Raw genomic sequence first — 111,777 nt, 5'->3', positions numbered from 1 at the left:
TCCCACACGCCTAGCGACAGCACTCCCCACCCCGAAACGACCACCCCATCCCATCGTCGCAAGCCCCCCGCACACCCACCCAACGAGCACGACTCACGAGACGACTCGACGACGACCACCCGACTGATTGCTGACGGTGGCCGGCCAACGCGGACGTGCGAAGACTGCGGACTAACCAGCCGCCGCCGAGATCTCACGCCGACCGCCGATGGCTACTTGGTCTGCCCGGGGTGTGGCCGTGTCATCGAAGCCTACACTGGTATCGATCTCACAGACCCCAGCGCGTACGTCCTCCGCCTCGGCACGAACCGGAGTAACACGCACATCTATCACTATCCTGACTCGGAGAATCCGGTTGCGCCGCGTTGCCCGAGCGCCTACCGCGATGCTGCGGTTTACCGGCCAACCACACAGGATCGGCTCTCCGAGAAGTACACGCGGTGCAAGCGGTGTACGAACCCCACGCCAACCAACGACGAACGCCCCCAGCACGCCACCCGTTCAACAACCGTCTGGTACAGCCAAACGGGTGATGTCTACCACGCCGATGCTGGCGGCATCCCCGCCTGCCCCGAAGTCATCCCACACGCCACCGAGCACACCCTCGACGAAGCACACCGCCACGGTAAACGCCCCTGCAAGGACTGCCAACCACGCCAACCCCCAGAAGACACAGAAACAGACCCGTCAGCCCGCTCAACGACGCTGGGTGATTTCGCATGACGACCCACATCGAACACCCGTCAGGAAACCACCTGAGGGCAGTCGGGGTGTCCGACAAGCGTTTACTACGCTCCGGTGGAAACAACGCGCCATCAGGTGAGCAATACCCCACGCTAGGACACAGTAATTACCGTGACACCACGACCCTGAAGCCCACGAACGCGTCCCACCGCGTTCGCGGGATGCGGGTCGTGGTGCCGAAGAACCACCACGTATGCGCGGTTCTTCTTTCGCGGGCAATTGGTAAAACCGTTTCGCCCCTTCACCAGCCACGCGTATCTGCTGGATTCCGGCGTAACACGCACTGAAGCCCCAGTAGCCCAACGTATGCGTAGTCAGCCCCACCACGACCAGACGCCCTGCATCCCCCCAGCCGGAGGCCCGCCGATGACCGACCACGTCAACGGCTACTCCGAGTGCAGCTGGTCCCGGACCATCGAAGATGCCCCCAAGGAGGTGGCCCGATGAGCCAGACACCCGGCTTGACGTGGAGCCAACAGGCCCCCCTCACCGCGGACGTCGAACTCGAAGACCCACCCGTGTCCCGCCCGGAGCTCTGGCGCCGCATCGTCGTCCCCGAGGCCTTCTGGTCAGCCCTTGATGATGCGCTGCAGGCGTTCGTCGAGGACGCCTCAGACACGTGGGAGCTGAATGAAACCCTGCGAGCGACGACGACACCAGAGTTCGCAGATGTCGCTGTGCAGTACGTCACGGCAACGGCTGGTGACAAGCGTGGCGCAGAGAAGGAACGAGAGTTTCGCCGGCAGACTCGAAATCTCGGCGGTTACGGCGTCGACACGTCCCTTGAGGACGTGCGCGACGGGCCGCTGGCGTTACTCCAAGCTGCCGACGTCGTTCCGGACGTCGTCCTCACCATCGACGCTGACTGGCTGGACAGCGTCACGAGTACGCAATTACGTCGGTGGCTGTCGTTCCTCCCAGTGCTCGCAACCGCCTGCGCCGTCCGCGTGGTCGTCTCGCCCATCGCAGCCCGCCGACTCGTCCGGAGCCACGCCGGGAAGCTGCCCGCGGACAGCGTTCAGCAACTCGCACAGCCGTCCGGCAACGCGTGCGACCACGCGCTCGTCGGCGACCGGACGCCACTCTCCGGCGACCGCGAGCTCGCGCGCGACGCCCTCGATGCGCTGGACCGTGATGGGCCGCTGCTAGCTGTGCTACGGGCGCTAGCGACGACGGCCGACCAGATGCTCACGTACGACGCACTTGACCGCCACGTGCTCCTCGAGGACGCGCCACGGGCGACGTGGCGCTCACGCCTCTCGCGACTCCGCGATCTCGGCGTGGTCGACCGCCAAGAGTGGGCGGGCGTCGCCCATCATCGTCTCACGACTGCTGGTCTACTTGTTGTCCAAGAGGACGCCGAGGAGCGCGGTGAGGAGCCACCCACTCCCGGGAGCGGTTGGGAGACCGAACACACCGAGCAGACACCCAAGCCGCACAGCACGGCAACTGACGCTGCTGGCGCCGATGGCGCGCGCGAGGAACGCGTGCGCCGTGGCGACGGTGCGGATGAGGCGTTGTCCGGCCGTTCGGCACCCCCCAAATCTTCCAGCGGGGGCCGTGTACCCATACGCGGGCAAGACAGCCCCCGGGACGCCGAGGGCCGGGACGTGGCGGCTGAGGGGCGTGAGGTCGCCGAGAGCGGCCGTGAGACGGGCCGCCCCGGCAAGGAGGGTCGGATGCGGCCTGATCGCCACGCCGCGCTCCACTCGGTCACGAATGGCGCGGATATCGTCACCCGTGACCGTCCGGTAGACAGCGTGAGCGGCCGCCGAACCCGGTATGATGAGGAGCGCGACGAGGTTTCGGTCTCGGTGGACTACTCCGACGACGTGGCGGTACTGGCGGTGCGGCTGTGCGCCGCGTTGACCGAGGGAGATGCCTGGAATTCCGCACTGTCACAGGAACGTCTTGACGGTGCTGGCGGGGACTTAGCTGGCCTTGTGACGTCGAATCCGTACATTCTACGGAAGGGCCGCTGCCTCGGCTACTTGGCGAACGAGGACGCGAACGGCCACGACTTCCGGGAACGACTTCACAAGGAGCGGCGGGCACTGCTCGCGATGCTCGACGATCTCCGCAGCGAGGACGGGGAGTTTCGGACGGACATCGCCAGCGAGGTCGCCCGGCGAGTGGACTGCTCGGAACGCTCGCCCAGCTCTACGACCTCCTCGGCATCGACATTGTTCGCGAGATTCGCGTCAAGAACTACCGTCGCGACGTCCACGACCGCCGCCGCATCCTCGTGAAATTCCTCTCATCGGCCATTCCGAAATCGGCGCGCTACGGCCACTATTCAGCGTATCGCGTCCTCTACGAGCCGCGGAGCGAGAAGCGGTGCAACGACAACACGCTCGGCCAGCCGGACACGAGAGGCGACGAAACGGGCGAACACATCGGGTCGTGGGTCATCTCGGGGCCGGGCGCCGACGACTTGCGTCCCGACCTCGAAGGCTGTGCCGGCCGGGAGTACGACCTCCAAGCGGATGCCGAGAACTTCGCGGCGTTCGAGGTCCCAGTCGTCGTCGAGGACGGCTGGCGGCGGGAAGCCATCGCAACGGCGGTGAACCGGGTCGGTGTCGGGAAGAATCTCGAAGGGACACGGGCCATGATTTCGACGCTGGCCGCGCTCTTGGGGAGCGTCCATGACGTCGCGGCGGCGATCTGGGGGCTCGGCGCCGAGGACGAGTGCCGTGAGATAGACCTCGCGGAGCTCCGGCCGGCGCTGGGCCGGCTGCCGGCGGACCGAATCCTGCCCGACGTCGGTGGGAACACGGTCTCTCGAGTGGTCGCGGCGCTGCTGGAGGCCGACGAGCCGCTGTCGGCGTCGACGCTGGCGGAGCGGGCGGACGTCTCGACGCAGAGTCTTCGCGATAATCGGGGCGTCCTGGAGGCGTTCGGCCTCGTCGATGTCACCGAGCAGGGTGCGGGTCGCGCTTCGCTGTGGCGGTTCTGTCTGCCGTTCAAGAGCGAACGCTTCGATGACGTGCCGGAACGGGAGCCCGAGGAGTACCCCGGCGAGGGGTCGGTGCTGCGGCCCTCGGCGCTCCTGCAGGAGCGTGACCCTCGGGTGTCGGAGGCGGTTCTGGCGGTCCTGGAGGGGCCACTGATGGAGCTCGGTATCGACGTGACGAGTACCGAGGAGTGGTTGGATCTCGTTACGGACTACCGGCTGAGTGCTGAGGAAGCAGAGGCGACAGCGAAGCGGTGGCCGTGGATTCGGCCGTGGATGAACGTAGCTGCGGCGTTGCTCGGCTGGGATTGCAAGCTGTTCACGGATGGGTGGTTGGAGACGTCGTCGACGGAGTACCGCTTCGGGGCGGCACCGCGAGCAGACCAGACGACGCTGCGGAAGGCAACAGCGGACTGATGCCGAGAGGAAAGATCCGAAAGTCCGTGTGGATGGTTTATTCTCGAATGCCGGCGCTAGAGATCGCGGGGCTGGACCGTCTTGCGGTCGTTGGCCTCGGCGCGTTCGGCAGCGTCGGCGAGCAGTTCGGCGACCTCTTCGTCGAGGGCGTCGTAGAAGTCCGCCGCAACGTTGCTGTCCGCGAGCTCGTCCTTGACGGCTGCTTTGACGATGAGTTCAGACATTCCACCCGGGGGTTCTCCGGTCCCATATATAAATGTTCGAAGTTTCTTTCTCGTGAATGTCGCGCGTCGTACTGCCGTTGGATGTCCGGAATACCGGAGGTATCTTAATCAACGCGTAAAAAGTAGTGACTCAGACGGATGTACGGCTTGACTGGATTCCAACGCGACCTATTGTATGTAATTGCTGACTTTGAGGAACCACACGGCCTCGCTATCAAAGACGAGATCGAGGACTACTACGAGAAAGAAATCAACCACGGCCGAATCTACCCGAATCTCGACGAGCTCGTGGACAAAGCCCTCGTTGAGAAAGGCGAACTCGACAGGCGAACGAACTCCTACACGCTGACGGAGCGTGGCCGCCGCGAGCTCGCTGCGCGCCGCGAGTGGGAAACCCAGTACGTTGACCTCAGTGAGTAAGCCTCGGTGGAATTGAGGTCCGGTTCGAGTACTAGTAGTTGAAATACGATTTCTTTATTCAGTGTAAGAGGTGAAACAACTGGTCAGTACAGGTTGTGCCGTTATCCCAATTGAGCGTGAATGAGAGAAAATAAGTCCTTGTAACATACGTTCTATAACAATGATCGAGTGGTTCGGTGGAGGACAGGACGTTATCGATATCTTCATTCCATTGTTCGGGATTTGCGTGCTCTTGATCACTCCAAAGATAACCGACACCGGCCGCAGTAGACGATATTTTGTTTCAGCGTTCATTTTCTGGCTTAGTTTCCAAGTACTGATCGGACTCGAACAAGGAACTCTTGTCTCATTTCCCCATCTAATCGGGTTGATTAGTGCAATTCTGCTGTTAATCGGATTTATCGGGTTGCTCTTCCGCGGACTCTTTGCCGCGTGGAAAGAACAAGAATCTTCCATCTCCTCGGTGTGATGTCACAGCGTTAGAAAGGGTTGTATCTGATACATTCGCCATTGGCTGAGCGGCTGTTCCACGCCAAATCAGCTAGTGAGAACTCCGACCTACATTTATCATTCTACGGGTAACAGTTACGGCCAAGAACTCTTCCATGAGTCACCTTGCAGAAATCACAGTCGGCGTTAGTTCCGTAGGTATATTCGTATACATGTTCCTTATTGGAGGGACAGCAGCGGGTGGTATTCTGTTGGGGCTTCTTCCAGTGCTAGTGTACGTGGCGTGGCGTTATTTATCGTATAACGACGGTGCGGGCGGTCAAGGTAGCTAGGCAAACCCACATAGAGTAGCACATTCACCTACCGGGTGTTTCAGTCCAAGTCAGCTAAGGAGAACTCGCCTTGATGTGGTGAGCAGATTCGGTAAGTACAGGTTATGCACGCATCACTCAATCTTGTTTGAATAGCCAAGATTAATGATGGTCTCCGGGAAATTCGTTCTATGGCAGAGTCACAATGGAAACTGTGGGTTGATGAGAACGTTGTCTATGCAAAGTTCCCGGAGGGAATGCCAGCGGAGGAATCGGAATTCATTCGAATCAACGAGCGTTTCGAGGAACTCGCTGAGAAGGAGCGGGTAGACGCGCATGTCTCAATAATCCAAATGGAAAGTTCCCTTCCGAAGGAAGTGGTCGAAAAGGCGGCTGAAGCGGCCAAGGCGGGGAAACCGCATGGAATCACGAAATGGGCACTCGTGTCGAACGGAATCAAGGGAATGGCCTTCGCAAGTTCCGTTAAGAAGATAGATGGGGTTGAGGCGAAATCGTTCAAGGACGTAGCAGAAGCTGGAGAGTGGGCTACTAAGTGAAGGTATAGTGCTCAGTTCGCATCCCGACTGAGCGGCTGTTCCACTTAGTATTCGCTAGTAAGAATTCGCCTCGATGTGGTGCGTAGCTTCGCTAAGTACGGGAAAGCTACGTGGCGCTACAGGTGGTTTCTATGCTTGCTGGGTCTCGTCAGCTCAGGCTTGAAGAATTTCGTCATTACTTAGATAGTCTATCGTACGCACACATGTTCTAATGCGGTTTCTCTTAGAAAACCCAGAATTTGAACCCCTCCAACATTAGATTCAAAACGAGAATTCGTTTGCAGGCTTTGTCTCTCGGGACGTATCACCGCCGGAGATTCACGGCGGCAGGGCCTGACAACCCACCAATCGCGTCACTGTCCCGCCGAAGGTGGTGAGCTCGTGACCGTCCGCTCCAGCCAGCTACAACCCCGTGAGACCACGTTGCGGGTCCCGGATTCAGATTCTAAAGTTCTCCCGGGGACACTGGCTGGGAACGCAACCGGCCGTCCCTCCCGAGGATAACGTACTCGCAGTCCTCCGAGAGCGGTACATCCGTGGCGAGATCGACGACGAGGAATTCGACCGCCGTCGCGGCGGTCTATGGCCACGGCAGCGGATGTGCCCGAGCACGACTGACGTACTCAATTGATACTGTGAACTCTCGGCGAGCTGTCCGTCAGTGGTCGTGTCCCTCCATCACCATCGGATGCCCGGTGGCGTATTCGTCCGGGTCCTCCTCGAAGGTCTCCTCGCAGGTCTGCGAGCAGAAGTAGTACGTCTCACCGTCGTGGGTCGCCGCTGGCTCGCTGTCGTCAGTCCGCATCCCACAGACGGGGTCCCGGTACTGGCCGGGCGCACCGAGGCCGCGATGATACACGTACAGGAGGAACCCGGAGAGCGCGAAGGCGATGAGGTTGAGGTAGAACGTGTAGTTGAGTTCGAAGTACGTCTGCTCTGTCGCCGTCTCCCCGCCGGCCAGGTCCGGGACGATGCCGAACGCGTCGAACAGCAGCTCCATGAGGAAGCCGGTGAACGCCATCGTCACGAAGAAGACGCCGAGGATGTACAGCATGACCTTCCAGCCGTAGTACTTCCGGTAGACGTTCAGCACGGGGATCGTGATGAGGTCGGCGTAGACGAACGCGATGACGCCAGCGAAGCTGATGCCGCCGCCCCACAGTGCGACGGCAAACGGGACGTTGCCCATGCTGCCGACGAAACTGAGAACGGCGATGGCGACACCCATAATCGCGTTCTCGGCGGTCACAAGCAGTCCATCGCCCTGGATGAACAGGGTGTTCCACACCCACTGGGGGACGAAGACGATGACGAACCCCGAGATGAGGAAACCGGCGATGACGTCCTTCCAGATCATCGACCACTCCTTGCGGTACTGGTTCCCGACCTTGTACCAGCCACCCCACGACAGCAACTCCTCGCGCCACCCGCCGCGACTCGACGTTTCCTGCAGATACGTCTCCATGCAGCCCTCCGAACAGAATTTGAGCGTCTCACCGCCGTCGGTCGTAAGCGTGTACTCGTCTTTGCCTTCCATCCCGCAGGTTGGATCCTCGGTGACGCCCGATTCGCGGTCGCGCTCGTTGAGCGTCTCTCGGACCTCGTCGAAGAGATTCTCCGGGAGGGTGAGGTGGACGATGACGGACATGACGGCGATGAGAATGAGCCCGCCCAGTAGCTCTGCGACCAGGAACTCCCAGCCGAGCAGAATCAGGATCATCAACCCGAGTTCGACGATGAGGTTCGTCGACGCGAACATGAACGCGAGAAAGTTGACCGCGTGCGCCCCCTTCTTGAACAAGCCCTTCCCGATGGCGACAGCGCCGAAACTGCAGCCACTACTGGCCGCGCCGAATGCAGTCGCCTTGACCACCCCACTCAAATCACCGTCGCCCAGCACCTGCGCCATCCGCTCCTTGGAGACGTACACCTGGACGAGGCTCGTGATCGTGAGGCCCATGATGATCGCCCACGCCGCGGTCCAGAGGAAGCCCACACCGATGCGGAGAGCTTCGAAGATACCATCAGTCATCGTCGCCACCATAGGTACCATTTCAAGCGGACCGTCTATTGCAGTTTTCCCTCAGATAATTGTGGTCAAGGCCGTAGTGAGTAGGCATTCAAAAGAATACCGGTGGGTGGAATACGCAGGTCAAAGGCACAACCGCATTGAATAGGTAGTGCGTAGTACAATCTGAGAACCCAAACACACGGAGGGGTCACAATATGCCGACAAACTCAGACGATACGCGACTTGTTACGCTCCTCCTCGTCATCATCGGCGCCGTATTCATCTTCCCGTTGTTCTTCATGGGCTTCGGTCCGATGATGGGCGTGATGTGGGGCGGTCACATGTGGGGCGACGGGACGATGCCCGGCTGGATGTTCATCATCGGCATCGTGATACAACTCCTGTTCCTCGCCGCCCTCGTCGGGGGTGGGTACCTCGTCTATCGCGCAATTACAGGGGATGCGGGTAACTCAGACCAAGCACTCGAGGAGCTTCGGCTCGCCTACGCCCGCGGCGAGCTGACCGACGAGGAATACAAACAGCGACGAGAAGCACTCGAACGAGACACCTGACTACTCGACAAAGCTGAAGCGTGGCCAGCTTCCCAAATCGTCGTCAATAGTCGATCCGTCCGCAACGTCTAGCATGGCTTGCTGATACACGACGCTGGGAGTATACGGACTCCTCATGGGGTCGCGACTCTGTCTGGTCGCCTTCTTCACGAATCCTGTTTTCGACCCTGCTCGCTGGACCACTACTCGAACTCCTACGAGACCACTTCCACCGCGTGCAGCCGGAGCTGGATTCAAAAGCAATTTAGGCCAGCCTAAAGAATGGCATCTCATGACAGCCGAGTACGAGGGGAGGCAAACGACGGGGGCGGGAGAGGAACGGCTGTCCGAGAGCACGGTCGAGTACGTGGCGTTCCTCACTCGCTCGGAGCACCGCTTTCACGTCCTCGACCGACTTGCGGACGGCGCCACCTCCCGCGAAGAGCTGCGCGACCAGTTAGACGCGACTCGGGTCACCCTGAGCCGCATTCTCGGCGACCTCGAGGACCGCGAACTCATCCGGCGACGACGCTCTGACGGGGAGTACGAGCTGTCCGCGTTCGGCGAAGCCGTCCACCGGGACCTCGCGCGGCTGCAGGGCACGATAACGGTGGGACAGACCTACCCGCGGCTGATCTCGCGGCTCCCGACCGACTGGTTCGACTTCGACCTCCGTTGTCTCGCCGACGGCGAACACGTCCACGGGAACAGCGAGGACCCGCTCGCGGCCGCCCGCGTCATCGCGAACGCCATCAGAGACGGAGCCTCCTGCGAGTCGCTCGTCGGGACGTTCACCTCACTCCCGATGTACGGGTACGAACAGGCAATCCAGGACGGGAACGAACCCGACGTACAGGTCGTCTTCGATTCGAACGTGACCGAGACGATGGTGGGGGACGCGTCGCTGCGCGCGACGTGGCGGGAAATCCAGTCTCAGGTCGGTTCGACGGTGTATCACAGTATCGACGAGCGCGTCCCCTGTACTGTCGATCTCGTCGATGGCGAAACGGTCTTCTTCACCGTCGACCGTGAGCAGGAGACCGGGTTCGACATCATCTCGTGTTCTCACCCCGACGTGATAGCGTGGGCCGACCGGGTTATCGGCGAGTACCGCGACCGCGCGGTGCCGCTCGCTGCGCGAACGAGCGACGCGGCCTGACGGATGAACACGGCGGTTCGTTCGTAACACGCCGTGAACATCGTTCGCGGCGGGTCGAATCGAACAGCGAGAATCACTAAGTTGTTTTAGGGCAGCCTAAACACTATGGCACGCAGACGCCAGTTGCTCGCGAGTAGCGCCAGTCTCCTCGCCGCCGGCCTCGCCGGCTGCGTCGGAAACTCCACCGAAGCGGACAGCACGGACCAGCCGACGAGTACGGAAGGCGACGCCGGGACCGCCAGCGAGACGGAGAACACCGAGGCGTCGGCGTCGGACCCGACGCCGTACACGGTCGAGATGGCACCCAACGACCCCTACACGTTCGAGGAGATACCCGAGACGTACGGCGTCGGCACCAGCCCCTTCATCGACATGGGCATGGCACTCGGAATCCACCCGACGGCGACCACCGGTCTCGAACGCGCCCCGCTGAAGTTCTACGACCTCCTCGATTTGGGATTCGACGAGAGCCAGGTCGCCAAAATCGCCAGCGACGCCGAGTCCGGCTACGACAAGGAGAACTTCTACGCCGCGGACGCCGACGTCTGGCTCATCTCCCGGAACAACATCGGCCGCTACGTCAACTGGGACGACTCCGACTTCGAGGACGTCGAATCCCAGACCGGTCCGTTCCTCGGGACGACCCTGCGGTTCGCTCCCCAGTCCGCCGTGCAGGACGAACCGAACCCGTACACGATGTACGAGGCCTTCGAGAAGGTCGCGAAGATCTTCCAGCGCCAACAGCAGTTCGCGGCGTGGCAGTCGCTGCACGACGACCTCATGAGCACCATCGAGGACGGCCTCCCACCGGAGGACGAACGCCCCACGGTCGCCGCCATCTGGCGCGGCGTCGCTCCCGACTCCGGCCGGTTCCGCATCGCGCCGCTGCACCGCCTCGGCAACAACACCAAGTCCTACTACCGCCTCGGCATGCAGGACGCTTTCGAGGGCCAGTACCCGGACGGCCCGGTCGGCTACGAGGAACTGCTCCGCGCCGACCCCGACTACATCGGCGCCGTCGGTGCGCTCACCTCCTCGACGCACAAGGAGTTCGTGACCAACGTCGTCGAGCCCTTCGAGAACAACGAGAACGGCCAACAGCTCAGCGCCGTCCAGAACGGCAACGTCATCCGAAGCGGCGGCCAGTACATGGGCCCCATCGTCGACATGTTCTCCACGGAGGCCGTCGCGAAGCAGGTATACCCCGACGAGTTCGGGGAGTGGCCCGGCGCCGTCGGTGACGTCCCGGAGAGCGAGCAGCTCTTCGACCGCCAGCGTCTCGTCGACATCGTCAACGGGGACCTGTAGGACCGATGGCGGAACTCTTCGACCGGCTCGCGGACCGCCGTGCGGCAGCCAGCCGCTGGTACGCTAGCTCGACGCTGGCGGGCGTCGCGCTCGGGAGCATCGCAGTGCTGGTCGGCGCGACACTCCTGCAGGTGAGCTTCGGCGCGTTCCCGCTGACGCTCTCGGAAGCGTGGGGCGCGGTCTTCGACCCCGGCGTCCTGTTCAGCCTCGAAGCGTGGCGGGCGTTCCTGCTCGGCGCGGACAACCCCGAGTGGTTCACCCAGCAACAGCACATCGTCTGGAACATCCGCCTGCCGCGGATTCTGGTCGGCGTGCTCGTCGGCGCGAACCTCGCCGTCTCCGGCGCCATCTTCCAGATTATCACCCGGAACGAGCTCGCCAGCCCCTACATTCTCGGCGTCAGCGACGGCGCCGGGCTCGTCGTGCTGGTCGTGCTGACGGCGTTCTCCGAGTTCCTCCCGTTCGTGCCGGTGCTGGCGGCAATCGGCGGCGGCGCGGCGTTCCTGCTGGTGTACGTCATCGCGTGGAAGAACGGCACCAGCCCCGTCCGGCTCGTGTTGGCGGGCGTCATCGTCGGCACCGTCTTCGGATCCGTCCAGCGCGCGCTGTTCTTCTTCATCGACGACCTCAGCACCGTGATGTCCGCGCAGGCGTGGCTCTCCGGGTCGCTGCTGAACACCGACTGGGGCGAGGTCCGCATCGCGCTCCCGTTCACGCTGCTGTCGCTCGCGCTCGCGTTCGTGGTGACCAAGGAGCTGGACGTGCTCGCGCTCGGCGAGGAGACGGCGGATTCCCTCGGCATGCCCGTCGAGAAGATGCGATTCGCGGTCGCCGGCATCGCCGTGCTTTCGACGGCGGCGGCCATCGCGGTCGCAGGCCTCATCGGCTTCGTCGGCCTCATCGTCCCGCACATGGTCCGTAACGTCGTCGGCGGCGACTCGCGGCGGCTCCTGCTCGGGTGTCTGTTCCTCGGGCCGGCGCTGCTGGTCGGTGCCGACGTCGGCGCGCGCCTCGCGCTCAACCCCATCCAGCTCCCGGTCGGCATCATCACGGGACTGGTCGGCGGCCCGTACTTCCTCTACCTGATGCGGAAGACCGAGAACCTGGGTGAAGTGTGATGCAGGACAACGAGCGGCCGCGTGAGCGCGCGTCGGGTCGCGACTCCTCGGCTGCTGGCGCGGACGAGGCGGCGTCGCGGACGGCGCTCGACGCGGACGAACTCGTCGTCGGATATCCAACAACCGATGAACCAGTCATCGACGGGCAGACTCTCGCGGTCCCCGAGGGTGAGGTGACGGCGCTCATCGGGCCGAACGGCAGCGGCAAGTCGACGCTGCTGAAGGGACTGGCGAACCGACTGGAGCCCGACGACGGTCGCGTCCTGCTGGACGGCCGGCACGTCGACTCCTTCGACTCGAAGGAGCTCGCGCGGAAGCTCGGGCGGCTCTCCCAGCAGAACACCGCCCCCGACACCATCAGCGTCGAGGAGCTCGTCGAACGCGGGCGCTACCCCCATCGCGGGTTCTTCGAATCCCAGACCGAAAGCGACGAGCGCGCCGTCGACGAGGCCATCGCGATGGCCGGCGTTGAGCACCTCCGCGACCGCGAGGTCGGCACGCTCAGCGGCGGGCAGACGCAACTCGTCTGGATCGCGATGGCGCTCGCCCAAGACACCGACGTGCTGTTGCTGGACGAGCCGACGACGTTCCTCGACCCCCACCACCAACTGGAGGTGATGGAGATCGTGGAGGCGCTGCGCGACGACAGTCAGATAACAGTCGTGCTCGTCCTCCACGACATCGCGCAAGCGGCGCGGTACGCCGACAACGTGGTCGCGCTCAGGGACGGCTCGGTGTACGCTCGCGGCCCCCCAGAGACGGTGATTACGAGACCGCTCCTCGCGGAGGTGTTCGACATCGAGGCGACCGTCATCGAGACGGACTACGGCCCGCAGGTCGTTCCGATCGAACCGCTCGGTGACGACGAGGCCGTCTGACTGCACTCCGTTTTCCGCGGGTCAGAATCGACCTGCTTCCTTCAGCCGTATCAGTCCGAACGATCGCTTTACCCCACCCGGAACTGTCCTCCGTAGCGAACGACTATGGCATTGGATTGCAAAGCCACCCTTACGCACCCATGTACGACCGCATTCTCCTGCCCGTCGATGACAGCGACTCCGTAACCGACGTGCACAGGCACGCCGCGGAACTCGCTCGCCGAACCGGGGCTACTGTACAGGTGTTGTTCGTTGCCGATACGAGTCGCGACAGTGTCAGTGTCATCGGCGGGGACGTCGTCGACGCCCTCGAACAGGAAGGCGAGTCTATCGTCGAGGACGCTGCAGGGACGCTCGCGTCACTGGACGTCGAGTACGGGACTGACGTCGTCCAGGGGAGCCCGGCCGAGACCATCGTCGAGTACGCCGACCAGTACGACTACGACCTGATCGTGATGCCGACGCACGCGCGCAAGGGACTATCCCGGTCCCTGCTCGGGAGTGTCACGGAGAAGGTTGTACGGTTGTCCGGCGTGCCCGTTCTCACCGCTCGCATACGGGCCGGCGGCCGGCTCGCGTTCCCCTACGAGAACATCCTCGTCCCGACGGACGGCAGCGACACCGCGCTCCACGCAGCCAGACACGCGCTCGAACTCGCAGCGACTATCGACGCGACCGTTCACGTCGTCTCAGTCGTCAACGACGTCTCACTCGGGCCCGACGTCCGCTCCGTGTTGTCGACGGAGAAACTCGAGCAGCCCGCACACGATGCCGTTGAAGCCGTTGCCGCGGCCGCCGAACGCTACGACGTCCCCGCGGTTCACACCCACGTCGAACACGGCGCGCCGACAGACGTCATCACGGCGGCCGTGGACGACCACGCCATCGACGCGATTGTCATGGGGACGACTGGCCGCCGCGGCGTCAAGCGAATCCTCTTGGGGAGTGTCGCCGAGCAAACTGTCCGTACAGCACCGGTCCCCGTGATTACGGTCGCGAACCCTGATTGACCGCATTCCCGGTCGCTCGTGTGTCTTCGAGGAGATTCGGGCACTCATCGAGGAGAACACCCGCGAGGAGCTCGAACAGTCGCTCGCCGACGGCAACCTCGCAAGTGCCGAACTCCACGAACGCCGCGGCGTGATTACGCGCTGGGAGGAGAATCTGGATGACTGCCAGTTCATAAGGCACGCGTTGGCGCTCTCCTCGGATGTCGAAGCTGCTCGCGAACAGCTGATTGACTACATCAGTTCCCGTCGCCAGTAGCGGCAATTCGCTGGAAGGATGGAAGTCCGGTATTGTCCGAATCCGGAGAAGGACGACCGCCTTCACTGCCTTGGTGCCACAAACCGGCTTGTTTTCGAAATCTGCCAAACGGAACCTGAAGTAGCTCATGAACTCAGTCATGCGAACATCTTATACTTCATGAGAAAGTAGATGAGAGTAGCAATGGGGCCTCTATGAGCAGTAACGACACCAAGCACGTTCAAACTGAACTGAACGAGGACGAATACGAACGCTTCCGAGAGTTTGCGAGAGAACACGGCCTCTCGCTGAAGGAAGCCGGCCACGAGGCGCTTCTCGAGTGGATCGAACGCCAGCAGCAAGCTGACCCAAACGACCCGGCGTTCACCGTCCTCGACGACCTTGATGACGAGTCCCCTTCAGCGTCGTCGGCGACGGACGCTCGCGAGGAAGACGATCTCGTCGACGAGTGGCACGGCAGCGACGAATCGTTCACGCTCGCCGACGACCCGTCGCAATCCTGACCGTAAATGGCTGAACCAGTCGAAACCCCGATCGGCACGGTCACAGCCGAGCATTTTCGCCCAGGGAACGTCCGCCATCAGGTCCTTGTCGGCCCGAAGTTCCTGTACGCATTATTCAATCCCCAAGATCAGCTGCACGCAGTCTCGCGGGCGTTCATGGCCTTCGTCCGCGACGGTGACCTCCCCTATCGTCGTCTCATCGTCAACGATCACATCGTCGACGAGGCCGCAACCCGGCTGAAAAAGCAAGCGTCGATGCGAAACGCAGCCACGTTCCTGACGACGATTGACGAGAGCACGCTGTATCAGTCAGAATCCGTCCCCGAGGACGCTTTCGAGGACGCGAAAGCGACGTTCATCGAGTGGACCGACCTTGATGCGTCACTTACTGATTTTACTGTTGCAGCGCATATAGAGGCATTAGAGGTCGATCACATCCTCACGTACGACCGGCACTACGATGCGTTCGACGTGACAACGCTCCCATATCGCAGTCAGGACTGAAGTGCCGAGTATGCCCGAATTCTCATCGAATGGCGTCCAGTCCTGAACTGAGTCGAAGAGCGCCCGCGACCGTATTCGGGCGGTCGTTGAGATGCTTCGCGAACCGCGGTCTGTGAACTGGGTCAGCGAACAGGCCGACGCCGCTTGAAGCACGACCAACGAGGGACTTCCGGATCTTGTCGATCAGGGCCAGCTGCGTCGCGTTGAGGCCGGCCAGACGGCGCGCTACCAGCCGGACTACGCGCGACTGCTCTTCGAGGAAATCCGCACGTTCATCGAAGAGCCGCGAGCGATTATTTGCCAGTTGTACCACCCAAGTATTTCACTGGGTATCGCATGAGGGGCGCACATGGCATTCACGGACGAACTGGAAGTGGTCGCCGACCCCATCTGGGACGCTATCGCCTCTCACCCGATGGTCGAAGCACTCGGAGACGGCACGCTCGACGAGGCGCCATTCCGGTACTGGGTCCGGCAGGACTACGTCTACCTGATTGAATACTCGCGCGTGTTCGCCCACGGCGCGGCGAAAGCGCCCACGCTCGAACGGATGGGTACGTTCGCGGACCTCTTGGACTCGACGCTGAACACGGAGATGGACCTCCACCGCGAGTACGCTGCGGCGTTCGACGTCTCGGAAGCAGAACTGGCGGCGACCGAGCCGTCGCCGACGACCCGGGCGTACACCGACTTCCTCGTGCGGGTCGCAGCGACCGGCACGTTCGGCGACCTCGTCGCCGCGCTGCTCCCCTGTATGTGGGGGTTCAACGAGACCGGCAAGCGACTCGCCGAGCGCGGCACTCCCGACGACGACCGGTACGCCGAGTGGGTGCACATGTACGCCGGCGAGGAGTTCACCGAACTGACCGAGTGGTGCAAGTCCCTGATGGACGACGTCGCTGCGAACGCGACGGACGCGGACCGCGAGCGCTACCGCGAGCGCTTCGAGACGTCGGCCCGCTACGAGTACCGCTTCTGGGACGCCGCCTGGCGGCAGGAGGAGTGGTCGCTGTGACCGTCCACGGGGTGCCCGTGCTGGCTCGCGACGACAGGGGTGGTCGCCGGTGAGCGACCGGACCGGCGGGGTCGCTTCCGTGCAGACGCTGCGGGAGTCCTTCCAGCGGATGGGGCCGTCGTGGGTCGCGGGCGCCATCGCCGCGGGCCCGGCGTCGCTGGCGTCACTGATTACCGCCGGCGGCGGGTACGGCTACGCGCTGTTCTGGGTCGTGGTGCTGTCGGCCGTCGCCGGCGCGTTCGCCCAGTATCTCGCGATGCGGCTGGGCCTCCTCACCGAACGCGGCATCGTCGCGGTCGTCGAGGACCACCTCGGCGACAGCTGGGCGTGGCTGCTCGTCTTGGACGTCGTGCTCGCCGCCGGCTCCGCCCAGCTCCTCATCATGAAGACGGTGGCAACCGTCTCCGAGACCATCACCGGCGTCGACGCTCGCATCTGGGGCGTCGTCTGGGCCGTCGTCTTGGCCGTCGGCCTCGCCACCCGTGGCTACCGGTTCCTCGAAGTCGTGGCGAAAGCGCTGGTCGCCGGCGTCGTGGTCGCGTTCCTCGCGTCGCTGTTCGTCGTGCCCGTCGATGCCGGTGCCGCCGCGCGTGGCCTCGTCCCCGCGCTCCCGTCCGGGAGCGCGCTGGTCGCCGCGGGCGTCCTCGGTGGCGCCGTCCACATCACCCTGATTACGATGCACTCGTACACGATGCGCGCTAGGGAGTGGACCGTCGAGGAGTACGGCCTCGCGACGTTCGACGTCGGCGCGTCGATGCTCGTCGCCTTCGGCGCCTACAGCGTCGCGGTGTTCCTCGTCACGGCGAGCGTCCTCACCACGGGCGACCTCTCGGCCGTCGAGGCCGCTCGCGCGCTCGGCCCGCTCGCCGGCCGGTACGCGGAGTGGCTGTTCCTGCTCGGGCTGCTCGGCGCCGCCGTCTCGACGCTCGGCGGGAACACGATGGCCCCGCCGTTCCTCCTCGCGGACAAGCAGGGGTGGGACACGACCGTCGACGACGACCGCTACAGGGGGCTGCTGGTCGCTGCCGCGCTCCTCTCGGCGCCGGGCGCGTTCATCGGCGGGCCGGTCCTCAGCCAGCTGTCGCTCGTGCTCGCCATCGGCACCGTCGGCACGCCGTTCGCCATCGTGGTCGTGCTCTACCTCTTGAACTCCGCGGCGGTCCCCGAGTCCCCCTCGACGCTCACGAACCTCGGCGGCCTCGCGCTGCTGGCGGTCACCGGCGCGCTCGCCGCGAACTTCGTCGCCGAACAGGTCGCGGGCGGCGTCGACGCCCTCTCCGGGGCCATCCTCGCGTTCGCCGTCGTCCTCACAGCGGCGACGGTCGCACTCGTCGCGAAGTACGTCCGGCTGTCGATGGCCGGTCCCGTCGCGTCCAATGAGTGACCGTCGCGTCCCGCTCACGGGCTCGACACTCCTCGTCGGGCCCTCGCAGGCCGGGAAGACCCGACTCACCGCCCGCGCTATGGACGCGTGGGTCGAGCGCAACGGCGCCGCCGGCGTCGCCGTCCTCGAGTTCGCGCCCGAAGTCGAACGCAACGGGGCGCTGCTCGGCGGCCGCCTCGACCGCTTCACGACGGTCCCCGACGACGCCTGGCACGGCATTCTGGACGCGCACGCACCACGAACCGCGGGTGAGACCGACGCGGAGGCCGCCGCGCTCGCCGCTGACAACGCCGAGCGCGCGGTCCGCCTCCTCGACGCCGCGCCCGACGACCCCGCCGCCGTCTTCGTCAACGACGCCACCATCCCCCTCCAAGCCGACGTGCTCGCCCCGCGTCGGCTCGCGGCCTACTGCGAGCAGGCCGCCTGTGCGGTCCTGAACGCGTACGAGGGGGAGTCGCTCGGCACCGACGACCCGGTCTCCCGGCGCGAGCGCGAGGCGCTCGCGGCACTCCGAGAGTGGGCCGACCGAACCCGCGCGCTCTCGTCAGCCACCAATTGCTGAAGGACTGTGCGCCCGCCTCACAGGTCGAGTTCGACGCGGCTGCCGCTCTCGGCGGACTCGTAGAACGCGCGGATGGCGCGCATGTCCACCATGGCGTGTTCGCCGTCGGGCTCGGGGTCGAGGCCGCGCTGGAGGCGGTTGGCGAAGTAGTCGAACTCCTCGCGCATCTGGTCGACCGGTTCCGGCCGGAACTCGCCCTCGATGCCCGGCCCGGACACACGCAGCACTTTCTGCGTGGTCGGGAAGAACAGCCCCTCGATGCTCAGCTCGCCGTCGGTGCCGACGAACCGGAGACTCGAAGACAGTGACGCACTGTGGGAGACCGTACACGACGCGAGCGTGCCCTCAGAGAATTCGAGTTGGAACGCCCCGTGTTCGTCAGTGCCCTCGTAGGCGGGCTGCTCGGACTCCGTCCGGGCGTACACCGCCTGCGGGTCCTCCTCGAGGATGAATCGAATCGTGTTCAGCGGGTAGACACCGATGTCGTTGAGCGTCGTCCCGCCCGCGAGGTCGCGGTCGAAGCGCCAGCTCGTCTCGTCGACGGAGTCGAGCACCGTGTCCGACATGTGCCCGACTATCGAGACGACGTCGCCGATGGCGCCGTCCCGAATCAGCTCTCTCGCGCGGCGAGCGACCGGCTCGGTCTGGAGCCGGTAGGCGACCATCAGCGGGACGTCCGCCTCCTGACAGGCATCGACGGCCGCCCGCGCGTCCTCGACGCTCGCTTCGAGGGGCTTCTCGCAGAGGACTGCCTTCTCGTGGTCGGCCGCGGCGCCGACGTGCTCGCGGTGGAATCCGTTCGGCGTGCAGACGTACGCCGCGTCGTACGCGTCGCTCGCCTCGCCGTCGGCGTACTCGTCGTACGTGAGCGTCGCTTCGATGCCCTCCAAGTCAGCCGCGACGTCCTCGGCCTTCTCCGTGCTGGAACTGACCAGCGCCGTCGTCGTGCAGTACTCGGCGCTCTCGACGGCGGGAATCGCCTGCTCGCGCGTCCACCACCCGAGCCCGACCATGGCGAACCGAATCGGGTCGGCGTCGGTGGGCTCCTCCCAGTCACGTCGGCTGAACCTGTCGAGGTCGACTTCCATGGGCGACACATTCTACCCGCGACAAATAGTTCCCACGTATGGTACGATTATCAACAGTTGGCGTACGGCTACGGTCACCAATGCAAACCACTCCTCACAGCTCCGCGAAGCCACCAGAAACCCACCTCGACGAGAGACGCGGCGCTGACCGACGTTGCTCCGAACAGTCCCACACGAAGTATTTACCGTGGGCACTCGAACATTTCAGGTATGAACGACCCCGGAAGCGCCATGGCCGATTCCCCGCCGGGTTCGCTACAGCCCTCCGACGACGACTCGGCTGGGTCGAGCTGGTGGGACATGGTCTGGTTCCTGCTCCCGTTCCTGGGCTTCGTCCTGCTACTCGCTGCGATGGCTTTCTTCGCCGCCTGAGCGGCGGCGTTCTCGAACTCCTCAACTGAGACGGGTCTGCTCGCTGAGCGGTCTCGAAGAACCCACCGTGGAACCCACACTGACGAACCCTCCGTCAGGGACCACCTAGAACGATTGGTCTCGGTCCTCACCGGATGACGCCGAGGGCGCGGTCTGGTTGCCGCCGCGGTCGTCGTAGAACTTGCGCCCGATGAAGTCGTCGTTGAGGTTCCCGTAGATGGTGTCGAAGAGCGCGTCGCCCGACTCGAACGAGTCCGCGCCGAGCGGTGGCGCAGCGATGCCACGTGGCACCGACGTGCAAGTCTCTCTTACTCGACAACCCGGCCGCCATTCCGTTCGCCGACTCGGTTTCGCCCCGGCCTCGTGCGACGAGTCGGGGTAACCCGAGCGAACCGTCACGTAGCGTGTTCAATACAATACGCGTGTCGCGTGTCCCGAACAAGTGGATGTACCCGACCGGTGCATCTGTACTACTATGGCACGACCGTTCACCAACAACGACGAGGGAATGACGGTTCGAACAGCCGACGGCGAAGAGGTCGGCACCATCGAGACCGTCGAGGGAAGCAAAGCACACGTGAAACCGGAGTCCAGCCTCTCGGAGAGCATCCGGACGCGCCTCGTCCTCGGCGACGCGACCGACGAGATGTACACGCTCGACCACTCGGACGTCGACTCGATCACCGAGGACGGCGTCGAACTGAAGAACTAGGCCGTCCCCGGGTCCGTCTCACCCAGATTCGACCTGCAGTTTTTCGCGACGCTATCGAGGTGGCCGTAGCCGACGACGCCGACCACCACGTCCGCGTCTCGCAACTGCCGGAGCCGGTCGGCCATGAACCGCTCTCTGACGCCGTCGATGAACTTCGTCGCGGCCGGCGGGTCCAGCGTCCGGCGCATCGTCTCACTGCGGAGCAGGTGTGCGCCCTCGTTTTCCGCCTGTTCGGCGGGCGAGGCGTCGTCGCCGAGGCCGTAACTGTGCTCGTCTTCGAGGTCCGCGACCGACGGCATCCAGGGGACCCCGTACGCTCCGAGTTGGTGGGAGAGCCGGCCGAGTGCGGCGTGGACCGCGATTTGACCGAACGAGCGGGCCGTCCGGAGGAGCGTTCTCAGCCCGGGCTGTTGTCGGCGTTGCTCGCTGCGGAGCGCGCGGTAGAGATGGCGCCCGGGGACGTCGATGCCGACGGCTGGACTGGGCATCGCGGCGCGGATGGCGGCCGCCATCTCGCCGCCCGTGGTGTCGGTCTCGTCCCACGACGCGAGCGCGGGAACGAGCAGATTCGGGAGTTCGACCGCGACCACGTCGGGTTCGAAGGCGTCCACGACGGCTCGGACCCGGTAGCTGCTCGTGGGGTGGTCGTGGACGACGCCGACGAGCACGACGGTGTGGCTTCCCAACTGGACTCGGCGGACGTACTCGTCGTTCAGTCGCGGGTCGCCAGCGCTAACGCCGTCGAGGGACGTGTCTGCCGTCCGAGTGTGGTCTGAGACGGTCACAACTGGCGTCCGGGATGACGCAGCCGGTCGAGTGCCGGCCTAGCCGTACCGACCGGTGCCCGTCGCTCGGTATCACTTATCCCCGCCAGTCCGGTCTCACTCAGTCCGGCACGACGGCGGTTCGTGCGGGGTCCGACTGGCACGGCTATGGTTTCGTAGTCGCTCAATAGTACCCAGTACGGGCCCGGCGGTAACGGGCCTATTGTGATTATTCGAGTCAGTCGCTGAACGGGCCGCACGGACGCGTTGTTGATTATTCGGGTGAAAACCGAGGTTGGTTTCGTGCTCCCGCCCCGAGTGGGGGTATGGAGTACGAAATCGAGGACGACGAGTCAGTGAGCATGGCCGTCGTCCGCGCCGTGACCGCCGTCACCGGGTGCAGCCCCGGTTCCACCCCGCTGCTCGCCCGCGTCGTCGACCCCGACGCGCTGGACGCGCTCTTCTCGGCGTCGTTCGACGGGACGCCGCGGACCGGCGGCCACCTCACGTTCGTCTACGCCGACTGCCGCGTCACTATCGACAACGGCGAGTTCCTGACCGTTCGACCGCTCCGGACGGCCTTCGGCGGCGCGGCGGACGAACCACCGACTCCCGGCGAGTAGCACTGCGCTCGACTCGGCGCTCGGGGTGTCCGCTACTGGGGGTCGCGGGCGGGGAGCAGTCCCTGCGCCATCAGCCGCCGCGCGATGACGACGAGCCCGTTCCCGAACCCCTCACCGAAAATCGCCTGCTCGTTCTTGGTGTCCGGGATGATCGTACTCACCAGAATCGTGGACCGGTCGACCAACAGCAGCCGGCCGATTGCCGTCTCGTCCTCGGTCGTCTGTCCCCCGTGCAGCCACTCCAGCCCCGAGATGAACGTCGTCGCGTTCGGCACGACCTCCTGTACCTGCTCCTGTAGCGACTTCGTCAGCGCACCGACCATCAACTCGATGTCGTCGTCGACGCTCGTCAGCACCTCGACGAGGTCGTCGGTCAACAGCGCCTCGTCGCCGATGACGAACACGACCTCCTCGGTGGCGTCGTCGATGAGCTGATTCGTCCTGTTCTCGATTCCCTCTTTCCCGGTTATCGCCCAGATTTTCTGCACGTCCTCCTCGCTGTCCCCGTCGATGACGGCGACCGTTTCGAGCGCGTCCTGCAGTCGCTCGACGCGGGCCTCGTACTGGTCCCGCAGCGTCTCGGTCGCCTCGTCGAGCGGGACCGCTCGGAACCGCTGGGGGCTGGAGTGCTGGATTTCGACCAGCCCCTGCGCCTCCAGCACGCGAATCGCGTCGTACACTCGCGTTCGCGGTACTTCGGTGAGCTCGCTGAGCTTCTTCGCCGTCCCGAAGTCCAGCTGCGTCAACCCGACGAAGCACCGCGCCTCGTACTCCTTCAGCCCCAGTTGCTGAAGCACCTCTATCGCCTCCTCGATATTTCTTGAATTGCTCATTATATCCAACCCATCTCGATTTAAGGGCGTCTATCGTTCGTACAACGGGACAACGGAAATGGCTTGTCACTATTAATATCACGACTATTCCGTTTAGGCGCGTCCTACCACGGTTGTAAGCCGATTTAACTCGCTCTCCGAGTGTGTTGTGACGATTAGCGTCACAGAACCTCGGCGGAACTCCCTCGCAGACGACTCACTGGCGGGGGTACGCCGAGGAGCGGCGAAATTCTGTCGGCCGAACGGGTACGAGGTCGGCCACGAGTGGCTCACAAGCCCGTTTCGAGTTTCACGGGCCGAACTGCGAGTCGCGTTCGACGACCGCGTACCCCTGCGCGGTGAGCGTTTCGTCCCGGTACCGCTCGGCGTAGTACTGCTGTGGCAGGCGGCGCAGCCCGAACCGTCGGTCCGAGCGGTACGCCACGTCCACGACAGTCTGCCCGTCTTCACGGCGAATCGTCGCGGTGTACGTCGCCCACGGCTGGTCGTTCGCAGTGACTTCGAGTTCCACTCGCCGCGCGCCCGCTGACGTCGTCTCCGTCCGGGGCTGGACAGTCATCCTCGTCGAGCGCGCCCCGAACAGATACGACATCCGGTACGTCACTCCCTCGTCGCCGGTCGCAATCTCGTCCGCGATTCCCCACTGGAACGCCAGTACCGGCGGCGTCGGCCCGCGGAACGCATCGACGACAGTCGCTACGTCCGCCTCTGTTCGGAGCCGTACCGTCCCCGACGGCTGGAGTATCGGCGCGCGAACGACCACGAGCAGAGCGACGCCGACGACCACCGCCGGCGCCAGCGAAGCCACGACGTACGTCCCGAGGAACAGTCCCACGACGACTACCGGGAGGACCCCACTCAGCAGTCGCTCGCGTCGATGATACCGCTGCACGACGTTCACCGCTGCCGACGGTCGCTCGACGTCGCTCGTGGAGGGCACGGCTGTTCGTCGGGACGGCACTCCAATATTCCTACTGGTGGGCCGCCAGTGACCCCGAACCGGGCCGCCGGGAGAATAGTTATTCGGTCAGTCAGCGTTCGGATGCGTATGGCACAGACGGCACTGCAACTTGCCCGCCGAAACCCCGCGTGGACGTTCGGCCTCACGGGTGGCGGATTCGCGCTCGCGTTCATCCTGCTCGCCCCGGTCCGAGCGTTCCTCGCGGGACGCGGGTTCTCCCCGCCGCCGGGTCTCCTGTGGCTGTTCGTCGTCGGCGGCTTCCTCGGCGGCTACCTGCTCGCGCGGCTGCTCTGGGGGCGCCTCGGCGGCGCAGGCTCTCCGTCTCGCGGAACACTGGTCGGCGCGCTCGTCGGCCTGCTCTCGCTCCCCGTTCCGTTCTACGCGCTCGAAGTCGCCGTCGTCGTCGCCCGCGGGAATCCGTTCGAGCCGGTGGCCGGCGCCTCCCCGTTCGTGCAGGCGCTCTCTGATTTGCTCCTGTTCGTCCTCACGCCGATTCTCCTCGGCGTACTCGGTCTCATCCCGACGTACGGTAGCACCGTCGCCCTCGGCGCGTTCGTCGGCTACCTCCTCGCCCGCGAGTGAGCCGCCGTCTCCTCGCGCTCAGCCGGTCAGTGCGAGGACGCTTCCCTGTTGCCCGCCGACGTAGAGCCCGCTACTCGTCACCAGCAGGTCCTGCGGGGCGACCGAGAGGTCGGTTCGCCACTCGACGCCGCCGTCTCGGCGTGCGAGCGCGAGAACTTCGCCGTGTCCGCGCTCTCGCTCGGGCGCGGTTCCGTAGCCGACGAGCAGCGTGTCGCCGGCGACCACGGGGCGGCAGAGCCGGAACTCGCGGCCCGCGCTCACCGCGACGTCCTCGTTCGCCAGCGACTCGCGGTGCAGCCACTCGAGTTTCCCCGACGACGCGCGCACCGCACACGCCACGAACTGCGCGGGCTGTTCGTGGCTCACACAGGCGAACACGCGCTCGCCGTCCGTCGCCAGCGGCGAGTAGGCGGCCGCGCCGTCGCCCGCGTGTCCCGGGAACTGCCACTCGACTCCGTCGCTCGTCGCCCCGACGGCCAGCGTCTCCACGGGTCTCGTCCCCCACGTCACATCGTGGGTGAGCGCGACCTGTCGGTCGCCCGTGGCGACCGGCGTCGATGGGAACTCCAGCGGCAGTTCCACCCGCTTGACTTCCGGGCCGTCCTCGGACACCCCGACCGCGAACAGCGAGCGAACGCGGCCGCCGTAACTCGCCCAGACCCGTCGGTCGGTCACGGCCAGCCCGTACGGCTTCTCAAGGGCGGGGTTCTCGGTTTGCCGGCCGAGGTACACCCGCCACTGTTCGGCGCCGTCCACCGGCGAGAGCCCGTGAATCCCGTACGGACTCTGCACGTAGACGATTTCGGGGGTCGCCGCGAACAGCGCCGGGAAGTCCGCCGCACTGTTCGGCGCGGACAGGTACTTCCCGGGAATCTCGCTCGCGACGTGTTCGCCGAGGTCACGCCGCCAGTGGACCGTCCCGTCGGCCGCATCGACGGCGACGACTTCGGCGCCGCTCCCGGCCAGGTACATCGTCCCGTCCACGAGCCCGCCGAACCGACCGTAGTTGGCCGACGAGTCCTCGACGCGTCGGTTCCACAGGCGGTCGCCGGCGACGGCGTCGTAGGCGTCGAGCCGGAATTCGTTCTCGAACTCGCCGGCCACGATGACTCGCTGCGGCGTCGCGGCAACGACTTCGCCGGACAGCAACGGACCCAGTCGGTCCTCGGGGCGGTGGTTCTCCCACTCGACAGTCGGCCGCGTCCCCACGCCGTGTGGACTCTGTGCCGTGTTCCGCAAATCCGCGGCCTGGAACTGCCAGCTGTCGGCGGCCGGCGTCCACGACGTCCCGAGCGCGTCAGGTGGTTGCTCGTTCGGTCCCGAGTCGAGTCCGAGCGCGCTACAGCCGGCGACGCTGGCGACGCCGGCCAGTCCGAGCAATCGAAGGGCGTCGCGGCGAGACGTGGAGGGCATCACTGTTTCCGTGTTCGCTCACGGTGAAATACCCAGCGACGGTTCGCAGCGTCGCTCGTAACCCTACAGCACTCTCGTCCGAGCGGCCGCCACCGCGAGACGAGCGTCCGGTGGATGTGCTGTTCGGTCAGGGAAGGTAGGTAGCGAGGAAGTTGACGATGCGGTCGAGCCACTCGTTTTTCTCCGGCTCGCCCTCGGAATCCCCGCCATCGTCGCTGGCCATATCTATGGATACTGTCTCGTTGCGTATATTTTCTATCCCGGCGGGGCAGCCGACTTGTACTGCGAATCGCTGCGGGCGTCTGCGTCCCAACCCCGGTAATATTTATCACGAGTTATTCACGCTTGGATGTAAGCAACACGACCAAAGCGGGCTACAGTGGCATCGACGCCGCAATCACTGGGTTCGCCGTCGTCGGCGCTCTCCTGGCCATCGGTGGGGGTCTGAGAGTCCTCGACCTCGGGAATCTGGACTTCGTTCTCGCAATCGGTTTCCCCGCCGTCATCGCGACGCTCGCGTACCTCCACTACAACCGCGGCGAAGACCCCGCCGTCGCGTGATAGTGGAGTGGTCGGACGTTTTCGGGGGTCACCCTCCGGGCCGGTCCCCCCGAGAACGTAGCCCGACCAGCATACTTCTGAATTCGGCGCGATACCGGCCGTTCCGTTTAGTCAGGCAGTCGTCGCAGTTGGACCGAGATTGTGTCTCACGCGTCGGTGACGCGGAGAACCGGTTTGATAGTCTCCCCGCTCTCGGAGTCCGCGACCGCCTGTTCGATGTCCTCGAAGTCGTAGTAGGTGATGAGCTCGTCGAAGGGGAACTTCCCCTGCCGGTACAGCTCGATGAGGTCGGGGATGAACTGTTGGGGGTCCGAGTCGCCTTCGACGATGCCCGTGATGTTTCGGCCGTTCAGGATGAGGTCGTTGACATCGTAGCTGGCCTCCGCCCCGAGTTCCGGGGCGCCGATAACCCCCACTGTTCCACGCTGCGTGAGTACGTCAGTGGCCTGCTTAGCGACCGCTGGGACACCGGTCGTCTCGAGGGCGTAGTCGACCCCGCCGTAGTCCGCCTGTAGTGTTTCGACAACGTCGTCTACCTCGTCGGGATTCAGCGTCTGTGTCGCGCCGAGTTCACTGGCTTTCTCGAGGCGGTTCCCCTTGAGGTCGACGGCGATGACGTCTGTACAGCCTTTGATGTCGGCGGCCATGACGGCCGACAGGCCGACCGACCCGGCGCCGAAGATAGCTATCGACGAGCCGGCCTGCGGGTCCAGCGAGTTGATGACGCCGCCCGCGCCGGTCTGGATGCCACAGCCCAGCGGGCCGAGCATCGCTAGCGGGATGTCGTCCTCGACGGGGACGACGTTTCGCTCGGTCGCGATTGCGTGCGTCGCGAACGAGGATTGCCCGAAGAAGCGCCCGCTGACGCGTGTGTCGTTCTGCGAGATAGGGGAGGTCTCATCTGACGGACGGGCGCCGCCGAAGTTGTGCTCGAAGAACGACGCGCAGTACGCGGGGTGGCCGTCCCGACAGCTCGGGCAGGTACCATCGGAGTCGAAACTCATCACGACGTGGTCGCCGGGTTCGACTCGGCTGACGTTCGACCCGACTCGCTCGACGACGCCGGCTCCCTCGTGTCCGAGCACTGCCGGGAGAGGTGTCGGATACAGCTGGTCGCGGACGATCAGGTCGGTGTGGCAGACGCCCGCGCCGACGACGCGGACGAGCACTTCGTCGGTCCGCGGTTCTTCGAGGGTTGCGTCTTCGATTTCGAACGCACCGCTCTCCTCGTGCACCACCGCGGCCTCAATCTCAATTGACATTTCATTATCGACTTCTCAGCGACTGCTCATAGTCATTTGGGGGCTGAGTGCTACCCACGAACGCCGCGAGTAGGACTACCGGGACCTCAGAGCTGAGTCATTCGGGACGAGGCGGAACTAACCCGACGACTACGGGAGCTGGAGTCCGTAGGCGGCTGTTTCGATGTTTCTCCAGCCGGGCGGGAACACGTATCCTCGGAGACTTGGCGTTCAGCGGTCCGCGATGCGCTTCGCAATCACCCACAGGAGGTCGAGCACGACGCAGACGACGATGACCGCCCCTAGTTCGGCGAGAAACCCGTCTGCGATACGCTGCGCGAGATACAAGGCGAGTCCAGCGACGAGTACTCTGGAAACGCGGGCCGCGTCCCAATCGAACAGGGCGGTCCGGAGGGCAGACATCACTCCGAAGATAGCCCACTGCAATCATCAACCTATCGGTCAAGAGACATACTGGAGCCACACGAAGTAGGGGTCTCGTTTTGTCGCGGATGAAGCGATGAACGAGAGGGCATATTATCTTGTAACATAGTTCCACAATAATGTTCGAGTGGTTCGTGGAGTGCAGAACGTCATCCAGATTCTCATACCGCTGTTCGCAATTTGCGTCTCCCTAATCGCTCCCAAGATAACCACCACCAGCCGTAGTAGGCGATATTTTCTCCCGGCGTTCGCGTCCTGGTTCGGTTATAGGAGTTGTTCGACGGGACTGATGCCGTCGCCGTCGAACGGCCCGACCGTCGAGACGGCGGCCGCGCCCGCCGCGTTCCCGACTGTCGCCAGCTCTTCGAGGTCCGAAACGCCGCCGTGGCGCGCGGCGAGGACCGCGCCGGCGAACCCGTCACCGGCGCCGGCCGTGGTCGCGACCGTCGTCGCGGGTGGCCTCGCGGTCGCTCGCTCGGTGACCGCGCCGTCTTCGACTGTCAGCGCGGTCGTCGCTGCCGGTCCGTCCGTGAGGAACACCGTCGCCGAGTGGTCGCAGGGTAGCAGTTCGAGCAAGCCTGCGGGCGTGCGTTCGACGCCCGCCACCGCGAGGTCGTCCACGCCGGCGAAAATCAGGTCGCAGTGCTGGAGGACGCCTCGCAGCGCCTGCCGGTAGGCGTCCGGCGTGGTCCACTGGTTTCGCCGCCCGTTCAAGTCGAACGAGACGCGGGTGTCGCCGTCCGCGGCCGCCTCGGCGAGCCGTCGAACGGCCGACTGGTTCACTCCCGGCGGCAGCGTCACGCCCTCCAAGTGCACCCACTCGTGGGGCGTCACGAGCGCCGCCGCGTCGGCCGGCGGGGTGAACCCGTAACAGCTGCCCGCAATCCAGGCGTCCCAGCGCTCGCCGTCCTCGGTCGGGACCTGCATCGTGAGCGGGGACGTCCCATCGACCCGCGTCACGTGCGTCGTGTCCACCGGCCCCTCGGCGAGGTGCCGGGCGGCCATCTCGCCGACGGCGTCGGTCCCGACGTTCGTGAGCAGGCTGGTCTCACTGCCGAGTGAGGCCGCCCACCGCGCGACGTTCGCCGCCGTCCCGCCGACGTGCCACTCCAGCCGGCTCCCCGGTGCGATGGCTTCGCCGGCCGCCGGATAGAGGTCGATTGTCGTGTCCCCGACGACGAGGACGTCCCCGTCGCCGTCACTCATCGTCTCGACCCCGCTCGCTCGCCGGTGCCGTGTGGTCGCGCGTCACTGTCCGTGTCACTACGTGATTCGCCCTCGCCCATTTCAAACGTGTGGTCCGCCGCTCTGGCGCGCGCTACGACGAACCGCGCTGGAGGTACGGCATCCGCAGCCCGTACAGAATCGAGAGCAGTCCGAGGATGCGACTGACCTCTCCCAGCACGCCGTACACGAACGGCCCGAGGAGCGGGCTGAGGTACGGGCCGGCGACGAGCAACACGGGCGTCCAGAACACGAGGAAGAACCCGACGGCGATGAACAGCATCGGCCGGCTCCGGCTCTGCCAGTACCCGCGCAACGCGAGATACCCGACTGCCAGCCCCAGCACCGTCGAGGTGACCGTCAGCGCGAGCGCGACCTGCGACCGCAGCGCCGGACTCAGTTCGAGCGGGCTCATCGGTCACGCACCTCGCGAACGAACTCCGTGAAGCGAGCGGCCATCCGCTCGCGCAGCGACAGCTCGACGCTGAACCCGTCCGCAGTCAACGTAATCGTCACCCGGTCGAGCGTCGCTGTGTACACCTTGTGGTGGTGTCCGTCGTCGTCCAGTTCGACCGCTTCAGTTACCATGTCGTGTTCCTGGAGTCGTTCGAGTCGCCGATACACGGTCTGCGGTGAGACTCCGCACGCGTCGCTCAGCTCCTCGGCGGACATCGGGTCGCCGTTCGTCTCGACGAGAATCTGCTGGGCGGTGTCGTCGGCCAGCAGCCCGCTGATTTCGCGCACCTCCTCATTCACTCGTGCCATCTGCACGTTGCCACCCGCGCTGATAAAAGCGAGCGCGCAGTTCCAGCTCGTGGAGTCCTGCGAGGGCTGTTTATCCGCCGGCTTCGTAGGCGTTTGGTATGCTTCCCCGCGATGATTCGCGTCTCGGCACGCTCGTCGGCCTCGCCGCAGTCCTCGTCGCCGTTGGCGGGTCCGTCCTCTTCGACTGGGAGTGGGGGTCGGGCCTGACGCAGCCGGTTCCGTTCGTCGTCGGCGTCCTCGCGGCGCTCGCCGCGGTCGGCGTCACGATGCGGCTGGTCCGCGACTGACGAGTTTGGAAAGCCATTCGAGTCCAGCGTCGTTCTTCCATCTTCGCATCGCCGACGAACTGTCGATGCGCTCGCTGGCCGGGTCTTCGAAGAACAACTCGACGTCACGCGCGGTGAGCACGCGGCTGTCTGCGTCGCGGTGGCTGTCACCGACCTCGTTCGCCACCGTGTGTTCGGTCGAGGAAGACCGCGATGACGGCGACGTGGACGGCTGCCGTGAGACTGCTGCCGACCGGACCGATGAGTGGGACGCTTCCGAGGAGGTGATTCGGCAGCCCGACGACGAGTACGACGCCGAACAGCGTCCAGCCGTGACCGCTGGTTGTCCGCCAGCCGGCTCGGAACGCACCCGGGATCGATGCCCCAGTTGCGAGCAACCCCGATACCGGTGCGAACCGAACGAGTAGATACACCGCGAGGATGCCGAGTGGCAGCCCGAGCAGCAACCCGACGTCGGCGCTGACGGCGGCAAGTGCGAGCACGAACGCGACGACCGCGTAGCGGGCCACCGCCCCGACAGTCGGCGTCTCGTCGAGCAACTGAGCGTACCCGTAGACGCTCGCGACGACCAGTGCGCCACCCCGCAGGAGTTCAAGGGCGACCGTTGACACGAGCCATCGTGGCCGGAGTTCGACGAGCGCCGTGATCGGCGTCGAATGCCGGAAGACGACGTCGACGAGCAGGCCGAACCGGAGAGACACCGTTCCCTCCTGCACGCCGGTGAACGACGCGGTCGGAACCGGGTCGCCTCGCCGCACCACGTCGACGACGGCAGCGAGTACGCCGACCACGAGGAACGCGCCGACGACCCGGGGGTTGTGGCGGAGCCGGTGATAGGCGGCCGCGAACAGGCCCTCAGTCGTGACCGGCTCAGGAGCTGCGTCGTCGTCGACCACGTCGGTCTCGTGCCCAGTCATGGTTCCTCCAGCGCGTACAGGGTGCCATCCGACACCGCGTACAGCGCGTCGTTCGCGAGCGCAACCGTCGACCACGACCTCGTTTCTCCATCCTGGAACTGCCAAGCGAGGTCGCCAGTTGCCCGCTCGATACCGACGAGCGGCCCGCCGTTGGTCGGGACGTACACTACGTCGTCGGTGACTGCGGGCGGCTCGAAGCTGTCGGCGTGCTCGACGCTGATCGACGACTCCCACTCCAGCGATCCGTCGGCGGTGTCGATTGCGATGAGGGAGGAACTGTCGGCCGTGTCGATGCCGGTGTACGCGGTGCCGTCCGCGACCGCGACGCGGGTATCCCCCCAGCCGCGGTACGCGTCGTCGTCGAACCGCCAGTCAACGGACCCGTCGAGGGCGACACCGAGCAACGCGTCGTCGGTCCCGACGACCAGCCCCGTCTCAGTCGCCGTCACCGCGCGCACGAAGCCATTCGCGACCTCAAACCGTTCTACGGCCCCGGTCTCGAGGTCGATTGCGCCGAGTGCATACCCAGGTCCGACACCGACGTACGCGACCCCGCCGTGGACCGCGGGCCGCGTGAAGGCGGTCGCCTCTCGCCATCGGACGCGCCCACTGCTCGCGTCGAACGCGGTGAGTGAGTCGTCAGTGTACGCGAGCACGATTCCGTCGGCGGCGACCGGTGGAACGCCCGACCCGCCCCCATCCAACAGGTCGGCGTCGCGGCCGCCGAGAACAGTCCACCGGGTCGCAGCGACTGACTGGCCACCGACTTCGTGACCGCCGTGGCCGTGTAGCGCTGTTACCCCGTCCGCGCTGTGAATAGCAACGGTGGGCGTGCGGTACGCTCGTGCGCGCTCGACGGCTGGCGCGACGTCAGCGGCGTACGGACGCCGAAAACGGATGTCGCCGCTGACGGCATCGACGGCGAGGAGTTCCTGTCCGATGGCGTAGACGACGCCGTCCGCGACGACTGGGGAGGGAACCGAGTAGGCGGGAAAGCCGGTGTCGAGTGGCTGCTTCCACCTGATCGTCGCATCTGTAACCGGTCCGCTGGAAGTGGGCGTGTAGCCGGTCGCGCCAGGGTCGCGCTGAGTCATCGGCCACTCGACGCGCGTGGTGTCGTCGCCCGGGGACTGGGGGAAGAAGCGTGCGCCCAGCGTCGCAGCGAGGACGGCACCGCCAGCACCCAGCACCTGTCGGCGGGAGAGCGAGGCTGTTGTATCAGGAACCACACTGCACAGATTTTCGGCGGCGGATAAATATGGCCGCGACAGTTCTCAGACTGAATCACGGTGCCCGCCGCTGCGCTCAGATGATGTTGAAGTACTGTAGCCCGGCGATTAGCAGGATAGCGACGAGCAGTACCAGCGTCACCACCCACGACGGAACGTCCTTCCGAATCCGGAGTCCCCAGTCCATACGGGGTGATGGAGGGAGCCGTTAATATAGCCCGTAGCCGAGTCGCATGCCACGCAAGCGAATCCATTCACGCGTTGGAGTTACGGAGGTGCGAGGAGAAAGCCCCGCCGTTCAGGGCGGGGATGGATCCGACAAGCTCTACCTGAACTACGTTCGACGTGCCGAACAGATGTTTTAAGTGGCCAGATGGCGTGTTAATTTACAACCGAGGCGGTCTACCCGCCCGCTTAATCGGACAGTATCGGGATTCCCTGATTCCAAGTGGAAGACACCCTCTTCCGTACCGGAACTCGGGGTGTAAGCACTAAGAAGTACCTCCGAATCCCATGCCGGGATAGGAGTAACGGCTGGTTGGCACAGCCAGTAGCTGTCCTTCGGGGTGGCTACAAACCTTAAACATCCCAACCCAGCGGTGCGGTACCGTGGGAATCCTCGCCCTTTCAGGGCGGGGAGGATGTCAACGAACCGGCGCGGAACGTGGGACGCGCTTGATTTGCCGCAGCACTGTCGTGGCCACTGGCACACGAGTGTTTAACCAACAGACACGGCGTTCTCCCAGTTAGTGTTGGTTAACATCGTGCTCGCGGTCGGTGTCGTTTCTCTGGAGCAGCGTGACGCAGGCACGTAGCCCGCAGATTTAGTAGAGCGCTACGAGTTCGAACCCGACGAGCGTATTCGGTCGAGGAACGCGTCGATTATCTCCGGTCCCACCGGTCGTTGGCCGTCGAGCGGCTGCTCCGCCGCCGCCGTCTCACCGAACCCCGGGGTCGCCGTGAACCGGAAGTCGGGTCGGGGCTCCGATTCGAGGATGTCCATCGCCGTCCGTTCCGAGTCGGCGCCCCAAACGTGGCCGAGGTCCGGAAGCTCGTAGAACGCCGCTTCGGCGTCGGGTGCAGCCAGCTCGTCGAACAGCGCCTGGCTCTGTTCGACGGGAACGACGTCGTCAGCTCGCCCGTGCACGAGGAGGAACGGCGGGCTGTCGGCTGTGACGTGCGTTACCGGGCTGGCCAACCGGGCGCGGTCGGGGTGCTCCGCGACCGAGCCGTCGAGGAGGAGCGACGTGATGCCGTCCTCCGCGTCGGGTAAACTGCGGAGGTCGGTGATTGGATACCAGGTGATTACCGCCTGCACGCGCCCGGACGTCTCCGGTGCGACGACCGGTTCGAGCGCCTGCGTCGAGTAGGTGTCGCCGGCGAGGTCTTCGATGTCGTCGACGACGCCGGCCAGCGCTGCGAGGTGGCCGCCGGCGGAGGCGCCCCACACTGCGACGGCGCTGGCGTCGTATCCGAACTCGTCGGCGTGCGCGCGCAGCCACCGAATCGCGGCCTTCACGTCGACGATTTGGTCGGGGAAGACGCCTCTCGGCGTCTCGTTGGCCGGGTCGACGCTTAGTGGCGGTTCGACGTGCTCGGGGACTTCCGCGAGCCGGTAGCTGACGCTCGCTATCGCGCAGTCCCACTCGGCGGCGAAGCGTTCGAAGTCGGGCGTGTTCTTCCGGGTCTCGACCACCCAGCCGCCGCCGTGAACGTACACGACCAGCGGGACCGCCCGCTCGGTGTCCGGGCTGTACAGATCGAGTTTCATCTCGCCCGCGTCGCGTTCGGCGTACGTGAGGTCGGCGTGCGTGACGACTGCTTCCGCTTCGATGTCGCCGTCGGTATCACCGCCGTCGGCGTGGTCGACCATACGAGTGCAAAGACAGACCTGCCTGAAAAGTAGCTCGTTCGTGTGAAATATCGTATATGTACGCGGGCGGCGTGATGGTTCGTCCGCTTTTCGTGGTGCGGCCGAGCGGCCGACTCGCCGCGTCCTTCCTGCAGGATGGAAGACTTATGCCGGGCGCGCAACAGCGTCCCTGCACATGGTCCCCGACCTCCCCGCGGTTAGCAGACGGCAGTTACTCACGGGTCTCGGCGGCGGCGCTGCCGCGCTCGCCGGCGGGACTGTCGTCGCCGGTGCGACGGCGCCGACGGTCCTCCCGGATTCGCTGACGGACTTCGCGACGAAACACTACCCGACGCCACCCGAAGTCGGGACGCTGTGGCGGCCCACGGTCACCGAAGCCCACGCTCGCGAGGCCGTTGACCTGCTGGCGGAAACTGTCGAGCAAAGCGAGAACCTCTGGGCGCAGCTCGGGACCCGCGAGGCGGACCGGGCGCCTATAACCGTGGATTCCGGCGGCTGGCTGGAGGATGCCCAGTCGGCACTCGACAGCGGCGAGTACCACACGGCGCTGTTCCAGGCGACCTACGGGATACAGTTCGCCGGCGAGGCGCTCGGGTTCGCTCGCGCGGAACGCGGCGAGACCGACCGCTCGACGCTCGCCGAACGCGGCACCAGTCTCGCGGACCGCGCGCGAGCGGTGGCCAGCGACCTGCACCCGTATCCGACGACCGACCCCGGCCGCGACCTCGGGTGGTACGTGCGAATCGAGGAGCAGATACAACTCGGCGGCTCGCAGGCCGCCCGCGCGATTCCCGACGAGGACGAACGCGACGGCGAGACCGACTCACTCGACCCGGAGACGGCGGGCGAACTGACGGCGTCGCTCCTGCAGGCGGAAATCCACGTTCGGAACGCCGAGCGGTACCGCGACCGCCTCGCGGAGAAACACTCTGGGCGAACGGAGCCGTACACCGACCACCTTCGAGCGGTCGTCGAGCAGTTCCGCGGCGACTTGGCCTCGTCTCCCACCCGCGACGAAGCACTCTCACAGTACGTGCCCGACGACGTCGAGGAGTACGGTCCGTGGGAGTTCGCACACAGTCGCCTCGCGCGGTGGTGCTTCGACACCGCGCACCCCCTGCCGTGGACGACGACAATCGACGAGGACTTGCTCGCGTTACGCGCGGTCGCGCTGTCCATCGCGCTGGCGAAGCGCCGCGGCTACGACACGGCCGTCGAGCGCCTCGTCGTCGACGAGGACGACACCGGCTTCGACTCGGGGCACGCGCTCGCCGAGAAGCGCCGCGCGCGCTCGACCTACCAGTCGGTCGTCGGATCCGACCCCGCGCCGCTGCTCGTCACGCAAATCGGGCGCGCCGTCGAAGACCTCCAAGTCGCGAAAGTCGGATTCGGCGACAGCTATCTTCTAACAGCGAGAGAATCCTACCCTTTAGGGCGGGCGTGAATCGCGTACGCTCCGTGCCACGGACCACCGTCGGTTGCAGGCCGAATACCCCAGGACTGCAACCCTTTATTAGAATTGGGTGTATAGAAATCAATACGGCTAAATGAAGTACAACCTCGAAACCGGGTCGCACACGGTCTACGCGCTCCAATATCACTTCGTGACCGTCACGAAGTACCGCGCAGACCTCCTCACCGACGAAGTCGCAGAACGGGTCGGTGAGATTGCTAGCGACATCTCAGAGGACTTCGGCGTGAACATTCAGAATGTCAACGGCGGTTCCGACCACGTTCATATCTTGTTCACGGCGAAGCCAACGACCGACCTCACCAAGTTTATCAACTCACTCAAGGGCGTTACGTCCCGCAAAATCCGTGACGAGAATCCCGAGATTCGGCAGGCGCTCGACAAGGCGTTCTGGCAACCGGGGTACTTCCTCGCCACGACCGGCCAAGTGAGCATCGACGTGCTGATGGAGTACGTGGAGGAGCAGTAGCGATGTCCACGACCGCCACGAAGACGTTGCAGGCGACGTTCGCGCCACCGACGGCGCACAAGCAGTCGAAACTCAACGACCTGCTCGAAACGTATCGTGACGGTCTGCAAGAGGCGTTCGACTCCGGGGCGAGTACCATGTCGGCGGTGAGCGACATCGTGACGCCCTACGACCTGCCGTATCAGGCCAAAGCCGCCCTCTGCAACTACGTCCCGAAACTTCGGAAGACGTACAATGCCAAAGAGTTGGACGACGGCCACCCGATACGGCTCACGAACCAAGCCACGAAGTTCGACCACTCCGCCGAACGCGACTACGAGTTTACATGGTGGGTTCCGCGTCCCGGCCGGGGAACGAACTTCTGGATACCGCTTCGCATCAACCCTGAACAGGAAGACCTCTGGCATGACCTCGTATCGGAGGATGCGAAGGCGGGCGAGATACGGCTTCAGAAACACCGGAAGAACTGGGTACTGCACGTCACCGTCGAGTACCCGGTCGAAGAACCAGCGACGGACGGTGACGTCACGCACATCGGCTTAGACATCGGAGAAACCGCCCTCATCACGGGCTGTGCCCTCAAGGACGGTTCTCCGACTGACCCGTTTGTGTGTAGCGGAAGCAGAGCGAAGCATCTCCGCAAAGAGATGCACACGACCCTGAAACGCCTCCAAGAGCGTGACGCATCCGAGTGGCGTATCGAAGACCGATTCAACCACTACCAGAACGCGCTCACCGACATCGTGGAGAAGGCGTCTCGGCAAGCCGTCGAGTACGCCAAGCAGTTTGAACACCCGGTGTTGGTGATGGAGGACTTGACGTACATCCGCGAACGTCTTGACTACGGGAAGTATATGAACCGTCGCCTTCACTCGTGGGCGTTCGCCCGACTGCAAGGGCGCATCGAGGACAAGGCGACGGAAGCAGGTATCCCGGTCGAGTACGTGAATCCGGCGTACACCTCGCAGACGTGCCACTTGTGCCACCGTATCGGTCGGCGGGACTCCCAAGCCGAGTTCCGGTGTCCGAACAACGACTGCCACGTGTCGACGTTTCAGGCCGACATCAACGCTGCCGCGAATATCGCACGACGGGTTGACCCGTGGGGAGAGAGCGTCCCGCTTGACAAGGCCGGACGCGATGACTCGCCTCGGGATGGGAGCGGTTGTGACACCGCCACGACTCACCGTGAGAAGAGCGTACCAGCGCAGATGACGCTCACGGCCTACGAAGAGTCGGAACCCTCTGCCAGCGACGACTGACTGGTATTCCCCATGCGTGGGAAGCCTCGCCGTTTACGGCGAGGAGGATGTCACCGGGAGCCGATGTGGAAAGAACGCCTCGAAGCGTACCTCTACGCGCTCGTCGGCCGCGCCAAGCTAGCGGAGTACCCCGCGCTCCGCGACGCGATTCTGAATCGGGACTGACGGCCGTCTGCGGCGTTCTCAGGTGTCGTGTGATTGGACTCGGTGCGTGGAGCTTTGACGTGTGGAGGTGCGCTAGCGCGCTGAAGGTGTGGCTAAGGCCACCAATCCAAAACACTACCCACCGCCTTCTCAGCGTTCCATACGAAACCTTCTAGAATGCGCCGAACTCGCTGGAATATCTCTTCATCCGACGTTAATATCTGGATGTTTCTCTGCGTTTATGAATAGCTTATTCCACTGAGGCCACTCGTCGATAGAAGCTTGATGTATATGTCTGAGCGTGAGAAGGCTTGTTTCGCGTAGCTTCACTAGCAGGTACAAGGCTCCCCCGAGACCAATAGATTCAGGAATCGCATCTACTGGTAACAGTTCGTTGGTGTATCTTGCGACTACCGAAGTGAAATGCTCTATAATCCCTTCAATTCCAATTGCGGCGAGCGCACTCCGTAGTTCATCAATCTTCACAGATAGCGACGCAGCACTTCTAACAACACCAAGTAAGGGGTCCGCTAGGTCCAAGGTCACTTGCCACCCTGAACGGGTCAGAGCGACGTAGTCAGACACGGAATCGGAAGTATATGTGATTCTCATCGGGATTGGGTTGATTCCCTCCGGAGCCTCCTCAACCACCTCTAATGAATCAGGGTCAGGACCCGGAAGCTCGTCGGAATCTTCCATAAACCAATTTTGTGTCGTCAATTCTTAATTTTTCCGGCGACTGGCACAGTTCGGTACGTCTCTGCTCCCTTCACTCACTCCCCCACGGGGTTCCACGTTGAGAGAGCCGACTTCCGATACGTACACACGAAATGGGGAATCCCGTGTGAACGAGCCGAATCAAAATCAGACGAATGCGCGACTGCAAGCACCGAGTTCCAGAGATAACGCTGTGAACGAACCTTTCGTACACACGAGCAGGCGATGCCGGGTTTCTCGTCCTCGCTCGACCGGCGCTGTTGCACGCCCAGTCCGCACAGATTGACGCGCGACCCGGACAGTAAAGTGTAGTGTGGGCGAATGGTTGGTATGCGACGGTCGATTCGGTACGTCCTCTCGGCGGTTGTCGGTCTCGGAGCGCTGGCGCTGGCAGTCGTCGCCCGCGACGGGAGCGTCGGGGTCCTCGTCGCGATTCCGTTCGTCTACGGGGTGACGGCGGCGCTCGTGCTCGACAATCTCGCGACAATGCGCGCCATGCGCGGCGGCGACGCGCGGACGCTCGGGATGCTCGGCGGCGGCGTTAGCGCCGGAGGCACAATCGGCCTGCTCCAAGAATCGATTGCGGCGGGCGTCCTTGGCTACGGGCTCTTCGTCTTCGGCATGGCGGTGGTCATCGCCGACCCCGTGATGGCCGCCCTCCCCGACGACCAGTAACCCCGGATGGTTCGTGGTATCTGCCGCGTCGAGCGCAAAATGCGGTCCCCGGTGGGGAGTCCGCCAGCGCCGCTATCCGACTACCGCTTCTCGTCGTCCCGCTGCTTGAAGATGGTGACCGGGACGGTGGCGCGGCGCGTGACGGTCTCGGCGACGCTGCCGAACAGCACGCGGCCGACGCCGGAGCGGCCGCGGCTCCCCATGACGATGAGGTCCACGTCCTCGTCGTCGGCCGCTTCGAGTATCTCGACGGCCGGCTTCCCCGTTTTGAGTCGGGTGTCGAACGCGACGCCGCGCTCGCTGGCGAGCTCGCCGTACTCTTCGAGCAGTTCCGTTGCGCGCTCGTGGCGTCGCTTTCCCTCCGCTTGGTAGCTCTCGAAGTCGAAGTTCTCGTCGTCGCCGTAGCCGAACGGGCTCGCCGGGTCGACGACGTGGAGAATCGTCACCTCGGCGTCCGCGTAGCTGTCCAGCACGTATTCGAGCGCCGCCTCCGACTGCGGCGACCCGTCCACCGGCACAAGGATGTGTTGGCCCATACTGTCGGATGACGGGGCAGCCTGATAAGTTCACACCACGCGACGGCTCGACCCCGCTCACTCTCCAATCTGTCTTCCTGTCGCCGGCTCGAACAGCCTCGAACCCCCGAGTCGCGCGTTGCGAAGAACGACTCCAGTCGCCTAGTGCTCCCGTTCGAGGATGGTGCCGCTGGCGCCGACGGCGACGTGGGGGTCGCCGAGCGCGACCGCGTTGAGGTTCTCTTCGATAGGCGACGCTCGGGTCCACCAGTCGAACGCTCGTGCTAGCGTGCGAAGCGGCGGCGTGCCGTGGCCGCGCCGGTGCAGGACTGTCCCGCTCGCGCCGACGGCGTGCACGCAGCCGCAGTCGCCGACCTCGACGTCGTTGAGCGCGTCGTTCGCCGCGGATTCCTGCTCCCACTCGCCGCCGGACCCAATCGCGACGGTCCCGGACGCCCCCGCGAGCACGACCGTTTCGGACGCACGCAGTTCGACGTCGTGCAGCGTTTCGTCGAAGGCGGTCGCGTCGACGCTGGTCCACGTCTCGCCGTCGGTGGTCTCGAAGAGCGAGCCGTTCTGGTCGACGAGGAAGCCGGTCGTGCCGACCACGGTAATCGCGGCGATTTCGGCGCCGCTTCCGGGCGTCGTATGCGTCCACGTCCCCTCGCGGCCGTTCGCCTCGGACCGGTGGACGTGTCCCGAGGAGTCGACGAGATAGACAGTCGCGTCCCCCGCTGGCCCGGTCACGGCAACGTCGGTGAACGTGTTCGTCACGCCGTCCGGCGCGCTCCGCGACGTGAGCGCGTCCGCCTCCGGGTCGTATTCGCCGACGACGCCGCTCGCGCCCGCCATCCACAGTCGCTGGCCGTCCGTCGTGGTCGCTGCCGACGAGAGGTTGTTCCCGTTCCCCGTCGGGCCGGCGTCAGTCACGACCGACCAGCCGTCGTCGCCGCGTTCGAGGACGAGCCCGTTGCTGCCGACCGCGAACGCGCCGGTGGTGGTGTCGGCGACGTCGTGGAGCGTTCGCTGCGTCGGCGTCTCGACGACCGTCCAGTCGCCGCGGTCCTCCCGCTGGGAAGATTGGTTCAGCGCGAGGACAGTCGGCGCGACAGTCCCACCGGTCGCGCACAGGAACTCGCGGCGGGAACGCTCACTCATACCGATAGAACCACGTTGCGCTCGTAGCCGGAAGTGCGCTGTGGCCACTATGCCGCCAGTTGGCGGCTACTCTCTCGCACGAGCCCAGCGCTCTCGGGTTCGGGAACGCTTCGGCGCTCGGAACGATGCGGGACGAGCAAAGACGTTACTTCGATTCCTTTCGAACCCGGACGTATGCCTGAGTCCCCGCCTCCACGAACCGACCGCATCGACCGCACGCGTCGCCGCGTCTTGGCCGGTGGCGGAACGGTCGCCACGGCCGCCCTCGCCGGGTGCAGTGGACTGTTCGAAACGGGACCCCGAACGCTGGAGACCGTCGTTCACGAGGACTCCGCAGCGGAGTTGTCGTGGGACTTCCCCGCCCAATCCGAGGCGGAGAGCGTCGGGTACGTCGAAATTAGCACGAACGGACAGTCCTACTCGGACGGGTCGGTTCCGTCGGCGGGGTTCACCGTCGAGGTCGGCATCGACCCGTCGTCGGGCTACGAGCTGGCCGAGTTCACCGTGCGGCTCGCGACGCCGAACGCGTACTTCGACCGGCGCGGTCAGGTGACCTATCTGGTCAGTCCACCGGCGCGCAGCGACGACACCAGTGCGTACTATCGCCGGCTCCGGAGCGGCTCCATCCACCGGCAGCTCGTCGTGGAGCTGGCCGAGGTTGGCGTGGACGGGAACGTCGAATTCCCCGTCGTCGTCCGCGAGGCCCAGTCGCTCCCGTCGGCGTTGCAGTGTTCGTTCTCGCTCCGAGCGGTCGAGTCCGGGACCTTCGGCGAGACCGTCACCGCGTCGGCTTCCGGCACCTTCGAGTTCGCGGCCGACGGCTCGTAGCGGGCGCTCGGCGTGCCAGCCGAAACTGGCCGCGTCAGCTACTCGCTGACTTCCGTCTTCACGACGGTCGCCGGGCGCGTGGTCAGCCGGAGGACGCGGTCGGTGACGCTCCCGAGCAGGGCGCGGTACTCCTCCGGGCGGCGCTTGGTGCCCAGCACGAGTAGGTCGGTGTCGTGGTCGTCGGCGTACGCCACGATGGCCTCGGCGGGCTGGCCGTGGCGCATCGCCGTCTCGACGTCGACGCCGGCGTCGGCCGCTTGCTGCTGGATGTCCGCGAGGGTCTCCTCGCCGAGCTCTTCGAGGCCGTGTTCGGGGCCTTCGGCTTCGTCGACGTACTCGTCGCCGCTGTACGCGTTCACGACGTCCTCGTCGACGACGTACAGCGCGTGCAGGACGGCGTCGTGTGCGGCTGCGAGGTCGAGCGCGTGCGCTTCCGCCTGCTCGGACGCGACGGTCCCGTCAGTCGATAGCAGTATTCGGTCGTACATGTGTCGGAGTTCAGCGGGGAGTGCAATAAATGCGGCTCCCGTTCTCGTCCCTTCGGAGACGCGTGACTCGATGCCGGCACGTCAATCGAGGTTGCGCTCACCCGACGCCGCTAGTGAACACCACCTGCGTAATTTTTGAGTTAGCCTCACAGAAAACGCTAATTTGACAGTAAAGTTTAACACAGTGTTCGTCTTGGTAGGTGGTATGGGTATGTTTGACAGTGAGCACAGTCGGCGGTCGTACCTGAAAGCCACCGGCGTCGCCAGCGCCGTCGGTCTCAGCGGTCTCGCCGGCTGCACGGCGTTCGGCGGCTCCAACAGCTCGGAGAGCATCACGATTGCGGCAGCCGTCCCGGAGACGGGTCGGCTGTCCTCGGTCGGCAACGAGATGCTCGCCGGCTACGAGCTCGGCGTGGAGAAGCTCAACGAGCGCGGCAACCTCGACCGAGAGGTCGAGCTCGTCGTCAGAGACGACGAGAGCGACCCGGCCGTCCTCCGACAGCAGCTCCAACAGATCACGAGCAACAACGACGTCGACCTGGTGTGGGGGAGCTTCTCCAGCCCGCTGGTCATGGCGGGGTCGGCGTACGCGGAGAATCAGGGACTGCCGTTCCTCGCGGTCGCGACCTGTTACGAGGAGCCGCTCGTCTCCGGGGACAAGGAGTGGACGTACACGCCGTTCCCGAAGACGCGCGACGTCACGCGAGCGACTACCGGGATCCTCGAACTCGTTCCGGAGGCCGACCGCCCGGAGGTCGTCGGCATCTGGGAGGAGAACTCCGGGTGGGGCGCCGAGATGGCACAGGCGTGGGACGAGCGGCTCTCGGAGGCGGGCTACGACGTGGCGATGCGGGAGACGTACAACCCGGGCAACGAGGACTTCTCGACGCTCATCTCGCAGACCGAGGACGCGGGCGTCGAGGCGCTGGTGGCGAGCCCGCAGCCGCCGGACGGCATCACCGCGATGAACCAGCTGAACAACTCCGGCTACACGCCGGAGTTCGTCGAGTTCGTGCGGGCGTCGGACCCGCAGGCGTGGTGGACGGCGCTCGGCGAATCTGGCAACTACGTCACGATGTGTCCGGGGTGGGCGCCCGGGATGACCGGGAACGGGAACGAGGAGCTGCTGGACGCGTACGCCGAGCGAAACGACGGCGAGACGCCGCGCGTGATGGTCGGGGTCGGCTACAATCTCGCGCAGACCACCGAGCAGGCGCTGGCCGGCGCGGAGAACACGGACCCGGAGACGGTGCGGTCGTCGCTGGACGAGACCGACTTCGAGACCGTCATCGGCGACTTCGCGTTCGACGAGTACGGGATGCCCGAGCAGGGCCAGCTCTCGGCGGCGAGCGCGCAGTGGTGGAACGGCGACCAGCGCCTCGTCTACCCGCAGACCGAGCAGGCCGCGGAGCTGCAGTTCCCCATCGAGTGACGACTCGTCGCCGCGGGCGGCTCCGTTCCGCGTCCCGGGTGTCGCGCCGGGGGGTGGCACAGCCGACCGACCACTCCGCCACCCACCACGACTAGTTAAGTAAAATACTAATATCGGCAAACACAGTAGCCAATAGTTTAAGTAGTATAGTTACTTTGTGTGGTAGTGATGGTAGAAAGTGACATAGAGAACGTGACCGTGCTCGGCGCGGGGAGCATGGGTCACGGCATCGCCGAACTCGCAGCCATCGCGGGCTACGACGTGGTGGTGCGGGACATCGAAGAGGAACTCGTCGCCGACGGCCTCGAAGAAGTCGAGTGGAGCCTCGGCAAACTCGAAGAGAAGGGGAAACTCGACGACTCCGCCGACGCGGTGCGGGCGCGAATGACCGGGGAGACCGACCTCGCGGCCGCCGTCGCCGACGCCGACCTCGTCGTCGAGGCCATCCCCGAGAACCTCGACCTCAAACGGGACACCTTCGCCGAGGTCGACGACCACGCGCCCGACCACGCGATTCTCGCGTCGAACACCTCCGGGCTGAGCATCACCGCCATCGGCGCGGCGACCGACCGACCCGAACAGGTCGTCGGCACCCACTTCTTCAATCCGCCCGTGAAGATGGACCTCGTGGAGGTCGTCCACGGCGAACAGACCAGCGAGGCGACGCTGACGGCCGCCCACGAGTTCGTCGCCGACCTCGGGAAGCGCGCCATCGACGTCAAGCGCGACGTCCACGGCTTCATCGTGAACAACGTCATGCTGCCGTTCATCGAGGAGGGCGCGTGGATGCTCGCGGACGGCGACGCGACGGTCCGGCAGGCCGACGCCGCGATGGTTTACCAGCGCGGCTACCCGATGGGTCCCTTCGAGCTCGCCGACTACACCGGCATCGACATCGCCTACCACTTCCGCGAGGACACCGACCTCGACTCCCCGCCGACCATCGCCGAGAAGGTCGAGGCCGACGACCTCGGGAAGAAGACCGGCCGCGGGTTCTACGACTGGGAGGGTGACGGCCCCGACTACGAGCCGGGCGACGGCGAGGGCTTCGACACGCTCCGCGTGGAAGCCCGCATGGTCAACGAGGCCGCTCGCCTGGTCGGCAACGACGTCGCGACGCCCGACGACGTGGACCTCGGGAGCCGGCTCGGCGCGCGCTTCCCCGAGGGCGTCTGCCGGCTCGGCGACCAACTCGGCCTCGACGCCGTCCTCGACAAACTCCGGACGCTCCACGAGCAGACGGGCGCCGAGCGGTTCGCGCCCGCGGACTACCTCGTGGAACTGGTCGAGGACGGGAAGACCGGCGTCGACGCCGGCGAGGGGTTCCACGACTACCGCGGCGACGGCCCCTACCAGTACGTCAACAAGTCGCTGGACGACCGCGGCGTCCTCGAAATCGAGTTCGACCGCCCCGAGCGCCTCAACGCCTTCTCCGAGACGATGTTCGGCGAGGTCGAGCAGGCGCTCGACAACGCCGACCCCGACGACGTCTCCTGCGTCGTGTTCTCCGGCGCGGGCGAGGACGCCTTCAGTTCCGGCGCGGACATCACCGGCTTCATGACCTCGGAGCCGACCGAGCTGATGGACGTCGACGAGACGATTCAGGCCATCGACGAGTTCGAGCGCCCGACGCTCGCGCGCATCGACGGCTTCTGCCTGGGCGCGGGCTTCGAAATCGCGCTCGCCTGCGACCTCCGTCTCGCCACCGAGGACTCCTCGCTGGGCGCGCCCGAAATCAACCTCGGGCTGATTCCGGGCGGCGGCGGCACCCAGCGGCTCACCCGCATCGTCGGCGAGGGCCGCGCGAAGGAACTAGTCTTCCGCGGCGAGCAGATCTCCGCCGAGCGCGCCGCCGACTGGGGGCTGCTCAACCGCGCCGTCCCCGCCGAGGAGTTCGACGACGTGGTGGCGGAGTTCGTCGCCGACCTCGCGAACGGTCCGAAGACGGCGCTGAAAGTCGCCAAGCGCGTCATCGACGACGGACAGGATGCCAGCCTCGACACCGGGCTGGACGTCGAGAGTCAGGGCTTCGGCCTGCTGACGACGACCGACGACATGGTCGAGGGCGTGACGGCGTTCCGGGACGACCGGGAGCCGGAGTTCGAGCGATGACCGGGACTGCCGCAATCGTCGGCGGCGGCCACGCCGACTGGGGGAAGCGCGAGGCGACGTGGAAGGACCTCGCGCAGGAAGCCGGGAAGGCCGCCTTCGACGACGTGGACGGCGTCACGCCCGACGACGTCGAGGGGTTGTTCGTCGGCGCCGTCCAGCCCGAGCGGTTCGCGTTCCAGAGCCACGTCGCGCCGCTGGCCGCCGAGCTGCTCGGCATCGACGTGACGAAGATGATCTCGCGCACCGAGCTGGCGTGCGCCAGCGGGCAGGCGGCGCTGCGGTACGCGTGGCTCGCCATCGCCAGCGGCCAACTCGACACCGCGCTCGTGCTCGGCGTCGAGAAGATGAACCTCGGCGACGACTACGTCGAGGAGACCCAGTCGGGGATGACGAACGTCCTCGACCGCGAGTTCGACGGCGTGAACGGCCTGAACGCGCCATCCTTTTTCTCGATGTTCGCCCAGCGGCACATGCACGAGTACGGCACGACGCGCGAACAGCTGGCGGCGGTGAGCGCGAAGAACAAGCGCCACGCCGCGAACAACCCGTACGCGCAGTTCCAGCAGGAGGTCAGCGTCGACGACGTGCTGGAGTCGTACCCGGTCGCGCCGCCGCTGTGCCTGCTTGACTGCAGCGGCATCACGGACGGCGCGGCGGCGCTGGTCCTGATGAGCGAACAGAAAGCCCGCGAGGTCACGGACACCGCCGCGTACGTCACGGGCAGCGGGCAGTCCTGCATGGCGAGCAACTCTATCAACAACCTCCCGTCGATGTCGGCGTGGCCGCAGGCCACCGTCGCCGCCGAAGAAGCCTACGAGCAGGCGGGCATCGACGACCCCGTGAAGGAGTTGGACGTCGCGGAGATTCACGACTGCTTCTCCATCAGCGAAATCATCGAGTACGAGGACCTCGGCTGGGTCGAGAAGGGCGAGGGCGGCCAGTTCGTCGAAGACGGCCGCAGCGAACTCGACGGCGACATCGCCGTCAACCCCCGCGGCGGCCTGCTGGGCTGTGGCCACCCATTGGGCGCGACCGGCGTCTCGCAGGCGCTGGAAGTGTACAAGCAGTTCACGGGCGAGGTGGAGTCTGCCCGGCAGGTGCCGGACAGCCCGGAGACCGGCCTCATCCACAACCTCAGCGGCAGCGGCAGCGTGCACAGCGTGATGACGCTCGCGAGGGACCCACAATGACTGACAACCACACGGACGACGGAGCCGGTGGACCGCCGCGCACGACCGTCTCGGTTCCGGACACCATCGAGTTGCCGCGCCTGCTGGACTTCTACGACCTGCAGGACGCCGAACACACCAGAATCCACGAGTTCTACGACCGCCTCCGCGAGGGGTCGCTGTCCACGACGGAGTGCCAGGACTGCGGTGAGTTGCACTTCCCGCCGCGCGTGATGTGCCCGGAGTGCACGAGCGACGACCTCGCGTACGTCTCGCTGCCCCACGAGGGCGAGCTGTTCGCGTTCGGCGCCGTCCGGGGCAGCGGCCCGCTCGGGATGGACACGCCGTTCGTCACGGGCGTCGTGGATCTCGACGGCGTCGATGTCCAGTTGTCCGCGCGCATCGACGGCGCCGACTACGACGACCTCGCCATCGGGGATCCGGTGGAACTGCAGGTCGTCGACGTCGAGGGCCCGACCGACCAGGACAGGGTGTTCTATCAGTTCACGCCACGAGGTGACATGGCATGACGATGGAGTACGACCTCACAATCACGAAGCTCCTCGAGCGCGCCCGCGACCTCTTCGACCACAAGGAGATCGTCACCGCGCTCCCCGACGGCAGCACGCACCGGTACACGTACGGCGACGCCTACGAGCGTATCAGCCAGCTCGCGCACGCCTTAGACGACTACGGTATGGAGCCGGGCGAGCGCGCGGGCGTCATGGCGGTCAACCACTTCCGGCACTTCGAGCTGTACTTCGGGCCGTCGTGTAGCGCGCGCAGCATCCACATGGTGAACCACCGCCTCCCCGAACACCACCTCGTCGAAATCATCGAGGAGGCGGCGGACCGACTGATGTTCGTGGACCCGCAGTTCGTGGAGACGCTGGAGCCGATTGCTGACGACCTCGACACCGTCGAACAGTACGTGGTCCTCGGCGACGAGAGCGACGTGCCGGACACGTCGCTGGAGGCGGTGACCGACTACGAGTCGTTCATCGACGGGTACGACACCGACTACGACTGGCCCGCAATCGACGAGGACACCGAGAGCGCGCTCTGTTACACGTCCGGCACCACCGGCCTGCCGAAGGGCGTCCAGTACACCCACCGCGGGCAGTTCCTGCACACCCTGATGCACAGCCACGCCGACGTGTTCGGCATCAGCGAGACCGACACCGTGATGCCGGTCGTGCCGATGTTCCACGTCAACGGCTGGGGGTTGCCGTACACGACGACGTTCACGGGCGCGAACATCGTGCTCCCCGGCCAGCACACCGACCCCGACGAACTCCTCTCCATCGTGCAGGACGAGGCCGTGACGATTGCGGCGGCCGTCCCGACCGTCTGGATGGAGGTCGACCGCATCATCGAGGACGCCGACGACCTCGGCCCGGAGTCGCTGTCCTCGCTGACCGACGTGCTCATCGGCGGGAGTTCGCCACCAGCGTCGCTCATCCGGAAGTACGACGAGGTGTACGACGCGCCCATCAGCCAAGGCTACGGCATGACGGAGGCGTCCCCGCACCTCGCGAACACCCTGATGACGACGGAAGTCCAGCAGCTCCCCGAGGACGAGCAGGACCGCCTCCGCATGAAGGCCGGCGTCCCCGCGCCCGGCGTCCAGATTCGCCTCCGCGACGAGGGCGGCGAGCCGGTCCCCCACGACGGCGAGACGCCCGGCGAGGTGCAGGCGCGGGCGCCGTGGCTCGCCGGCGAGTACTACGAGCGCCCGGACGCCACCGAGTTGTCGTGGACGGAGGACGGCTACTTCCGCAGCGGCGACGTCGCTACCGTCGACGAGTACGGCTTCCTCGACATCGTGGACCGCCTTGACGACGTCATCAAGAGCGGCGGCGAGTGGATTTCCAGCATCGAGCTGGAAAACGCGCTCATCGGCCACGACGGCGTCGAGGAAGCCAGCGTCATCGGCGTCGCCCACGAGAAGTGGCAGGAACGGCCCGTCGCGTACGTCGCCACGACGGACGGCGTGACCGTCGAGGAGCTCCGCGAGCACTTGCTCGAAGAGTTCCCGAAGTGGTGGCTGCCCGACCGCTTCGAGTTCGTCGACGAGGTGCCGAAGACCTCCACCGGGAAGTTCAACAAGCAGCGCCTCGTCGAGCGCTTCGAGGAGGAGTACGGCTCGCTGCCCGCCGAAGAGTAGTCCGGGGACGTCGCCTCAGAACCCCCGCTCGTCGGCGACGTCGAGGTGGTCGAAGAGGTCGGGGCTGGCGCCGAACTCGAGGACGTTCGTCATCACGCTCGTGCGCACGTTCAGCACCGTCTTCCCGTGGTTCTTGTAGAACTCGTGGAGCCAGCGCTCGCCGTGCTCGCGCGTGGGGAACAGCATGATGGACTTCCACTGGTACTCGCCGTCCGAGAGGAAATACATCAGGGTGTGCTCGTCGTCGCGGATGTGTTCCATCGTCTCCCGCCACGTGTCCGCGAAGTACTCGGGATTGAACTTGAACTCGAACAGCTCGAACACGAAGTACTCCTCGTTGGGCATGATCGCCTCGCGGAACACGCCCGCCTCGCGCATGTTCCGGATGGACTCGTTGACAGTGACGTAGGAGACGTCGATGCCGTACTCGGCTTCGAGGACGTCCGCGAGGTCCCGGGAGGAGACGCTGGGGTCTTTCGCGAGTTCGCGGAGGATGTAGACGTCGCGGTCCTTGAACTCGTAGGTCGGTTTCTCGTCGGCCATACGTCCGCCTATCCGGGTAACAATGTTAAGACTCCGGGTTCGGGGAGCCAGCCGACGGATTCCCCGCCCCGCTGGCCAGCGAGAAGTCCAAAAGCGCGTTCGCGGTTACGACTGGCCGCCGGACTGCTCGCGCTCGCGGCGGTGGCGCGCGGACTCGATGCCCAGTTTGGCGAACAGCCGCCGGGTCCGGGACGACCCCTTCTCGATGCGGACCGAGTCGTCGCCGTTCTGCGTCATACAGTCGTCTGTAACGCCCGTCCACATAAGACTTTAATCGTTACGGAAAGTTCAAGGCGAAAGCCTCGCCCTTCAGGGCGGGGATGAAGCCGACCAACAGTATTCAACCGCCGTCGATGGCATAGACGCGGTTCCAACACAATTTTTAACCGGTCCGACCATGATAGTATACATAGATGGTAAAGAGTACCCGTCACGCGAAATACGAACTCTATTACCACATAGTGTTCGTGCCGAAGTATCGGCGTTCACACCTGACGGGGAAGACGAAGGACCGTCTCGAAACCATCTTCACGGAAATCTGTGAGGACAAAGACCTCGAACTGGCCGAGTCCGAGGTCATGCCCGACCACGTACACCTGTTCATCGGAAGTCCACCGAAGAACGCCCCGTCACTCATCGTCAACTGGGTCAAGGGCATCTCGGCGCGGAAGTATAACCAGCGATACGACGACCGCGTGAAGTGGACTCGTTCGTACTACGTCGGTACGGCGGGGAGTTCCTCGAAGGGCGCTGTCGAACAGTACATCGCTGAACAGGAAGGTGGTGACGAATGAAGCGCGTCAACACCTTCGAGGTCGTGCCACAGACCGAGAACGACAAAGAGTGCCTTCTACGGCTACTCGACGCCTCCGCCTCCCTGTGGAACGAACTCACCTACGAACGCCATCAGAACTACTTCGGTGACGGCGACGTGTGGGACACCTCCGAGTACCGAGGACGCTACAACGGTGTCGTCGGAAGCGCGACCGTCCAACAGGTCACGCGCAAGAACAGCGAAGCGTGGCGGTCGTTCTTCGCGCTCAAAGAGAACGGAGAGCATGCGAACCCACCGTCGTACTGGGGCAACGATGAGGATGGACGAGAACTCCGTACCTACATCCGAAACAACCAGTACACGATTCAGTGGGGCAAGCGTAGCCGTCTCGAAATCCCCGTTGGGCAAGAGTTGAAAGACGAATACGGACTCGGCTACCACGAACGCCTCCGTCTCGAAGTCCGAGGCAACCCGAAGTGGGACGGCGAACAGGGTCGTCTGGAACTTGAGTACGACGGGGTGAGCGACACGTTCAGGGCTTTCCAACCAGTCACAGTCCCTGATTCTCGACTGGATTCACCACTGGCTTCGGAAGAAGCCGCCCTCGACGTTGGCGCAAACAACCTCGTCGCCTGTTCTACGACTACTGGGAACCAGTACCTCTACGACGGTCGGGAGTTGTTCGGACGGTTCCGTGAGACGACTGACGAAATCGCCCGCCTGCAGTCGAAACTCCGCGAGGGACGCTACAGTTCCAAGCGGATTCGACGGCTGTATCGACAGCGGACGAAGCGCCGTGACCACGCACAGAACGCGCTGGTGCGCGACCTCGTTGAACGGCTGTACGACGAGGGCGTGGCGACGGTGTACGTGGGCGATTTGACCGACGTGCTGGAAACGCACTGGTCGGTCAGGGTGAACGAGAAGACGCACAACTTCTGGGCGTTCAAGAAGTTCATCCACCGTCTCGCGTGTGTCTGTGAGGAATACGGCATCAGCCTCGAAGTCGAGTCGGAAGCGTGGACAAGTCAGACGTGTCCCGAGTGTGGAGACCACGAGGAGACGGTTCGCCATGAGGATACGCTGACGTGTCCGTGTGGGTTCGAGGGACACGCAGACCTCACGGCGTCAGAGACGTTCCTTCGGGAAAACAGCGGTACGGAAGTCAGGCCGATGGCACGGCCCGTGCGATTCGAGTGGGACGACCACGATTGGTCGGGGAAACCACACCCTCACGAAAGTCCTAAAGAAGTGCGCACAAACCCGCAAGTTGCCTCTGTGGGTCGGTAGCCGAATCCCCAACGGAGGAATCCTCGCGCTTTAGCGCGGGGAGGATGTCAATCACTGACAAATGCGAACGCGAGGAGAACCACTCCGGCGGTCGCGAGCACGACCACGTACGGGGGAAGGTGGTAGGCGGTCCGCACCGTGAACAGGACGGCGCCGTACAGCAGCGCCGCCGACCCGAGCAGCAGCGTCGCCTGCGCGTTCTCTAGGTACGCCGCGTTCGCTCGAATCTCACGCGCGAGGTCCTGCGCCCACCGGTCGTACATCTCCAGCAGGTACTGTTGGCCCTCGTCGTCGGGGAGGTTCGGTTCGGCGTCGAGCCGCCGTGCGCGCGCTCGTTCTTTCGGTCCGACTCCCGGCTCGTACTCGGTCACGGTGTAGATGCCGACGCCGTAGACGCCCGCGGCGAGCAACCCCACGACGCCGACCGTGCTAGACACCGTGGCGAACACCGAGAGGTTGCTCACCGAGTCGGGGCCGGCAATCCCGACGGCGGAGACGAGGAACCCCAGAATCAGGACGGTTGTCCGCACCGTCCGCATCGCCTTGTCGTCGATGCTCTCGATGGTCGCAATCTGGGTCTCGTAGGAGGCGCGCGACTCCGAGAGGAGCGTCTCTGTCGAGTCGTCAGCCGTCGGTGGTCACCGGCGGTCGTCGAGAGATAGCCGCTCCCACTGCAATAAACGCTCGGACGAAGCCATACCGCCTGCTCTCTCGGCCGGAGGTCTCACCGCGTTGCCTGCGTGGCAATTTTTACCACGTCTCCTGTCGTCCTGTCGGATAATCGGGCGAAAGTTGTATGGTACGATACCTTTCTCGCAGTAGGTAATACTATATTGGACAAGTGTTCAGATTAGGGTATGACCTACGAGACACTGGACTCCGAACTCATCAACGCACTCCTCGCGGACGGCCGCGCGAGCTTCCGCAGCCTCGCTGAAGATCTCGACGTCTCCGTGACGACGATTTCGAACCACCTCGAAGACCTCGAAGAGGACGGCATCATCCAGGGCTACACGCCCATCATCGACTACGGCAAACTCGGCTACGACGTGACGGGTATCCTCCAGTTGAAGGCCGCCGGCGGGTCGCTGCCCGACCTCGCGGACCGCCTCCGGGCGCACAAGCAGATGGTCTCCGTCTACGAGGTCACCGGCGACTACGACATCATCGCCATCGGGAAGTTCCAGAACACCGACGACATGAACGAGCACATCAAGGAACTGCTCGCCGACGCCGACATCGAGGAGTCCTCGACGAGCATCGTCCTGAACGCGGCCGCCGAATACGACCAGTTCGAGCTCGACGCCGAGTGACGCGCCCCCACGACCGGTCTGCCGGTCGTCGTACTATCGGACGTACATAGTTGTCGCGGCGACGTCGCAGCCGCTGCGAGCAGCGAGCGACCTGCTGTGCGCGTTACGGCGACCGACAGAACCGTCGAGTGCCTTCGCAACGCGAGTGCTAGACGAGGCGGTGGTGTCGGTGCCCGAGAGCGACACGGAGGCGTACTGGTGCAGGTCGTCTATAGGCTCTCGGTGGTCGGTCGCGCGGCTCGGAGCTGCGTGTACGCTTCGGCGACGACGCCGAGCCCGAGCAGTGAGAGTGGGAGTGCGACGAGGCCGGAGACGAGGGTGCCGAGCGACGGGTTGGCAGCGGCGGTGACGGCGACGCTGGCGACGACCGAGACGATGCCGGCGACCACGCCGACCGCGATGGAGAAGACCACCATCAGGACGAACAGGCGTAGCCAGTGGCCGCGGGCGAGCGTCCAGCTGTCGCCGAGCGCGGCGACGAAGTTCTCGTCCTCGATGGCGACGTAGACGAGCGTGAACAGGAACGCGACGTACGCGATGAGTCCCGGCACGACGAGGAGGAGCGAGCCGACAGTGACGAGCACGCCGTAGGCGATACTTCCGAGCACGGAGTTGACGAGGACGTACCCGACGTTGCGCGTGAAGTACTCGCGCGGAATCGTCTCGGCGTGGCCGCCGACGAACGTTCGGAGCGCGACAACCGAGAGGTACTGGAGCGCCAGCAGCGAGACCACCGCCCCGACGGCGAGGAGCGCGAACGGGGCGTCGACGGTCGGCAGCCCCAGCTCTTGTGGGGAAATCTCGGTCGTGTCCACCGACGCGACGAACACGCTGTAGAACGTCAACTGCCACACCAGACTGAGGACTGCGTAGCCAGCAATCAGTTTCAGCCCGTTCCGGTTCGCGACGCGGAGAACCCCGCCCGTGAGCGACGAGCCGATGTTCAGGGACATCGGTTCGTACTCTCGCATCGGCCCTGAAATACGTGACCCCGCGTTTCAGTGACCGCAAATCCGCCCCGTCGAACGGTTGTCGTCGAGCGTGACAGCGGCCGTCCCTCGACGCGAACGACCCCGGAGTTCGATTTCGGTTCCCTGAACGCAGCCACTCGAACCGCCCTCGATAATGAACGAGTTCGATGAACAAATCTAGTGAACACGATGAGTGAACACGAGTGATGAACATGTATCCGAGCGCGAGACGGATTCGCTGGAACGCGGCGATCCGACGCCGCCGCTTACGGTGCGAGTTCGGCGGTACGTCGATGTCCTGTGGGAGAAACGTCGCCGGCGAAAGAGAGAGGCGTGCGGTGGTGACAGGTAGCCTGGTGCTCAACCAAGTGTTCGATGGCCGGCGACAGTTGAGACGACACTCGGGTTCGTAGTAAACGTTTGTCCCGGTTCCAACCGAGTGAAAATCAACCACTGTCGCCGTCCCGGGCGGGTCGCTGGCAGCGAGCGTCGAAGCCCCCGCGAGTCCCTAGTTATACGAGGACGCCATCGAGTAGCGTGGGTATGGCTGCGAATCACGCGACGGTGTCGCGCAGGGAGGACGCGGAGTCCGTCCGGGGGTGGGCGGTGTGACGGCAACGGTCGTCGGCGTCGACGTCGGCGGCACGTTCACCGACGTCGCGTTACTCGTCGGCGACGACCTCGTGACGGCGAAAGTGCCCAGTACCGACGAGCAAAGCGACGGCGTGCTGGCGGGCATCGAGAAGGCGTGCTCGGAGGCGGGCGTCGCGCCCGGCGACCTCGAGGAGTTCTCGCACGCGATGACCGTCTCGGTCAACGCCCTGCTCGAAGAAGACGGCGCGAAGACCGCGCTCGTCACGACGGCGGGGTTCCGCGACGTCCTCGAAATCGGGCGGCAGGACCGCCCCTCGCTGTACGACCTCGACGCGGAGAAACCCGACCCGCTCGTGCCCCGGCACCGCCGCTACGAGGTCGCGGAACGAACCACCCCCGACGGGGTTCACGAGACAGTCGACGAAGGGGAGGTGCGTGAGGTCGCGGCGGCGATTCGCGACGACGGCGCGGAAGCGGTCGCAGTATCGCTGCTGCACGCCTACGCCCACCCGGAGAACGAGCGGCAAGTGGCCGAACTGCTCCGCGAGGAACTCGACGCGCCGGTGTCGGCCTCACACGAGGTACTGGGCGAGTTCCGGGAGTACGAGCGCACCTCGACGACGGTCGTGGACGCGTACGTGCGACCGGCAATCGACCGGTACGTGGGGCGGCTGTCCGAGCGCGCCGCGGCCGCCGGGATTCCGGCGCCCCGCATCATGCAGGCCAACGGGGGGATTACGGACGCCGAGACGGTCCGACGGAACGCGGTGCTGACCACCCTCTCGGGGCCGGCCGCCGGCGTCGTCGGTGCGAACGCGCTGGCCAGCGACGACCCCGCAGCCCAGCCGGACCTGGTGTCGTTCGACATGGGTGGGACGTCCAGCGACGTCAGCCTCATCCGGGACGGGACGGTCGAACGGACGACCGACGCCGAAATCAACGGCCGGCCGATTCGCACGCCGATGGTGGACGTCGAGACCGTCGGCGCGGGCGGCGGGTCGATTGCGTGGGTGGACGCCGGCGGCGCGCTCCGCATCGGCCCAGAGTCGGCCGGCGCGAACCCCGGCCCCGCCTGTTACGGGCGCGGCGGCGCGAAGCCGACCGTCACGGACGCGAACCTCGTCCTCGGGTACATCGGGGACAGTACGAGCCTCGGCGGCGAACTCTCGCTGGACGCGGACCGAGCGCACGACGTGCTCTCGGACCTCGCGGCGGAAGCGGGGATGGACGGCGCCGTCGAGGCGGCGCGCGGCGTCTACCGGGTCGCGAACGCGAGCATGACGCGGGCGATTCGCTCGGTGACCGTCGAGCGCGGCTACGACCCGCGAGCGTTCGGGCTCGTCGCGTTCGGCGGCGCGGGCCCGATGCATGCCGTCCAGCTCGCGGACGCCCTCGACATGCACCGCGTCGTCGTCCCGCGCGCCTCGGGCGTCCTCTCGGCGTACGGGCTGCTCGCCGCCGACGAGAAACAGGACGCGGTGCGGACGCACCGGCAGCCGCTCGCCGACGTGGACGCCGACAGCGTCGCCGACGTCTTCGCCGAACTGGAGGGCGACGTCCTCGATTCGGTGTCGGACCGCGCGGCGGCGTCGCTGGACCGCTCGGTGGACCTCAAGTACGCGGGTCAGAGCTTCGACCTCACCGTGGACGTGGACGGGGCGTTCGACCCGGAGGCGGCAGCACAGCGGTTCGCGGCCGCACACGAGACCGCGTACGGCTACCGGATGGACGACCCCGTCCACCTCGTCAACTGCCGAGTCACGGCGACCGTCGCCCGCACGCCGCCGCACCTCGACTACGACGGCGCCGGCGACCCGCGGAAGGCGACCCGGGAGGCCGTCTTCGCCGACGGCGTCTACGACACGCCGGTCTACGACCGCGCCCGACTGGCGTCCGGCCGGACGATTCAGGGGCCGGCCGTCGTCGAGGAGAACGAGAGCACCACCGTCGTCCCGCCCGCTTGGACCGTGGCCGTCCGCGACGACGGCGCGCTCGTCGCCGAACCGGAGGCACGATGACCGACGACGAGCCGACCGCCGACCTCGACCCGGTGACGCTGGAAATCCTCCGGAACCAGTTGGAGAGCGTCGCCGAGGAGATGGGGCAGGTCCTCATCACGGGCGCGTACTCGCCGAACATCAAGGAGCGACAGGACTGCTCGACCGCGCTGTTCGACGCGAGCGGCGCCCTCGTCGCGCAGGCCGAACACATCCCCGTCCACCTCGGCGCGATGCCCGACGCGGTCGACGTCGTGATGGGCTGCGACCCCGAGCCCGGGGATGTCTTCGCCGTCAACGACCCGTTCGCGGGCGGCACGCACCTCCCGGACGTCACGCTCGTCTCGCCGATGGCGCCCGACGGCGAGATTGTCGGGTACGCCGTCTCGCGCGCCCACCACGCCGACGTCGGCGGCAGCGCGCCCGGGAGTATGCCCTCGGGCGCGACGGAAATCTACGAGGAGGGGTTGCGGCTGCCCGCGGTCCGCCTCGTGGCCGGCGGCGAGGTCAACGAGGACGTCCGCGACCTGATTCTGGCGAACGTGCGCACGCCGGCCGAGCGGCGGGCGGACCTGCGGGCGCAGCGCGCGGCCAATGACCGCGCGGAGGAACGAATCGGGGAGCTGCTCGCCGAACACGGCGACCGCCTGTGGCGGGCGTTCGACGCCGTCGTCGCGTACTCCCGGGACCGGATGGAAGCGGAAATCGAGGCGCTGCCGGACGGCACGTACGAGGCCCGCGACGTCCTCGAAGGCGACGGCGTCACCGACGACGATATTCCCATTCAGGCGGCGGTCACCGTCGACGGCGCCGAACTCACGGTCGACTTCGACGGGACCGCAGCCCAGGTCGAGGGGAACCTCAACGCGCCGCGCGCGGTCGCGAAGAGCGCCGTCTACTTCGTCGTGCGCGCGGTCACCGACCCCAAGATACCGCCGAATCAGGGCTGCTACGACCCGATAACCGTCGCCGTTCCCGAGCAGTCCATTCTGGACCCCGAGCCGCCCGCGGCCGTGGTCGGTGGCAACGTCGAGACGAGCCAGCGGGTGACCGACGTCACGCTGCGAGCGTTCGCGGACGCCGTCCCCGAGCGCGTTCCGGCCGACGGGCAGGGGACGATGAACAACCTGGTCATCGGTGACCGGCGCGGCGAGTTCACGTACTACGAGACCATCGGCGGCGGGTTCGGCGCGCGCCCGACGAAAGACGGGATGGACGGCGTACAGGTCGGCATGACAAATACGCTCAACACGCCCGTCGAGGCCTTGGAGGCCGAATACCCGCTGCACGTCGAGCGGTACGCGCTCCGGCCGTCCAGCGGCGGCGACGGCCGCTTCCGCGGCGGCCTCGGCCTTGAACGCTCGCTGACCGTCCAGACGGACGCGACGGTGTCCCTGTTGACCGAGCGCCGCCGGACGGCGCCGGCGGGCGTGAACGGCGGCGAAGACGGTGCGACCGGCGAGAACCGCATCGACGGCGAGACCGTCGCCGCGAAAGTCTCGCGGGCCGTCGACGCCGGGACGACGCTCACCATCCGGACGCCCGGCGGCGGCGGTCACGGTCCGCCGGCCGAGCGGGACGCGGACGCCCGCGAGCGCGACCGCCGCGACGGGAAAGTCACCGACGAGTGACGGGCTGGTTGTCGCTTCCGACCGTCAGAGGCCGCCCTGTCCGCCGCGGAAGGCGACGGAGATGTCGTAGTCCAGCGGGATGACGTTGCCCGCGGCGAACTTCCGGAGGACGTAGCCGCAGAATCCCGCGGTGAGCGCCAGCCCGGCGGTGAACCAGAGCGCGGCGAACCGCGCCCCCGTCAGCCCGTCGAGGAGGGAGACGGCGGCCATAGCGACGACGGCGAGGGCGGCGACGCCGGACACGGCGAGGAGGGCGAGTCCGACCAGGTTCGCGGCGACCGTGGCGAGTTTCATCGGTCGATAGTTCGTCCGCCGGCACCAAAAGTCAGTGGTATGGCTCCGCCCCTGGTGGCGTCTCCGAGCGGGCGAATGCTTTTCGTGTGGCCGGACGGAGAACAACGAAATGGCGCCGGCTGAATCGGACGCGGCGGGATCGGGCTTCTCGCTCCGGAACGCGATTGTCGCCGTCCTCTGTCTGTTCGTCGTTCGGCTCGGAGCGGGGTGGGCGCGCGGCATTCTCGAAGGTGACTACGTGTTGGGTTTCGCTGGCCTGCTGCTCGTTCTCGGACCGGTACTCTGGCTGCTGGCACAGGTCAGAGCCGCGTACTTCTGACCCCGCTTTCTAGCGTCGGCCGGCGTTTCGGGTCGCGGCGGCCAGTCAGGCTGACTCAGGCCAGATTGCGACGGTGGCGACGGTCACACTCGCAGCCAGCCACCCGAGCAGTCCGACGCCGCTGACGAGCGGCGACGCGGTGGCGACGGACGGGCTGACTGCCAGCGCGGGCTGGATTGCAACTTCGAGGACGAGCCCACGGAACGCGCTCGCCGGGCTAAGACCCGTGAAGACCGCGATAGACGCGGCATCGACGACGTTCGCCGAGACGAGCGTGACGACGGCGAGGTCGAGTGCGACCGCGACGGCGAGTAGCACGCCGACGCTGGCGGCGAGCGCCTGGCGGCTCGTGCGCGTCGCCGCCGAGACGGCGACCGCGAGCGCGGCGGCGACGAGCGCGTAGAGCGCCGCGAACACCGCGAACCGCGCGTACACGAGCGGGGTGTCGCCCGCGCTGTGCGTCGCGAAGAACGCCACGGGTTGGTTCGCCCCGACGCTGGCGACGACGCCGGCCGCGCCGAGGCTCGTGAGCACGACGACGAGCAGGACTGCGGCGCGCCCGACGAAGACGCCCGCGACGTACTCCAGTCGCGACACGTCGTACGTCCGGATGACCGCCAGCTCACCGCGTTCGTCGTCGCCGCGGACGGACTGGTAGGCGTACGCGAACGCCAGCGTCGGAACTAACACCTCCACCGGGAGGAGGAGGTCGTAGGTCAGCGACACGTAGCCGCCGGGCGCACCCATCGAAACGCCACCGAGTCCGACGATGATGCCGAAGAATCCGATGGCGAGCGCGAGAGCGACGCGGCTCCGAAGCAGCGTCCAGAGTTCGCGCTCGACGATGGCGGCCACGCGGTCGCGTCGCCGCATCACCGCCCACCTCCGGGACGAGCGACAGCGCCGGCTTCTGCGCGAGCGGTCGCGGCGAACGCCGCTCGAAGCGACTCCGCGCCGGTCGTCTCCAGAATCTGCTCGGGCGCGCCGTCGAGGACGAACTCGCCGTTCGAGAGGAACAGCGCGCGATCCGCGCGCGCCTCGATGGCGGCCAAGTCGTGGCTCGCGGTGACGACGAGTCGGCCGTCGCCGGCGAGCCCCTCGACGACGTCGAAGATGTGGTCGGCGACGTCCGGGTCGAGACCGCTGGTCGGCTCGTCGAGGACGACGACGGGCGGGTCGCCGACCAGCGCCACCGCGATGCCCAAGAGGCGGATCATCCCCCCGGACAGTTCGTCAACGCCGCGCTGGGCGGCATCCGCCAAGCCGACCTCGGCGAGCAGGCTGTCGGGGTCAGTGTCACCGTCGACGAGGTCCGCGTAGAACTCCAGCGTCTCGCAGGCGGAAAACCCCGACCGAAAGCCGGGTGTCTGCGGGAGGTACGCGACGAGCCGGCCGGAAGCGGCCGGCCGGGTGACCGTCCCCGCGTCGAGCGGTCGCAGTCCCGCCAGCAGTTCGAGCAGCGTCGTCTTCCCCGACCCGTTCGGGCCGACTACCGCCGTGAACGCACCCGTCCGGAGGTCGACGGACGCGCCGTCGAGGACAGTCACGTCGCCGAACGCCAGCGATGCGTCCCTGAGCGCTAGTGACCGTCCGTCGTTGGCATTGTCGGTCACGACGTCACCTCCGTCGCGTTGGTCGCTCCACGGGTAGCGGCCAGCGTCTCGGGCCGCACCGGGGTGACTCGCGGCGCGGTGTCGACGACGCCCGCGGGACGCAACCCCGGCACGGTGTCCTGGACGTTCCGAGTCAGTGCAACCGCCGGTGAGCGGGCGAGCGTCCACGCGCCGGGCGCGTCGTGGAGGTGCCCGTCGACGGCGCCGCTCGGGCGGAACGACCGCTCGTAGTAGCCGTCTGCGTCGGCGTCACTTCCGGGCATCGGCCCCCAGTAGTTCCCGCTACCGTTGACGGTCCACACGCGGAGCGGGCCGAGGTCGGCGGTGACAGCGCGGTCGTTGCCGACAATGTCGTTCGCGGTGACGAGATTCGTCGGCAGCGCGGGGCCGCTACGAATCCCGACGGTGTTGCCAGTAATCGTGTTGCGCTCAACGAGGGACTGGGAGCCGAGGACGTCGATGCCGCGGGCGTTGTCGGTCACGACGTTGCCGGCGTAGTAGGCGTACGAACCGGCGGTTGAGAGCCCGACCTGCGACGCGCGTACGTCGTTGTCGACGACGATGGTTCCGGTGGGTCGCGTCATGATGATGACGCCGGTCTTCGTGTCGCGGACGGTGTTGTTGCTGACGAGCGAACGGGAGGTGTACATCTCGTGGACGCCGAATCGGCTGTCCCGGAACGTGTTGCCGCGGACGACGACGCCGTCGGCGCGATGCGTGTAGACGCCGTCGCGGCCGCCCGCGAACTGGCTGTCTTCGACGACCAGCGGGCCGTGCATCGCGACCAGCCCCATGAAGCCGTCGTCGGCGTCGTTCGTCACGTTCACTTCCGTGTCGCGAACGACCGAGCGGGTGCTGTTCAGCGAGACGATGCCCGAGGATGGCGTGTCGACGTGGAGGCCGGTGAGCAGTGATTCGGTGGCATCGACGAGGCGCACGGCGGCGTCGCCGCGGCCGTACGCGAGTTCGATGTTCTCCGACCAGCCGGCGGTTTCGAGCCGGGAGGCGTTCAACATGCTGCGCCGACTCCCGACGTCGCCGACGCCGTCGATGCGGAGGTCCGCGAGCGCGACTCGCGGCGCGGTGACGTGCACGACGGTTCCGTTTCCGTCGCCCCGGAGCCGGGTGGCTTCGCCGGCGCCGGAGATGGTCAGCGACTTGTTCACGGTGAGGCCGTCAGTCCGATACGTTCCGGGCGGGACGCGAACGGTCGTGTTCGGCGGCGCGGCGTCGACAGCGGCGGCGAGCGACGGGGCGTCTTCGCCGACGGTGACCGACGTCGGTCGGTCGCGGAGCGTCCGGGCGGTAGCGACCGCCGCGTCCGCCCACGCGGACCGGTTGTCCGCGGCCGCCCGGAAGTTCTGACGGGTGAGCGGTTGCGCGGGCGTGACGGCGTCCTCGACTCCCGACCACGGGACGACGTCGCCGCCGTAGTCGTCGGCGAACGCCGCTGCGGCGCTCCGCTCGCCGAACGGGACCGCGACCGGGCCGCTCGGGAGGCGGGCGTCGCTGCCGACGACGACGAACGCGTCCTCGGCGTCGACGAGGCCGACATGGTTGGCCGCCGTCAGGGAGCCGTTCTCGGTGAGAGAGGCGTTCGTGCCGGCGTAGTCGGAGACGAAGATGGCGACCGGCTGCCCGAACTGCCGCTGGTGGCCCGCTCGTTGCTGTTCGAGGCGGAACGACTCGATGGTGTCGAAGCCGACGACGTACTCGTAGCTCGAGTAGTAGACCTGCACGCGGGGAATCGACAGGCCGCGTCGCTCGACCTCGCGGACGGTCTCGTCGGTCAGTCCGAGGTCGAACGTGTTCTCGAACCGGGCGGGCTCGACGGCGTCGTCGCCGACCGGTACGACGAGGGAGTAGCTCAGTAGGACGAGCGCGACCACCAGCGCCAGCGGGAGGCTTCGCCCGAGCATGCTACGCGCCGAGCGACGAGACGAGGTCCGGGGTCACGTCGTCGAACGTGGCGAGGTCGCCGCCGTACTCGTCCCGGAACCGTTCGGCGTCCGCGCGCTCGGCGAACCCGACGAGGTCTTTGCCCATCGCGCCGACGACCGCCGAGCCGACGACGTAGGTGGCGGCGGTCGCGTCGACGAACGCTGCCCGCTCGTAGTGTGTCGAGAGCAGCTGCTGGTCGCCGTCGGTCCGGACGTCGTAGTCGACGGCCGAGTAGTCGGTGACGTAGAACGCCGTCCGCGTCCAGTCGTGGCGGAAGTCGAACTGGAACGCCTCCCACACGCTGTCGAAGCGAGCGGGATTTTCGTGGTCGCTAGGGCGTGCGTTCGCGTAGAAAATCTCGGCCGTCGGGCCGGGTTGCTGTGTAATTGCCATGCCGCAGACGTCGCAGGTGGCGCCGTCGGGAATCGTGACCGGGGCCGGCGCGTCGTCCGTGCCGCCGCCACCGAGACAGCCCGCGAGGCCGGCCGCGACGGCGGTGGTAGCGCCGCCGACGAACTGCCGTCGCGTGACCGGCAGCCCGCCCGCTGGAGTTGGTGTCTGTGCGTGGGATTCGTGGGTCGAGGGGCGTTCGTCAGATGAGTGTGGAGCCATGAGTGAGAGGCGTCGTGGGGGACTCGGCGTCGTTTGCTCGTGGCTCCGCAGATAGTATAGTGGCACTGGTACAATACTCGAATCGGTTCGAGGAACGAACCAGAACAGCTACGAGGCGTCCTCCGGCGACTGGTACACCAGGTACAGCAGCGTCGCCGCGGTCAGGAAATCAATCGAGTGCGCGATTAAGTGGTGCAACCCCATCGGCACCACGCCGAACAGCGTCCCCATCCCGACGAACGTCCGCCCGACGAGCAACGCCAACACGCCCGCAACGAGTAGATACCGGCGAGAGCGCCGCTGCACGTACGCACTCAAGCCGACGCCGAACAAGACGACGGTCCCCACCGTCGCCAGCGACAACACCACCACGAGCACCGGCCAGTACCGACTCGGAATCCACTGCGTCATCGAAGCTCACCCGTCGAGGAGGTTGTCGACCAGCCGCGTGAACCTGTCGACCATCCGTTCGCCGAGCGTCGGGTCCGCTTCGCGCAGTAACTCGACCGTCCGGTCGGCGTTCCGAACGGTCAGGGTCACGCGGTTCGAGACGTCGCGCTGTTTCTCGACCAGTCCGCAGTCGACGAGGCGGTCCAAGTGCCACTCCAGGGTACTGCGAGCGATGCCGAGGTCGTCCGCCACGGCCGCTGGCGGCGCCTCCCCCTCTGTCAGGAGCAACGCGACAATCTCCCCGGCGGTCTCCCGGCGGAGCAGCGCCAGCGCGGTCCGCTCCCAGTCGTCGTACTCCGGGGGGAAGTAGTGTGTTTTCCCGTAGACGGACTCCGCAATCACGTCCTCCGTCGATTGGAGTTCCCGGATGTGGTACTGGAGTTGGCCCGGCGCGAGTTCGAGTCGCCGAACGAGTTCGTTGAAGTGGAGGCCGGGGTGGGCCTCGATGGACTCCGTGATTGTGGCGCGAGTGGGTGGCATAGTGGAGTGAGTGGTCGCCGGCCGCGCCGCCGCCCGAACCACGCGGTCGGACGCGAACCGTCAGGATACGATGACCTAGACGGGGCCGGGAGAAACGGTTTCTGGTCCGTCCGTCGAAACCGCGCCCGCTCGCGGACTCCTCCACCCAGAGGGTCTTGCGGTTGACGAACTCGTCGATGCCGGGAGACTTCGCAGTCGTACCCGGAGATGCAGATGACTGACGCCGGTGGTTTGCGGTGGGAACAGCAGGAAGCTACACATTGGCGGGAGCCACCGCGCTTTCTCCGGTCACCCGCCGAACTCGGCCGTGAGGATGCCGGGGAGGTCAGTCAGCCAACTGACGACCGCGCAGACGACCATTACGGCGACCGCCGCCATGTATCCCCAGACGGTGACGGTGTCGAGGACGAGTTCGATTGCGACGAACCCGGAGACGATGATGGCTCCGCTGACCACGGCCGCGACGACGACGAGGAGGGCGCCGTACGCTCGGGCAGGGCGGTTCACCATACGCCACACCAACAGTTCCAGACGTGAATAGCCTCGGGGTCAAGCCTCGGGGCATTCTCCTAGACCGCCTGTAAAATGCGGGTGACACGCTCTCAGTCTCTGAGAGCGTTCTCGAAGCGCGGTCGGCCGAAACGTGTTCGGAACGACCGCCTTCGCTATCGACAGCGGTCGAACCGACAGACGCCCTATTATTCGACCCAGAGGGTCTTGCGGTTGACGAACTCCTTGATGCCGGGCTCGGAGAGTTCGCGGCCGTACCCGGAGACGCCGACGCCGCCGAACGGCACGCGCGGGTCGGACTTCACCAGTTGGTTGACGTACGTGCAGCCGGCGTCGATGTCGCGGGCGACGCGGCGGCCGCGCTCGCGGTCCGCGGTCCAGACGCTCGCCCCCAGCCCGAACGCGGTGTCGTTGGCCTTCTCGACTGCCTCGGCCTCGTCGTCGACCTCGAAGACGGCGGCGACGGGGCCGAACAGCTCCTCGCTGTCGGCGGGACACCCCTCGGGGACGTCCGCGAGCACCGTCGGCGGGTAGAACGCGCCCTCGCGGTCCATCGGCTCGCCGCCGGTGAGGACGGTCGCGCCCGCCTCGACGGACGCCCGCACTTGCTCGTGGAGGTCCGCCAGCAGGTCCGCGCTCGCCTGCGGGCCGACCTCGGTCTCCTCGTCGGTGGGGTCGCCGACGGTCAGCGAATCCACCTCGTCGACGAACCGCTCGACGAACTCGTCGTAGACGTCCGCGTGGACGACGAAGCGCTTCGCGGCGATGCAGGACTGGCCGCCGTTGAGGTTGCGCGCCCACGCCCCGGTCTCGGCCGCCTCGTCGAGGTCGGCGTCGTCGAGGACGACGAACGGGTCGCTGCCGCCGAGTTCCAGCACTGTCTTCTTCAGTTCCTGGCCGGCCGTCGACGCGACCGCGCGGCCCGCCGGCCCGCTGCCAGTGAGTGTCGCCGCCCGCACGCGGTCGTCGGCGAGCACGTCGTCGACGGCGTCCGAACCGACGAGGAGCGTCTGGAACACGCCGTCGGGGTAGCCCGCCTCCTCGAACACGTCCGCGATGGCCCGCGCGCAGCCGGGGACGTTCGAGGCGTGCTTGAGCAGGCCGACGTTGCCCGCGGTGAGGTACGGCGCCGCGAACCGGAACACCTGCCAGAACGGGAAGTTCCACGGCATCACCGCCAGCACCGGGCCGAGCGGCTCGTACACCGTCTGCACGTCCGCACCCGGCGGGCTCGGGTGGCCCTCCGGCTGGAGGTATGCGCTGGCATGCTCGGCGTAGTGGTCGCAGACCCACGCGCACTTCTCGACCTCCGAGACCGCCTGCGAAATCGGCTTCCCCATCTCCTCGGTCATCAGCCGTGCGTACTCGCGTTCGTTCTCGCGGAGCACGTCGCCGGCCACCGCGAGCAGTTCCTCGCGCTCGCGCAGCGGCCGCTCGCGCCACGCCTCGAACGCGTCGTCGGCGCGCGCCAGCGCCGCCTCCACGTCCGCCTGTGAGTCCGCCTCGTAGGTCGCGATGCGTTCGCCCGTCGCGGGATTGACGGCGTCCATGTCCGGTCCTGTCGCGTCGGTCATTCTTCCCAGTTGTGCAGCGCGTCCCGGAACACGGCCGCGACGTCGTCGCTGGTCACCGGCCGGGGGTTGCACCGCAGGAGGCGTTCCTGCGTGTCGACGGTCTGCTGGGCGAGCCAGTCGACGTCGTCCTCGGTGATGCCGGCGAGTTCGCTGAGGCCGCTCGGAAGAACGCCCAGATCCCGCTGGAGTTGAATGTACGCCCGCTTGAGCGCGTCGGCGGCCTCGCGGTCCGTCAGTCCCGTGGTATCGACGCCGAAGATTTCGGCGACCTCGGCGAACCGCGCGGGGTCGCTGGCCGAATTGTAGTCGATGGTGCTCGCGGGCGTGAGGACGGCGATGGTCTCGCCGTGGAACGTGTGATACTTGTTGCCGACGGGGTACGCCATCGCGTGACAGAGGCTGGCGCCCGCGGTGAGCCCGGAGATGGCGCCGAACAGCGCCCCTAGCAGCATGTCCTCGCGGGCGTCGAGGTCGTCGCCGTTGTGGACGGCGGTGCGGACGCTCCCCGAGAGGAGACGGATCGCCTTCTCGGAGAACATCTCGGTGAGCTGGGTTCGCCCGGCGTACACCGGGCGCTCGCCCGGGTCGCTCGCGCGCAACAGCGAGTCGTACTCGTGGGTTGTGTACCCCTCGATGGCGTGGCCGAGCGCGTCCATCGCCGTCCGCGCGGTGAGGTCCGGCGGGAGCGTCGTGGTCAGTGTCGGGTCCAGAACGGCGGCGTCGGCCCGGACGTGGTTGCTCGAAATCGCTTCCTTGATCTCCTTCTCGGGGACCGAGAGAATCGCGACCGGGGAGATCTCGGCGCCGGTGCCGGCCGTGGTTGGCAACAGCACCAGCGGCGGGCCGGATTCGGTGAGCGTCTGGCCGTCGCCCGTCGGTTCGGCGACGTAGTCGAGGGGGCTGCCGCCGTTAGCGATGATCGCGCGAGTGGCCTTCGCGGTGTCCATGCAGCTCCCGCCGCCGAGCCCGACGTAGAAGTCGTAGCCGTCGTCGGTCTGGTCGCGGACGAACGAGAGGCAGTCCTCGATGGCGCCGATGGAGGGTTCGCGCTCCGAGTCGGCGTAGATGTCGATGTCGAGGCCGGCGGCTTCGAGGTGAGCGACGACGCGGTCGGCGTGGCCGGCGTCGGCGACTCCGTCGTCGGTGATGACGAGTCCAGTGGCTGCGCCTTCGACGCCGAGGTCGCGCAACTGGAAGGCGAGCTCGTCGGTTGCGTCCCGCCCGAATCTGATTTCCGGCATGTCGATGTGCCAGATGGTCTCCGGTGCGAGCTCGCGGTCGCTGGCGGAGACCGAGCGGTCGTAGCTCACGAGGACCACCCCGAGCGGATGTCGTCGAACTGGTCGGGGTCGTGGCCGTAGACGATTTCGGCGTCGTGGGTGCGTTCGAGTTCTTTCAGCGTCTGGAGGCTCTCGAACCACGCCTGATTCCCCCAGAGCAGGCCGGCGCCCAGCGGCACTTCGTCCTCGTAGTTCTCCGACTGGTAGATTTCGTCGCCCGCGAACACCAGCGTGCCGTGGCCGTCGAGGTGAACGATCGTCCCCATAAGCCCGGGCGTGTGTCCGGGAAGCCGGATGAACTCGATGTCCTCGAAGTGAGTTTCGCGGTCTTGGTGGACGACCTGCCAGTTCAGGTCGTGGTCGAAGTCCTCGAGGATGTACGCGCCACTTCCCTTGTCGGTTTTCTCGGAGTAGTACGCGAACTTGAGTTCCCTCTCGTGGACGTAGACGGGGACGTCGGTGCCGTCGAAGTGGTGGAGGCCGCCGGCGTGGTCCAGATGCAAGTGGGTCTGGACGACGGCGTCGATGTCGTCGAGACTGTAGCCGGCGTCTTCGAGGTCGCCTTCGAGCGTGTGGTCGCGCACGTCGTGGGGGTAGAACGCCTGCTTGAGGCCCTCCGGCCAGTGGCCGTCGAGGGCGTCCTCGTGGTTGCCGGTGTCCCACAGAATCGTCGCTTCGGGGTGGTCGATGACGAGGTTCCACACCGGAATCTCCTCGTAGTCGGTGGATGGGTCGGGCTCGTCGTGGCTCCCGAGCGTGTTCCCCTGAATCAGGTAGTTGAGGTCGCACTGCAGTCCGCCGCGGTGGACCACGTCTATGGTAGCTTCTACCATATACGATAATGATAGTTAATTAACTATAAATGTACGGGCGAACGCTGACACCGCGCTGTGGAGGCGCTCCACGAGAGAACTGGGGTCGTTTCCCTCCGCGCTAATCGCTCCGTTCGGGCGCGACCCACGCCCGACAGACTATGTTAGAAATAATACATAGGTACTCTACGCTACCCGTACAACTATCACGGTTGCTCACGACACCCGGTCCATGGCCGCCGGTGTCACCTCCCGGCTCAGGGAGTTCTTCGAGGAGCAGACCGACGGGGAACTGCGCAGCGTCATCCGGTACGACACCGACAGCGTCGAGGTCGAATACGTTCGCGACGACGTGGCCGCCCAGTATTCCGACGACGGCCTCCGGAAGGCAATCGACGAGTCCCGACTGGACTCGCTGCACGCGCCCCTGTACGAGCACGCCTTCTCCAAGGACCACGGCGACCTACAATGCATGATTACGTGCTTCGAGCACGTCATCGAGATGAACTTCGCCGTCGGCGACGGCGTCGGTGCCGCCGTCGCCATCGACGCCGACGCGATGGACGACGCCCACGGCGTCATCTCGCAGGCGCGCAACATCGTCCTCGAAGAGCGGCCGTGACCGGCGCGCGCCCGGCCGCTCCGTGGGGTTACTCGGCGGACTCCGGTTCGTCGGCGGCGCGGTCCTGGAGTTCCGTCCGGCGAATCTTCCCGGTGACGGTCTTCGGTAGCTCCTCGACGAACTCGATTTCGCGGGGGTACTCGTGGGCCGCCAGCCGCTCTTTGACGTGGGCTTTGACGTCCGATTTGAGGTCGGCGGACGGGCTGGCCGACTCGCTGGGGACGACGTAGGCCTTGACGACGTTGCCGCGCTCGGGATGGGGTTTCGGGACGACGGCGGCTTCGGCGACGGCGTCGTGTTCGCCGAGCGCGCTCTCGACCTCGAAGGGCCCGATGCGGTACCCCGAGGAGAGGATGACGTCGTCGGCACGCCCCTCGAACCAGAAGTAGCCGTCCTCGTCCCGGTGCGCGAGGTCCCCGGAGAGGTACCACTCGCCGTCCGGGCCGTCGACGAAACACGCCGCGGTCTTCTCCGGGGCCTCCCAGTATTCCGCGAAGAAACACGGGTAGTCGCCGCGCTGGGCGATTTCGCCCGTCTCTCCGGGCGGCAGAACTTCACCGGTCTCGGGGTCGACGACCGCGGCGTCGATGCCGGGCAGCGGCTTGCCCATCGAGCCCGGGCGGAGTTCCATCGACGGGTAGTTGTTGATGACCATGTTGCCGGTCTCGGTCTGGCCGTACGTGTCCAGAATCGTCACGCCGAGCGTGTCCTCGCCCCAGTCGACGACGCCCGCGGAGAGCGGTTCGCCGATGGACAGCGCGTGCCGCAGGTCGAGGTCAACGCCGTCGAGGACGCCCTCGTGCTCGCGGAGCATCCGGTAGGCGGTCGGGACGGAGAACAGCACCGTGATGGGGTAGTCGTCGAGGAGGCCGGCCCACGTCTCGGGGTCGAACTCGCCCTCGTAGGTGAACAGCGACGCCCCCCAGAACCACGCGCCGAGCGTGTTGATGGCGCCGGTCAGCCAGCCGAGGTCGCCGGTCGACCAGTAGAGGTCGCCGGGCTGGAGGTCGACGGCGTACCGCTGGGTCGCCGCGACGCCCGCAATCCAGCGGTGCTCGTGGAGGACGCCCTTCGCGGGGCCGGTCGTCCCGGACGTGTAGTAGAGCAGCGCGTCGTCGTCGCCGCCCGTGGCGGCGGTTTCGTAGTCGGTGCTGGCGTCGTCGACGGCGGTGTCGAAGACCACGTCGCCGCTGGGCGCGCCCGTCCCGCGGTCGACGGTGACGACGTGTTCGACCGAGGGTGCGTCGTCGAGCGCCGCGGCGACGGTGTCGCGGTTGTCGGTGGTCGTGACGACGACGCGCGCGTCGCAGTCGTCGAGTCGGTACGCGATGCCGTCGGGCCCGTAGCGCTCGTTGACGCTCCCCCAGACGGCGCCGTGCTTGAGGGTGCCGACGAGCGCGACGTAGTGCTCGGGGATGCGCGGCATGTACGAGACCACGCGCTCGCCGGCGGCGACGCCGAGGTCGTCGAGGACGTTCGCGAACTGGTTCGACCGGTCGGCCAGCTCCCAGAACGTGAGCCTGGTGAGGTCGCCGTCGGCGCCGACCTGGTAGAGCGCGACCTTCTCGCGGTCGGTCGCGTGCCGGTCGACGACTTCGTGGCCGACGTTCAGGTCCGCTGGGGCGTCCCAGTCGGCCTCCGCGTACACGTCGTCCCACGAGAACTCCGCGCGGGCCTGCTCGTAGTCCGAGAGGTTGTGGGTCGGTGGCATTGGACGAACGTCTAGCCACACCGAATCCATAATTATTGTATCTAATGTTTTCTCGCGCAGACGACACGTTGGCCGTGGTTCACTTGCTACTCCCCGGAATCATACAAAATTAGGTACGTCTGTAATACTATACGATAGCGAATACTTTGATTATGCGAACGGATTCTGCGCGCGTTCGCGTCACTGGAGCGCCGCGGTCGGCGACTGGCCCGGTTTGATGGCACCACACATCCGACGATGAACTTCGTCTCGTCGCTGCTACGACTTTCCGTGAAATCCAGTAACGTCCGTCAAAACCTCGAATACCACTAGAATCCGCGCTCGCTCTGTGTGGCGTCGCGACCGTGCTGTCCTGCATTGAGAGAAACTGTGGTCTCGAGTCCTCACGCGACTACCCGTGAACCAACCTCGCGGCTCAGCGCAGTATCCACCGAAACTGTCCTTCAGCCCAAATACCTCAGAAGAATTTACTGTAAATGACTACGGTACTTTGGCGAACAACTACGTCCCAGCCGCTTCGTCGAAGCCTCGCTGTGGAATACGCTGGCGCGCTCCCCGCCCGACTTCCGTTACAATACTAGACGTGTAATGAGATGTCGGTCGGGCGGAGACGACTACCCGGCGCGCTCACTCGCTCGCCGGGAGGTCAACGGAGGTCGCGTCGTCGCCGACTTCGATGCGGTACGCGCCCGATTCAGTGACGTGGCCCTCACGGGGCTTGTAGAAGCCCAGCCGTTCGACAGGAACCTCGATTTCGACGGTTTCGCGCTCGCCGGCAGCGAGCGTCACGCGGTCGAAGCCGACGAGTTCGCGCACCGGCCGGACGCGGGAGGCGTGTCGCTGGCGGGCGTACACCTGAACGGTTTCGGTCCCCTCGCGGTCTCCGACGTTGGCGACCTCCACGGTGACGCGGACTGTGCCGGCCGCTGCGCCACCCTCGACGGCACCCTCGGCGCCCTCGAACGTCGCGGACAGGTCGCTGGTCTCGAAGTCGGTGTAGCTGAGCCCGTGGCCGAACTCGTAGAACGGGTCGTAGGAGTTGGGGTGTTCGTCGTCGCCAATCGGCGTCGGGTGGGCGAGGTAGTCGTGGTGCTGGGGGAGGTCGCCTTCCGAGCGCGGCACCGTGATGGGGAGCCGGCCGCTCGGGTCGTTCTCCCCGAACAGCGTCTCCGCGACAGCCGTGCCGCCTTCCGTCCCGGGGAAGTACGCCAGCAGCAGCGCGGAGGCGGTGTCGGCCAGCCACTCGACCGCTAGCGGCCGTCCCGTAATCAGCACGCCGACGACCGGCGTCCCGGTCTCGCGGACGCGTCGCACGAGTTCCTGCTGGGCGTCCGCCAGCCCGAGGTCGCCGCGAGTCGGCCACTCGCCGGTCGCCGAGCCGGTGTTCTCGGTCGGGCCGAACTCGTGGAGGTACCACCCCTCACCGAGCGCGAGGACGGCGACGTCCGCGTCGGCAGCGCGCTCGACGGCCGCGTCCACGTCCAGCGTCTCGTTGAGCGTCGCGCCCTGCGCGTACGTCACGTCGCCGGTCGTCGCGTCCTCGACGGCCTCGCGGACGGTCGCACCCGGCAAGCCGTCGTCGTCGCTGCTGACGCTCCACCCGCCGAGCTGGTGAACGATGTCGTCGGCGTTCGGCCCGCCGACGAACACGTCCTCGTCGCCGGACAGCGGGAGCAGGCCGTCGTTCTCCAGCAGCGTCATGCTGTCCCGAGCTCCCTCCAGCGCCTGCTCGCGGTGGTCGGGCGCGCCGAGCGTCTCGACGGCCGTCTCGGCGTCGGCGGCGTCTTCCGGGTTCTCGTCGAACAGCCCGAGTTCGAACTTCAGGCGGAGCACGCGGCGGACGTTCTCGTCGAGGGTCGCCTCGTCGAGGTCGCCGGACTCCACGAGGTCGACGACGCGCTCGGCGTGCGGGGTGTGGCCGACCGACGCCACGTCCACGCCAGCCTCTCGGGCTTGCCGGACACCGTCGGCGTGGTCGCGGGCCGTGCGGTGGTCCTCGTGGAGGTGGCGAATCCCGTTCCAGTCGGAGACCACGTGGCCCTCGAAACCGAGGTCATCGCGCAGGAGGTCCCCGAGTAGCGCCGTCGAGCCGTGCGAGGGCTCGCCGTCGATGGAGTTGTACGAGGGCATCACCGACGCCACGCCGTCGTCGAGCGCGCGCTCCAGCGGCGGGAGGAACGTGTTCCGGAGCTTGTACTCGGAGACGTCCACCGGGGAGGCGTCCTCCCCGCGCTCGGGCTCGCTGTACGCGGGGAAGTGCTTCGCCGTCGCGACGACGCTGTCGGGGTCCGCGAGCCCGTCGCCCTGATAGCCCCGGACTTTCGCGGCCGCGAGCTCGCCGACGAGGTGGGGGACTCTCGCCGAACGTCTCGAAGATCCGTCCCCAGCGCGGCTCGCGGCCGACGTCGACTGTCGGCCCGTAGTTCTGGTGCGCGCCCGTCGCACGCACCTCTTTCGCGGTGACTTCCGCCGCGGCCTCCACGCCCTCGGGGTCCCACGTCGCGGCCGCGCCCAGTCCGTTCGGGAAGACGGTCGCGCCCGACACGTACGCGTTGCCGTGGATGGCGTCCACGCTGAACAACAGCGGGATGCCGAGTCGCGTCTCCTCTCGCGCGTACGTCTGTAGCTCGCTGACCGCCTCGGTGACCGCTTCGGGGTCGGTCGCCAGCGCGCCGCCCCAGCCGAACGGCGCGGCGAACCCGAGGTGATGGTCGTCGATGGCGCGCTTCACGTCGTCGAGGTCGTGGCGCTCGCGCAGGTAGCCCGCCCACGTCCCCGTGACCTGCCCCGCCTTCTCTTCGAGGGTCATGCGGTCGAGGAGGTCCGCGACTCGCTTCGCTGTGGGCGCGTCGGCGCGCTCATACGTCGGCGCGTCGGTGTCTGTGTCCATGACCCATACCTGTGACTGGCCGTATTAATTATTGCTGAGCGTCCGATATCGGGCCGTAGCGGCTCTGAAGTACGATTTCGTTCTGTCATGGCGAACCGGGTTCACGGCTCGGTGAGCCGAGTACGCCGGGACCGACCGCAACCGCGAATTCCTGCGCTGCGGGCGTGGCTCGGCGACCATTCCGCCGTCCCGCACTTTCGGCGCTCGCCACGCGGCTGCGAGGATTCGGGCGTACGTCGCCCGACGCTCCCGTGACGCGGCGAACGAGTGAGTGGTGGATGCACTCACGGCGCACGAATTGCGTTCTGAGAAACAGAACGATATAGTGTAGAATACCTAGATATTTGTTGGCCGAACGCGCTACGACGCCCTCGAACGCGACAATTCCCGCGTTGCGAGAGATTTCGCCTCGACCGCCGGTTCGACCCCCGTTCTGCCACTCAGAACGACCAGTTCGACGTGGGGAACCCGACGGGCGCGTCACTCGTTCCCACATCCGAATTATTAATATCGGGGATTGCGACGACCCGATTGATGCGAACTGGTTCAGACGGCGGTGTCGCCGAGACGCCGACCGAACGACGCGTAGACGAGCTTCTCGACCGCATGACCGTCGAGAAGAAGGCAGCACAACTCGGCTCCGTGAACGCCGAGAAGCTCCTGCACGAGGACGGCACGCTCGACGAAGCAGCCGTCGAGGAGCACCTCTCGAACGGCATCGGCCACCTCACCCGCATCGGGGGCGAGGGCAGCCTCTCCCCGCGGGAGGCCGCCGAGCGCACGAACGAACTCCAGGAGTACCTCCGCGAGGAGACGCGACTCGGCATCCCGGCCATCCCCCACGAGGAGTGCCTCAGCGGGTACATGGGTCCGGAGGCCACGACGTTCCCGCAGATGATTGGGATGGCGAGCACGTGGTCGCCGGAGCTCCTCGAAACGGTCACCGACACCATCCGCGACCAACTCGAAGCCATCGGGACCGTCCACGCGCTCTCCCCCGTGCTGGACATCGCCCGCGACCTCCGCTGGGGGCGCGTCGAGGAGACGTTCGGCGAAGACCCGTACCTCGTCGCCGCGATGGCCTGCGGCTACGTCGACGGCCTACAGGGCGACGGGGACGGCATCACCGGGACGCTCAAGCACTTCGCCGGGCACGGCGCCGGCGAGGGCGGGAAGAACCGGAGTTCCGTCAACATCGGCCGCCGGGCACTCCGCGAGACGCACCTGTTCCCGTTCGAGGCCGCCATCCGAACGGCGGACGCCGAGTCCGTGATGAACGCCTACCACGACATCGACGGCGTGCCGTGCGCCAGCGACGAGTGGCTGCTCACGGACGTGCTCCGCGGCGAGTGGGGCTTCGACGGCACCGTCGTCTCGGACTACTATAGCGTTGAGTTCCTCCGCAGCGAGCACGGCGTCGCCGCCGACGAGCGCGAAGCCGGCGTCACCGCTGTCGAGGCCGGCATCGACGTCGAACTCCCGTACACGGACTGCTACGGCGAGCACCTCGCGGACGCCGTCGAAGCCGGCGAACTCTCGGAAGCGACCCTCGACCGCGCGGTCCGCCGCGTCCTCACCGCGAAAGCCGAGAAGGGCGTGCTCGACGACCCGACCGTCGACGCCGACGCCGCCGACGAACCGTTCGGCACCGAGGAAGCCCGCGACCTCACGACGCGCGCCGCCCGCGAGTCGATGACGCTGTTGAAGAACGAGGGCGACCTGCTCCCGCTGGTCGGCCAGGAGACCGACTCCGTGGCCGTGCTCGGCCCGAAAGCCGACGACGCCCAGGAGCTCATGGGCGACTACGCTTACCCCGCTCACTACCCCGAGGAGGAGGTCGAACTCGACGCGACGACTCCCCTCGACGCCGTGCAGGCGCGCGCCGACGAGTACGGCTTCGACGTCCACTACGAGCAGGGCTGCACGACGACCGGCCCCGACACGGACGACTTCGACGCGGCCGCCGACGCCGCTGCTGACGCCGACGTCGCGCTGGCGTTCGTCGGCGCGCGCTCCGCGGTGGACTTCTCGGACTCCGACCGCGAGCGCGTCAACATGCCCAGCGTCGCCACCAGCGGCGAGGGCTGTGACGTCGTCGACCTCGGGCTTCCGGGCATCCAGCGCGCGCTCGTCGAGCGCATCGAGGAGACCGACACGCCCGTCGTGACGGTCGTCGTCAGCGGCAAACCCCACTCCATCGAGTCCATCGCCGAGTCCGTGCCCGCCGTGTTGCAGGCGTGGCTGCCCGGCGAGCGCGGCGGCGAGGGCGTCGCCGAGGTGCTGTTCGGCGAGCACAACCCCGGCGGCCACCTCCCGGTGTCGATTCCGCGGTCGGTCGGCCAGCTCCCCGTCCACTACAGCCGCAAGCCCAACACCGCCAACGAGGAGTACGTCTACACCGAGAGCGACCCGCTGTTCCCGTTCGGCCACGGCCTCAGCTACACCGACTTCGAGTACGGCAACCTCTCGCTGTCCGCGGAGACGCTGGCGCCCGCCGGCTCGATTACGGCCGAAGTCACCGTCGAGAACACGGGCGACACCGCCGGCCACGACGTCGTCCAGCTGTACGCCAGCGCACAGAACCCCGACCAGGCGCGCCCGGTGCAGGAACTGGTCGCGTTCGAGCGCGTCTCCCTCGACTCCGGCGAGGCCAAGCGCGTGCGCTTCGAGGTCGACGCCTCCCAGTTGGCGTACCACGACCGCGACATGAACCTCGCCGTTGAGGACGGTCCCTACGAGTTCCGCGTCGGCCACTCCGCGGCGGACATCGCTTCCACCGCTGAGTTCGAGGTCACCGGCACGAAGGAAGTCCCCGAGGGCGGCCGGACGTACTTCACGGAGACCACCGTGGAAGGCGCAGAATAGGGCGCTGACTGCCGCCGTCGCACCGCATCGTCGCACTGAATTCGTCGTTTTTCTCGCTCGCTGCTGGCTCCGTCCGCAGTCAGACGACGACCGTGTCGTTGACCAGTCGGCCGATGTCCTCGATGTCGATGGATATCTCGTCGCCCTCGTGGAGCGTGAACGTCTCCGGCGGGACGAGCGCGGTGCCGGTCAGCAACACCAGCGTCTCCGGGAGGTCGTTGTGGCGGCGGAGGTACTTCACGAGCGTCTCGCAGGTCGTCGCCATCTGACTGGTCGTCGTCTCGTCCTCGAAGACGACGTCGCCGTCGCGCTCGATGGTCAGCGACATCGTGAGGTCGTGGGGGTCCTCGACGACGCCGCCGGTCGCCACGCACGGCCCCAGCGAGCAGCAGCGGTCGTACACCTTCGCCTGCGGGAGGTACAGGGGGTTCTCGCCCTCGATGTCGCGGCTGGACACGTCGTTGCCGACGGTGTAGCCGACGACCTCCTCGCGGTGGAGGACGACGCCGAGTTCCGGCTCGGGCACGTCCCAGTCGGAGTCCTCGCGGATGCCGACGGCCTCGTTCGGCCCGACGGTCCGCGACGGTGTGGCCTTCAGGAACAGCTCGGGGCGGTCGCTGTCGTAGACGTCGATGTACACCTCCGGCTTCCCGCTCTCTGCCTTCCGGGCTTCCTCGCTGATGCTGTACGTGACGCCCGCAGCCCACACCTCGTCGGGGACGACCGGGAGCAGCGCGTCGCTGTCGGCGCTATCGAGGTCGTACGATTCGGCGTCCGGAATCCGGTCGCGGGCGATAGCGTCCACCGAGCGGTCGCTGGCGTTCGCCGCGCGAGCGAGTTCGGTGAACGAACCGAGGTCGTCGGACGCCGTCGACAGGTCGTAGGCGTCGTCTTCCCCGTCTACGACGACGAGGGCATCCGAGTCCGTTCCCCGCTCTCTACTAGGGAGTCGGTAATACCGCATACTCGTTGATACACCGATGTAGTTAAAAGAGTATCGCCGCCCTGACCGTGAACCCACTGATAACAGTCGGATGTCGAGCGCGTCGAACGGCACAGCAGAGAAGTGGCGTTCGCGGCCGACCCGAGCGGGTCGGCGCGAGCCAGAGGGTTACGTGTCCGCGGTCGGGTGAGTTACGTTACGCTACGATTCGTCGAAGAGGGTCTCGCCTTCGACCATGTGGTCCTCGATGGCGTCGAAGTTCAGCGTCAGGCCCAGCCCCGGCTCCTCGGGAATCTCCATGCGGCCCTCCTCGATGAGGTCGTCCTCCTCGACCAGGTCCTCCCACCAGCCCAGCTCGTAGGAGTGGTACTCCAGCGCCAGCGAGTTCGGGATGGCGGCGCCGACGTGCGCGGACGCCATCGTCCCGATGGGCGAGGAGACGTTGTGCATCGCGACCGGGATGTAGTACATGTCCGCGAGGTCCGCGATTTTGCGGGTCTCGCGCATCCCGCCGACGCGCGGCAGGTCCGGCGCGACGATGTCCACGGCCTGGGGCTGCAGCAGCGTCCGCTGGCCGTGCTTCCGGTAGACGTTCTCGCCGACCGCGATGGGCGTCGTCGTGGACTTCGTGACCTCCTTCTGGACCTCGTGGTTCTCCGGCGGGACGGGGTCTTCGAGCCACCACACGTCGTACTCTTCAAGGGCGTTCGCGAGGCGCTTCGCGGAGCCGCCGGTGAACGACCAGTGGCAGTCGAATGCGACGTCGGCCTTGTCGCCGACGGCCTCCGTGGTCGCCTCCACGATGTCGACCTTGTGGTCGATTTCGGGGTTGCGGAGGTGGCGGTTCGCGCGGTCCTTCTCGTGGCCGGAGGGGACGTCGAGGTCGAACTTGATGGCGTCGTACCCGAGGTTCTCGACGACGCGCTCGGCTTCCGCGGCGCACGCCTGCGGGTCGGCCTCGTTCTCGGTGTGGAGGTCACAGTACACGCGGACCTCGTCGCGGTACTTCCCGCCGACGAGCTGGTAGGCGGGCACGTCGAGGAGCTTGCCTGCGACGTCGTGGAGCGCGATTTCGATGCCGGAGATGGCGGAGACGACCTTCCCGGAGATGGAGCCCTCGCCGCTCATCTTCTGGATGAGGTGCTCGTAGAGCCGGTCGATGTCCAGCGGGTTCTCCCCGACGAGGAACGGCTTCATCCGCTCGATGATGGCGGTGTCGCCGCCGCCCCAGTAGGACTCGCCGGTGCCGACGACGCCCGCGTCCGTGTAGACGCGCACCAGAATCCACGGGTAGTTGCCGTCGACCATCGTCGTCTGTACGTCCGTAATCTCCGCGTCGCGGACACCGCCGCGCTCGTTGGAGATGCCCATCGTCTCTGCGGAGAGGTCCCGCATGGTGTACTCCGCGTTCGGGTCGCGGAGCTTCGCGTGATCGACCATTTGCGTCCGTATATTCCGCAACCCGATAGTAAAACTTTGGATGTGCCACTCGGTCGCATTCCGCGCGTCCACGCCTCCGGTCCCGCGTCGCGGGCGACTCGTCGGCCGGCCGCGGCGTCGAAGCCGTGGGTCGTGGGTGCGACCCGCACGTATTTACACGACGACGCACATCGTACGGCTATGGCTACGAACTCGACAGACCCGCTCGACGGAGTCGAGCCCGACGCCGTCTCCGCCGGCGACGTCGACGCTGCGGAGGTGCGCGCGGCGCTGGCGTCCTTGAACCCGCTGGTGCGACAGCGCGGCGTCTGTCCCCAGCAGCTGTTCGGCCTCCCCGGGTCGGTGCCGATGCGAGTCTGTTCCCTGCGGGCGTCGCCGCACAGCGGTGCGGCCGCGTCACGGCGGAGACATTCTGAGATACAGAATAGACTCCCGGACGAGAATTACAATACTGTGTTCGTAACGGAGTGCGTTCTCCCAGCTAATTTCCGCGAAAAATGCCCAGAGCGGCGCCGAGTGTGAGCTTATGGTAACTTCTGTAGCGTGTTCCGAGATGCAGAATGATTGTTCAGTAGTTGATATTGAGTTCGACGACGTTCGCCGCGCTGAGCACGCGCTCGGGGAGTTCGCCGTGGAGGTCGTCGTCGCTCACGCGGCTCGCGGGCGCGGAGACGCTGATGGCGCCCAGCACCTCATCGGAAGAGTCCTTGACCGGTGCCGCGACGCAGCGCAGGCCCTCCAGTCGCTCGCCGTCGTCGATGGCGTACCCGCGCTCGCGGACGTCGTCGAGCACCTTGAACAGCTCCTCGCGCGACCCGATGCTCCGTGGAGTCTTTCGTTCGAACCCGCGGTGGTCGATGATTTCGTCGACGCGCTCCTCGGGGAGGTGGGCGAGAATCGCCTTCCCGAGCGCGGTCGTGTGGAGGTGCGTGCGGAGGCCCGCGTACGTGTCGAGGTCGACGGCGTCCTTGCCCTTCGAACGCATCAGGTAGACGCCCATCCCCTGCTCCTCGACGAGAAGGTTCGCGAGTTCGCCCGTCTCGTTCGCGAGCGACTTCACTTCGGGCTCGGCGACCTGGTAGAACTCCATGGACTTCCGCGTGGAGCCGCCGACTTCGAGGAACTTCAGCCCGAGCTGGTACTCGTCGCCGGTCTTGAGCACGTAGCCGTGCTTCTGGAGGGTGGTGAGGTGGTTGTGGACGGCGCTCTTGCCCATGTCCAGGCTCTCCGTCAGCTCCGTCACGCCACAGGGCCCCCGGTCCATCAGTTCCTCGACCAGTGCGAGTGTCTTCTCGGTCGTTCGCACCGGGTGTTTGGCATCCATACACATAGTTTCTGTCCGTCTGGTAAAAAGGGTTCTGGTGTACAGAACGATTCGGGGTGTCGGCGGCCACGAAACCCACAGCGGGCGGGAAACGGAACGAGAAACTGCACACAAATTTTAATCCGTGGCCGACTGTACCGTGGTATATTATGCCTAGTGACACCAGCGGGAGCAACTGTAGCGAACGCCTCAGCAGGCAGAAGATTCTGTCCGTAGCCGATTCACGAGGGGAAGATCACCGCGAAGCCGCCCTGACGCCCGCTCACCGCGGCTAGTCGGTGCCGACGCCTCCCGGACTCCATACGACTTAGTGGCGGGGGTCGCAGGCGGGTGGTACGATGACCGTGAACGAAGCCCGGCGTGCGTCGGCGTCGGAGGCGACGGCGGGAAAGGAACTCGACGGCGATGACGTGATCATCGCGTACATCGGCGGCGGCAGCCGGCAGTGGGTACCGAACCTCGTGCAGGACCTCGCGCTGTCGGACTTCGACGGCGAGGTGAGGCTCTACGACGTCAACGTCGCGGCGCCCGAGCGCAACGCCGAGTTCGGGAACTGGGTGCAGACACGCGAGGACGCGACCGCCGACTGGACGTACACCGCGACCGGCGACCTCGAAGCGGCGCTGGACGGCGCGGACGTCGTGTTGCTGTCCACGCAGTACGACTCACGGAGACGTTCGTCCACGACCTTGACATCCCGGAATCCTACGGCATCTACGGCGCCGTCGCCGCTACCATCGGCCCGGGAGGCATCCTCCGCGCGATGCGGGCGATTCCGGTCTACAGGGGAGTCCTGAACTTCTGACCCTCCTCAACGCCGCCGGGGAGGAACTCGCGTCTGGAGGGCATCACGGACGCGTTCCACCGGAACGGGATCAATAACTGGGTCGTCGAACGGTCCACCTGCCGTCCCCACAGAGCGACGAGGTCTCGACAGACGCGGTCGCGGCGTCCGCCTCGAAGCATCGTCGGACGACTCGGATCACGTGTTAACAGAAAAACAATACTAATCAAATAATATCTCTGTTACTTTGGTGGTAGGGCGGTCACTCCGAGCGACACAGTGTGCTAACTTAGGAGCCGTATCAAACCTACTTGCCCGTCTAGAACCGTAACAAGCTCGAAATCAGACCGATAGCCGTCTCGGTATAGGATAGTATGATGCTGGTGCCCAATATTGAATAATTGTGTATCTTAGTACCCATATACCTGATCGAATCGCATTAATTGGCCAAATTATCATAGTAATTTCGAGCTCCAATCACAATATATGTGATAAGAGAAAGCAGCCGCCACGAATACCATCGTTATGAAGTTCCGATAGATATTATGTTGGCAATCAGGTTATTCGACGGCAAGTGAGTCTGGGGTGCCAAGCCGGAGCGAGGATTCGGCGGCGGAATACTTTCTGTGGGTTCGGCTTTCGCGGCGACGAGGTTCGACGCGCCGAACCCGAATTGTATACACGGCTGTGAGTAAACATTGGGAGTCAAATCCCGTGCGTTCAACACACTTATGGAACAATCCGACGGAGAGTACCATAGGATGGAAGGAGTCAGCGAGTGGCCGACGCCAGTAGCGTATCCGGACCCGGAGACAGCCGACCACGTCACGTACAATCCGTCGCTGTCGGAGCTGCGCGAATTCTCGACGCACGTCGAAACGACGACCGAGCACGGGTCGCCGGCGTACACCAGCGAGTACCGCTCGCGGAGCGCCGACCGGACGAAGAACGTCGTCGACGACGACTTCGCCGAGAGCGACTTCGCCGTCTTCGAGACCGGCATCGAGTGGGTGAACGACCCCGAGAACGACGTTATCTGCGTCGACCGCGTGGTCGGTCGTCACCCCGAGTCGTCGTACGTCTGCCGGCTGTACCTCCCCAAAGAGTACGGCCGCATCGCGCTGTCGTGGACGAAACTTCTCGAACCGTCGGACGGCGTCGAACCCGACTTCGTCACCGTCCAGCTGCCGGATGCGACCGACGACCCGAAGATTCGCGTGCTCCCCGACACGGGGCTGACCACGGTCCTGGGGAGTGACTACACGGGCGAGGCGAAGAAGTCGTTCCTGCGGCTGTTCATGCTGCGCGCGAAAGAACAGGGCGGGCTCGGCCTCCACGCCGGCAGCAAGCGCGTCACCCTTGACGACGAGGACGGCCGCCGCGAGGTCGGCCAGCTCTTCCTCGGCTTGTCGGGCACGGGGAAGTCCACGCTCACCAGTCACGGCCTCTGGCTGGACGACCCCGAGGGCGTCGAGATGATCCAGGACGACGTCTGCGCGCTCTTGCCCTCGGGTACCGTCGCCGGGAGCGAGGGCGGCGGCCTCTACATCAAGACCATCGGCCTCGACGCCGACGAGCAGCCCGAACTCCACAGCGCCGCGACCGACGAGAGCGCGGTCTTGGAGAATGTCGCCGTCGACGACGACGGCACCGTCCACTTCGACGAGCCGCGGTACGGTCGCAACGCCCGCGCGGTCATTCGCCGCGACCAGCTCGAGAGCGCGTCCAGCGACGTCGACCTTGACAGCGTCGACCAGGTGTTTTTCATCACGCGGAACCCCCTGATGCCGCCGGTCGCGAAGCTCAGCGACGAGCAGGCCGCGGTCGCGTTCATGCTCGGGGAGTCCGTCGAGACCAGCGCCGGCGACCCCTCGCGGGTCGGCGAGTCCATCCGCGTCGTCGGCACCAACCCCTTCATCGTCGGCTCCGAGGGCGAGGAGGGCAACCGCTTCCGCGACCTCATCGCGGACCTCGACGTCCAGTGCTACGTCATCAACACCGGCGTCGTCGGCACCGACGACCCCGCGGACGTCGGCGTCGAGGAGACCGTCGCCATCCTCGAAGGCGTCGCGCGCGGCAGCGTCGAATGGACCGACGACGACGCACTCGACCTGACCGTCCCCAGCGATGTTCCCGGCATCAGCATCGAGCGCTTCGAGGTACCCGAGCGTGTGGACGACTTCGAGGCCGCACAGGCCGAACTCCGGGCGGAGCGCCGCAGCTACCTCGACCAGTTCGAGGACCTCGACGACGACATCCGCGACGCAACCTACTGACGGTCCTCCCCGCCCGGAGAGGCCGCTACGCGCCGCTATCGAGGGACGACGGTCTCGTTACAGGCACGAGGGCTAGTCGGCGCCGTGTCGGGGGGCGTAGCCGCAGTCGCGGCAGACCAGCGAACCGTGCTCTCGGGTGACGTCACTGCTGCACTCGGGGCACTTCCAACGCATACACCCCGATTATTCGACACTCGACTAAAACTTTGTCGTTGATTGTCGTTCTTGAGCGTCAGTCGAGCGCCAGCGGGTCGTGGAACGAGAACTGCCCGTCGTAGCCGACCGCCTCGTACGTGGTGATCGGCCACTCTCCGGTCTCGGTCGCGACCTCGACGCCGCGTTCGGTGACGAGGGCCGTGTCCTCGGTCTTCGCGCCTTGCACCGTCGGGTTCCACGCGAACGGCATCGGCACCACCACCGCGTCCTCGGCGTCCGGCGTCGCGACCCACTCGCGGGTCGCGTAGCCGATGGCGCCGCCCTGATGGTGGGCCTGCCACTCGCCCTCGAACCCGACTGCCGCGTACGCCTCCGAAATCGCGTCGAGGACCTCGCCGGCGGACCCACCGGCCGAGCCGACCTCCCGCGTCGCCGCGAGCGCCGTCGCCGCGACCCGGCCGGCGGCGTCGTGGCGCTCCCGGAGCCACGACGGCGCATCGAAGGTCACGGTCCGCGTCACGGCGACGTCGTGGCCGCCCCGCTCCGCCACCACCGTCAGGTGCGCGAACTCGCCGAGCGGGTCGTCGCGCGGCGTGTAGTGGCGGTACCGCTGGGAGCGGTCACCGCCGCCAACGAGGACAACGGGTGCGCGGAAGCCGCGTTCGAGCAGCGCCTGTGAGAGCGCGCCGGCCGCGGCTCGCTCGGTCGTCTCGGCGGTCAGCTCGCGCGCGACGGCCTCGACGGCCGCAGTCGTCTCCTCGCAGGCGTCCCGGAACCGGTCGCGCTCCGCCGCCGGCATCGGCGAGCGCAAGCGCGTCGCGTAGAATTGTTCTAGGCCCGCGACCGCGACGTCGGCGGCGGCCGCGCTGCGGTGGTGCGTCGCGACGGCCTCCCGGAGCGAGGCGTCGTACCAGTCGTACTCGGTCACCTCGGGGTCGATGCCCGCGGCGTCGAGCCCGGGGAGTTCCTCGTCGAGGATGCGACTGCGCTCGTTGTTCGGTGCGAGCACGCGCACCCCGTCACGACCGACGCCGACGGCCCCGACGCCGACGTCACTGGTCGCGTCGATGACCGGGTCGCCGCCGGTCAGCCACCCGTAGTTCGCGGGCCGACAGAACCAGAGTTCGTCGAGGTCGCGCTCGTCGAGCGCGGCGCGGATTCGTTCGAGCTTCGTCGTGGTCGCGTACGCCATACGCCACCCGCGCACGCCGGCGACTAAAACGCTCGGCATTTCGCGCGCCCGACACCGCGGGTCAGTGCCGCTCCCGCGGGTCGACGCCGCTGTCGAGAACCGCGTGAAGCGGTGCTGGAGGAGGGACTCGCGCTCGCGTCGCCGCAGGGACCGTTCAGAGCTTGTTCAGTTTCAGCGGTCGCTCCCCGTACTGAATCTGGGTTAGCGTCGAGTTCAGCTTCGTGGACGTCACCTGGAGGAGCTGTTTGCCGTTCGGCGAGGGAAGGATGGGGGTCGTCCAGCCAACGAAAATCCGGCCGCCGAGCTCGCTCTCCGTCTGGAACGACAGCGGCGCCTTTACAGGCGTCCAGTCGCCGCTCCCGTCGAGGTTCGTGTTGGCGAGGACGACCTCACCGTTGCCCTCGGCCAGCTGGCGGTTCCCGTCGACCAGTTGCTTGCCCGAGATGAGGACAGTTCCGTCGGGACCACCGCGTGGCGTCCACGTGATGTACGGGCCGTTGACGAACCGGCGGCCGTCTCCGGTGACGACCTGCTGGCCGAGGTCCGTCGGGTCGCCCCAGTCGCGGCCGTCCGGCGAAGTCTTCACGCGGACCTCGCCGTCCACTTCGTCCGATCCGACGACCTCGTAGGCAATCATGTAGGTGCCGTCCGGGAGTTCGACGACGCCCGGCATGCCGGGACGGTCGACGCCGTTCGGCACGGCGGTCACGAACTCCTCGTCGCCCCACGTCTGCCCACCGTCGTCGGACGCCTTGAAGCCGACGAGCTGGTTGTAGTCGTCGTCGCTGCCCTGGCGTTCGTCGGCGAAGTAACAAACGAGGTCGCCGTCAGCGTCCAGTTGGAGTTCCGGCTCCCAGACGGGGCTGTTGCCCGCGTGCGGGACCGCCGGCCCGCCGGTGACGACGGTGCTGACGAACTCCCACGACTCCCCGTGGTCGGTACTGGCGTAGAGGTCGATGCTGGAGTCCCCGAGCGTCCCGATTTCGCCCTCAGGGACGTCGCTGGGGTCGTCGAGAATCGGAATCGCGTTCCCCGCGGCCAGCACCGTCCCCGCCGGCCACGGCCCGGTCTCTTCGGGGAGCTCGTAGAGGGTGGGCTGATACCGCATTCCCCAGTCTTTCCCGCTCTGGTCGTGAATCTCGGAGAACTTCGACCACGTCTGGCCGCCGTTCTCGCTCCGGTACACCGGGAAGTATGGTTCGGCGCCGCCGCTCATCGACGGGTAGTACTCGAAGGTCGCCAGCAGCGTGTCGTTGCCGCCGGGAGCGTGTTCGAGTCGCTCGACGCGTGGGTACATCGCGCCCGGAGACGGTGCGCCTTCGGGTGGCGCGTACAGCGTCTCCCCGCTGTGTTTGTTCCCCGGGTTCAGGTAGGCGCTCTCCGCGTGTGCGGCGCCGGTCGCCCCGACCCCGACGGCTCCGAGGAGCCCGAGTGTCCGGAGGTAATCTCTGCGCGTGCTGTCGTCGCCGATAGTGGGTTTCTTCATTTACTCCTCACCGCAACACTATCGTCAACTCCTGTATGTAATAATCTTTCCCCGTCATTGGGTGGCCAGGCCCAGTGTCGTCCGAGGACACCTCACAGCGACTCGCAGCGACGCTGCGACAAAGCACTCTCGCCGCCTTCGCCGACGGTGACCGTCTCCCGGACGCGGGCCACTGCGGTCAACACGGGATAGGTCCACTCCGCGTCGTCGTAGAGGTGCGTGCAAAGCGAATACTCCCGGTCATCCGGCAGGTCACCGCGCGCGTGGAGGCGCTCCTGTCGGCGGTCGGCGATCGCATCGAGTCGTCGCAGGAACGTTCCCCGGTGCCACTCGGGGATGACCGTCGTCGAGAGCGGACGGAGTAACTCCAGAATCTCGCCACGGGCGGTCTTTATCGAAGACTCCTCCTCGTCGAGTCGTTCGAGGAGGTGCTGCCGTTCGTCGATGGCCCGCTGTGCGGCCACCCGAAGTGCCTCCCGCAGCGGGACGGTAAACGACGACGAAGTCGTCTCGGCCAGCTGGTGGCCTAGTTCCGGCCGAAGTTCCGCGGCGGCGTGTCCGGCCAACGGTTCGCCGTACACGCTCTCGTAGTGAGGGACGTCCATCACGGTCTCCCGGTACGCGGAGCGAACGTCGGCGAGCGCGTCTGTGCGCGGCGAGCGCCCGGTGCTCTCGGCGAAGCAGCGCGGCGCGGCCGTCCTCGGGGCCGGCTCGATGTCAGCGATCCGCTCGCGGAACTCCCGGAAAGCGTCCCGCTCGGTCGCGACTTCCGTCCGCTCGCGTTCGAGACGAGACGCAGCCGCGGAAAGCGGAGCGAGGACGTACTCGTGCAGGGACTGCACGTGATACTGGGGGTTGCTCGCACGACTCGGCTTCGCCATGGGAAACAGTAACGTGCCATCCTACAAAAAGCTACTGTCGAATAGACGTCGGCCCAGGGCGGGCAACCGGCTCATCGGCGGCCGAACTTTTAGTACCGCTCCGGGAGAGCCACCAACGAGATGCGCGACACGGAAACGACAACGATAGCGCCGGGCATCACGCGGGTCGAGACGGTCATCGACGGGAAGATACACGGCTACCACGTCTTGGACGGTGCGAATGGGCCGGTCATCGTCGACCCGGGTGTCGCCGACGCACCAACGACGGTGTACGAGCCCGCCCTCGAAGCGGACGGTTGGACGCTGGCGGACGTTTCGCTGGCGCTTATCACGCACGCCGACGCCGACCATCACGGCGGGAACGAGGAACTCCGCGAGCACGCGCCGTCGGTGACGCTGGCGGCACACGAGACCGACGCCGACCTGATGGAGAGCGTCGACGCCCTCATGGACGAGCGCTACGGGATGTTCGCTGACGACCACGGCATCACGTACGACAAGGAGACCCGCGACTGGCTCGACGGGATGATAGGCGCAGGCGAGCGCATCGACCTCCGCCTCCGCGGCGGCGAGCAGCTCGCGCTCGCGGACCGCGAACTCGACGTGCTCCACACGCCGGGACACACCCGCGGCCACCTCGTGCTCTACGACGCGACGCACGATGTCGTCGTCGGCGGCGATGCGGTGTTCGGCCGCGGCGTCTTCACTGTCGACGACGAGTACATCCAGCCGCCGCCGTACTACCTATACCCGGCGTACCAGAACACCATCGAGCTCCTCCGCGCGCTGGACGCAGACACGCTCTCGCTGACCCACTACGAGGTCTTCGAGGGCGAGGCCGTCGACGCGTTCCTCGACGAATCGCTGGCGTTCGCCTCAGAGGTGGACGCACTCGCGCTCGACCTCGTCGACGCCGAGGGGCCGCTGACGCTCCGCGAAGCAATCGACGCCTTCGTGGAGCGCCGCGGCAGCTACGGACTGGACGCGGACCTCGCGTACCCATTGTCCGGACACTTCGCCGCGCACGTCGACCGCGGCAACCTCGAACGGACGACGAAAGATGGGCTCGTCGCGTGGCAGAAAGCGTAGTCCGACTCGTTACTCGATAGAGATGCCGGCGACCGTCGACGGCGCGAGGTCCACGGTCAGCACGTCTCCGTCGACGTCAACGTCGAGGTCGTCGGCCGCAAACTCGTCGGCGTTGGACGCGTCCACTTCGAGGTCGGGGTCCTGCCCCTCGAACAGCACCTGCGCATCGATGTCCTCGGAGGACGTGTCCTCGCCCTCGATGGCGACCTCGATGCTGTGGCTGCCGCGGCAGTCCAGATTCGTGACCGTCACGTACGTCTCGCCGTCGTCGGCGACCGAGGCGGACGCGCCGACCAGCGGCAGGTCGTCGTCCGTCCGCTCAACCTCGCGCTCCGGGGTGTCTACCGACGTCGTGATGGCTTCGTTGCCCTTGTGGGGCGCGTAGAGGTCGAAGACGCGGTACGTCGGGCGCGCCCACGCGTCGTCGCCCTCCGTCTCGATGAGGCACTGCAGGACGTTGACGGTCTGCGCGATGTTCGACATCGTCATCACGTCCGCGTTGTGGTTGAAGACGTCGAGGACGGCCGCGGCGGAGAGCGCGTCGAGGACGGTCCCCGGCTGTTCGAGGCCGTTCTCCGGGACGGCCTCGGTGTGCCACGTCCCCCACTCGTCGACGATGACGCCGATGTCGCGGGTCGTCGCGACGGCGTCGATGGTGGACGCGATGCGCTCGATGTGCTCTTCCATCTCGAGAGCGTCCACGAGGAGTTCGTCGTAGTCGTCCTCGTCGGACTCGGAGACGGTCATCCCGCGCCCGTAGTAGTGGTGGAGCGTGAGGTGGTCCAGCGGGAAGTCGACGCCCCAGCGGCCGCTGGCGACCTCCTCCATGAAGCGGCGGTTCCACTCGTGGCCCTCGAAGCCGCAGGCGATGAGCTCGACGTCGTAGTCGAGCATCAGATTGTCCATCGACCCCATGTAGGTCGCGAATCGACGAAACTCGCGGGCGTACTGCTCGGGACTCATCTGCCCGCCACAGCCCCAGTTCTCGTTCCCGACGCCCCAGTAGGGCACCTCGTAGGGCTCCTCGTGGCCGTTCTCGCGGCGGCGGTCGGCAAGTTCGGTGTCACCGTCGTAGCTGCAGTACTCCATCCAGTCGGCGGCCTCCTGCGGGTCGCCGGAGCCGACGTTCGCAGCGAGGTACGGTTCGGTGCCGATTTTCTCACAGAGTTCGAGGAACTCGTCGGTGCCGAAGGCGTTGGACTCCTCGGGGACGTCCTCGCGGCCCTGCGCCCAGAAGAGGTTGCGGCGGCGCGGTCGCTCCTCCCGCGGGCCGACGCCGTCCTCCCAGTGGTAGTCGTCGGCGAAACAGCCGCCCGGCCACCTGAGTACCGGGATGTCGAGGTCTGCGAGGAGTTCGAGGACATCCTCGCGGAACCCGTCCTCGTTCGCGACGTCGTCGGTCCACAGCCCGTCGTACACGCAGCGGCCGAGGTGTTCGGAGAAGTGGCCGTGGACTTCCGGTTCGATGCGGTCGATGCGCGCCTCTGGATGGACAGTAACGCGGGCGTTTGCCATGTGAATGCATGGTTGTCGGGTCGATGATTATAAATCAATGGGTTGGAGCGACCGAAACACCCCAGACGACGCCATCCATCGGGTACCGGTCCTACCGGTACTTCATATTGACTTCGATGACGTTGGCGGTCCGCAACACGAGGTCGGGAATCTCCTCCTGGAAACGCTCGTCCTGCATCCCGCTCTTCGGGCCGGAGACGCTGACCGCGCCGAGCACGTCGCCGTCGTCGTCGGTAATCGCCGCGCCGACGCAGCGGACGCCCGGGATGCGCTCCTCGTCGTCGATGGCGTAGCCGCGCTCGCGGCACTCCTCGATTTCGTCGAACAGTCGGTCGCGGTCGGTGACCGTGTGCTCGGTGACTTGCGGGAGGCCGTGCTCGTCGAGAATCGCGTGAATCTCCTCGTCGGAGTACTCCGCCAGAATCGCCTTCCCCGCGGACGTCGTCGAGAGGTGGACGTGCTTGCCGACGTGCGTGTCCAGCTCGAAGGCGTCTTCACCCTCGGCTTTCGCGTAGAACACCGCCTTCCCGCACTGCTCGACGACGAGGTTCGCGTGCTCGCCCGTCTGGTGGGCCATCTTCTGAATCTCGGGCTCGGCCACGTCGTAGATGGGGTCTCGCTTGCGGGCGTAGCCGCCGATTTCGAGGAAGCGAGCGCCCACGCGGTAGCCGTCGTCGTCGTCGCTGGTCACGAACCCTTCGTTCTCCAGCGTGCGGAGGTGGTCGAACGCCGTACTCGTCGGGATATCCAGGTGGTCGGCGAGCTCCGATACACCTGTTTGGCCCAACTCCTGGAGCGCCTCGATGATGGTCACGGTGGTCTTCACCGAGCCGATTGGGGCGTCGTTTGTTGGCATACGAGTGCTGTTCGTGCGATGGCATATAGATATTCCGCCGATAGCGGAACGAGACCGGGAAAAGCAGCGGCTTCAACGGCATTGCCACATGAATATATTTATTACACTCCTCTCAGACGAATGGCTTGCAATGTCGGACGTTAGCATCACCGGCGTCGAGACCTATCTGGTCGCGAATCCGTGGAAACCGTGGGTGTTCGTCGAAGTCGAGACGGACGCCGGCGTGACCGGGCTCGCGGAGGCGACGACGCACGACAAGCCGCGCACAGTCGCGAAAGCCATCGACGAGATGTCGAACTTCTTCATCGGTCGGGACCCCTTCGACACCGAGTCGCTCTGGCTGGAGATGTACCGTGACGAGTGGTTCTCCAAGAACGTCGTCAACACGACCGTCGTCTCCGCCATCGACATGGCGTGTTGGGACATCAAGGGGAAGGTTCTGGACGAGCCGGTCTACGACCTGCTCGGCGGCCCCGTCCACGGCACCGAACTTCGCGCGTACGCGAACGGCTGGTACACAGACACCGACGGCGAGCCGGAGGGCTTCGCCGAGGCCGCCGAGCGCGTCGTCGACGACGGCTACGACGCGATGAAGTTCGACCCGTTCGGGACCGCGTGGCAGTCCATGTCCCGGAAGGACCAGAACCACGCCGTCGACATCGTGCGCGCGGTCCGCGAGGCCGTCGGGCCCGACGTCGACCTGCTCATCGAGTGTCACGGCCGCTTCTCCGCCGGGCAGGCGGTCGAAATCGCTCGCGAGCTCGACGAGTTCAATCCGACGTGGTTCGAAGAGCCGTGCCCGCCGGACTCCATCAACAGCCTCGCGGAGGTCGCCCGGAAGTCCCCGATTCCGGTCGCGACGGGCGAGCGCCACATGACCAAACACGACTTCTACGAACTGGTCACGCGCACGGACGTCGACGTCTTCCAGCCGGACCTGATGAACACCGGCGGCATCACCGAGGGAAAGAAGATTGCCGGCCTCGCCGAGGCTGACCACGTGGACGTCGCGCCGCACAACCCGCAGGGGCCGGTCGCCGGCGCCATCTACGGGCACTTCTGCACGTCCATCCCGAACTTCCGCATCCAGGAGATGTTCCAGACGTACGACGTCGACTGGGTGGACAACCTCTTGAAGGAGCCACTGGTCGTCGAGGACGGCTACATGCAGATTCCCGAGGGCCCCGGCTACGGCATCGAACTCAACCACGACGTCGTCGAGGAGCACGCCTACACCGAGGACAAGGTCCACACCATCGACCTCTGGGAGCAGGACTGGGAGAAGCGCGCCGTCGAGAAGCGCTAACTCACGCCGCTTTACCGCGTCTGTCCCCACGCCGGGTCGGTTCACGTTCTCGACCCGGTTCTGACTGCGTTCCGAGACAGCCGCTGCTCAATTTCTCGCCGGTGGTATCGTCGAAGTCCGACTCGCAGTCGTCCGCTCCCGAGTCGAGTGGGAGTCCGCCACGACGCCACAGTTGACCTGACGGAGCTGAGTCGGGGGTAGCTGTCATCTCAATAGCGCCTTCCGGCCATGCCGGAAAAATTGTTCGCGGGTTTTCGGCGGTTATCAGCACGCTTCGCCGCTTCATTACATCTCTATGCCTGTAATGATACGCGCTATGTCTATCCGGCATTGCCGGACAGGGCGTGCGAACGATACACACAAAGCTATTTATCGGTCGATGATGCACGTGAAGATATGCGATACTACCGCATACAGAGAGACGGGACTATATCGCTAATCGCAGAAGACGACGACGGCGCGTACAATCTGACCGAGACCGAACCCGAGCCGGCCTCGTTCATGGAGCTGGCCGACGCGGCGTCGCTCACCGACCAGAGCGTCGACGACGTCGCGCGGCGACACCTCGACGACGCCCCGAGCGTCGACCTCGAAACCGTCAGCGAACACCTGATTCGCCCCGTCGACCCAGACGAGGTGTGGGGCGGGGGCGTCACGTACGCCATCAGTCAGGAGTCCCGCGAGGGCGAGGGGGGTCTTGAAGAGGCCTACATCGGTGCCTACGAGGGCGACCGCCCCGAAGTCTACTTCAAGGGCACGCCCACGCGGACGGTCGGTCCCGGCGACAATATCGGGATTCGCGGGGACTCCGACTGGGACGTGCCCGAACCGGAGTTCACGGTGATACTCCACGACGGGAACATCGTCGGTTACACGGTCGGTAACGACGTCTGCAGTCGCGACATCGAGCGCGACAACCTCCTCTATCTCCCGCAGAGCAAGATTTACGACAAGAGCTGTGCCATCGGTCCCTGCGTGGTCACCGAGGAAACCATCGGCGACCCCCACGACGTCGAGATGACGCTGACTATCGAGCGAGATGGCGACGTCGCGTTCACCGAGAGCACCTCGACGAGCGAGATGGTGCGGACCTGCGACGAGCTCGCGGATTACTTCCGCCGCTACAACTACGTCCCCAAGTCGACCGCGCTCCTCACCGGGACTTCCATCATCCCGCCGGACGACTTCACGCTACAGGAGGGCGACCTCGTCAGCATCGAAATCGAGAACGTCGGTACGCTACAGAATCCCGTCGAACAGCTGTAAGCCGGAGCCGAGCAGACGCCCCGTAGTGACGCGACAGCGAGACGCGACCGAACCGCCCAGTCGGTCCCGTCGCCGCTGTTTCTTCGCTGGACGAACTGATTTCGCGGCGACCCAGTGACGGGCCGCACCTCGAACCGGGGTAATGTTTATGCGTGGTTGCATCCACCTACCTGTATGCCATTCGATACCATACTGGTGGGCATCGGACCGGGCGACCGCGACCGGCGGATTCGCCTCGCTACCGAGACGATCAAGGTCGCACAGCCGACCGGCGCGACGGTCGTACTGCTGCACGTGTTCTCCGCGGACGAGTTCGAGGACACCGCGCGGAAGGTGGAGTTCGACCCGTCGAGCGAGGACGTCGACCCGGACGTCGTCGCGCGCCGGGACGCGGTGATTCACGAGCTCGTGGACGCGTTCGAGGACGCCGGCGTCGAGTACACGGTCCGCGGCGCAATCGGCGACCCCGCGGAGGAAATCGTCCGGGTCGCGGAGGAGGTGGCCGCCGACCGCGTGTTCGTCGGCGGGCGCAGCCGCAGCCCCACGGGGAAGGCGTTCTTCGGGAGCGTCGCCCAGTCGGTGATGCTCTCGTCGCCGTGCCCGGTGACGTTCGTCCGTCGCGGACCCGACGCGTGACGACGCATCGCCGGTGAGTAGTACCTGTGATTGCGGCAGCCGCCGGGTCGCCGAGGGCCGCGTTCAGGCCGTGCGTCGGCCGACGACGGCGACGTGGAACGTGAACAGCAGGAACGGGAACACCAGACAGACGGTGACGGTGAGCAGGGCGCTGACGGCGAACAGGCCGACGCTGACGAACCCGAGCAGCACGGTGTCCAAGGGGTGGGTGACGGTCCACGAGTAGCCGCTGGTGACCGCCTCGTGGACCGACGCGCCCTCCGAGAGACGGACGAACGCGACGACGAGGACGACCGCGAGGTGGGCGGTCAGGTAGCCCGCGACGACGGCGAGCGCGCCCGCGCTGACGGCGCCCGTCTCGAGGTACTGCGTCGCGTAGGCGACGGTGACGGCGGTGAACACAACGAACACGCCGCTGAGGAGCGCCGAGTTGTGCCAGTGCGCGGCCAGCGCGTCGCGGACGTCACCGCGGTCGACGTGGCCGCGCTCGCGGACCGACTGGACGGCCGCGTACGCGGCCAGCGTCGCCGGGCCGACAGTGACCAGCGGGAGCGAGGCCACGAACCACGCGAGGCTGACGACGACGGTCGCGACGCTGTTGTGGTACGCGGACCGGAACGCGTCGCCGAGGCCGGCGTGGACCGAGCGCACGTCGTCGGCCGTGTTCATCGCCGTACCTCCCGGTGTGAGGTGTCGAGCGGGCGGGAGGCCGGCCGCCGCGGGGGCGAACGGGGCCTCGCCGCGCCGTCAGAGTCGCGTCGAGCGTGCATACTGTCAACACGCTGGTTGGCCGTAATGAGTGTTGTCCTCCGCGGGACTACGAGAGAAAGAGCGATGTCGGGAGTTAGCCGGTAGTCCCGGTGCCCTGAATCTGGACGGCGCGGACGATCTCCCCCTGGAAGAAGAGGTAGACGATGAACAGGGGGAGCGACGCCAGCACTGTCACGGCCATGTGGAGGCCGGGCGTCGTGAGGTTCCCCTGATAGAGGTTCACGAGGCCGATTGGGAGCGTGTACGCCGCCTGGTCCGAGAGGACGATGAGCGGCCAGAGGAACGCGTTCCAGTTGTAGACGAACATGAACAGCGCCAGCGACGCGAGAATCGGGCGCGCTAGCGGCAGGATGATGCGGGAGTAAATCTGGAACGTCGAGAACCCGTCGAGGCGCGCTGCCTCCTCGTACTCGTCGGGGATGTCCCTGAAGAACTGGTAGAGGAGGAACACGCCCAGCGGGCTCGCGACCGCGGGCAGGATGACGCCCCAGTAGGAGTTCACCAGCCCGAGGTCCGAGACGACGGTGTACAGCGGGACGATGTTCATGTAGTACGGGACCATGAAGCTCGCGAGGATGACGCCCATCACGATGGACTGGCCGGGCCAGTCCAGCCGCGTCAGCGAGAACGCGATCATCGAGTCGATGACGAGGATGATGAGCGTCGCGCCGCCCGCGATGATGAACGTGTTTATCGTCCATTGCACGAACAGCGACTCCGTGAGGATGTACCGGTAGTACTCGAACGTGATCTCCGGCGGAATCCAGTACGGCTTCGGGCTGGTCAGGAACCGCCGCGGCTGGAACGACCGCGAAATCGTGTAGAGGTACGGAATCGCCATCAGGATGGCGGTGCCGTACAGCGCCACGTGCGTCCCCAGCGACCGAAGCGAGAGATCGTTGAGCAGGCCGGAATGAGCTTCGTTGACGTTACTCATTGGTCCCGATCACCTTGAAGTTGATAACCGCGATGAGCATCAGTATCATCACGAGCACGTACCCGATTGCGGCGCCGTAGCCGTACGCCTGCTGGGAGAACGCGCTCCGGTAGAGGTAGTACACCAGCGTGTCCGTCGAGTCCCGGGGGCCGCCGCCGGTCAGCACGTACGGCTGGGCGAACACCTGGAACTGGAGGATGAACTGGATGATGACCACGAACAGGATGGAGTTGCGCATCTGCGGGAGCGTGACGTCCTTGAACGCCCGCCACGTGCCCGCGCCGTCGAGGCGCGCGGCCTCGTAGAGACGCTCGGGGATGCCCTGTCGGGCCGCCAGGAAGATGACGAAGTTGAACCCGACGAGCCACCAGACGGTCATGAACGCCAGCGCGGGCATCGCGAGGTCTGTTGACGTCAGCCAGCCGGGCGGGCTGTCGATGAAGTACCCCAGATAGTAGTTGATGAGGCCGTAGCTCCCGGAGTACACCTCCGACCAGATGAGCGTGACGACGGCGACGGTGAGGATGTACGGGCTGAAGTAGATGGCGCGCAGGACGCGCTTGCCCTTGACGTTCTTGTTGACGCCGAGCGCCAGCCCCAGCCCTACGAGCACGAGCAGCGGCACCGAGAGCGCGACGAAGTAGACGGTGCCCTGCATCGCGTTCCAGAACACGGGGTCGCTGAACAGCTCGACGTAGTTCTGGAGGCCGATGAACTCCGACTCGGAGGGGACGAACGGGTCCCAGTTGTGGAGGCTCATGTACAGCCCCTTCAGCGCCGGCCAGACGAGGAATACTCCGAACACCGCAAGGTACGGGAGCGACCACACGATGCCTTCGACGGTCTCCTTGCGGACGCCGAAGACGGTCTGCCGGGCGTGGTCGGAGTCACCCCCGGTGAAACGGTTTCGTAGTCCCATGTGTCACTCTTCGAGGCCGTTGCTGATGGTCGAGACGCCGTCTTCGAGAGCCGCCTGCGGGCTCTCGTAGTTGTGCCCCCAGAGGTCGAGCAGCCACTGGTACCAGTCCTGGGAGTTGGGGTCGCCGTTGGGCACCTTCGGGTGGTAGAAGTAGACGTCGTTCTCGGCCATCTCGAGGTATTTCGAGAGGGTCTTGTCGTAGAACGGGGAGTTCTGGAACACCTCGGAGTCGCGGATGTCCGCGGCGGCCGGCAGGTGGCCGGCGCGCGCTCCCCACTCGGGGTTCTCCGTGGTCATCCAGTGGGCGGCCTGTGCGGTGAGCTCGGACTTGCGCTCGCCGCGGCTCTGACTCCGCGGGAGGACAATCGAGTGGCCGTCCGCCCAGACGGCGTCCTGGCTGTGGTTCGGCGCGACGTTCGGCTTGAAGAACCCCCAGTTGAGGTCCTCGACGTCCGACAGGGAGGCGACGTACCACGTGCCGTTCATCGTCATGCCGAGGTTCCCGTTCGAGAAGGCGTTGATGCCCCAGTCGGCTTCGGTCGTCTGCGGCGACCAGCCCATGTCGCCGGTCATGTCCCAGAACAGCTCGGCGGTGTTCTGTCCCGCCTCGTTGTTGAACGACGGGTTCCAGTCGCTGTCGAAGAGGGTGCCGCCCTGCTGTTTGGTGAGGCTGCTGTACGTCCGCCACGAGCCGAACCCGTCGTTGTACGGGGACTGGCTGAACGCCGCGCTGTCGGTCTGCTCGGCGATGGCGTTGCCGGCGGTCTGGAACTCCTCCCAGTTGGTCGGCGGGGACTCGGGGTCCAGTCCCGCGGACTCGAAGAGGTCCTTGTTGTAGTAGCCGCCGAGCGGGTGGAGGTCCATCGGGAGCGCGCGCGTCTCGCCCTCGACGTTGACGAGGTCCCAGTGGTTGCCGAGGTAGTCGCCCTCGATGTCACCGGTCTCGATGTAGTCCCCGATGGGGTCGATGACGTTGTTCCACGCCCGGAGGTACGCCGCGTGCATGATAGCCATGTCGGGACCGCTCCCACCGGTCAGCGTGGTGTAGAGGTTGTTGTAGTACTGGTCCCACGGCGTCCGCTGGCGGTTGATAGTCACCTCCTCGTCGACGTCGAGGGGCTGTTCCTCGTTGAACTTCGCAACGATGTCCTCCATGACGGGACCCTCCCCGCCGCTGAACGGTTCCCAGAAGTTGATCGTGTACGAGTCGGACCCGCCACCGCCGCCCGACGACCCGTCACCGCCGAGACAGCCGGCGAGCGCGATGCTACCGGCCGCTCCGGCGGCAGTGATGAATCTGCGGCGCGTACTCGTCGATATTCGGTCGCTAGTCATGTTTGTTCCGGTTAATCATGCTCAACTACACCATGATAAATGTTGGGTAGGGTAGTGGACCCACGCCGGGGTTGGGAACTAAGTACCCAGTCCACCGCTTCCGCGAGGTAGCCGGGCGGGCGGGACACCGACCGGGTGGAGTTTTCGAAACCCGCGACCCATCCGAAGAACTATTATACATTGATAATAATCATCCTTCATGAGCCGCGTTAGCATCGAGAACGTATCGAAGCTCTACGACGGCAGCGCCGATGGCGAGGGGAAGATTGTCGCCGTGGACGGTGTCAGTTTCGACATCGAGGACGGCGAGTTCCTCACCATCGTCGGCCCCTCCGGGTCGGGGAAGTCCACGCTCCTGCGAATGGTCGCCGGACTGGAGGACATCAGCTCGGGGACCATCAGCATCGGCGACCGCGTCGTCAACGACATCCAGCCCCAGGACCGGGGCGTCGCGATGGTGTTCCAGAACTACGCCCTGTACCCCCACATGTCCACGCGGAAGAACATGGCCTACGGCCTGAAACTGACCTCCGACCTCTCCGACGACGAGGTCCAGCGACGCGTCGAGGAGGCCGCCGAGATGATGGGCATCGAGGACCAACTCGACAAGAAGCCGGGCAGCCTCTCCGGCGGCCAGCAACAGCGCGTGGCGACCGGTCGCGCCATCGTCCGCGACCCCGAGGTGTTCCTCATGGACGAGCCGCTGAGCAACCTCGACGCGAAGCTCCGAGCGCACATGCGCACGGAGATTCAGCGCATCCACGAGGACCTCGGCACCACGTTCATCTACGTAACTCACGACCAGGAGGAGGCGATGACAATGTCCGACCGCGTCGCTATCCTCGACCAAGGCGAAGTCCAACAAATCGGGACGCCCGACGAGATATACAACGAGCCGAAAAACCTCTTCGTCGCGGACTTCGTCGGCAGCCCCGCGATGAACACCTTCGACGTGACCTTCGACGGAACGACGCTGACGGCCGCGGACTTCGAGTACGAACTCTCGGACGAACGCGCCGAACGGGTGCGCGAGCGCGTCGGCGAGGACGCCTCGCTCGTGCTCGGGATTCGCCCCGAAGACATCTATATCGCCGAGGCGGGCACCGAGAACGCCATCGAGACGAAGCTAGACGTCTTGGAGCCGGTCGGGTCGGACAACTACCTCTACCTCGAGATGGAGGGCGTCGAGGAGTGTCGCGTGCGGGTGCCCGGGGACGTGAAGCCCGAGGAGAACGACGCCCTGACCGTCTCCTTCGACGAGGACGACGTCCACCTCTTCCGGAAGTCCGACGGCGAGAACATCCTCGCCGAGGAGCGCGGCCAGCACGAAGTCACGGCGTGAGCGTGAGCCGCGAGTCCGCCGGCGAGTCACGACCATTTATTTGAGCGGTCTGCGCTGTACCGTACATGGACTTCGAACAGGCTGTCGACTCGTTCACGGACCGCGACTGGCAGGAGACCACCGACGGCACGGTGCGGCTCGCGCTCGTCGGCCTCGGGTGGTGGACTGTCGACGAGGCGATTCCCGCGATTCGGGAGACAGACCTCTGTGAGGTGACCGTCCTCGTCAGTCGCTCACAGGAGAAAGCACAGCGGTTCGCCGACGAGGCCGGCGTCCCGCACGCGATTTCCGGCGACGCCTACCACGACGGCGAGTGCGCCGACGAGTACGACGCCGTCTACGTCGCGACGCCGAACGCCTACCACCTCGAATACGTCGAGACCGCCGCGGACCTCGGAAAGGCGGTGCTCTGCGAGAAGCCGATGGAGGCGACCGTCGAGCGCGCCGAACAGATGGCCGCGGTCGCCGACGACGCCGGGATTCCGCTGATGGTCGCCTACCGGATGCACACCGAGCCGGCGGTCCGCCGTGCGCGCGAGCTCGTCGAGAGCGGCGCCATCGGCGAACCCGTGCAGGTGTACGGGAACAACTCGCAGTCGCTTCTGTCCATCATCGACGACCCCGACCAGTGGCGCCTCGACCCGGACGCCAGCGGCTACGGCACGTCGATGATGGACCTCGGCATCTACCCCATCAACACCACGCGGTTCATCCTCGGTTCGGACCCCGTCTCCGTGCAAGCGCAGATGGCGTCCACGCACGAGGCGTTCCGCGAGGTCCCCGACGAGCGCTCGACGGCCACCGCTGTCTACGACGACGGCGTGTACGCGGCGTTCACCGCGACGCAGAACGCCTACGAGGACACCGAGCTGACGATTACGGGGATGGACGGCCAGCTCACGCTGTCACCGGCGTTCCACATGGAGTGTGAGCTCACCGTCGAGACCGACGACCGCATGTTCTCGGTGTCCGCCGACGACGTCAACGAGATGACCGAGGAGTTCGACTACTTCGCCGACCGCGTGCTCTCCGGGGAGCCCCTGTACGCGGACGGCGACCACGGCCTCTACGACATGCGCGTCCTCGAAGCGCTACACGAGTCCGCGGAGACGGGCGCGACGGTCAAGCTACAGTAGTTAGCCGGAGTACCAGCGAGAGAATCTCGCTTCTTGAGCGCTCGTCGTCGAAGCAACGACGCGAAAAGAGACACCGTCACGCCGGTCGAAGCGGATGGTCGTCGCGTTATGCGAGCGGGAACATCGTCGAATAGATGAGGATGATGAAGAGCGCGACGACAGACAAGATGGACGTGACAGCGGTCCACGCCTTGAACGTCTCGGACTGCGTGAGGCCGCCGATCTCCTTGACGATCCAGAACCCAGAGTCGTTGTACCACGACGTCGTGATCCCGCCCGCACCGATGGCGACCACGAGGTAGGCTGGGTGGACGGTGAGTTCCGGGACGAGGGGCGCCATGATGCCGCCGGTGGTGATCATCGCGACAGTTGCCGAGCCCTGCGCGATGCGGACGATGGCCGCGATGAGCCACGCGGTCACCAGTAGACCGACGCCGATGCCGCTCAGTGCGTCCGCGATGACCGCGCCGATGTTGGAGGCCGCAAGCATCGCGCCGAACGCCCCGCCAGCGGCAGTGATTGCGGCGATGTTCCCGCCGTTCTGTAGGGCCTCGGTGAGCTCATCCTGCCACACCTGCCGCGGGAAGTCGTCCATGCGGAGGTACGTGAGCGCAGCGACGATGGCTGCCATGGTGAGCGCGAAGTTCGCATCCCCGACGAACGTCGTGAGTTCTTGAATACGCTGCAGGGACGGGTAGACGTTCTGGAATGTATTGACGAACGTGCCGGCGGCGATGAAGAGGACGGCGACGAGAATAGGGAGAAGAGACTCAAAGAAGCCGGGCAGGTTCGACGTGGGCTGGTTCGCCTGCCGTTCAAGGTCCTCGGCACTGGTCCCCATCGTGTCCCGGAGCGGAATGTCCATTCGCTTGTTGATGAACCGTCCATATCCGACGCCAGCGACAAGTGCGGACGGAATCGCGACTGCGAGACCGACGATGATCGTCATTCCGAGAATAGATTCGCCAGCGCCGAGCTCCTGAGCGACGGCGAGCGGGCCGGGTGTCGGCGGAACGAAGGCGTGGGCGGCAGTTCCACCGCCACCGACGACGGCGATGTAGAGTGCGTAGTTCTTCCCAATGCGTGCGCGCATCGAGCGAGCAAGCGGCGCCATGAGGTAGAAGACGTTGTCGAAGAAGACGGGGATCGAGAGGAGTGTGCTGCTCCCCCAGAGCGCGAAGTCGGCATTTTTGTCCGAAACGACGGACTGGAACGACCGGACGATGCGGTTCGCGGCCCCGGATTCCGTCATCGACTTGCCGATGATGGCTGCCATCAGAATCGGGATACCGATGCCAGCCATGTTGTTCCCGAACGCGGTCGCTACTTCACTTGGTATCGTCCCGAACGCGATGTCGGGAAGGAAAAAGGCGTTCACGACGCCGACGATGAACGCCGAGAGGACGAGCCCGACGAATGCGGGTAGGTCCCAGACAACGAGGAACAGTACGACGACAGCGACACCGATAATCAACGCCGCGAGTGCTGGTAATGTTGGTGGCATCTCTCCAAATCGAACTCGACCATCGTTTGCTATAAAAGTTCGTGATTGTAGCACACAGTCATCTACCTGAGTGCGTCGGTAGATTTAACGACTCTCCGTTCGTCGGCGGACCTATGGAACGAGGGCTAATCGTCATCAAAGAGCCGGAGCCACACGACAAAATCCTCCGGGAGGCAGCACAGCAAGCACGCGGATCCGACGCCCCGCTAGTTGTCCTGACGTTTGCGACGGAACGACAGATTGGCTCCGGCATCGAGAAGTTCGAGGCGCTCGGCGGCGTCGAGGGAGTTACCTACGACAACGAAGCGGAGTTCGTCACCGCCGCCGAAGCCGCACTCGAGGAGTACGTTGAGGAGGCGCTCGACGGAATTGATGTCGAGTACGAAGCTGTCGTGCGAGTAATCGACGGTGGGTACGGAACGGCGACGCTCACGGCGGCGGAAGACTTCAACTGTGACCACGTCTTCATCACCAGCCAGCAGCGGTCCCCGACCGGAAAAGCAATCTTCGGTGACTTCTCCCAGCGCGTCATCCTCAACTTCGACGGCTTCGTCACCACCCACGTTGTCCGAAACGGCACATAGAAGCCGACACTCGACCATCAGGCACCGGTCCTGTCGAGCGAAATCGAGTGGCAGGATAATTCGCCCCTCCGATTCGTCTGTTACAAAACCTTGACTGTCGCATGGAATTCGACCTCATTGGCCGCAACGCGTTCGTTGCGGGATTCAAACGCGGGAACACGCGAAAAGAGCTGCGCGTCAGCGGCGGCTAACCCCATCGACAGCTGAAAGCACGACAACCGGTCACGCGCCAGCGGTGTCACGGACGAGACCGCAGATCCGACGTGAACGCGGTCGCCGATAGGTCGCGGGCTGGAGACGAACGCTCGCTGTCAGTAGTTGTCGTAGACGGTTTTCTCGATGGTGTAGAACTCCAGGCCTTCGTCGCCCTGTTCGCGCCACGTCTCCGAGGAGGAGCGCTTGAACCCGCCGAAGGGGACGTGCAGTTCGAGGCCGGTGGTCTTCTCGTTGACTTTGACGACACCGGCTTCAGCTTCGTCAACGAAGCGATTGGCTTCCGTGTGGTCGTCCGTAACCACACTCGCGGAGAGGCCGTACTCGACATCATTGGCGACTTCCAGGCCTTCGTCGAAGTCGCTGACTTTGATGACGGCGACGACCGGCCCGAACACCTCCTCCTGGGCGATACGCATGTCGTTGGAAACGTCCGTGAAGACGGTGGGCTCCACGAAGTACCCGGAGTCGTACTCGTCGGGCGTGCCACCGCCGGCGGCCAGCGTCGCGCCCTCGTCCTGTGCGATGTCGATGTACTCCAGCGTCGAATCGAGTTCGCTCTGGCTGACCTGCGGCCCCATCTCCGCTTCCAGGCCAGGGCCGATGTCGATGGACTCGGCTTCGGCGACGAGCGCATCCACGAATTCGTCGTAGACGTCCTCGTGAACCACTGCGCGAGAGCAAGCGGTACACGACTGCCCCGTCGTGCCGAACCCGCCAGTAGCGACGATTTCCGCCGCCTCCTCCGGGTCCGCAGACTCCGAAACGAGTGTCGGGTTCTTCCCGCCGAGTTCGGTCTGAACACGCTTGCCCTGGTCGGTCGCCTGGTCGTACACCATCTCACCCACCTGACTACTCCCCGTGAACGAGACGGCGTCGACGGCCTCGTGCTCGACGAAAGTACTCGCAACGTCACTTCCCGGCCCAGTCACGACGTTGAGCACGCCGTCAGGAAGCCCCGCTTCGTCCAGCGCTTCCGCGAGCGCGACAGCGGGACCGGGCGCGGCGCTGGCGGGCTTGAGGACGACGGTGTTGCCGGCGGCGAGAGCGGGCGCGAGCTTCCACGCCGGAATCGCAATCGGGTAGTTCCACGGCGTGATCAGCGCCGCCACCCCCACCGGCTCCTTCCGCGTGTAGAGGGTGGTGTCGCGGCTGCTGGACCCCTTCACGGTGCCACCGAGGTCAGCGGCCTTCCCCGCGAAGTAGTGGAAGATGTCGATAGCCCGCTGTACCTCACCGGCCGCTTCGGGGCGCGCCTTCCCTTCCTCGGCAACGAGTTGTTCGGTGAGTTCGTCTTTGCGGTCGGCGAGGATGGTGCCAGCCTGCCGGAGGATGCGCCCGCGCTCCGGACCGGGTGTGTCCGCCCAGTCAGACGCAGCGTCCGCCGCTGCTCGGGCCGCTTCGTCGGCGTCCTCGCTGCCCGACTGCTGGTATCGTGCGACGACCTCGCTAGGGTTTGCGGGGTTCGCGACATCGATGGTCTCGGAAGTCGCCGACGAGACCCACTCTCCGTTCACGTAGTTCGTGTTCGTGTCCGTCATACGATTGGTCAGTTCACAGTTCACACGGAAGGAATTTTTGATACCGGACGGGTTTACGGCACGCGAGCGGCGGCGAGACGACCCGGCGAGCGGGGTCAGTCGAGCCGCTCGACGTCGTGTTCGAGGACGCCGACGCCCTCGACTTCGACCTCGACGCGGTCGCCGTCGTCGAGCGGGCCGACGCCCGCCGGCGTCCCGGTCAGGACGACGTCACCGGGTTCGAGGGTTATGTACTGGGTGATTTCGGCGACGATTTCGGGGACGGAAAAGATGAACTCCGCGATGGACGACGACTGACGCATCTCCCCGTTCACGCGGAGCTCGACACTGGCATCTTCGGGAACGTCGGCCGGGTCTGCGACGACGGGGCCGAGCGGACACGAGTTGTCGAAGGCCTTCCCGCGCACCCAGTTCTGTTCGACGTACTGGTCGTCGCGGTTCGACACGTCGTTTGCACAGGTGAACCCGGCGACGACGTCCATGGCGTCGGCCTCGTCGACGTTCCGACACTGCTCGCCGACGACGATGCCGAGCTCGACTTCGTGCTCGATGGTGTCTTTGCCGGCGGGGAGCGTGACCGTGTCGCCGTGCCCGGACACCGTGTTCGGCGGCTTCAGGAAGAGCAGCGGCCGGTCCGGCACGTCCATTCCCTCCTCCTCGGCGTGGTCAGCGTAGTTGAGGCCGACGCAGACAATTTTCGACGGGTCGGTAGGTGGAAGGACATCGACGTCCGCGGGGTCGTAGACGCGGTCTCCGAACTCGATGCCGTCGTCGCTCCAGGTTCCCTGTCTGACACTCCCTGCTGGGTCTCGAAATCTAACGCGATGCACGTGGCCGTGGTTGGCCACCACGTACTAACTAGTGGTGGTTTTCGGGAGGCCGCGATGGCTGCTCGCCGGTCGAATTCCAGAGACGGCAGCGTCGAGACACCATTTCCGCTAATAGCGGAATTCAAGCGCTAGAAATGTTACAACCATAGAGTTGTAATTCTAGGCGCTCGAACCCCGCAACGCCACGATGACTGAACCAGTACTCCGGTGTAACCGGAAGAAAGACGGCGGAAGGGCTGTCGCGTGGCGGCTGACTTGCGGGAGCGAAAGAAGACTGGCCAGCACTACCACGCTAGACGGCGAAAGGCCGACCACTGGGACCACTCGTTCAGATTCGCACCGCTGGTAGATCTGGTCGAGGTGCACGTTCGTACGAGAATCCTACCGACAATACTGGGCGGGGGTGTGCAGTTACTGGTTCGAGGCTGGGGGCGATAGCGTATTATTTCCGGTACTAGCGGAAGAAGTGCCGTCTGAGCTGTGCGGGGCCTCACACGGTTGTTGCAAAATTCCTATACGTCCGGTAAATTTATATAGTTATGTTGTAGTGTTCGAACCTGCATGGTTGATAACGACAAACACGGTGATGGAATCGACAGACGAACATATCTCGGCGGGCTGGCGGCCGCAGCCGCAGCAGGAACCGCCGGCTGCCTCGGCGGCGGGGGCGACGACTCCGACGGCGGCGGCGGCGGTGGCGGAAGTTCGCAGGCGTTGGAAGTGCTCCACGGCTGGACCGGGGGGGACGGCTCGGACGCCGTCGACGCACTCACAGAAGCGTTCAACGAGGCCTACCCGGACCTCGACTCGAACATCAAGGCCGTCGGCGGACAGGGGAACGTCGAACTGAACACCACCGTCCTCAGGCGGTTGACCAACGCCAACCCCATGGGGTCGTTCGCCAACTGGCCGGGGAAGAACCTCGAACGGTACCGAGGCAGCCTGATGGACCACGAGGACGTCTGGGAGGAGGCGGGCTACAAGGAGAGCATGCAGGACCGCGTCGTGGAACTCTGCACGTTCAACGACAAGATGCCCGCCGTCCCCATCGGCTCCCACCGGATGAACAACCTGTTCTACAACACCGCGGCGTTCGAGGAAGCCGGCATCGACCCCGCGAACCTCGAGAGCGTTCCCGACTTCGTCGACGCGCTCGAAACCATCGGCTCGGAGACCGACTACACGCCGTTCGCGCACGGGATGCAGGCGCCGTTCCTCGGCCTCCAGACGTGGGCGCAGATTCTCACGAGTCAGAGCGGCGTCGAGGCGTACGAGAACTTCATCGCCGGAGACGGCGACCGCGCCGCCGTCATCGACGCGCTCGAAACCCTCCAAGAGATTCAGGAGAACTACATCACCGAGGACGCGTCCTCTATCGGGTACACGCAGGCCGCACAGAAGCTCATCGCGGACGAAGCGGCGTGCATCCACGGCGGCAACTGGCTGTACGGGATGTTCCGCGCCGACGACGAGTTCAACTTCGGCGAGGAGTGGGACTGGGTGCCGTTCCCCGGCACGGAAGGGCTGTACTTCTACCACGTGGACGCGTTCGTCACGCCGAGCAACAACCCGACGCCCGAGAAGACGAGGACGTGGCAGGAGTTCGTCGGCACGAAGGAAGCCCAGATCGCGTTCAACAACCTCAAGGGCTCGGTGCCGCTGCGGACCGACATCGACCCGAGCGAGTTGAGCGACTTCCTCGCGATGACCTACGAGGACCTCACGAGTTCGGACGCGTATCCGCCGACAATCGCCCACGGGCTCGCAGTCGAACCCGAGGCGATGAACGCCTGCAAGAGCGCCATCGGGAACAACTTCATGGGGCCGTACGACGCGGAAGCCGCTGCTGACGGCTTGCTCGAAGCCGTCTCCGGGGGTTCGAGCTAACGCCCGCCGACGCGAAACTAGTCAGCCTAATGTCAACCCAACACGCGAACGAAGACGCCGAGACGCCGACCGAGGAGACGGTCGGCTGGCGGACGAAACTTAGGTACATCCTGAACAGCGACTTCGTCCGGTCCGCTCCCTACTGGGGCATCCCGTTCCTCCTCATGGGAATCGCCGTCTACGGCGGTATCGGCTACAACCTCGCAATTTCGTTCACGGACTACGCCGGTCTCAGCCGACCGACGTTCGGGAGTTTCGACTTCGAAATGTATCGGCGAGCGCTGGGCAACGAGGCGTTCCGCCGCGCCGCCATCAACAACTTCGTGCTGCTCGTCTCGTTCACCGGGGTCTCGCTGGGGCTCGGGCTGTTCCTGGCAGTCCTCCTCGACCACGGCATCCGGTTCAAGGAGAAGGTTCAGACGGTGTACCTGCTGCCGATGGCGCTGTCGTTCGTCGTGACCGCCCAGCTCTGGCTGTGGATGTACAACCAGGAGAACGGCGTGCTCACGGTCATCATGGAGGCATTCGGGCTGGAGCCAATCAACTGGCTCGGGAACCCCGACGTCGCGCTCGCAGCGGTCATCTTCGCGCTCGTGTGGCAGTTCAGCGGCTACGCGATGGTCGTCTACCTGGCCGGCCTGCAGTCGATTCCTGCCGACCAGTTCGAGGCCGCGAAAGTCGACGGCGCCGGGACCCTCCGCACGTACGCCCGCATCATCATCCCGCAGCTGAAGGAGTCCTCCGTGAGCGCGGCCGTCGTCCTGATGGTGTTCGCGCTCAAGGCGTTCACGTTCCTCTACGCGCTGGTCGGCCAGTACCGGCCGCCGAACGGCACGGACATCCTCGCGACGCTGATGGTCCGACAGGCGTTCAAGTTCGGGAAGTGGGCGTACGGCGCGGCCATCGCGACGATGCTGTTGTTGCTCGCGCTGGGCGTCATCGCCCCGTACCTGTACTACCAGCACCGGAAGGGGAGCCTCTAGCATGTCACAGTCGACAGACCAGAACATCGACGTCGCATCGCTCGTCGAGGACGTCAACCTCAAGCGCGTTGGCCAGTACACGCTGGTCGTGCTCTTCCTCGGGTTCTTCCTCGTCCCCATCGAAACCGGCATCATGACCGCGCTGAAGACCAACGAAGCGGTCTCGCGGACGATCCCGTTCGTCCCGCCGCTCGGGAACGGGTTCACGCTGTCGAACATCGAGTACGCGCTCGGGCGACTGTCCAACGCGTTCGTCAACTCCCTGCTGATGGCCGTCCCGGCGACGGTCATCAACGTGGTGCTGGCGAGCATGGCCGCCTACGGCCTGACGATGGTGCGCTGGCGCGGCCAGTTGGCGCTGCTGTCGCTGTTCCTCATCGGCGTGTTCGTCCCGTACCAGGCCGTGCTCGTGCCGCTGGCTCGGTTCTGGAACAACATCTTCCCGCTCGCGCAGATGCTCGAACCGCTGTTCGCGACGATTCCGCTGCTGCAGGGGTATCACTCCCAACTCGTTCCACTCATCATCACGCACGTGGCGTACGGCATCCCCATCTGCACGATCCTGTTCCGCTCGTACTACAAGGGGCTCCCGAACTCGCTGGTCGAAGCCGCGAAAATCGACGGGTCCAGCATCACGAAGATCTATCGACGAATCGTGTTGCCGCTCTCGAAGCCGATGTTCGGCGTGGTGTTCATCTACCAGTTCACCCAAATTTACAACGAGTTCCTGTTCTCGTTCACGCTCATCACGAGCGCGAACAACCCCGCGGCGCCGGTGACGCTGATTCTCCCGTCCATCGGCGCGTCGACGTCCCGCATCGACTTCGGGATTCGGATGTCCGCGGCGTTCCTCGCGGCGCTCCCGACGATACTCCTCTACGTGGCGTTCGCCGAACAGTTCACCAAGGGACTGCGCACGGAGAGTGGGTGACGATGGGGCGCATTCAACTCGACCACCTGACCAAGCGCTACGGTAGCGAGGTGGCCGTCGAAGACGCGACGATAACCGTCGAGGACGGGGAGTTCCTCGTGCTCGTCGGTCCCTCCGGCTGCGGGAAGTCCACCACGCTCAGAATGATTGCGGGGCTGGAGAGCCCGACGTCGGGGAACCTCTACATCGACGACGAGCACATGAACTACCGGGTGCCGCAGAACCGGGACATCGCGATGGTGTTCCAGGACTACGCGCTGTACCCGCACATGACAATCCGTCAGAACCTCCGGTACGGCCTCGAAGAGGAGAGCGGCTACACGGCCGAGGAGCGAGACCAGCGCGTCGAAGCCGTCGCCGCCGACCTCGGCATCGAGGAGTTGCTGGACCGCAAGCCCGACGAACTCTCGGGCGGCCAACAGCAGCGCGTCGCGCTGGGCCGCGCTATCGTCCGCGACCCCGAGGTATTCCTCATGGACGAGCCACTGGCGAACCTCGACGCGAAGCTCCGGTCGTCGATGCGCACCGAACTCCAGAATCTCCAGGAGGACCTCGGCGTGACGACGGTGTACGTCACCCACGACCAGACTGAGGCGATGACGATGGGTGACCGCATCGCCGTACTGGACGACGGCCGCCTCCAGCAAGTCGGCGAGCCGCTCGAGCTCTACCACCAGCCGGCCAATCAGTTCGTCGCCGGCTTCATCGGCGAGCCCTCGATGAACTTCCTCCGCGGCGAGCGGACCGACGACGGCTTCGCGAGCGAACACGTCGAGTACCCGTTCCCGCCCGAAATCGCGGACGCCGTCGAGACGAACGCGGAAACCGACGGCCTCGTGCTCGGCGTGCGACCGGAAGACGTCGGCATTCGACCGGCCGAAGCGTCGAGCACGGAGGACCGCAGCGACCACGAGTTCCCGATGGTCGTCACGGTGAACGAGACGCACGGCGACCGGAACGTCGTCCACCTCACGCATCCGGACACGACCGGCGACCACGACGTCCTACAGGCGGTGACCGACGGGATGCACGTACTCGACGCCGGTGAGGACGTCGTGGTCAGCATCGCTCCCGAGAGCGTCCACGTCTTCGACGGCGAGACCGGCGCGGCGCTTCGGAACCCACGCCTCGAGGCGAACCAGGAACACACGTAACATGGCTGCACTAGAACTCGACGAGATAACCAAGGTGTATCGCGACGGTGAGGCGAGCGTCGTCGCCGTCGAGGACGTCTCCATTGAGGTCCCCGACGGCGACTTCCTCGTGCTCGTCGGTCCCTCCGGCTGCGGGAAGTCCACGACGCTGCGCATGATAGCCGGCCTCGAAACTGTCTCCGAGGGCGACATCCGCCTCGACGGGGAGTCCGTGACGGACGTCTCCGCGCAGGACCGCGACACCGCGATGGTGTTCCAGTCGTACGCGCTGTACCCCCACAAGTCGGTGCGTGCGAACATGTCCTTCGGGCTCGAGGAGTCGACGGACATGACCAGCGCCGAAATCGAGGACACCGTGGTCGAGACGGCCGAGATGATGGACATCGAGGAGTTGCTGGACCGCAAGCCCAGCGAACTCTCGGGCGGCCAGCAGCAGCGCGTCGCGCTGGGCCGCGCTATCGTCCGCGACCCCGAAGTGTTCCTCATGGACGAGCCGCTGAGCAATCTCGACGCGAAGCTCCGCGCGCAGATGCGCACGGAACTCCAGCACCTGCAGGAACAGCTCGGCGTCACCACCGTCTACGTCACTCACGACCAGACCGAAGCGATGACGATGGGCGACCGCATCGCCGTCCTGGACCGCGGGGAGCTCCAGCAGGTCGGCACCCCGCTGGAGTGCTACCACGAGCCCGCGAACCTGTTCGTCGCGGGGTTCCTCGGCGAACCCTCGATGAACTTCTTCGACGGGCGGCTCGACGACGGCCGCATCACGACCGACGCCTTCGAGTTCCAGCTCTCCGCGGCACTAGCCGACGAAGTAGACGCGACTGAACTCGTGTTCGGGATTCGCCCCGAGGACGTGCGAGTCGCGGACGACGTCGAACGCGACCAGCAGTTCACAGCGGAGGTGACCGTCGTCGAACCGATGGGCAACGAGAACATCATTCACCTCCAGTTCGGGGACGGAGATTCGGCGGCCTCGTTCGTCGCGACGACGGAGGGAATCCCGAGCGTGAGCCGTGGCGACCGCGTGACTGTCGGGTTCCCCGAGGAAGCGATTCACCTCTTCGACCGGGAGACCGGCGAGGCTGTGAAGAACCGAGAGCTGTCGTTCACTTAGGTCGCTCCCGACAGGATTGAAGTGGCAGGCAGCGGAGTTCCAGTCGCCGTTCAGGCGTCGATTTCGTCGAGCGCGTCGGTGGCGACATCGCCGAGTTCGCCGGCCTCGATGTGCGAGTAGTGCTCGCGGACCATCTCCTCGGAGTTGTCGAGATACCGGGCCGCGACCGTGTACCCGAACGCACGAACGAGGACTTCGCCCATCCCCCGACGACCGCCGTGCGGGGCGAGATAGTCGTGTTTCGCGTCGTTGACGTTGACGTCGGCGGCCGCCGAGAGTCGCTGGAGAATCGACCGCGCGCCGTCCGTCGTGATCGACTCCGGCCGAATATCCTCATCGAGCGCCAGCAGGAGGTCGCGAGCGTACTCGTCCCGTCGCTGGGCGATGGCATCGGAGCGTTCCCCTCGGTCGGCTAGCTCGTCCTGAACGAGCGCCGAGAGCGTCCGCTGGTCGAGCGTTGGAAATACCGGCCAGCGCTCCGCAGGTGGGTCCATCAGTTTCCGGTAGCTCCGCAGCGGCGAAATCACCGGGTCGGGGAGACTGGCGGCGTCCCACTGCTGTTTCTTCCGGTAGACATCCATGCTCCCCTCGTCGAGCGAGAGGTCCTCCCAGCGGACGCCGCGCCGCCGCGGGTCGTTCGGGTCCCGGAGGAGTTCCCCGACGCGAACGGCCGTGTACGCGATAACGAACACGAGAGCCCGGTCACGCGCCGCCTTCAACGCCTCGTAACGTGCACGCTGGCGGTCTAACGGGTCAGTGTCATCCGGGAGTGTCGTGTAGGTCTCGATGGCTTCACGCGCGTGTTCGTCGACGTACCGGGTGAGGGCGTGGCGCTGTTCGGACGTCCACGCCTGCTGGTCACCGGGCTTCCGGCCGTCGTCTTCCGGGAGTGGCGCCATCGCGCTCGCGCGTTGCGCGTAGTGGGCTTCGAGGTACCCCTCGTTGACGCACCAGCCACACCACGCAGAGATATAGCGATAATAGGTTTGTACCGTATTCTGTTTGAGGCCACGGTCGCCAGCGAGGTGGCGGGCGTACTCCCTGAAAACACGCTCGTCGAGGTCCGAAAACGTCGGTACGCGGTCTTCGTCGTCGGTGACGATGCCAGGCCAGCCGCCGCGATCGCCGGCGGCCCACTCGGCGAACCGTTCGAGTTCGCGCGCGGCGTTCCGCCGGTAGTTCCCGCCGTCGCCGCCGCGGCCTTTCCCCTTGTCCTGCAAGTAGCGCTCAAAGCTGTCGTCGAGCGGCGTCGAAAGCGCCCGATCAGCCATCGGACAGCCCTCCACCGACCAGCGTTCCCAGTCTCGGTGCCTCTACCCCGGGGAAAGCGCCGTCATGAGGTGTGTGCGGCATTCGTGCTTACCCGAGGGCTTGAGGGTACTTCAATTTGGTCGTGATTATTGGGGTAATCACGACCAGCAGGGTTAGATACGAAATACGCCGATTTTGACGGTCTCCAGTCTCCTATCGGTTGAGTAGTCGATACCCACACTAGTATAAAGTTTATTCTGCTATATCAAAT

108 protein-coding genes and 4 pseudogenes are annotated in these 111,777 nt (G+C 65.7%); 59 read left to right on the top strand and 53 right to left on the bottom strand.

Features of this window, described 5'->3' with window-relative positions; all coding sequences use genetic code 11:
• Positions 1-1,187: 1,187 nt before the first annotated feature.
• Both HHUB_RS13735 and HHUB_RS13730 read left to right on the top strand, forming a co-directional pair.
• Entirely contained in the window at positions 1,188-2,993 is a 1,806-nt protein-coding gene (locus HHUB_RS13735; protein WP_059058505.1) for a hypothetical protein, read from the top strand.
• Positions 2,990-4,114, top strand: coding sequence for a winged helix-turn-helix domain-containing protein (locus HHUB_RS13730; protein ID WP_059058503.1), 1,125 nt, complete (start codon positions 2,990-2,992; stop codon positions 4,112-4,114). Before HHUB_RS13735 ends, HHUB_RS13730 begins: the two co-directional genes overlap by 4 nt.
• Positions 4,115-4,170: 56 nt before the next feature.
• Here the strand turns inward: HHUB_RS13730 and HHUB_RS13725 are convergent, their stop codons facing one another.
• Entirely contained in the window at positions 4,171-4,338 is a 168-nt protein-coding gene (locus HHUB_RS13725; RefSeq protein ID WP_059058502.1) for a DUF1931 family protein, read from the bottom strand.
• 138 nt (positions 4,339-4,476) lie between these two features.
• Between HHUB_RS13725 and HHUB_RS13720 the strand changes: the two genes are divergently transcribed.
• The 4 genes from HHUB_RS13720 (at position 4,477) to HHUB_RS16125 (ending at position 6,707) form a co-directional block, all read left to right on the top strand.
• Entirely contained in the window at positions 4,477-4,758 is a 282-nt protein-coding gene (locus HHUB_RS13720; RefSeq protein WP_059058500.1) for a PadR family transcriptional regulator, read from the top strand.
• Positions 4,759-4,918: 160 nt separating this feature from the next.
• Positions 4,919-5,227, top strand: coding sequence for a hypothetical protein (locus tag HHUB_RS13715; protein WP_059058497.1), 309 nt, complete (start codon positions 4,919-4,921; stop codon positions 5,225-5,227).
• Positions 5,228-5,710: 483 nt separating this feature from the next.
• Positions 5,711-6,076: a hypothetical protein gene (locus HHUB_RS13710; RefSeq protein WP_059058495.1), complete on the top strand. Its 366-nt coding sequence runs from the start codon at positions 5,711-5,713 to the stop codon at positions 6,074-6,076.
• A 412-nt stretch (positions 6,077-6,488) separates the two neighbouring features.
• On the top strand, positions 6,489-6,707 hold the full coding sequence (locus HHUB_RS16125) for an SHOCT domain-containing protein (RefSeq protein ID WP_082687267.1): 219 nt from the start codon (positions 6,489-6,491) through the stop codon (positions 6,705-6,707).
• A gap of 27 nt (positions 6,708-6,734) precedes the next feature.
• On the opposite strand, the gene HHUB_RS13705 is transcribed toward HHUB_RS16125, so the two are convergent.
• Entirely contained in the window at positions 6,735-8,120 is a 1,386-nt protein-coding gene (locus tag HHUB_RS13705) for a permease (protein WP_059058493.1), read from the bottom strand.
• A 182-nt stretch (positions 8,121-8,302) separates the two neighbouring features.
• Here HHUB_RS13705 and HHUB_RS13700 point away from each other — a divergent pair, with 182 nt between their 5' ends.
• The 13 genes and pseudogenes from HHUB_RS13700 to HHUB_RS13645 all read left to right on the top strand — a co-directional run bounded on the left by HHUB_RS13700 (position 8,303) and on the right by HHUB_RS13645 (position 18,335).
• Positions 8,303-8,659, top strand: a complete 357-nt coding sequence (locus HHUB_RS13700) for an SHOCT domain-containing protein (RefSeq protein ID WP_059058492.1) — start codon at positions 8,303-8,305, stop codon at positions 8,657-8,659.
• Between the two features lie 271 nt (positions 8,660-8,930).
• On the top strand, positions 8,931-9,797 hold the full coding sequence (locus HHUB_RS13695) for a helix-turn-helix transcriptional regulator (protein WP_059058490.1): 867 nt from the start codon (positions 8,931-8,933) through the stop codon (positions 9,795-9,797).
• A gap of 105 nt (positions 9,798-9,902) precedes the next feature.
• Complete coding sequence (locus HHUB_RS13690) at positions 9,903-11,105, top strand: ABC transporter substrate-binding protein (protein ID WP_059058488.1); 1,203 nt, start codon at positions 9,903-9,905, stop codon at positions 11,103-11,105.
• Positions 11,106-11,110: 5 nt separating this feature from the next.
• The gene (locus HHUB_RS13685; RefSeq protein ID WP_059058487.1) at positions 11,111-12,223 is read left to right on the top strand and encodes a FecCD family ABC transporter permease; all 1,113 of its coding nucleotides are present in this window, start codon (positions 11,111-11,113) and stop codon (positions 12,221-12,223) included.
• Positions 12,223-13,101, top strand: a complete 879-nt coding sequence (locus tag HHUB_RS13680; RefSeq protein ID WP_059058485.1) for an ABC transporter ATP-binding protein — start codon at positions 12,223-12,225, stop codon at positions 13,099-13,101. Before HHUB_RS13685 ends, HHUB_RS13680 begins: the two co-directional genes overlap by 1 nt.
• A gap of 140 nt (positions 13,102-13,241) precedes the next feature.
• Positions 13,242-14,111 (top strand): universal stress protein, encoded by an 870-nt coding sequence (locus tag HHUB_RS13675; protein ID WP_059058483.1) that lies wholly within the window; start codon positions 13,242-13,244, stop codon positions 14,109-14,111.
• A 22-nt stretch (positions 14,112-14,133) separates the two neighbouring features.
• Positions 14,134-14,367 (top strand): annotated as a pseudogene (locus tag HHUB_RS17590) (DUF7342 family protein); the annotation flags it as partial.
• Positions 14,368-14,561: 194 nt separating this feature from the next.
• Positions 14,562-14,870 carry a hypothetical protein gene (locus HHUB_RS13665; RefSeq protein WP_059058480.1) on the top strand — a complete coding sequence of 103 codons (309 nt, stop codon included), beginning with the start codon at positions 14,562-14,564 and terminating at the stop codon, positions 14,868-14,870.
• Between the two features lie 6 nt (positions 14,871-14,876).
• Positions 14,877-15,374: a type II toxin-antitoxin system VapC family toxin gene (locus HHUB_RS13660; RefSeq protein ID WP_238324098.1), complete on the top strand. Its 498-nt coding sequence runs from the start codon at positions 14,877-14,879 to the stop codon at positions 15,372-15,374.
• 91 nt (positions 15,375-15,465) lie between these two features.
• Positions 15,466-15,657 (top strand): annotated as a pseudogene (locus tag HHUB_RS17370) (DUF7342 family protein); the annotation flags it as partial.
• Positions 15,658-15,723: 66 nt separating this feature from the next.
• A complete protein-coding gene (tenA, locus tag HHUB_RS13655) occupies positions 15,724-16,389 on the top strand; it encodes a thiaminase II (protein WP_059058477.1) in 666 nt (221 codons plus the stop codon).
• A gap of 109 nt (positions 16,390-16,498) precedes the next feature.
• On the top strand, positions 16,499-17,773 hold the full coding sequence (locus tag HHUB_RS13650) for a divalent metal cation transporter (RefSeq protein ID WP_082687265.1): 1,275 nt from the start codon (positions 16,499-16,501) through the stop codon (positions 17,771-17,773).
• Entirely contained in the window at positions 17,766-18,335 is a 570-nt protein-coding gene (locus HHUB_RS13645; RefSeq protein WP_059058473.1) for a hypothetical protein, read from the top strand. The genes HHUB_RS13650 and HHUB_RS13645 overlap by 8 nt, the downstream gene beginning before the upstream one ends.
• A 17-nt stretch (positions 18,336-18,352) precedes the next feature.
• On the opposite strand, the gene gfo6 (HHUB_RS13640) is transcribed toward HHUB_RS13645, so the two are convergent.
• On the bottom strand, positions 18,353-19,423 hold the full coding sequence (gene gfo6, locus HHUB_RS13640) for a D-xylose 1-dehydrogenase Gfo6 (protein ID WP_059058471.1): 1,071 nt from the start codon (positions 19,421-19,423) through the stop codon (positions 18,353-18,355).
• Between the two features lie 210 nt (positions 19,424-19,633).
• Here gfo6 (HHUB_RS13640) and HHUB_RS16710 point away from each other — a divergent pair, with 210 nt between their 5' ends.
• Positions 19,634-19,795 carry a hypothetical protein gene (locus HHUB_RS16710; protein WP_157534009.1) on the top strand — a complete coding sequence of 54 codons (162 nt, stop codon included), beginning with the start codon at positions 19,634-19,636 and terminating at the stop codon, positions 19,793-19,795.
• Between the two features lie 105 nt (positions 19,796-19,900).
• On the opposite strand, the gene HHUB_RS13635 is transcribed toward HHUB_RS16710, so the two are convergent.
• Complete coding sequence (locus tag HHUB_RS13635) at positions 19,901-20,086, bottom strand: hypothetical protein (protein WP_059058469.1); 186 nt, start codon at positions 20,084-20,086, stop codon at positions 19,901-19,903.
• A 184-nt stretch (positions 20,087-20,270) separates the two neighbouring features.
• On the opposite strand from HHUB_RS13635, the gene HHUB_RS13630 reads away from it, so the two are divergent.
• Complete coding sequence (locus HHUB_RS13630) at positions 20,271-20,507, top strand: DUF2171 domain-containing protein (RefSeq protein WP_059058467.1); 237 nt, start codon at positions 20,271-20,273, stop codon at positions 20,505-20,507.
• On the opposite strand, the gene HHUB_RS13625 is transcribed toward HHUB_RS13630, so the two are convergent.
• Entirely contained in the window at positions 20,504-21,292 is a 789-nt protein-coding gene (locus HHUB_RS13625; protein ID WP_059058465.1) for a TraB/GumN family protein, read from the bottom strand. The two genes, HHUB_RS13630 and HHUB_RS13625, sit on opposite strands and share 4 nt — an antisense overlap.
• Before the next feature lie 305 nt (positions 21,293-21,597).
• Here HHUB_RS13625 and HHUB_RS13620 point away from each other — a divergent pair, with 305 nt between their 5' ends.
• Positions 21,598-21,894, top strand: a complete 297-nt coding sequence (locus tag HHUB_RS13620) for a HalOD1 output domain-containing protein (RefSeq protein ID WP_059058463.1) — start codon at positions 21,598-21,600, stop codon at positions 21,892-21,894.
• A gap of 32 nt (positions 21,895-21,926) precedes the next feature.
• Here the strand turns inward: HHUB_RS13620 and HHUB_RS13615 are convergent, their stop codons facing one another.
• Positions 21,927-22,727, bottom strand: coding sequence for a TrmB family transcriptional regulator (locus tag HHUB_RS13615; RefSeq protein ID WP_059058462.1), 801 nt, complete (start codon positions 22,725-22,727; stop codon positions 21,927-21,929).
• A gap of 289 nt (positions 22,728-23,016) precedes the next feature.
• Positions 23,017-23,667: a hypothetical protein gene (locus HHUB_RS13610; protein WP_059058460.1), complete on the bottom strand. Its 651-nt coding sequence runs from the start codon at positions 23,665-23,667 to the stop codon at positions 23,017-23,019.
• Between the two features lie 108 nt (positions 23,668-23,775).
• Here HHUB_RS13610 and HHUB_RS13605 point away from each other — a divergent pair, with 108 nt between their 5' ends.
• Positions 23,776-24,270, top strand: coding sequence for a hypothetical protein (locus tag HHUB_RS13605; RefSeq protein WP_059058459.1), 495 nt, complete (start codon positions 23,776-23,778; stop codon positions 24,268-24,270).
• 18 nt (positions 24,271-24,288) lie between these two features.
• On the opposite strand, the gene HHUB_RS13600 is transcribed toward HHUB_RS13605, so the two are convergent.
• On the bottom strand, positions 24,289-25,683 hold the full coding sequence (locus HHUB_RS13600; RefSeq protein ID WP_059058458.1) for an outer membrane protein assembly factor BamB family protein: 1,395 nt from the start codon (positions 25,681-25,683) through the stop codon (positions 24,289-24,291).
• Between the two features lie 345 nt (positions 25,684-26,028).
• On the opposite strand from HHUB_RS13600, the gene HHUB_RS13595 reads away from it, so the two are divergent.
• Positions 26,029-26,244: a hypothetical protein gene (locus tag HHUB_RS13595; RefSeq protein ID WP_059058456.1), complete on the top strand. Its 216-nt coding sequence runs from the start codon at positions 26,029-26,031 to the stop codon at positions 26,242-26,244.
• 146 nt (positions 26,245-26,390) lie between these two features.
• On the opposite strand, the gene HHUB_RS13590 is transcribed toward HHUB_RS13595, so the two are convergent.
• From HHUB_RS13590 to HHUB_RS13570, 5 genes are all read right to left on the bottom strand, one after another.
• Entirely contained in the window at positions 26,391-27,500 is a 1,110-nt protein-coding gene (locus HHUB_RS13590) for an NAD(P)-dependent alcohol dehydrogenase (RefSeq protein WP_059058820.1), read from the bottom strand.
• Between the two features lie 216 nt (positions 27,501-27,716).
• Positions 27,717-27,908 carry a hypothetical protein gene (locus HHUB_RS13585; protein ID WP_059058454.1) on the bottom strand — a complete coding sequence of 64 codons (192 nt, stop codon included), beginning with the start codon at positions 27,906-27,908 and terminating at the stop codon, positions 27,717-27,719.
• Between the two features lie 285 nt (positions 27,909-28,193).
• Entirely contained in the window at positions 28,194-29,135 is a 942-nt protein-coding gene (locus HHUB_RS13580; protein ID WP_059058452.1) for a carbohydrate kinase family protein, read from the bottom strand.
• Positions 29,136-29,247: 112 nt separating this feature from the next.
• Positions 29,248-29,568 (bottom strand): DUF7521 family protein, encoded by a 321-nt coding sequence (locus tag HHUB_RS13575; protein WP_059058451.1) that lies wholly within the window; start codon positions 29,566-29,568, stop codon positions 29,248-29,250.
• A complete protein-coding gene (locus HHUB_RS13570; RefSeq protein ID WP_059058449.1) occupies positions 29,565-29,918 on the bottom strand; it encodes an ArsR/SmtB family transcription factor in 354 nt (117 codons plus the stop codon). Before HHUB_RS13570 ends, HHUB_RS13575 begins: the two co-directional genes overlap by 4 nt.
• Positions 29,919-30,016: 98 nt before the next feature.
• Between HHUB_RS13570 and HHUB_RS13565 the strand changes: the two genes are divergently transcribed.
• The gene (locus HHUB_RS13565) at positions 30,017-30,205 is read left to right on the top strand and encodes a hypothetical protein (protein ID WP_059058447.1); all 189 of its coding nucleotides are present in this window, start codon (positions 30,017-30,019) and stop codon (positions 30,203-30,205) included.
• A gap of 146 nt (positions 30,206-30,351) precedes the next feature.
• On the opposite strand, the gene HHUB_RS13555 is transcribed toward HHUB_RS13565, so the two are convergent.
• From HHUB_RS13555 to HHUB_RS13545, 3 genes are all read right to left on the bottom strand, one after another.
• Positions 30,352-31,122, bottom strand: coding sequence for a hypothetical protein (locus HHUB_RS13555; RefSeq protein ID WP_059058444.1), 771 nt, complete (start codon positions 31,120-31,122; stop codon positions 30,352-30,354).
• Positions 31,119-32,351: an outer membrane protein assembly factor BamB family protein gene (locus HHUB_RS13550; RefSeq protein ID WP_143416464.1), complete on the bottom strand. Its 1,233-nt coding sequence runs from the start codon at positions 32,349-32,351 to the stop codon at positions 31,119-31,121. The genes HHUB_RS13555 and HHUB_RS13550 overlap by 4 nt, the downstream gene beginning before the upstream one ends.
• An 835-nt stretch (positions 32,352-33,186) precedes the next feature.
• Positions 33,187-34,224: an alpha/beta hydrolase gene (locus tag HHUB_RS13545; protein WP_059058440.1), complete on the bottom strand. Its 1,038-nt coding sequence runs from the start codon at positions 34,222-34,224 to the stop codon at positions 33,187-33,189.
• Between the two features lie 175 nt (positions 34,225-34,399).
• Between HHUB_RS13545 and HHUB_RS13540 the strand changes: the two genes are divergently transcribed.
• From HHUB_RS13540 to HHUB_RS13530, 3 genes are all read left to right on the top strand, one after another.
• Positions 34,400-35,668 carry a hypothetical protein gene (locus HHUB_RS13540; protein WP_059058438.1) on the top strand — a complete coding sequence of 423 codons (1,269 nt, stop codon included), beginning with the start codon at positions 34,400-34,402 and terminating at the stop codon, positions 35,666-35,668.
• 103 nt (positions 35,669-35,771) lie between these two features.
• A complete protein-coding gene (gene tnpA, locus HHUB_RS13535; RefSeq protein WP_059058437.1) occupies positions 35,772-36,164 on the top strand; it encodes an IS200/IS605-like element ISHhu2 family transposase in 393 nt (130 codons plus the stop codon).
• A 2-nt stretch (positions 36,165-36,166) separates the two neighbouring features.
• Positions 36,167-37,426, top strand: a complete 1,260-nt coding sequence (locus HHUB_RS13530; RefSeq protein WP_059058435.1) for an RNA-guided endonuclease InsQ/TnpB family protein — start codon at positions 36,167-36,169, stop codon at positions 37,424-37,426.
• Positions 37,427-37,774: 348 nt separating this feature from the next.
• On the opposite strand, the gene HHUB_RS16705 is transcribed toward HHUB_RS13530, so the two are convergent.
• Positions 37,775-38,269, bottom strand: coding sequence for a hypothetical protein (locus HHUB_RS16705; protein ID WP_143416465.1), 495 nt, complete (start codon positions 38,267-38,269; stop codon positions 37,775-37,777).
• Between the two features lie 348 nt (positions 38,270-38,617).
• Here HHUB_RS16705 and HHUB_RS13525 point away from each other — a divergent pair, with 348 nt between their 5' ends.
• Positions 38,618-38,962: a hypothetical protein gene (locus HHUB_RS13525; protein WP_218778834.1), complete on the top strand. Its 345-nt coding sequence runs from the start codon at positions 38,618-38,620 to the stop codon at positions 38,960-38,962.
• Positions 38,963-39,042: 80 nt separating this feature from the next.
• Here the strand turns inward: HHUB_RS13525 and HHUB_RS13520 are convergent, their stop codons facing one another.
• Together HHUB_RS13520 and HHUB_RS13515 are read right to left on the bottom strand one after the other, a co-directional pair.
• Positions 39,043-39,498 carry a universal stress protein gene (locus tag HHUB_RS13520; protein WP_059058433.1) on the bottom strand — a complete coding sequence of 152 codons (456 nt, stop codon included), beginning with the start codon at positions 39,496-39,498 and terminating at the stop codon, positions 39,043-39,045.
• Positions 39,499-39,639: 141 nt separating this feature from the next.
• Positions 39,640-40,635: a WD40/YVTN/BNR-like repeat-containing protein gene (locus HHUB_RS13515; RefSeq protein ID WP_059058431.1), complete on the bottom strand. Its 996-nt coding sequence runs from the start codon at positions 40,633-40,635 to the stop codon at positions 39,640-39,642.
• 174 nt (positions 40,636-40,809) lie between these two features.
• Between HHUB_RS13515 and HHUB_RS13510 the strand changes: the two genes are divergently transcribed.
• On the top strand, positions 40,810-41,463 hold the full coding sequence (locus HHUB_RS13510; protein WP_218778835.1) for a hypothetical protein: 654 nt from the start codon (positions 40,810-40,812) through the stop codon (positions 41,461-41,463).
• Positions 41,464-41,501: 38 nt separating this feature from the next.
• Here HHUB_RS13510 and HHUB_RS13505 read toward each other — a convergent pair whose 3' ends face one another.
• Positions 41,502-41,951, bottom strand: coding sequence for a universal stress protein (locus tag HHUB_RS13505; RefSeq protein ID WP_059058428.1), 450 nt, complete (start codon positions 41,949-41,951; stop codon positions 41,502-41,504).
• Positions 41,952-42,162: 211 nt separating this feature from the next.
• Between HHUB_RS13505 and HHUB_RS13500 the strand changes: the two genes are divergently transcribed.
• From HHUB_RS13500 to HHUB_RS13480, 5 genes are all read left to right on the top strand, one after another.
• Positions 42,163-43,383, top strand: coding sequence for an amino acid ABC transporter substrate-binding protein (locus HHUB_RS13500; RefSeq protein ID WP_169793423.1), 1,221 nt, complete (start codon positions 42,163-42,165; stop codon positions 43,381-43,383).
• Between the two features lie 168 nt (positions 43,384-43,551).
• The gene (locus HHUB_RS13495; protein ID WP_059058424.1) at positions 43,552-45,495 is read left to right on the top strand and encodes a 3-hydroxyacyl-CoA dehydrogenase/enoyl-CoA hydratase family protein; all 1,944 of its coding nucleotides are present in this window, start codon (positions 43,552-43,554) and stop codon (positions 45,493-45,495) included.
• On the top strand, positions 45,492-46,685 hold the full coding sequence (locus tag HHUB_RS13490) for a thiolase C-terminal domain-containing protein (RefSeq protein WP_059058423.1): 1,194 nt from the start codon (positions 45,492-45,494) through the stop codon (positions 46,683-46,685). Before HHUB_RS13495 ends, HHUB_RS13490 begins: the two co-directional genes overlap by 4 nt.
• Positions 46,682-47,194 (top strand): Zn-ribbon domain-containing OB-fold protein, encoded by a 513-nt coding sequence (locus HHUB_RS13485; protein ID WP_059058421.1) that lies wholly within the window; start codon positions 46,682-46,684, stop codon positions 47,192-47,194. Before HHUB_RS13490 ends, HHUB_RS13485 begins: the two co-directional genes overlap by 4 nt.
• A gap of 2 nt (positions 47,195-47,196) precedes the next feature.
• Positions 47,197-48,831 (top strand): long-chain fatty acid--CoA ligase, encoded by a 1,635-nt coding sequence (locus tag HHUB_RS13480; protein WP_059058814.1) that lies wholly within the window; start codon positions 47,197-47,199, stop codon positions 48,829-48,831.
• 15 nt (positions 48,832-48,846) lie between these two features.
• On the opposite strand, the gene HHUB_RS13475 is transcribed toward HHUB_RS13480, so the two are convergent.
• Together HHUB_RS13475 and HHUB_RS17545 are read right to left on the bottom strand one after the other, a co-directional pair.
• Complete coding sequence (locus HHUB_RS13475) at positions 48,847-49,374, bottom strand: winged helix-turn-helix domain-containing protein (RefSeq protein WP_059058419.1); 528 nt, start codon at positions 49,372-49,374, stop codon at positions 48,847-48,849.
• A gap of 105 nt (positions 49,375-49,479) precedes the next feature.
• Positions 49,480-49,611, bottom strand: a complete 132-nt coding sequence (locus HHUB_RS17545) for a hypothetical protein (protein ID WP_256943897.1) — start codon at positions 49,609-49,611, stop codon at positions 49,480-49,482.
• A gap of 176 nt (positions 49,612-49,787) precedes the next feature.
• On the opposite strand from HHUB_RS17545, the gene tnpA (HHUB_RS13470) reads away from it, so the two are divergent.
• A complete protein-coding gene (tnpA, locus tag HHUB_RS13470) occupies positions 49,788-50,168 on the top strand; it encodes an IS200/IS605-like element ISHhu1 family transposase (protein ID WP_059058417.1) in 381 nt (126 codons plus the stop codon).
• Positions 50,165-51,439, top strand: a complete 1,275-nt coding sequence (locus tag HHUB_RS13465) for an RNA-guided endonuclease InsQ/TnpB family protein (RefSeq protein WP_059058415.1) — start codon at positions 50,165-50,167, stop codon at positions 51,437-51,439. The genes tnpA (HHUB_RS13470) and HHUB_RS13465 overlap by 4 nt, the downstream gene beginning before the upstream one ends.
• Positions 51,440-51,486: 47 nt before the next feature.
• Here the strand turns inward: HHUB_RS13465 and HHUB_RS13460 are convergent, their stop codons facing one another.
• Positions 51,487-51,978 (bottom strand): hypothetical protein, encoded by a 492-nt coding sequence (locus HHUB_RS13460; protein ID WP_059058413.1) that lies wholly within the window; start codon positions 51,976-51,978, stop codon positions 51,487-51,489.
• Between the two features lie 318 nt (positions 51,979-52,296).
• Between HHUB_RS13460 and lrp the strand changes: the two genes are divergently transcribed.
• Positions 52,297-52,752, top strand: a complete 456-nt coding sequence (gene lrp / locus HHUB_RS13455; protein WP_059058411.1) for an HTH-type transcriptional regulator Lrp — start codon at positions 52,297-52,299, stop codon at positions 52,750-52,752.
• A 209-nt stretch (positions 52,753-52,961) separates the two neighbouring features.
• Here the strand turns inward: lrp and HHUB_RS13450 are convergent, their stop codons facing one another.
• A complete protein-coding gene (locus tag HHUB_RS13450; RefSeq protein WP_238324094.1) occupies positions 52,962-53,723 on the bottom strand; it encodes a hypothetical protein in 762 nt (253 codons plus the stop codon).
• Between the two features lie 599 nt (positions 53,724-54,322).
• Here HHUB_RS13450 and HHUB_RS13445 point away from each other — a divergent pair.
• Complete coding sequence (locus tag HHUB_RS13445; RefSeq protein ID WP_059058406.1) at positions 54,323-56,335, top strand: hydantoinase/oxoprolinase family protein; 2,013 nt, start codon at positions 54,323-54,325, stop codon at positions 56,333-56,335.
• Positions 56,332-57,945 (top strand): hydantoinase B/oxoprolinase family protein, encoded by a 1,614-nt coding sequence (locus HHUB_RS13440; RefSeq protein ID WP_059058404.1) that lies wholly within the window; start codon positions 56,332-56,334, stop codon positions 57,943-57,945. The genes HHUB_RS13445 and HHUB_RS13440 overlap by 4 nt, the downstream gene beginning before the upstream one ends.
• 24 nt (positions 57,946-57,969) lie before the next feature.
• On the opposite strand, the gene HHUB_RS13435 is transcribed toward HHUB_RS13440, so the two are convergent.
• Positions 57,970-58,239: a hypothetical protein gene (locus tag HHUB_RS13435; protein ID WP_059058402.1), complete on the bottom strand. Its 270-nt coding sequence runs from the start codon at positions 58,237-58,239 to the stop codon at positions 57,970-57,972.
• 109 nt (positions 58,240-58,348) lie between these two features.
• Here HHUB_RS13435 and HHUB_RS13430 point away from each other — a divergent pair, with 109 nt between their 5' ends.
• Entirely contained in the window at positions 58,349-58,558 is a 210-nt protein-coding gene (locus tag HHUB_RS13430) for a hypothetical protein (protein ID WP_059058400.1), read from the top strand.
• 45 nt (positions 58,559-58,603) lie between these two features.
• On the opposite strand, the gene HHUB_RS13425 is transcribed toward HHUB_RS13430, so the two are convergent.
• The 10 genes from HHUB_RS13425 to HHUB_RS13380 form a co-directional block, all read right to left on the bottom strand.
• Positions 58,604-59,431: an ABC transporter permease subunit gene (locus HHUB_RS13425; protein ID WP_059058399.1), complete on the bottom strand. Its 828-nt coding sequence runs from the start codon at positions 59,429-59,431 to the stop codon at positions 58,604-58,606.
• The gene (locus HHUB_RS13420; RefSeq protein WP_059058397.1) at positions 59,431-60,171 is read right to left on the bottom strand and encodes an ABC transporter ATP-binding protein; all 741 of its coding nucleotides are present in this window, start codon (positions 60,169-60,171) and stop codon (positions 59,431-59,433) included. Before HHUB_RS13420 ends, HHUB_RS13425 begins: the two co-directional genes overlap by 1 nt.
• Positions 60,168-62,090 carry a NosD domain-containing protein gene (locus tag HHUB_RS13415; protein WP_059058395.1) on the bottom strand — a complete coding sequence of 641 codons (1,923 nt, stop codon included), beginning with the start codon at positions 62,088-62,090 and terminating at the stop codon, positions 60,168-60,170. Before HHUB_RS13415 ends, HHUB_RS13420 begins: the two co-directional genes overlap by 4 nt.
• 1 nt (position 62,091) lies before the next feature.
• A complete protein-coding gene (locus tag HHUB_RS13410) occupies positions 62,092-62,724 on the bottom strand; it encodes a nitrous oxide reductase accessory protein NosL (protein ID WP_082687264.1) in 633 nt (210 codons plus the stop codon).
• A 108-nt stretch (positions 62,725-62,832) separates the two neighbouring features.
• Positions 62,833-63,135: a DUF7471 family protein gene (locus tag HHUB_RS13405; protein ID WP_059058393.1), complete on the bottom strand. Its 303-nt coding sequence runs from the start codon at positions 63,133-63,135 to the stop codon at positions 62,833-62,835.
• 6 nt (positions 63,136-63,141) lie between these two features.
• Entirely contained in the window at positions 63,142-63,654 is a 513-nt protein-coding gene (locus HHUB_RS13400) for a winged helix-turn-helix transcriptional regulator (RefSeq protein ID WP_059058391.1), read from the bottom strand.
• Between the two features lie 288 nt (positions 63,655-63,942).
• On the bottom strand, positions 63,943-64,164 hold the full coding sequence (locus tag HHUB_RS13395; RefSeq protein WP_059058389.1) for a hypothetical protein: 222 nt from the start codon (positions 64,162-64,164) through the stop codon (positions 63,943-63,945).
• Positions 64,165-64,352: 188 nt separating this feature from the next.
• Positions 64,353-65,714: an NAD-dependent succinate-semialdehyde dehydrogenase gene (locus HHUB_RS13390; RefSeq protein ID WP_059058805.1), complete on the bottom strand. Its 1,362-nt coding sequence runs from the start codon at positions 65,712-65,714 to the stop codon at positions 64,353-64,355.
• A 20-nt stretch (positions 65,715-65,734) separates the two neighbouring features.
• A complete protein-coding gene (locus tag HHUB_RS13385; protein ID WP_059058803.1) occupies positions 65,735-67,048 on the bottom strand; it encodes a hydroxyacid-oxoacid transhydrogenase in 1,314 nt (437 codons plus the stop codon).
• Positions 67,045-67,851, bottom strand: a complete 807-nt coding sequence (locus HHUB_RS13380) for an N-acyl homoserine lactonase family protein (protein WP_059058388.1) — start codon at positions 67,849-67,851, stop codon at positions 67,045-67,047. Before HHUB_RS13380 ends, HHUB_RS13385 begins: the two co-directional genes overlap by 4 nt.
• A 211-nt stretch (positions 67,852-68,062) precedes the next feature.
• Here HHUB_RS13380 and HHUB_RS13375 point away from each other — a divergent pair, with 211 nt between their 5' ends.
• Entirely contained in the window at positions 68,063-68,452 is a 390-nt protein-coding gene (locus HHUB_RS13375) for a hypothetical protein (protein WP_059058386.1), read from the top strand.
• Between the two features lie 28 nt (positions 68,453-68,480).
• On the opposite strand, the gene HHUB_RS13370 is transcribed toward HHUB_RS13375, so the two are convergent.
• Both HHUB_RS13370 and HHUB_RS13365 read right to left on the bottom strand, forming a co-directional pair.
• The gene (locus tag HHUB_RS13370) at positions 68,481-70,163 is read right to left on the bottom strand and encodes an acyl-CoA synthetase (protein ID WP_059058384.1); all 1,683 of its coding nucleotides are present in this window, start codon (positions 70,161-70,163) and stop codon (positions 68,481-68,483) included.
• Between the two features lie 627 nt (positions 70,164-70,790).
• Positions 70,791-73,053: pseudogene (locus tag HHUB_RS13365) on the bottom strand (glycoside hydrolase family 3 N-terminal domain-containing protein).
• 534 nt (positions 73,054-73,587) lie between these two features.
• Between HHUB_RS13365 and HHUB_RS13360 the strand changes: the two are divergent.
• Positions 73,588-75,918: a glycoside hydrolase family 3 N-terminal domain-containing protein gene (locus HHUB_RS13360; protein ID WP_179204599.1), complete on the top strand. Its 2,331-nt coding sequence runs from the start codon at positions 73,588-73,590 to the stop codon at positions 75,916-75,918.
• A gap of 79 nt (positions 75,919-75,997) precedes the next feature.
• On the opposite strand, the gene HHUB_RS13355 is transcribed toward HHUB_RS13360, so the two are convergent.
• Both HHUB_RS13355 and HHUB_RS13350 read right to left on the bottom strand, forming a co-directional pair.
• The gene (locus HHUB_RS13355; protein ID WP_059058383.1) at positions 75,998-76,882 is read right to left on the bottom strand and encodes a fumarylacetoacetate hydrolase family protein; all 885 of its coding nucleotides are present in this window, start codon (positions 76,880-76,882) and stop codon (positions 75,998-76,000) included.
• A gap of 180 nt (positions 76,883-77,062) precedes the next feature.
• Complete coding sequence (locus tag HHUB_RS13350; protein ID WP_059058380.1) at positions 77,063-78,301, bottom strand: mandelate racemase/muconate lactonizing enzyme family protein; 1,239 nt, start codon at positions 78,299-78,301, stop codon at positions 77,063-77,065.
• 180 nt (positions 78,302-78,481) lie between these two features.
• On the opposite strand from HHUB_RS13350, the gene HHUB_RS16700 reads away from it, so the two are divergent.
• Entirely contained in the window at positions 78,482-78,823 is a 342-nt protein-coding gene (locus tag HHUB_RS16700) for a hypothetical protein (protein WP_089649829.1), read from the top strand.
• 46 nt (positions 78,824-78,869) lie between these two features.
• On the opposite strand, the gene xacR is transcribed toward HHUB_RS16700, so the two are convergent.
• The gene (xacR, locus tag HHUB_RS13345; protein WP_059058379.1) at positions 78,870-79,625 is read right to left on the bottom strand and encodes an HTH-type transcriptional regulator XacR; all 756 of its coding nucleotides are present in this window, start codon (positions 79,623-79,625) and stop codon (positions 78,870-78,872) included.
• A 338-nt stretch (positions 79,626-79,963) separates the two neighbouring features.
• On the opposite strand from xacR, the pseudogene HHUB_RS17580 reads away from it, so the two are divergent.
• From HHUB_RS17580 to HHUB_RS13330, 3 genes and pseudogenes are all read left to right on the top strand, one after another.
• Positions 79,964-80,224 (top strand): annotated as a pseudogene (locus tag HHUB_RS17580) (glycoside hydrolase family 4); the annotation flags it as partial.
• Positions 80,179-80,430, top strand: a complete 252-nt coding sequence (locus tag HHUB_RS17575) for a family 4 glycosyl hydrolase (RefSeq protein WP_337589478.1) — start codon at positions 80,179-80,181, stop codon at positions 80,428-80,430. The pseudogene HHUB_RS17580 and the gene HHUB_RS17575, both read left to right, overlap by 46 nt.
• A gap of 740 nt (positions 80,431-81,170) precedes the next feature.
• A complete protein-coding gene (locus tag HHUB_RS13330; protein WP_059058373.1) occupies positions 81,171-82,685 on the top strand; it encodes a phosphoenolpyruvate carboxykinase (ATP) in 1,515 nt (504 codons plus the stop codon).
• Between the two features lie 232 nt (positions 82,686-82,917).
• Here the strand turns inward: HHUB_RS13330 and HHUB_RS13325 are convergent, their stop codons facing one another.
• The 3 genes from HHUB_RS13325 to HHUB_RS13315 form a co-directional block, all read right to left on the bottom strand.
• The gene (locus HHUB_RS13325) at positions 82,918-84,033 is read right to left on the bottom strand and encodes a M24 family metallopeptidase (RefSeq protein WP_059058371.1); all 1,116 of its coding nucleotides are present in this window, start codon (positions 84,031-84,033) and stop codon (positions 82,918-82,920) included.
• A gap of 154 nt (positions 84,034-84,187) precedes the next feature.
• Entirely contained in the window at positions 84,188-85,519 is a 1,332-nt protein-coding gene (locus HHUB_RS13320; protein ID WP_059058369.1) for a sialidase family protein, read from the bottom strand.
• 92 nt (positions 85,520-85,611) lie between these two features.
• Entirely contained in the window at positions 85,612-86,400 is a 789-nt protein-coding gene (locus HHUB_RS13315; RefSeq protein ID WP_059058367.1) for a DUF7260 family protein, read from the bottom strand.
• Between the two features lie 120 nt (positions 86,401-86,520).
• Between HHUB_RS13315 and HHUB_RS13310 the strand changes: the two genes are divergently transcribed.
• Positions 86,521-87,489 carry an MBL fold metallo-hydrolase gene (locus HHUB_RS13310; protein ID WP_059058366.1) on the top strand — a complete coding sequence of 323 codons (969 nt, stop codon included), beginning with the start codon at positions 86,521-86,523 and terminating at the stop codon, positions 87,487-87,489.
• A gap of 9 nt (positions 87,490-87,498) precedes the next feature.
• Here the strand turns inward: HHUB_RS13310 and HHUB_RS13305 are convergent, their stop codons facing one another.
• Together HHUB_RS13305 and HHUB_RS13300 are read right to left on the bottom strand one after the other, a co-directional pair.
• Positions 87,499-89,004, bottom strand: a complete 1,506-nt coding sequence (locus tag HHUB_RS13305) for an alpha-N-arabinofuranosidase (RefSeq protein ID WP_059058364.1) — start codon at positions 89,002-89,004, stop codon at positions 87,499-87,501.
• Positions 89,005-89,095: 91 nt separating this feature from the next.
• Positions 89,096-89,860: an IclR family transcriptional regulator gene (locus HHUB_RS13300; RefSeq protein ID WP_059058363.1), complete on the bottom strand. Its 765-nt coding sequence runs from the start codon at positions 89,858-89,860 to the stop codon at positions 89,096-89,098.
• A gap of 130 nt (positions 89,861-89,990) precedes the next feature.
• On the opposite strand from HHUB_RS13300, the gene HHUB_RS13295 reads away from it, so the two are divergent.
• The 3 genes from HHUB_RS13295 (at position 89,991) to HHUB_RS13285 (ending at position 93,068) form a co-directional block, all read left to right on the top strand.
• Entirely contained in the window at positions 89,991-91,166 is a 1,176-nt protein-coding gene (locus tag HHUB_RS13295; protein WP_059058361.1) for a mandelate racemase/muconate lactonizing enzyme family protein, read from the top strand.
• 396 nt (positions 91,167-91,562) lie between these two features.
• Positions 91,563-92,432 (top strand): fumarylacetoacetate hydrolase family protein, encoded by an 870-nt coding sequence (locus tag HHUB_RS13290; protein ID WP_059058359.1) that lies wholly within the window; start codon positions 91,563-91,565, stop codon positions 92,430-92,432.
• A 174-nt stretch (positions 92,433-92,606) separates the two neighbouring features.
• Complete coding sequence (locus HHUB_RS13285) at positions 92,607-93,068, top strand: universal stress protein (RefSeq protein ID WP_059058357.1); 462 nt, start codon at positions 92,607-92,609, stop codon at positions 93,066-93,068.
• A gap of 63 nt (positions 93,069-93,131) precedes the next feature.
• On the opposite strand, the gene HHUB_RS13280 is transcribed toward HHUB_RS13285, so the two are convergent.
• The 4 genes from HHUB_RS13280 to HHUB_RS13265 all read right to left on the bottom strand — a co-directional run bounded on the left by HHUB_RS13280 (position 93,132) and on the right by HHUB_RS13265 (position 97,030).
• Positions 93,132-93,737 (bottom strand): hypothetical protein, encoded by a 606-nt coding sequence (locus HHUB_RS13280; protein WP_059058355.1) that lies wholly within the window; start codon positions 93,735-93,737, stop codon positions 93,132-93,134.
• Between the two features lie 175 nt (positions 93,738-93,912).
• Positions 93,913-94,776: a carbohydrate ABC transporter permease gene (locus HHUB_RS13275; RefSeq protein WP_059058353.1), complete on the bottom strand. Its 864-nt coding sequence runs from the start codon at positions 94,774-94,776 to the stop codon at positions 93,913-93,915.
• Positions 94,769-95,695, bottom strand: a complete 927-nt coding sequence (locus HHUB_RS13270; protein WP_059058351.1) for a carbohydrate ABC transporter permease — start codon at positions 95,693-95,695, stop codon at positions 94,769-94,771. Before HHUB_RS13270 ends, HHUB_RS13275 begins: the two co-directional genes overlap by 8 nt.
• Positions 95,696-95,698: 3 nt before the next feature.
• A complete protein-coding gene (locus HHUB_RS13265) occupies positions 95,699-97,030 on the bottom strand; it encodes an ABC transporter substrate-binding protein (protein ID WP_082687263.1) in 1,332 nt (443 codons plus the stop codon).
• Positions 97,031-97,229: 199 nt separating this feature from the next.
• On the opposite strand from HHUB_RS13265, the gene HHUB_RS13260 reads away from it, so the two are divergent.
• Both HHUB_RS13260 and gfo6 (HHUB_RS13255) read left to right on the top strand, forming a co-directional pair.
• Positions 97,230-98,372, top strand: a complete 1,143-nt coding sequence (locus HHUB_RS13260) for an ABC transporter ATP-binding protein (protein WP_059058349.1) — start codon at positions 97,230-97,232, stop codon at positions 98,370-98,372.
• Between the two features lie 65 nt (positions 98,373-98,437).
• Complete coding sequence (gfo6, locus tag HHUB_RS13255) at positions 98,438-99,508, top strand: D-xylose 1-dehydrogenase Gfo6 (protein WP_059058347.1); 1,071 nt, start codon at positions 98,438-98,440, stop codon at positions 99,506-99,508.
• 106 nt (positions 99,509-99,614) lie between these two features.
• Here gfo6 (HHUB_RS13255) and HHUB_RS13250 read toward each other — a convergent pair whose 3' ends face one another.
• Positions 99,615-101,012 carry a GntP family permease gene (locus tag HHUB_RS13250; RefSeq protein WP_059058345.1) on the bottom strand — a complete coding sequence of 466 codons (1,398 nt, stop codon included), beginning with the start codon at positions 101,010-101,012 and terminating at the stop codon, positions 99,615-99,617.
• A 113-nt stretch (positions 101,013-101,125) separates the two neighbouring features.
• Between HHUB_RS13250 and HHUB_RS13245 the strand changes: the two genes are divergently transcribed.
• Positions 101,126-101,596 (top strand): universal stress protein, encoded by a 471-nt coding sequence (locus HHUB_RS13245; RefSeq protein ID WP_059058343.1) that lies wholly within the window; start codon positions 101,126-101,128, stop codon positions 101,594-101,596.
• A 311-nt stretch (positions 101,597-101,907) separates the two neighbouring features.
• Here the strand turns inward: HHUB_RS13245 and xacF are convergent, their stop codons facing one another.
• Entirely contained in the window at positions 101,908-103,350 is a 1,443-nt protein-coding gene (xacF, locus tag HHUB_RS13240; protein ID WP_059058341.1) for a 2,5-dioxovalerate dehydrogenase, read from the bottom strand.
• Positions 103,351-103,445: 95 nt separating this feature from the next.
• Entirely contained in the window at positions 103,446-104,180 is a 735-nt protein-coding gene (locus tag HHUB_RS13235) for a fumarylacetoacetate hydrolase family protein (RefSeq protein ID WP_059058800.1), read from the bottom strand.
• 561 nt (positions 104,181-104,741) lie between these two features.
• Here HHUB_RS13235 and HHUB_RS13230 point away from each other — a divergent pair.
• Genes HHUB_RS13230 through HHUB_RS13210 form a run of 5 tightly spaced genes read left to right on the top strand, consistent with a single transcriptional unit; the run spans position 104,742 to position 110,255 of the window.
• Positions 104,742-106,067: an ABC transporter substrate-binding protein gene (locus HHUB_RS13230; protein ID WP_179204600.1), complete on the top strand. Its 1,326-nt coding sequence runs from the start codon at positions 104,742-104,744 to the stop codon at positions 106,065-106,067.
• A gap of 29 nt (positions 106,068-106,096) precedes the next feature.
• Entirely contained in the window at positions 106,097-107,050 is a 954-nt protein-coding gene (locus HHUB_RS13225) for a carbohydrate ABC transporter permease (protein WP_059058339.1), read from the top strand.
• A gap of 1 nt (position 107,051) precedes the next feature.
• Positions 107,052-107,981: a carbohydrate ABC transporter permease gene (locus tag HHUB_RS13220; RefSeq protein ID WP_059058337.1), complete on the top strand. Its 930-nt coding sequence runs from the start codon at positions 107,052-107,054 to the stop codon at positions 107,979-107,981.
• Between the two features lie 2 nt (positions 107,982-107,983).
• Positions 107,984-109,135: an ABC transporter ATP-binding protein gene (locus tag HHUB_RS13215; protein WP_059058335.1), complete on the top strand. Its 1,152-nt coding sequence runs from the start codon at positions 107,984-107,986 to the stop codon at positions 109,133-109,135.
• Between the two features lies 1 nt (position 109,136).
• On the top strand, positions 109,137-110,255 hold the full coding sequence (locus tag HHUB_RS13210; protein WP_059058333.1) for an ABC transporter ATP-binding protein: 1,119 nt from the start codon (positions 109,137-109,139) through the stop codon (positions 110,253-110,255).
• A 50-nt stretch (positions 110,256-110,305) separates the two neighbouring features.
• On the opposite strand, the gene HHUB_RS13205 is transcribed toward HHUB_RS13210, so the two are convergent.
• The gene (locus HHUB_RS13205; protein WP_059058331.1) at positions 110,306-111,526 is read right to left on the bottom strand and encodes a tyrosine-type recombinase/integrase; all 1,221 of its coding nucleotides are present in this window, start codon (positions 111,524-111,526) and stop codon (positions 110,306-110,308) included.
• Positions 111,527-111,777: the final 251 nt, after the last annotated feature.

The organism is Halobacterium hubeiense (assembly GCF_001488575.1).
In the GTDB taxonomy this organism is placed as follows: Archaea; Halobacteriota; Halobacteria; order Halobacteriales; family Halobacteriaceae; genus Halobacterium; species Halobacterium hubeiense.
The sequence above is the reverse complement of the archived record's forward strand: the minus strand, read 5'-3'. Positions and strand labels throughout refer to the sequence as shown.

Bases quoted from the DNA above. Each gene is read 5' to 3' on its own strand.
- HHUB_RS13515 (WP_059058431.1), bottom strand. From the start codon at position 40,635: ATGAGTGAGCGTTCCCGCCGCGAGTTCCTGTGCGCGACCGGTGGGACT.
- HHUB_RS13205 (WP_059058331.1), bottom strand. From the start codon at position 111,526: ATGGCTGATCGGGCGCTTTCGACGCCGCTCGACGACAGCTTTGAGCGC.
- HHUB_RS13220 (WP_059058337.1), top strand. From the start codon at position 107,052: ATGTCACAGTCGACAGACCAGAACATCGACGTCGCATCGCTCGTCGAG.
- HHUB_RS13575 (WP_059058451.1), bottom strand. From the start codon at position 29,568: ATGAGCCCGCTCGAACTGAGTCCGGCGCTGCGGTCGCAGGTCGCGCTC.
- tenA (WP_059058477.1), top strand. From the start codon at position 15,724: ATGGCATTCACGGACGAACTGGAAGTGGTCGCCGACCCCATCTGGGAC.
- tnpA (WP_059058437.1), top strand. From the start codon at position 35,772: ATGAAGTACAACCTCGAAACCGGGTCGCACACGGTCTACGCGCTCCAA.
- HHUB_RS13265 (WP_082687263.1), bottom strand. From the start codon at position 97,030: ATGACTAGCGACCGAATATCGACGAGTACGCGCCGCAGATTCATCACT.
- HHUB_RS13325 (WP_059058371.1), bottom strand. From the start codon at position 84,033: ATGGCGTACGCGACCACGACGAAGCTCGAACGAATCCGCGCCGCGCTC.
- HHUB_RS13665 (WP_059058480.1), top strand. From the start codon at position 14,562: ATGAGCAGTAACGACACCAAGCACGTTCAAACTGAACTGAACGAGGAC.
- HHUB_RS13390 (WP_059058805.1), bottom strand. From the start codon at position 65,714: ATGGACGCCGTCAATCCCGCGACGGGCGAACGCATCGCGACCTACGAG.
- HHUB_RS13725 (WP_059058502.1), bottom strand. From the start codon at position 4,338: ATGTCTGAACTCATCGTCAAAGCAGCCGTCAAGGACGAGCTCGCGGAC.
- HHUB_RS13450 (WP_238324094.1), bottom strand. From the start codon at position 53,723: ATGCGAGAGTACGAACCGATGTCCCTGAACATCGGCTCGTCGCTCACG.
- HHUB_RS13630 (WP_059058467.1), top strand. From the start codon at position 20,271: ATGGCACGACCGTTCACCAACAACGACGAGGGAATGACGGTTCGAACA.
- HHUB_RS13485 (WP_059058421.1), top strand. From the start codon at position 46,682: ATGACTGACAACCACACGGACGACGGAGCCGGTGGACCGCCGCGCACG.
- HHUB_RS13415 (WP_059058395.1), bottom strand. From the start codon at position 62,090: ATGCTCGGGCGAAGCCTCCCGCTGGCGCTGGTGGTCGCGCTCGTCCTA.
- HHUB_RS13505 (WP_059058428.1), bottom strand. From the start codon at position 41,951: ATGTACGACCGAATACTGCTATCGACTGACGGGACCGTCGCGTCCGAG.
- HHUB_RS13615 (WP_059058462.1), bottom strand. From the start codon at position 22,727: ATGAGCAATTCAAGAAATATCGAGGAGGCGATAGAGGTGCTTCAGCAA.
- tnpA (WP_059058417.1), top strand. From the start codon at position 49,788: ATGGTAAAGAGTACCCGTCACGCGAAATACGAACTCTATTACCACATA.
- HHUB_RS13425 (WP_059058399.1), bottom strand. From the start codon at position 59,431: ATGCGGCGACGCGACCGCGTGGCCGCCATCGTCGAGCGCGAACTCTGG.
- HHUB_RS13555 (WP_059058444.1), bottom strand. From the start codon at position 31,122: ATGACTGGGCACGAGACCGACGTGGTCGACGACGACGCAGCTCCTGAG.
- HHUB_RS13315 (WP_059058367.1), bottom strand. From the start codon at position 86,400: ATGGCGAAGCCGAGTCGTGCGAGCAACCCCCAGTATCACGTGCAGTCC.
- HHUB_RS13375 (WP_059058386.1), top strand. From the start codon at position 68,063: ATGGCCGCCGGTGTCACCTCCCGGCTCAGGGAGTTCTTCGAGGAGCAG.
- xacF (WP_059058341.1), bottom strand. From the start codon at position 103,350: ATGACGGACACGAACACGAACTACGTGAACGGAGAGTGGGTCTCGTCG.
- HHUB_RS13440 (WP_059058404.1), top strand. From the start codon at position 56,332: ATGACCGACGACGAGCCGACCGCCGACCTCGACCCGGTGACGCTGGAA.
- HHUB_RS13675 (WP_059058483.1), top strand. From the start codon at position 13,242: ATGTACGACCGCATTCTCCTGCCCGTCGATGACAGCGACTCCGTAACC.
- HHUB_RS13600 (WP_059058458.1), bottom strand. From the start codon at position 25,683: ATGCCCTCCACGTCTCGCCGCGACGCCCTTCGATTGCTCGGACTGGCC.
- HHUB_RS13695 (WP_059058490.1), top strand. From the start codon at position 8,931: ATGACAGCCGAGTACGAGGGGAGGCAAACGACGGGGGCGGGAGAGGAA.
- HHUB_RS13410 (WP_082687264.1), bottom strand. From the start codon at position 62,724: ATGGCTCCACACTCATCTGACGAACGCCCCTCGACCCACGAATCCCAC.
- HHUB_RS13490 (WP_059058423.1), top strand. From the start codon at position 45,492: ATGACCGGGACTGCCGCAATCGTCGGCGGCGGCCACGCCGACTGGGGG.
- HHUB_RS13660 (WP_238324098.1), top strand. From the start codon at position 14,877: ATGGCTGAACCAGTCGAAACCCCGATCGGCACGGTCACAGCCGAGCAT.
- HHUB_RS13310 (WP_059058366.1), top strand. From the start codon at position 86,521: ATGCGCGACACGGAAACGACAACGATAGCGCCGGGCATCACGCGGGTC.
- HHUB_RS13475 (WP_059058419.1), bottom strand. From the start codon at position 49,374: ATGGCCGACGAGAAACCGACCTACGAGTTCAAGGACCGCGACGTCTAC.
- HHUB_RS13530 (WP_059058435.1), top strand. From the start codon at position 36,167: ATGTCCACGACCGCCACGAAGACGTTGCAGGCGACGTTCGCGCCACCG.
- HHUB_RS13720 (WP_059058500.1), top strand. From the start codon at position 4,477: ATGTACGGCTTGACTGGATTCCAACGCGACCTATTGTATGTAATTGCT.
- HHUB_RS13355 (WP_059058383.1), bottom strand. From the start codon at position 76,882: ATGCGGTATTACCGACTCCCTAGTAGAGAGCGGGGAACGGACTCGGAT.
- HHUB_RS13540 (WP_059058438.1), top strand. From the start codon at position 34,400: ATGGTCCCCGACCTCCCCGCGGTTAGCAGACGGCAGTTACTCACGGGT.
- HHUB_RS13690 (WP_059058488.1), top strand. From the start codon at position 9,903: ATGGCACGCAGACGCCAGTTGCTCGCGAGTAGCGCCAGTCTCCTCGCC.
- HHUB_RS13330 (WP_059058373.1), top strand. From the start codon at position 81,171: ATGGAAGGAGTCAGCGAGTGGCCGACGCCAGTAGCGTATCCGGACCCG.
- HHUB_RS16705 (WP_143416465.1), bottom strand. From the start codon at position 38,269: ATGGAAGATTCCGACGAGCTTCCGGGTCCTGACCCTGATTCATTAGAG.
- HHUB_RS13250 (WP_059058345.1), bottom strand. From the start codon at position 101,012: ATGCCACCAACATTACCAGCACTCGCGGCGTTGATTATCGGTGTCGCT.
- xacR (WP_059058379.1), bottom strand. From the start codon at position 79,625: ATGGATGCCAAACACCCGGTGCGAACGACCGAGAAGACACTCGCACTG.
- HHUB_RS13435 (WP_059058402.1), bottom strand. From the start codon at position 58,239: ATGAAACTCGCCACGGTCGCCGCGAACCTGGTCGGACTCGCCCTCCTC.
- HHUB_RS13280 (WP_059058355.1), bottom strand. From the start codon at position 93,737: ATGAACACGGCCGACGACGTGCGCTCGGTCCACGCCGGCCTCGGCGAC.
- HHUB_RS13395 (WP_059058389.1), bottom strand. From the start codon at position 64,164: ATGGTGAACCGCCCTGCCCGAGCGTACGGCGCCCTCCTCGTCGTCGTC.
- HHUB_RS13605 (WP_059058459.1), top strand. From the start codon at position 23,776: ATGGCACAGACGGCACTGCAACTTGCCCGCCGAAACCCCGCGTGGACG.
- HHUB_RS13715 (WP_059058497.1), top strand. From the start codon at position 4,919: ATGATCGAGTGGTTCGGTGGAGGACAGGACGTTATCGATATCTTCATT.
- HHUB_RS13320 (WP_059058369.1), bottom strand. From the start codon at position 85,519: ATGAAGAAACCCACTATCGGCGACGACAGCACGCGCAGAGATTACCTC.
- HHUB_RS13350 (WP_059058380.1), bottom strand. From the start codon at position 78,301: ATGGTCGATCACGCGAAGCTCCGCGACCCGAACGCGGAGTACACCATG.
- HHUB_RS13545 (WP_059058440.1), bottom strand. From the start codon at position 34,224: ATGGTCGACCACGCCGACGGCGGTGATACCGACGGCGACATCGAAGCG.
- gfo6 (WP_059058471.1), bottom strand. From the start codon at position 19,423: ATGGAAGTCGACCTCGACAGGTTCAGCCGACGTGACTGGGAGGAGCCC.
- HHUB_RS13705 (WP_059058493.1), bottom strand. From the start codon at position 8,120: ATGGTGGCGACGATGACTGATGGTATCTTCGAAGCTCTCCGCATCGGT.
- HHUB_RS13215 (WP_059058335.1), top strand. From the start codon at position 107,984: ATGGGGCGCATTCAACTCGACCACCTGACCAAGCGCTACGGTAGCGAG.
- HHUB_RS13380 (WP_059058388.1), bottom strand. From the start codon at position 67,851: ATGGTAGAAGCTACCATAGACGTGGTCCACCGCGGCGGACTGCAGTGC.
- HHUB_RS13685 (WP_059058487.1), top strand. From the start codon at position 11,111: ATGGCGGAACTCTTCGACCGGCTCGCGGACCGCCGTGCGGCAGCCAGC.
- HHUB_RS13580 (WP_059058452.1), bottom strand. From the start codon at position 29,135: ATGAGTGACGGCGACGGGGACGTCCTCGTCGTCGGGGACACGACAATC.
- HHUB_RS13430 (WP_059058400.1), top strand. From the start codon at position 58,349: ATGGCGCCGGCTGAATCGGACGCGGCGGGATCGGGCTTCTCGCTCCGG.
- HHUB_RS17545 (WP_256943897.1), bottom strand. From the start codon at position 49,611: ATGACGCAGAACGGCGACGACTCGGTCCGCATCGAGAAGGGGTCGTCC.
- HHUB_RS13275 (WP_059058353.1), bottom strand. From the start codon at position 94,776: ATGAGTAACGTCAACGAAGCTCATTCCGGCCTGCTCAACGATCTCTCG.
- HHUB_RS13360 (WP_179204599.1), top strand. From the start codon at position 73,588: ATGCGAACTGGTTCAGACGGCGGTGTCGCCGAGACGCCGACCGAACGA.
- HHUB_RS13285 (WP_059058357.1), top strand. From the start codon at position 92,607: ATGCCATTCGATACCATACTGGTGGGCATCGGACCGGGCGACCGCGAC.
- HHUB_RS13305 (WP_059058364.1), bottom strand. From the start codon at position 89,004: ATGGCAAACGCCCGCGTTACTGTCCATCCAGAGGCGCGCATCGACCGC.
- HHUB_RS13460 (WP_059058413.1), bottom strand. From the start codon at position 51,978: ATGCGGACGGTGCGGACAACCGTCCTGATTCTGGGGTTCCTCGTCTCC.
- HHUB_RS13230 (WP_179204600.1), top strand. From the start codon at position 104,742: ATGGTTGATAACGACAAACACGGTGATGGAATCGACAGACGAACATAT.
- HHUB_RS13465 (WP_059058415.1), top strand. From the start codon at position 50,165: ATGAAGCGCGTCAACACCTTCGAGGTCGTGCCACAGACCGAGAACGAC.
- HHUB_RS13295 (WP_059058361.1), top strand. From the start codon at position 89,991: ATGTCGGACGTTAGCATCACCGGCGTCGAGACCTATCTGGTCGCGAAT.
- HHUB_RS13510 (WP_218778835.1), top strand. From the start codon at position 40,810: ATGCCTGAGTCCCCGCCTCCACGAACCGACCGCATCGACCGCACGCGT.
- HHUB_RS13565 (WP_059058447.1), top strand. From the start codon at position 30,017: ATGCTTCCCCGCGATGATTCGCGTCTCGGCACGCTCGTCGGCCTCGCC.
- HHUB_RS13495 (WP_059058424.1), top strand. From the start codon at position 43,552: ATGGTAGAAAGTGACATAGAGAACGTGACCGTGCTCGGCGCGGGGAGC.
- HHUB_RS13400 (WP_059058391.1), bottom strand. From the start codon at position 63,654: ATGCCACCCACTCGCGCCACAATCACGGAGTCCATCGAGGCCCACCCC.
- HHUB_RS13680 (WP_059058485.1), top strand. From the start codon at position 12,223: ATGCAGGACAACGAGCGGCCGCGTGAGCGCGCGTCGGGTCGCGACTCC.
- HHUB_RS13620 (WP_059058463.1), top strand. From the start codon at position 21,598: ATGGAGTACGAAATCGAGGACGACGAGTCAGTGAGCATGGCCGTCGTC.
- lrp (WP_059058411.1), top strand. From the start codon at position 52,297: ATGACCTACGAGACACTGGACTCCGAACTCATCAACGCACTCCTCGCG.
- HHUB_RS13210 (WP_059058333.1), top strand. From the start codon at position 109,137: ATGGCTGCACTAGAACTCGACGAGATAACCAAGGTGTATCGCGACGGT.
- HHUB_RS13525 (WP_218778834.1), top strand. From the start codon at position 38,618: ATGCGACGGTCGATTCGGTACGTCCTCTCGGCGGTTGTCGGTCTCGGA.
- HHUB_RS16700 (WP_089649829.1), top strand. From the start codon at position 78,482: ATGGCTACGAACTCGACAGACCCGCTCGACGGAGTCGAGCCCGACGCC.
- HHUB_RS13270 (WP_059058351.1), bottom strand. From the start codon at position 95,695: ATGGGACTACGAAACCGTTTCACCGGGGGTGACTCCGACCACGCCCGG.
- HHUB_RS13370 (WP_059058384.1), bottom strand. From the start codon at position 70,163: ATGCCACCGACCCACAACCTCTCGGACTACGAGCAGGCCCGCGCGGAG.
- HHUB_RS13570 (WP_059058449.1), bottom strand. From the start codon at position 29,918: ATGGCACGAGTGAATGAGGAGGTGCGCGAAATCAGCGGGCTGCTGGCC.
- HHUB_RS13225 (WP_059058339.1), top strand. From the start codon at position 106,097: ATGTCAACCCAACACGCGAACGAAGACGCCGAGACGCCGACCGAGGAG.
- HHUB_RS13500 (WP_169793423.1), top strand. From the start codon at position 42,163: ATGTTTGACAGTGAGCACAGTCGGCGGTCGTACCTGAAAGCCACCGGC.
- HHUB_RS13260 (WP_059058349.1), top strand. From the start codon at position 97,230: ATGAGCCGCGTTAGCATCGAGAACGTATCGAAGCTCTACGACGGCAGC.
- gfo6 (WP_059058347.1), top strand. From the start codon at position 98,438: ATGGACTTCGAACAGGCTGTCGACTCGTTCACGGACCGCGACTGGCAG.
- HHUB_RS13405 (WP_059058393.1), bottom strand. From the start codon at position 63,135: ATGACGCAGTGGATTCCGAGTCGGTACTGGCCGGTGCTCGTGGTGGTG.
- HHUB_RS13735 (WP_059058505.1), top strand. From the start codon at position 1,188: ATGAGCCAGACACCCGGCTTGACGTGGAGCCAACAGGCCCCCCTCACC.
- HHUB_RS13480 (WP_059058814.1), top strand. From the start codon at position 47,197: ATGGAGTACGACCTCACAATCACGAAGCTCCTCGAGCGCGCCCGCGAC.
- HHUB_RS13710 (WP_059058495.1), top strand. From the start codon at position 5,711: ATGGCAGAGTCACAATGGAAACTGTGGGTTGATGAGAACGTTGTCTAT.
- HHUB_RS13645 (WP_059058473.1), top strand. From the start codon at position 17,766: ATGAGTGACCGTCGCGTCCCGCTCACGGGCTCGACACTCCTCGTCGGG.
- HHUB_RS16710 (WP_157534009.1), top strand. From the start codon at position 19,634: ATGAACGACCCCGGAAGCGCCATGGCCGATTCCCCGCCGGGTTCGCTA.
- HHUB_RS13300 (WP_059058363.1), bottom strand. From the start codon at position 89,860: ATGCCAACAAACGACGCCCCAATCGGCTCGGTGAAGACCACCGTGACC.
- HHUB_RS13650 (WP_082687265.1), top strand. From the start codon at position 16,499: ATGGGGCCGTCGTGGGTCGCGGGCGCCATCGCCGCGGGCCCGGCGTCG.
- HHUB_RS13520 (WP_059058433.1), bottom strand. From the start codon at position 39,498: ATGGGCCAACACATCCTTGTGCCGGTGGACGGGTCGCCGCAGTCGGAG.
- HHUB_RS13585 (WP_059058454.1), bottom strand. From the start codon at position 27,908: ATGTCTGCCCTCCGGACCGCCCTGTTCGATTGGGACGCGGCCCGCGTT.
- HHUB_RS13290 (WP_059058359.1), top strand. From the start codon at position 91,563: ATGCGATACTACCGCATACAGAGAGACGGGACTATATCGCTAATCGCA.
- HHUB_RS13700 (WP_059058492.1), top strand. From the start codon at position 8,303: ATGCCGACAAACTCAGACGATACGCGACTTGTTACGCTCCTCCTCGTC.
- HHUB_RS13245 (WP_059058343.1), top strand. From the start codon at position 101,126: ATGGAACGAGGGCTAATCGTCATCAAAGAGCCGGAGCCACACGACAAA.